The organism is Frondihabitans sucicola, assembly GCF_030296615.1.
Taxonomy (GTDB): domain Bacteria; phylum Actinomycetota; class Actinomycetes; order Actinomycetales; family Microbacteriaceae; genus Frondihabitans; species Frondihabitans sucicola.
The window spans coordinates 112,675-225,586 of sequence record NZ_AP027732.1; the positions used below are offsets into that span (position 1 = coordinate 112,675).

General features: G+C 68.2%; 108 protein-coding genes, 2 tRNA genes and 8 pseudogenes (2 of these 118 running past the window's edge). 46 read left to right on the forward strand and 72 right to left on the reverse strand.

The window, feature by feature from the left end; genetic code table 11:
* Nucleotides 1-823, reverse strand: partial view of a PQQ-dependent sugar dehydrogenase gene (locus QUE79_RS00605; RefSeq protein WP_286344955.1) — the 5' portion only. It extends 299 nt beyond the left edge of the window; only the first 823 of its 1,122 coding nucleotides appear in the window; its start codon is at nt 821-823; its stop codon lies off the left edge, out of view.
* A gap of 167 nt (nt 824-990) precedes the next feature.
* Between QUE79_RS00605 and QUE79_RS00610 the strand changes: the two genes are divergently transcribed.
* Nucleotides 991-1,374 (forward strand): hypothetical protein, encoded by a 384-nt coding sequence (locus QUE79_RS00610; RefSeq protein WP_286344956.1) that lies wholly within the window; start codon nt 991-993, stop codon nt 1,372-1,374.
* 30 nt (nt 1,375-1,404) lie between these two features.
* On the opposite strand, the gene QUE79_RS00615 is transcribed toward QUE79_RS00610, so the two are convergent.
* The 4 genes from QUE79_RS00615 to QUE79_RS00630 all read right to left on the reverse strand — a co-directional run bounded on the left by QUE79_RS00615 (nt 1,405) and on the right by QUE79_RS00630 (nt 5,626).
* Complete coding sequence (locus QUE79_RS00615; RefSeq protein ID WP_286344957.1) at nt 1,405-2,055, reverse strand: ATP-binding cassette domain-containing protein; 651 nt, start codon at nt 2,053-2,055, stop codon at nt 1,405-1,407.
* Nucleotides 2,052-2,954, reverse strand: a complete 903-nt coding sequence (locus QUE79_RS00620) for an ABC transporter ATP-binding protein (RefSeq protein ID WP_286344958.1) — start codon at nt 2,952-2,954, stop codon at nt 2,052-2,054. The genes QUE79_RS00615 and QUE79_RS00620 overlap by 4 nt, the downstream gene beginning before the upstream one ends.
* A 1,308-nt stretch (nt 2,955-4,262) precedes the next feature.
* The gene (locus tag QUE79_RS00625; protein WP_286344959.1) at nt 4,263-4,523 is read right to left on the reverse strand and encodes a hypothetical protein; all 261 of its coding nucleotides are present in this window, start codon (nt 4,521-4,523) and stop codon (nt 4,263-4,265) included.
* The gene (locus tag QUE79_RS00630; protein ID WP_286344960.1) at nt 4,523-5,626 is read right to left on the reverse strand and encodes a hypothetical protein; all 1,104 of its coding nucleotides are present in this window, start codon (nt 5,624-5,626) and stop codon (nt 4,523-4,525) included. Before QUE79_RS00630 ends, QUE79_RS00625 begins: the two co-directional genes overlap by 1 nt.
* A gap of 749 nt (nt 5,627-6,375) precedes the next feature.
* On the opposite strand from QUE79_RS00630, the gene QUE79_RS00635 reads away from it, so the two are divergent.
* Both QUE79_RS00635 and QUE79_RS00640 read left to right on the forward strand, forming a co-directional pair.
* On the forward strand, nt 6,376-7,176 hold the full coding sequence (locus QUE79_RS00635) for a TspO-related membrane protein (protein ID WP_350271608.1): 801 nt from the start codon (nt 6,376-6,378) through the stop codon (nt 7,174-7,176).
* 127 nt (nt 7,177-7,303) lie between these two features.
* Nucleotides 7,304-7,660 carry a VOC family protein gene (locus tag QUE79_RS00640; protein ID WP_286344961.1) on the forward strand — a complete coding sequence of 119 codons (357 nt, stop codon included), beginning with the start codon at nt 7,304-7,306 and terminating at the stop codon, nt 7,658-7,660.
* Between the two features lie 138 nt (nt 7,661-7,798).
* Here QUE79_RS00640 and QUE79_RS00645 read toward each other — a convergent pair whose 3' ends face one another.
* From QUE79_RS00645 to QUE79_RS00670, 6 genes are all read right to left on the reverse strand, one after another.
* Nucleotides 7,799-8,068 (reverse strand): hypothetical protein, encoded by a 270-nt coding sequence (locus QUE79_RS00645; protein WP_286344962.1) that lies wholly within the window; start codon nt 8,066-8,068, stop codon nt 7,799-7,801.
* Between the two features lie 290 nt (nt 8,069-8,358).
* Complete coding sequence (locus tag QUE79_RS00650) at nt 8,359-9,333, reverse strand: ROK family protein (protein ID WP_286344963.1); 975 nt, start codon at nt 9,331-9,333, stop codon at nt 8,359-8,361.
* A complete protein-coding gene (gene nikE, locus QUE79_RS00655) occupies nt 9,330-11,030 on the reverse strand; it encodes a nickel ABC transporter ATP-binding protein NikE (RefSeq protein ID WP_286344964.1) in 1,701 nt (566 codons plus the stop codon). The genes QUE79_RS00650 and nikE overlap by 4 nt, the downstream gene beginning before the upstream one ends.
* A 1-nt stretch (nt 11,031) precedes the next feature.
* Nucleotides 11,032-11,919 carry an ABC transporter permease gene (locus QUE79_RS00660; RefSeq protein WP_286344965.1) on the reverse strand — a complete coding sequence of 296 codons (888 nt, stop codon included), beginning with the start codon at nt 11,917-11,919 and terminating at the stop codon, nt 11,032-11,034.
* Nucleotides 11,916-12,875, reverse strand: coding sequence for an ABC transporter permease (locus QUE79_RS00665; RefSeq protein ID WP_286344966.1), 960 nt, complete (start codon nt 12,873-12,875; stop codon nt 11,916-11,918). The genes QUE79_RS00660 and QUE79_RS00665 overlap by 4 nt, the downstream gene beginning before the upstream one ends.
* Nucleotides 12,876-12,889: 14 nt before the next feature.
* Nucleotides 12,890-14,704: a peptide ABC transporter substrate-binding protein gene (locus QUE79_RS00670; RefSeq protein ID WP_286344967.1), complete on the reverse strand. Its 1,815-nt coding sequence runs from the start codon at nt 14,702-14,704 to the stop codon at nt 12,890-12,892.
* A gap of 180 nt (nt 14,705-14,884) precedes the next feature.
* On the opposite strand from QUE79_RS00670, the gene QUE79_RS00675 reads away from it, so the two are divergent.
* The 5 genes and pseudogenes from QUE79_RS00675 to QUE79_RS00695 all read left to right on the forward strand — a co-directional run bounded on the left by QUE79_RS00675 (nt 14,885) and on the right by QUE79_RS00695 (nt 18,793).
* Entirely contained in the window at nt 14,885-16,120 is a 1,236-nt protein-coding gene (locus tag QUE79_RS00675; RefSeq protein WP_286344968.1) for an ROK family transcriptional regulator, read from the forward strand.
* Nucleotides 16,107-16,915 (forward strand): annotated as a pseudogene (locus tag QUE79_RS00680) (M81 family metallopeptidase); the annotation flags it as partial. The gene QUE79_RS00675 and the pseudogene QUE79_RS00680, both read left to right, overlap by 14 nt.
* Nucleotides 16,916-17,044: 129 nt before the next feature.
* Nucleotides 17,045-17,617, forward strand: a complete 573-nt coding sequence (locus tag QUE79_RS00685) for an MlrC C-terminal domain-containing protein (RefSeq protein ID WP_286346807.1) — start codon at nt 17,045-17,047, stop codon at nt 17,615-17,617.
* Nucleotides 17,617-18,378: a copper homeostasis protein CutC gene (locus tag QUE79_RS00690; protein ID WP_286344969.1), complete on the forward strand. Its 762-nt coding sequence runs from the start codon at nt 17,617-17,619 to the stop codon at nt 18,376-18,378. The genes QUE79_RS00685 and QUE79_RS00690 overlap by 1 nt, the downstream gene beginning before the upstream one ends.
* A 154-nt stretch (nt 18,379-18,532) precedes the next feature.
* Nucleotides 18,533-18,793: a muconolactone Delta-isomerase family protein gene (locus QUE79_RS00695; protein ID WP_286344970.1), complete on the forward strand. Its 261-nt coding sequence runs from the start codon at nt 18,533-18,535 to the stop codon at nt 18,791-18,793.
* Here QUE79_RS00695 and QUE79_RS00700 read toward each other — a convergent pair.
* Nucleotides 18,759-19,469 carry a GntR family transcriptional regulator gene (locus tag QUE79_RS00700; protein ID WP_286344971.1) on the reverse strand — a complete coding sequence of 237 codons (711 nt, stop codon included), beginning with the start codon at nt 19,467-19,469 and terminating at the stop codon, nt 18,759-18,761. The genes QUE79_RS00695 and QUE79_RS00700 overlap by 35 nt on opposite strands.
* Nucleotides 19,470-19,596: 127 nt before the next feature.
* Here QUE79_RS00700 and QUE79_RS00705 point away from each other — a divergent pair, with 127 nt between their 5' ends.
* The 9 genes from QUE79_RS00705 to QUE79_RS00740 are packed head-to-tail and all read left to right on the forward strand — an operon-like array spanning nt 19,597 to nt 26,318.
* A complete protein-coding gene (locus QUE79_RS00705) occupies nt 19,597-20,931 on the forward strand; it encodes an MFS transporter (protein ID WP_286344972.1) in 1,335 nt (444 codons plus the stop codon).
* Between the two features lie 41 nt (nt 20,932-20,972).
* Complete coding sequence (locus QUE79_RS00710; RefSeq protein WP_286346808.1) at nt 20,973-21,707, forward strand: HpcH/HpaI aldolase family protein; 735 nt, start codon at nt 20,973-20,975, stop codon at nt 21,705-21,707.
* Between the two features lie 5 nt (nt 21,708-21,712).
* Complete coding sequence (locus QUE79_RS00715; protein WP_286344973.1) at nt 21,713-22,708, forward strand: C-terminal binding protein; 996 nt, start codon at nt 21,713-21,715, stop codon at nt 22,706-22,708.
* Between the two features lie 45 nt (nt 22,709-22,753).
* Nucleotides 22,754-23,038 carry an ATP-binding cassette domain-containing protein gene (locus QUE79_RS25010; RefSeq protein WP_350271609.1) on the forward strand — a complete coding sequence of 95 codons (285 nt, stop codon included), beginning with the start codon at nt 22,754-22,756 and terminating at the stop codon, nt 23,036-23,038.
* Nucleotides 23,039-23,072: 34 nt separating this feature from the next.
* The gene (locus tag QUE79_RS00720; protein ID WP_350271610.1) at nt 23,073-23,687 is read left to right on the forward strand and encodes a DUF8746 domain-containing protein; all 615 of its coding nucleotides are present in this window, start codon (nt 23,073-23,075) and stop codon (nt 23,685-23,687) included.
* 31 nt (nt 23,688-23,718) lie between these two features.
* A complete protein-coding gene (locus QUE79_RS00725) occupies nt 23,719-24,411 on the forward strand; it encodes a hypothetical protein (RefSeq protein WP_286344974.1) in 693 nt (230 codons plus the stop codon).
* A gap of 10 nt (nt 24,412-24,421) precedes the next feature.
* Nucleotides 24,422-25,174, forward strand: a complete 753-nt coding sequence (locus tag QUE79_RS00730; protein ID WP_286344975.1) for a sensor histidine kinase — start codon at nt 24,422-24,424, stop codon at nt 25,172-25,174.
* A gap of 29 nt (nt 25,175-25,203) precedes the next feature.
* Nucleotides 25,204-25,614: a hypothetical protein gene (locus QUE79_RS00735; protein WP_286344976.1), complete on the forward strand. Its 411-nt coding sequence runs from the start codon at nt 25,204-25,206 to the stop codon at nt 25,612-25,614.
* Complete coding sequence (locus QUE79_RS00740; RefSeq protein WP_286344977.1) at nt 25,611-26,318, forward strand: response regulator transcription factor; 708 nt, start codon at nt 25,611-25,613, stop codon at nt 26,316-26,318. The genes QUE79_RS00735 and QUE79_RS00740 overlap by 4 nt, the downstream gene beginning before the upstream one ends.
* On the opposite strand, the gene QUE79_RS00745 is transcribed toward QUE79_RS00740, so the two are convergent.
* The 8 genes from QUE79_RS00745 to QUE79_RS00780 all read right to left on the reverse strand — a co-directional run bounded on the left by QUE79_RS00745 (nt 26,230) and on the right by QUE79_RS00780 (nt 34,403).
* Complete coding sequence (locus QUE79_RS00745; RefSeq protein ID WP_286344978.1) at nt 26,230-27,444, reverse strand: Gfo/Idh/MocA family protein; 1,215 nt, start codon at nt 27,442-27,444, stop codon at nt 26,230-26,232. The two genes, QUE79_RS00740 and QUE79_RS00745, sit on opposite strands and share 89 nt — an antisense overlap.
* Nucleotides 27,426-28,049, reverse strand: a complete 624-nt coding sequence (locus tag QUE79_RS00750) for an alpha-amylase family protein (protein ID WP_286344979.1) — start codon at nt 28,047-28,049, stop codon at nt 27,426-27,428. The genes QUE79_RS00745 and QUE79_RS00750 overlap by 19 nt, the downstream gene beginning before the upstream one ends.
* A complete protein-coding gene (locus QUE79_RS00755) occupies nt 28,046-29,059 on the reverse strand; it encodes an alpha-amylase family protein (RefSeq protein ID WP_286344980.1) in 1,014 nt (337 codons plus the stop codon). The genes QUE79_RS00750 and QUE79_RS00755 overlap by 4 nt, the downstream gene beginning before the upstream one ends.
* Nucleotides 29,056-30,075 (reverse strand): hypothetical protein, encoded by a 1,020-nt coding sequence (locus QUE79_RS00760; protein WP_286344981.1) that lies wholly within the window; start codon nt 30,073-30,075, stop codon nt 29,056-29,058. Before QUE79_RS00760 ends, QUE79_RS00755 begins: the two co-directional genes overlap by 4 nt.
* Nucleotides 30,076-30,077: 2 nt before the next feature.
* On the reverse strand, nt 30,078-30,734 hold the full coding sequence (locus tag QUE79_RS00765; protein WP_286344982.1) for a hypothetical protein: 657 nt from the start codon (nt 30,732-30,734) through the stop codon (nt 30,078-30,080).
* 267 nt (nt 30,735-31,001) lie between these two features.
* The gene (locus QUE79_RS00770; protein WP_286344983.1) at nt 31,002-32,642 is read right to left on the reverse strand and encodes a type 2 periplasmic-binding domain-containing protein; all 1,641 of its coding nucleotides are present in this window, start codon (nt 32,640-32,642) and stop codon (nt 31,002-31,004) included.
* Nucleotides 32,642-33,544, reverse strand: a complete 903-nt coding sequence (locus tag QUE79_RS00775) for a carbohydrate ABC transporter permease (protein ID WP_286344984.1) — start codon at nt 33,542-33,544, stop codon at nt 32,642-32,644. The genes QUE79_RS00770 and QUE79_RS00775 overlap by 1 nt, the downstream gene beginning before the upstream one ends.
* 79 nt (nt 33,545-33,623) lie before the next feature.
* Entirely contained in the window at nt 33,624-34,403 is a 780-nt protein-coding gene (locus tag QUE79_RS00780; RefSeq protein WP_286344985.1) for an ABC transporter permease, read from the reverse strand.
* A 302-nt stretch (nt 34,404-34,705) separates the two neighbouring features.
* On the opposite strand from QUE79_RS00780, the pseudogene QUE79_RS00785 reads away from it, so the two are divergent.
* Nucleotides 34,706-34,822, forward strand: a pseudogene (locus QUE79_RS00785) (hypothetical protein); the annotation flags it as partial.
* Between the two features lie 197 nt (nt 34,823-35,019).
* Here the strand turns inward: QUE79_RS00785 and QUE79_RS00790 are convergent.
* A complete protein-coding gene (locus QUE79_RS00790) occupies nt 35,020-35,259 on the reverse strand; it encodes a hypothetical protein (RefSeq protein WP_286344986.1) in 240 nt (79 codons plus the stop codon).
* 48 nt (nt 35,260-35,307) lie between these two features.
* Between QUE79_RS00790 and QUE79_RS00795 the strand changes: the two genes are divergently transcribed.
* Nucleotides 35,308-35,754: a LacI family DNA-binding transcriptional regulator gene (locus QUE79_RS00795; RefSeq protein ID WP_286344987.1), complete on the forward strand. Its 447-nt coding sequence runs from the start codon at nt 35,308-35,310 to the stop codon at nt 35,752-35,754.
* Here the strand turns inward: QUE79_RS00795 and QUE79_RS00800 are convergent.
* Nucleotides 35,745-36,386 carry a TetR/AcrR family transcriptional regulator gene (locus QUE79_RS00800; RefSeq protein WP_286344988.1) on the reverse strand — a complete coding sequence of 214 codons (642 nt, stop codon included), beginning with the start codon at nt 36,384-36,386 and terminating at the stop codon, nt 35,745-35,747. The genes QUE79_RS00795 and QUE79_RS00800 overlap by 10 nt on opposite strands.
* Before the next feature lie 111 nt (nt 36,387-36,497).
* On the opposite strand from QUE79_RS00800, the gene QUE79_RS00805 reads away from it, so the two are divergent.
* Nucleotides 36,498-37,049, forward strand: coding sequence for an NmrA family NAD(P)-binding protein (locus QUE79_RS00805; RefSeq protein ID WP_286344989.1), 552 nt, complete (start codon nt 36,498-36,500; stop codon nt 37,047-37,049).
* A complete protein-coding gene (locus QUE79_RS00810; protein ID WP_286344990.1) occupies nt 36,962-37,675 on the forward strand; it encodes a Rossmann-fold NAD(P)-binding domain-containing protein in 714 nt (237 codons plus the stop codon). The genes QUE79_RS00805 and QUE79_RS00810 overlap by 88 nt, the downstream gene beginning before the upstream one ends.
* A gap of 87 nt (nt 37,676-37,762) precedes the next feature.
* Here QUE79_RS00810 and QUE79_RS00815 read toward each other — a convergent pair whose 3' ends face one another.
* Together QUE79_RS00815 and QUE79_RS00820 are read right to left on the reverse strand one after the other, a co-directional pair.
* Nucleotides 37,763-38,965 (reverse strand): serine hydrolase domain-containing protein, encoded by a 1,203-nt coding sequence (locus QUE79_RS00815; RefSeq protein ID WP_286344991.1) that lies wholly within the window; start codon nt 38,963-38,965, stop codon nt 37,763-37,765.
* A 110-nt stretch (nt 38,966-39,075) separates the two neighbouring features.
* The gene (locus QUE79_RS00820) at nt 39,076-40,245 is read right to left on the reverse strand and encodes an NAD(P)-dependent alcohol dehydrogenase (protein WP_286344992.1); all 1,170 of its coding nucleotides are present in this window, start codon (nt 40,243-40,245) and stop codon (nt 39,076-39,078) included.
* 81 nt (nt 40,246-40,326) lie between these two features.
* On the opposite strand from QUE79_RS00820, the gene QUE79_RS00825 reads away from it, so the two are divergent.
* Entirely contained in the window at nt 40,327-40,899 is a 573-nt protein-coding gene (locus tag QUE79_RS00825) for a TetR/AcrR family transcriptional regulator (protein ID WP_286344993.1), read from the forward strand.
* Nucleotides 40,900-40,915: 16 nt separating this feature from the next.
* Here QUE79_RS00825 and QUE79_RS00830 read toward each other — a convergent pair whose 3' ends face one another.
* Entirely contained in the window at nt 40,916-41,479 is a 564-nt protein-coding gene (locus QUE79_RS00830; protein WP_286344994.1) for a YbhB/YbcL family Raf kinase inhibitor-like protein, read from the reverse strand.
* Between the two features lie 97 nt (nt 41,480-41,576).
* Between QUE79_RS00830 and QUE79_RS00835 the strand changes: the two genes are divergently transcribed.
* Nucleotides 41,577-42,029 carry a MarR family winged helix-turn-helix transcriptional regulator gene (locus QUE79_RS00835; protein WP_286346809.1) on the forward strand — a complete coding sequence of 151 codons (453 nt, stop codon included), beginning with the start codon at nt 41,577-41,579 and terminating at the stop codon, nt 42,027-42,029.
* Here QUE79_RS00835 and QUE79_RS00840 read toward each other — a convergent pair.
* The 3 genes from QUE79_RS00840 to QUE79_RS00850 all read right to left on the reverse strand — a co-directional run bounded on the left by QUE79_RS00840 (nt 41,962) and on the right by QUE79_RS00850 (nt 43,117).
* Nucleotides 41,962-42,450, reverse strand: coding sequence for an aldo/keto reductase (locus QUE79_RS00840; protein ID WP_286346810.1), 489 nt, complete (start codon nt 42,448-42,450; stop codon nt 41,962-41,964). The genes QUE79_RS00835 and QUE79_RS00840 overlap by 68 nt on opposite strands.
* Before the next feature lie 248 nt (nt 42,451-42,698).
* On the reverse strand, nt 42,699-42,983 hold the full coding sequence (locus tag QUE79_RS25015) for an aldo/keto reductase (protein WP_350271611.1): 285 nt from the start codon (nt 42,981-42,983) through the stop codon (nt 42,699-42,701).
* A 61-nt stretch (nt 42,984-43,044) separates the two neighbouring features.
* A tRNA-Arg gene (locus QUE79_RS00850) sits at nt 43,045-43,117 on the reverse strand.
* Nucleotides 43,118-43,294: 177 nt separating this feature from the next.
* On the opposite strand from QUE79_RS00850, the gene QUE79_RS00855 reads away from it, so the two are divergent.
* Nucleotides 43,295-44,146, forward strand: coding sequence for a phosphatase PAP2 family protein (locus QUE79_RS00855; protein ID WP_286344996.1), 852 nt, complete (start codon nt 43,295-43,297; stop codon nt 44,144-44,146).
* Between the two features lie 132 nt (nt 44,147-44,278).
* Here the strand turns inward: QUE79_RS00855 and QUE79_RS00860 are convergent, their stop codons facing one another.
* The gene (locus tag QUE79_RS00860; RefSeq protein WP_286344997.1) at nt 44,279-45,409 is read right to left on the reverse strand and encodes a VIT1/CCC1 transporter family protein; all 1,131 of its coding nucleotides are present in this window, start codon (nt 45,407-45,409) and stop codon (nt 44,279-44,281) included.
* 231 nt (nt 45,410-45,640) lie between these two features.
* Here QUE79_RS00860 and QUE79_RS00865 point away from each other — a divergent pair, with 231 nt between their 5' ends.
* From QUE79_RS00865 to QUE79_RS00905, 9 genes and pseudogenes are all read left to right on the forward strand, one after another.
* The gene (locus QUE79_RS00865) at nt 45,641-47,320 is read left to right on the forward strand and encodes an LPXTG cell wall anchor domain-containing protein (protein WP_286344998.1); all 1,680 of its coding nucleotides are present in this window, start codon (nt 45,641-45,643) and stop codon (nt 47,318-47,320) included.
* A gap of 372 nt (nt 47,321-47,692) precedes the next feature.
* On the forward strand, nt 47,693-47,833 hold the full coding sequence (locus tag QUE79_RS00870; protein WP_286344999.1) for a hypothetical protein: 141 nt from the start codon (nt 47,693-47,695) through the stop codon (nt 47,831-47,833).
* Nucleotides 47,830-47,919, forward strand: coding sequence for a K(+)-transporting ATPase subunit F (kdpF, locus tag QUE79_RS00875; RefSeq protein ID WP_286345000.1), 90 nt, complete (start codon nt 47,830-47,832; stop codon nt 47,917-47,919). Before QUE79_RS00870 ends, kdpF begins: the two co-directional genes overlap by 4 nt.
* Nucleotides 47,919-49,594 (forward strand): annotated as a pseudogene (kdpA, locus tag QUE79_RS00880) (potassium-transporting ATPase subunit KdpA). The gene kdpF and the pseudogene kdpA overlap by 1 nt, the downstream one beginning before the upstream one ends.
* A gap of 2 nt (nt 49,595-49,596) precedes the next feature.
* Nucleotides 49,597-51,741, forward strand: coding sequence for a potassium-transporting ATPase subunit KdpB (kdpB, locus tag QUE79_RS00885; protein WP_286345001.1), 2,145 nt, complete (start codon nt 49,597-49,599; stop codon nt 51,739-51,741).
* Between the two features lie 24 nt (nt 51,742-51,765).
* Complete coding sequence (kdpC, locus tag QUE79_RS00890; RefSeq protein ID WP_286345002.1) at nt 51,766-52,374, forward strand: potassium-transporting ATPase subunit KdpC; 609 nt, start codon at nt 51,766-51,768, stop codon at nt 52,372-52,374.
* Between the two features lie 42 nt (nt 52,375-52,416).
* A pseudogene (locus tag QUE79_RS00895) lies at nt 52,417-54,908 on the forward strand (ATP-binding protein); the annotation flags it as partial.
* A gap of 350 nt (nt 54,909-55,258) precedes the next feature.
* Nucleotides 55,259-55,942 carry a response regulator gene (locus QUE79_RS00900; protein ID WP_286345003.1) on the forward strand — a complete coding sequence of 228 codons (684 nt, stop codon included), beginning with the start codon at nt 55,259-55,261 and terminating at the stop codon, nt 55,940-55,942.
* A 292-nt stretch (nt 55,943-56,234) separates the two neighbouring features.
* Nucleotides 56,235-57,053, forward strand: coding sequence for a DUF429 domain-containing protein (locus tag QUE79_RS00905; protein WP_286345004.1), 819 nt, complete (start codon nt 56,235-56,237; stop codon nt 57,051-57,053).
* A gap of 244 nt (nt 57,054-57,297) precedes the next feature.
* On the opposite strand, the gene QUE79_RS00910 is transcribed toward QUE79_RS00905, so the two are convergent.
* Complete coding sequence (locus QUE79_RS00910; protein WP_286345005.1) at nt 57,298-57,807, reverse strand: GNAT family N-acetyltransferase; 510 nt, start codon at nt 57,805-57,807, stop codon at nt 57,298-57,300.
* Nucleotides 57,808-57,832: 25 nt separating this feature from the next.
* Entirely contained in the window at nt 57,833-59,866 is a 2,034-nt protein-coding gene (glgX, locus tag QUE79_RS00915) for a glycogen debranching protein GlgX (RefSeq protein ID WP_286345006.1), read from the reverse strand.
* Here glgX and QUE79_RS00920 point away from each other — a divergent pair.
* From QUE79_RS00920 to QUE79_RS00930, 3 genes and pseudogenes are all read left to right on the forward strand, one after another.
* A pseudogene (locus QUE79_RS00920) lies at nt 59,865-60,464 on the forward strand (glycosyltransferase); the annotation flags it as partial. The gene glgX and the pseudogene QUE79_RS00920 overlap by 2 nt on opposite strands.
* A gap of 101 nt (nt 60,465-60,565) precedes the next feature.
* Nucleotides 60,566-61,114: a glycosyltransferase gene (locus QUE79_RS00925; RefSeq protein ID WP_286345008.1), complete on the forward strand. Its 549-nt coding sequence runs from the start codon at nt 60,566-60,568 to the stop codon at nt 61,112-61,114.
* A gap of 10 nt (nt 61,115-61,124) precedes the next feature.
* Nucleotides 61,125-61,670: a dihydrofolate reductase family protein gene (locus QUE79_RS00930; RefSeq protein WP_286345009.1), complete on the forward strand. Its 546-nt coding sequence runs from the start codon at nt 61,125-61,127 to the stop codon at nt 61,668-61,670.
* A 57-nt stretch (nt 61,671-61,727) separates the two neighbouring features.
* Here QUE79_RS00930 and cls read toward each other — a convergent pair whose 3' ends face one another.
* From cls to QUE79_RS00975, 9 genes and pseudogenes are all read right to left on the reverse strand, one after another.
* Nucleotides 61,728-63,191: a cardiolipin synthase gene (gene cls, locus QUE79_RS00935; RefSeq protein WP_286345010.1), complete on the reverse strand. Its 1,464-nt coding sequence runs from the start codon at nt 63,189-63,191 to the stop codon at nt 61,728-61,730.
* 100 nt (nt 63,192-63,291) lie between these two features.
* Nucleotides 63,292-63,786: a DUF805 domain-containing protein gene (locus QUE79_RS00940; protein ID WP_286345011.1), complete on the reverse strand. Its 495-nt coding sequence runs from the start codon at nt 63,784-63,786 to the stop codon at nt 63,292-63,294.
* 123 nt (nt 63,787-63,909) lie between these two features.
* Complete coding sequence (locus tag QUE79_RS00945) at nt 63,910-64,422, reverse strand: AAA family ATPase (RefSeq protein ID WP_286345012.1); 513 nt, start codon at nt 64,420-64,422, stop codon at nt 63,910-63,912.
* A 76-nt stretch (nt 64,423-64,498) separates the two neighbouring features.
* Nucleotides 64,499-66,168: pseudogene (locus tag QUE79_RS00950) on the reverse strand (ABC-F family ATP-binding cassette domain-containing protein).
* 63 nt (nt 66,169-66,231) lie between these two features.
* The gene (locus QUE79_RS00955) at nt 66,232-66,882 is read right to left on the reverse strand and encodes a TetR-like C-terminal domain-containing protein (RefSeq protein WP_286345013.1); all 651 of its coding nucleotides are present in this window, start codon (nt 66,880-66,882) and stop codon (nt 66,232-66,234) included.
* 115 nt (nt 66,883-66,997) lie between these two features.
* Nucleotides 66,998-67,429 (reverse strand): hypothetical protein, encoded by a 432-nt coding sequence (locus tag QUE79_RS00960; protein ID WP_286345014.1) that lies wholly within the window; start codon nt 67,427-67,429, stop codon nt 66,998-67,000.
* A 411-nt stretch (nt 67,430-67,840) separates the two neighbouring features.
* Nucleotides 67,841-68,092, reverse strand: coding sequence for a hypothetical protein (locus QUE79_RS00965; protein WP_286345015.1), 252 nt, complete (start codon nt 68,090-68,092; stop codon nt 67,841-67,843).
* Between the two features lie 45 nt (nt 68,093-68,137).
* Nucleotides 68,138-68,506 (reverse strand): hypothetical protein, encoded by a 369-nt coding sequence (locus tag QUE79_RS00970; RefSeq protein ID WP_286345016.1) that lies wholly within the window; start codon nt 68,504-68,506, stop codon nt 68,138-68,140.
* 224 nt (nt 68,507-68,730) lie between these two features.
* Nucleotides 68,731-72,150 carry an esterase-like activity of phytase family protein gene (locus QUE79_RS00975; RefSeq protein WP_286345017.1) on the reverse strand — a complete coding sequence of 1,140 codons (3,420 nt, stop codon included), beginning with the start codon at nt 72,148-72,150 and terminating at the stop codon, nt 68,731-68,733.
* Nucleotides 72,151-72,330: 180 nt separating this feature from the next.
* On the opposite strand from QUE79_RS00975, the gene QUE79_RS00980 reads away from it, so the two are divergent.
* On the forward strand, nt 72,331-72,873 hold the full coding sequence (locus tag QUE79_RS00980) for an HdeD family acid-resistance protein (protein ID WP_286345018.1): 543 nt from the start codon (nt 72,331-72,333) through the stop codon (nt 72,871-72,873).
* Between the two features lie 94 nt (nt 72,874-72,967).
* On the opposite strand, the gene QUE79_RS00985 is transcribed toward QUE79_RS00980, so the two are convergent.
* The 10 genes from QUE79_RS00985 to QUE79_RS01030 form a co-directional block, all read right to left on the reverse strand.
* Entirely contained in the window at nt 72,968-73,447 is a 480-nt protein-coding gene (locus QUE79_RS00985) for a GNAT family N-acetyltransferase (RefSeq protein WP_286345019.1), read from the reverse strand.
* A 1-nt stretch (nt 73,448) separates the two neighbouring features.
* The gene (locus QUE79_RS00990; protein ID WP_286345020.1) at nt 73,449-74,402 is read right to left on the reverse strand and encodes a DUF4436 family protein; all 954 of its coding nucleotides are present in this window, start codon (nt 74,400-74,402) and stop codon (nt 73,449-73,451) included.
* Nucleotides 74,399-76,789 carry an Ig-like domain-containing protein gene (locus QUE79_RS00995; protein WP_286345021.1) on the reverse strand — a complete coding sequence of 797 codons (2,391 nt, stop codon included), beginning with the start codon at nt 76,787-76,789 and terminating at the stop codon, nt 74,399-74,401. Before QUE79_RS00995 ends, QUE79_RS00990 begins: the two co-directional genes overlap by 4 nt.
* A 122-nt stretch (nt 76,790-76,911) precedes the next feature.
* On the reverse strand, nt 76,912-78,216 hold the full coding sequence (locus tag QUE79_RS01000; protein ID WP_286345022.1) for an LCP family protein: 1,305 nt from the start codon (nt 78,214-78,216) through the stop codon (nt 76,912-76,914).
* Nucleotides 78,213-78,626 (reverse strand): PLDc N-terminal domain-containing protein, encoded by a 414-nt coding sequence (locus QUE79_RS01005; protein ID WP_286345023.1) that lies wholly within the window; start codon nt 78,624-78,626, stop codon nt 78,213-78,215. Before QUE79_RS01005 ends, QUE79_RS01000 begins: the two co-directional genes overlap by 4 nt.
* A gap of 85 nt (nt 78,627-78,711) precedes the next feature.
* Complete coding sequence (locus QUE79_RS01010) at nt 78,712-79,401, reverse strand: HAD family hydrolase (RefSeq protein ID WP_286345024.1); 690 nt, start codon at nt 79,399-79,401, stop codon at nt 78,712-78,714.
* Nucleotides 79,402-79,928: 527 nt separating this feature from the next.
* The gene (locus tag QUE79_RS01015; RefSeq protein WP_286345025.1) at nt 79,929-80,741 is read right to left on the reverse strand and encodes a carbohydrate ABC transporter permease; all 813 of its coding nucleotides are present in this window, start codon (nt 80,739-80,741) and stop codon (nt 79,929-79,931) included.
* A 128-nt stretch (nt 80,742-80,869) separates the two neighbouring features.
* A complete protein-coding gene (locus tag QUE79_RS01020; RefSeq protein WP_286345026.1) occupies nt 80,870-81,805 on the reverse strand; it encodes a carbohydrate ABC transporter permease in 936 nt (311 codons plus the stop codon).
* On the reverse strand, nt 81,802-82,656 hold the full coding sequence (locus QUE79_RS01025) for an extracellular solute-binding protein (RefSeq protein ID WP_286346811.1): 855 nt from the start codon (nt 82,654-82,656) through the stop codon (nt 81,802-81,804). Before QUE79_RS01025 ends, QUE79_RS01020 begins: the two co-directional genes overlap by 4 nt.
* Entirely contained in the window at nt 82,548-83,063 is a 516-nt protein-coding gene (locus tag QUE79_RS01030) for an extracellular solute-binding protein (RefSeq protein WP_286345027.1), read from the reverse strand. Before QUE79_RS01030 ends, QUE79_RS01025 begins: the two co-directional genes overlap by 109 nt.
* Nucleotides 83,064-83,269: 206 nt before the next feature.
* On the opposite strand from QUE79_RS01030, the gene QUE79_RS01035 reads away from it, so the two are divergent.
* Complete coding sequence (locus QUE79_RS01035) at nt 83,270-84,424, forward strand: Gfo/Idh/MocA family protein (RefSeq protein ID WP_286345028.1); 1,155 nt, start codon at nt 83,270-83,272, stop codon at nt 84,422-84,424.
* A gap of 73 nt (nt 84,425-84,497) precedes the next feature.
* Nucleotides 84,498-85,265, forward strand: a complete 768-nt coding sequence (locus QUE79_RS01040; RefSeq protein WP_286345029.1) for a sugar phosphate isomerase/epimerase family protein — start codon at nt 84,498-84,500, stop codon at nt 85,263-85,265.
* Here the strand turns inward: QUE79_RS01040 and QUE79_RS01045 are convergent.
* The 16 genes and pseudogenes from QUE79_RS01045 to QUE79_RS01120 form a co-directional block, all read right to left on the reverse strand.
* A complete protein-coding gene (locus QUE79_RS01045; RefSeq protein ID WP_286345030.1) occupies nt 85,262-86,254 on the reverse strand; it encodes a LacI family DNA-binding transcriptional regulator in 993 nt (330 codons plus the stop codon). The genes QUE79_RS01040 and QUE79_RS01045 overlap by 4 nt on opposite strands.
* Before the next feature lie 182 nt (nt 86,255-86,436).
* The gene (locus tag QUE79_RS01050) at nt 86,437-88,548 is read right to left on the reverse strand and encodes a beta-galactosidase (RefSeq protein ID WP_286345031.1); all 2,112 of its coding nucleotides are present in this window, start codon (nt 88,546-88,548) and stop codon (nt 86,437-86,439) included.
* A complete protein-coding gene (locus QUE79_RS01055; RefSeq protein WP_286345032.1) occupies nt 88,484-90,817 on the reverse strand; it encodes a glycoside hydrolase family 3 N-terminal domain-containing protein in 2,334 nt (777 codons plus the stop codon). The genes QUE79_RS01050 and QUE79_RS01055 overlap by 65 nt, the downstream gene beginning before the upstream one ends.
* 194 nt (nt 90,818-91,011) lie before the next feature.
* A complete protein-coding gene (locus tag QUE79_RS01060) occupies nt 91,012-92,172 on the reverse strand; it encodes a cellulase-like family protein (protein ID WP_286345033.1) in 1,161 nt (386 codons plus the stop codon).
* A gap of 32 nt (nt 92,173-92,204) precedes the next feature.
* Entirely contained in the window at nt 92,205-93,251 is a 1,047-nt protein-coding gene (locus tag QUE79_RS01065; protein WP_286345034.1) for a Gfo/Idh/MocA family oxidoreductase, read from the reverse strand.
* 37 nt (nt 93,252-93,288) lie between these two features.
* Nucleotides 93,289-94,158: a sugar phosphate isomerase/epimerase family protein gene (locus tag QUE79_RS01070; protein WP_286345035.1), complete on the reverse strand. Its 870-nt coding sequence runs from the start codon at nt 94,156-94,158 to the stop codon at nt 93,289-93,291.
* 50 nt (nt 94,159-94,208) lie between these two features.
* Nucleotides 94,209-95,114 carry a sugar phosphate isomerase/epimerase family protein gene (locus tag QUE79_RS01075; RefSeq protein WP_286345036.1) on the reverse strand — a complete coding sequence of 302 codons (906 nt, stop codon included), beginning with the start codon at nt 95,112-95,114 and terminating at the stop codon, nt 94,209-94,211.
* A complete protein-coding gene (locus tag QUE79_RS01080) occupies nt 95,111-95,965 on the reverse strand; it encodes a sugar phosphate isomerase/epimerase family protein (RefSeq protein WP_286345037.1) in 855 nt (284 codons plus the stop codon). Before QUE79_RS01080 ends, QUE79_RS01075 begins: the two co-directional genes overlap by 4 nt.
* The gene (locus tag QUE79_RS01085; protein WP_286345038.1) at nt 95,962-96,744 is read right to left on the reverse strand and encodes an alpha/beta fold hydrolase; all 783 of its coding nucleotides are present in this window, start codon (nt 96,742-96,744) and stop codon (nt 95,962-95,964) included. Before QUE79_RS01085 ends, QUE79_RS01080 begins: the two co-directional genes overlap by 4 nt.
* 136 nt (nt 96,745-96,880) lie before the next feature.
* Nucleotides 96,881-97,474 (reverse strand): annotated as a pseudogene (locus tag QUE79_RS25020) (carbohydrate ABC transporter permease); the annotation flags it as partial.
* Nucleotides 97,475-97,606: 132 nt separating this feature from the next.
* Nucleotides 97,607-97,966 carry a carbohydrate ABC transporter permease gene (locus QUE79_RS01095; RefSeq protein WP_286345040.1) on the reverse strand — a complete coding sequence of 120 codons (360 nt, stop codon included), beginning with the start codon at nt 97,964-97,966 and terminating at the stop codon, nt 97,607-97,609.
* Complete coding sequence (locus QUE79_RS01100) at nt 97,966-98,556, reverse strand: carbohydrate ABC transporter permease (protein WP_286345041.1); 591 nt, start codon at nt 98,554-98,556, stop codon at nt 97,966-97,968. Before QUE79_RS01100 ends, QUE79_RS01095 begins: the two co-directional genes overlap by 1 nt.
* Before the next feature lie 60 nt (nt 98,557-98,616).
* Entirely contained in the window at nt 98,617-99,993 is a 1,377-nt protein-coding gene (locus tag QUE79_RS01105; protein ID WP_286345042.1) for an ABC transporter substrate-binding protein, read from the reverse strand.
* A gap of 49 nt (nt 99,994-100,042) precedes the next feature.
* The gene (locus QUE79_RS01110) at nt 100,043-100,747 is read right to left on the reverse strand and encodes a ThuA domain-containing protein (RefSeq protein WP_286345043.1); all 705 of its coding nucleotides are present in this window, start codon (nt 100,745-100,747) and stop codon (nt 100,043-100,045) included.
* Nucleotides 100,744-101,787: a zinc-dependent alcohol dehydrogenase gene (locus QUE79_RS01115; protein WP_286345044.1), complete on the reverse strand. Its 1,044-nt coding sequence runs from the start codon at nt 101,785-101,787 to the stop codon at nt 100,744-100,746. Before QUE79_RS01115 ends, QUE79_RS01110 begins: the two co-directional genes overlap by 4 nt.
* Entirely contained in the window at nt 101,784-102,713 is a 930-nt protein-coding gene (locus tag QUE79_RS01120) for a sugar phosphate isomerase/epimerase family protein (RefSeq protein ID WP_286345045.1), read from the reverse strand. The genes QUE79_RS01115 and QUE79_RS01120 overlap by 4 nt, the downstream gene beginning before the upstream one ends.
* 180 nt (nt 102,714-102,893) lie before the next feature.
* On the opposite strand from QUE79_RS01120, the gene QUE79_RS01125 reads away from it, so the two are divergent.
* Complete coding sequence (locus tag QUE79_RS01125) at nt 102,894-103,661, forward strand: AraC family transcriptional regulator (protein ID WP_286345046.1); 768 nt, start codon at nt 102,894-102,896, stop codon at nt 103,659-103,661.
* A 602-nt stretch (nt 103,662-104,263) separates the two neighbouring features.
* Here QUE79_RS01125 and QUE79_RS01130 read toward each other — a convergent pair.
* The 5 genes from QUE79_RS01130 to QUE79_RS01150 all read right to left on the reverse strand — a co-directional run bounded on the left by QUE79_RS01130 (nt 104,264) and on the right by QUE79_RS01150 (nt 107,287).
* A tRNA-Ser gene (locus QUE79_RS01130) sits at nt 104,264-104,353 on the reverse strand.
* Between the two features lie 457 nt (nt 104,354-104,810).
* On the reverse strand, nt 104,811-105,527 hold the full coding sequence (locus tag QUE79_RS01135) for an LCP family protein (protein WP_286345047.1): 717 nt from the start codon (nt 105,525-105,527) through the stop codon (nt 104,811-104,813).
* Between the two features lie 23 nt (nt 105,528-105,550).
* Entirely contained in the window at nt 105,551-105,883 is a 333-nt protein-coding gene (locus QUE79_RS26285; protein WP_491018495.1) for an LCP family protein, read from the reverse strand.
* A 502-nt stretch (nt 105,884-106,385) separates the two neighbouring features.
* A complete protein-coding gene (locus QUE79_RS01145) occupies nt 106,386-106,778 on the reverse strand; it encodes a LysR family transcriptional regulator substrate-binding protein (protein ID WP_286345049.1) in 393 nt (130 codons plus the stop codon).
* Nucleotides 106,733-107,287, reverse strand: a complete 555-nt coding sequence (locus tag QUE79_RS01150) for a LysR family transcriptional regulator (RefSeq protein WP_286345050.1) — start codon at nt 107,285-107,287, stop codon at nt 106,733-106,735. The genes QUE79_RS01145 and QUE79_RS01150 overlap by 46 nt, the downstream gene beginning before the upstream one ends.
* 71 nt (nt 107,288-107,358) lie before the next feature.
* Between QUE79_RS01150 and QUE79_RS01155 the strand changes: the two genes are divergently transcribed.
* On the forward strand, nt 107,359-108,318 hold the full coding sequence (locus QUE79_RS01155; protein ID WP_286345051.1) for an EamA family transporter: 960 nt from the start codon (nt 107,359-107,361) through the stop codon (nt 108,316-108,318).
* Here the strand turns inward: QUE79_RS01155 and QUE79_RS01160 are convergent.
* Nucleotides 108,296-109,117, reverse strand: a complete 822-nt coding sequence (locus QUE79_RS01160) for a hypothetical protein (RefSeq protein WP_286345052.1) — start codon at nt 109,115-109,117, stop codon at nt 108,296-108,298. The two genes, QUE79_RS01155 and QUE79_RS01160, sit on opposite strands and share 23 nt — an antisense overlap.
* A gap of 296 nt (nt 109,118-109,413) precedes the next feature.
* Between QUE79_RS01160 and pnuC the strand changes: the two genes are divergently transcribed.
* The 5 genes and pseudogenes from pnuC to QUE79_RS01185 all read left to right on the forward strand — a co-directional run.
* Nucleotides 109,414-110,106, forward strand: coding sequence for a nicotinamide riboside transporter PnuC (gene pnuC, locus QUE79_RS01165; protein ID WP_286345053.1), 693 nt, complete (start codon nt 109,414-109,416; stop codon nt 110,104-110,106).
* An 88-nt stretch (nt 110,107-110,194) separates the two neighbouring features.
* Nucleotides 110,195-110,707 carry a DUF4303 domain-containing protein gene (locus tag QUE79_RS01170; RefSeq protein ID WP_286345054.1) on the forward strand — a complete coding sequence of 171 codons (513 nt, stop codon included), beginning with the start codon at nt 110,195-110,197 and terminating at the stop codon, nt 110,705-110,707.
* Between the two features lie 78 nt (nt 110,708-110,785).
* Nucleotides 110,786-111,322 carry a heme-degrading domain-containing protein gene (locus QUE79_RS01175; RefSeq protein WP_286345055.1) on the forward strand — a complete coding sequence of 179 codons (537 nt, stop codon included), beginning with the start codon at nt 110,786-110,788 and terminating at the stop codon, nt 111,320-111,322.
* A 64-nt stretch (nt 111,323-111,386) separates the two neighbouring features.
* Nucleotides 111,387-112,772 carry a magnesium chelatase ATPase subunit I gene (locus QUE79_RS01180; protein ID WP_286345056.1) on the forward strand — a complete coding sequence of 462 codons (1,386 nt, stop codon included), beginning with the start codon at nt 111,387-111,389 and terminating at the stop codon, nt 112,770-112,772.
* A pseudogene (locus QUE79_RS01185) lies at nt 112,765-112,912 on the forward strand (hypothetical protein); it runs 1,927 nt beyond the window's last position. The gene QUE79_RS01180 and the pseudogene QUE79_RS01185 overlap by 8 nt, the downstream one beginning before the upstream one ends.

The window sequence follows — 112,912 nt, forward strand, 5'->3', positions numbered from 1 at the left end:
CCTTCCCCTCGACCTTCGGCCAGCCGTAGTTGCCGCCGGCCTCGATGACGTTGAGCTCGTCCCACGTGTTCTCGCCGAACTCGGCGGCGAAGAGAGTGCCGTCGGACGCCCAGCCCAGACCCTGCACGTTGCGGTGGCCGAGGCTGTACACCAGCGAGCCCCGGAACGGATTGTCGGACGGCACGTCGCCCTCGGGCGTCATGCGGAGGATCTTGCCAGCGAGCGAGTCGCGATCCTGAGCATCCGGGCTCGATCCGGCATCGCCCACGGTGGCGTAGAGCATGCCGTCGGGGCCGAACGCGATCCGGCCGCCGTCGTGGAAGGTGTTGGACGGCAGAGCGTCGAGGACGGTCACGGGCGACCCGAGCGCGAACGAGCCCGCACTGCCATCGAGGTCGAAACGCTGGATCCTGTTCCCGTCGGCGCCCGTGGAGTAGACGTAGAGGCCGCCGTCCGGCCCCACGGCGAGCCCGAGCAGACCCGACTCACCCGAGGCCGAGACGCCGGGCACGGTGCCGACGACTCGGGTCGAGCCGCTCTTCGAGAGTTCGAGGACGCGTGCCGAATCGCGCTCGCTGATAAGAGGCGTGTCGCCGACGAACACGACCGACCACGGGGCGTCCAGGTCGGTGACGACATCGGTCGGCGTGCCGACGGGCGCCGTCTCGCTCGCCGCGAGATCGGTCGGGGCCGAGGCGGAGGACCTGGCCCCGGTCGGTTCGTCGTCGGAGGTGCAGCCGGCGAGAGCGACGGCCCCCAGGACCGCGGCAGTAGTCGCGACCGCCCTCACGAGGCTCGGGCGTGCGCGCGGTTCGGTCGGCATCGGGCTGCTCCTCGTCGCCGGCGCTCGGTCGGCGGCGGCCTCCTCACGGTACGTCGAGCGGCTCCGATCGGGAAGACCGCCGGCCGAACCTGGGGAATCGACGAATTCGGCCGCGAGAGGCGCCGCCTTCCGTATTCTGTGTGAACCGACCCCGAGAGGAATCCCCCGTGGGAGAACGACTCGACGCTGCAGCCAGGATCTCTGCCCGAACCGTGCGCGCGGCCTCGAAGACGCCGCTCGCCAAACAGCTGCGCGAGAACATCTCGTTCTTCCGTCGCGTCGGCCGAGCGGCGTTCACCGAGGCCGTCGCCACACCGCCGGTCGCCCTCGAGCCGCAGCGGCCGGCCCCGCCGCCGCACCCGGGCCTCGGGCGTCAGCCGGTCGACGACTTCCTGCCCGGAGACGACGAACGCTGCACCTGCCGCACGCCGGCGTGGTGCGGTGCCACGAAGGGCGACGTCGTCCACGACCTGATGACGCACGGGATGCGCCTCGACCGGCCGCGAGCGGAAGCCATCTGGCGCGACGCACAGGACAGTCGCGTCGGCTGATCGAGCGGAGTCCGCGAGACGCGCGCCGGGTCACGCCGTGCGCGGACCGAGGTCGAGAAGGGCGTCGCATCGTTCGGCGTTTCCCGGTTCCGGCACGGTCACGACGACGACGGCCCCGCGGTCGGCGGCCGCCCTCACCTCGGCCCACACGGCAGTGCCCGTCGCCTCGTCGAGTTCGCTCGTCGGATCGTCGAGGCAGACCAGCCCGGGCCCACCGGCCAGCGCCCGGGCCACGGCGACGCGCTGCTGCTGGCCGCCCGAGAGCTGTTCCACGAGATTGTGCCAACTCGCGGGCGGAAGCAGCAGCCGGCCGAGACTCTCCTCGATTCCAGTCCAGTCCGCGGTCCGCATCGACCCGCGGGCCAGGAGCCGAGCAGCGACGTTCTCGACGGCCGTGAGCCCTCCGATCAGGTCATGGCTCTGAGTCAGGACTCCGACGGAAGCAGGATCGATGGGGCGCCCGTCGAGCAGGATACTTCCGCTCTCGACGGGCGTCGTTCCCGCGATCGCGCGGAGCAGAGTCGATTTGCCGCTGCCCGTCCGGCCGGTGATGCCGACCACGCTTCCCGGCCCCACGGCCCGCGTGAGGTCGTCGACGAGGACCCGTCGCCCCGTCGAGGCAGTCGCGCTCAGCCTCACGTGCGACAGCCGCAGCCCGTCGAGCCCCATCGCCCCGCTCACGAGGAGCCACCCGGCAGACCGGATCGAGGCTCGCGCGCGCTGTCGGCCGATCTGATGCGGAGCTCGTCCGGGCCGGACGACTCGACGGACACGAGAGACCCCGCGGGCCAGGCGGCCCGGAGCGCTTCGGGAAGCTGGATGGAGCCGTCCGCTCCGACGACGGCGTAGCGACCCGTCTCGGTCTCCTCCTCGCCGACGCGACCGTCGCGAAGGTGGATCATGCGCTGCATCCTGCCCGCCACGGTCTCGTCGTGGGTGACCAGCAGGATCGCCGTCCCCTGCGCCGCTGCGACATCGACCATCACGTCGAGGAGCCGATCGCGGGCGACGTCGTCGAGCTGGCTCGTCGGCTCGTCGGCCAGGAGCAGCCGGGGCAGGCCGGCCATGGCGACGGCGAGCGCGACGACCTGCTGCTCGGAGGGCGACATGGCGCCGACCGGTCGCGCGTCGATGCTCAGACCGCCGGCCTCGAGAACCTCGCGGCCGACAGCCGCGCTGCCCCTCGGGCTTCCCCGGAGAGCCCAGAGGATGTTGCCGGTTGCCGTCTCGTGCAGGAGAAGGTTCGTCGAGGCGCCCTGGAGCATCAGGCCGAGCGTCGACCTCCGGAGCTCGTGAAGACTCCGCGCCGATGCGCGCGACAGATCGGTGCCGAAGATCTCCGCCCGCCCGGCCGAGGGGCGCACGATGCCGGCGACGATGGTCAGCAGCGTCGACTTCCCCGAGCCGGACGGCCCCAGCAGGGCGACCCTCTGACCCGGCTGGACGACGAGGTCGACGCCGCGCAGGGCGGCGACATCCGTCCCGGCCACCCGGTAGACGTGCACGAGACTCGAACAGGAGAAGGCCGGCGCCTCGGCGGAGAGGACCGTCGGCGCAGAACTCCCGTGCCGGCCGCTCACGACTTCCTCGCTGCGTGCGGGTTCCGGCCGTCGTCGCGCCGAATCTCGAGGCGGGCACCGGCGGCGGCGATGGCCGCGCTGACGAGCAGAGTGCCGACGAGCACGACGACGAGGGGCGCGAGAGGGGGACGTAACTGGCCGGCGGGGTCGCTCCCGCCCCGGCCAGCAGCGGGAGATGGGAGACCGTCATGGCGAAGGCGGCGACTCCGGCGGCGGAACCGAGTACGACGGCGACCGCGAGCGGGGCGAGCACATCGAGAAAGACGAGGCGCCGCAGCCGACGGTCGTCGACGCCCGCTGTCCGCAGCGAGAACCAGTCGCGTCGACGACCGGGAGCACCGACGATCCTGGTGGCTACGACGGCGAAGAGTGCCAGGACCACCGCGGCTCCGCCGATCGCGATGCCGAGAACGGCGGCGCGAGTGGCCGGCGCGCGACGGAAGGCGGCGGCTGTCGCGGTGAGCGACTGCCGACCGGTGACGATCACTCCTTCTTTCTTGAGGGCCGCGAGCACAGCGGCGTGGGGGCCCGGCGTCAACCAGACCTCGTGTTTCGCATCGCTGCCCGCCGGATCGGTGATCCTGTCCATCAAGCCGAGATCGACGAGCACGCCGTCACCCAGACTCCTCGGCAGGATGTCCGCGCGGCCGATCAGGTGGATCAGGCGCGACGAGTCGTCGAGGCCGGTGCCGAGATAGGCGCCGTCGATCCCGGCGAACGGGGTGAGCCTCGTCGACGGGCCCGCGAGCGCCGGGAGCGGTTCGGGCGCGTCTCGCGGTGCGATGCTCGTGACGCTGCCCCCGTCGTAATCGGTGACGCCGAGGCGGAGACCACCGTCGGTGTCCGAGACGCTGGCCTTGGCCGGTTGGCTCGAGTCCGTCTGGTCGCCGATGCGGTTCCGCCACCGGTCCGCGCGAAGAGAGGACTGCAGCAGGGTGGCCGGCTCGACGTCCGTCGCGATCGACGCGATCGTGGCCGCGAATCCGTAGGGTTCGTCTTCGGCGTGCTGGTCGACCGCGCCCAGCCAGACGATGCGACAGGTCGACCGGCACGGCACCTCGCGGCTGGAACTCGTGACGGTCCCGTTGCGGGGGCGCCCGAAGTAGACGGTGTGCCACCCGGCGTCGTTCTGCACGACCATCTCGAGCTCGACGGTGGACGGCATGCCGAGATTCGGGTCAGGCCGGACGTCCTCCAGCCCGAGCGAGATCCGGGAACCCCGGATCTCGATCGGTTTCTGCGTCGCAGGATCCAGCCGATCGCGAAGCGAAGCGGCGTCGAGTCCGCTCCAGGCCGGATCCCAGGTCGTCACGGCCGCCAGACGCCCGGTGTCGACCGCCACGATCCGGGCCGATCCCCCGCTCCCGTCAACTCGTCGACCGCCATGGCCGACCGTCCACTCGGATCGGCGCGCCGCACGACCCCGACGAAGGAGACGTCGCCGGGCACTTCGACGTGCAGGACCGTCGCGGCACCGACCTGCGCGGCGGCCCGCGTGTTCTGCAGCCGGACCGCGACGACTCCCACCTGTCCGACGTACACCCCGATCGCGACCGCCACGGTGATCATCACGGCGACCTGCAGCGCCGATGGGGCGCGGGCGAGGAGACGCCCGACGACGAGGCCCGACAGGGAGCGAGGTGCCCGGCGAGCCGCGCGGCGAACCACCACCACAGCGACGCGCAGACCGATGACACCCGCGAGGACCGCGACGAGAGCGGGCGCGAGCAGAGCCACCTGCGGACCGCTGATCGTGGAGCCGATGAACAGCGAGCCGACCACCACGACCGTGACGAGCGCGACTCCGGCCTGCGCCACCAGGGCTCCTCGCGACAGCTCCTCGGCTCCGTCGTCTCGCGAAGCAGAGACGCCAGGGGCAGACGGGCGCTTCGCACGCTGGCCGCGACCAGAGCGACCAGCGAGCCGAACAGGGCCAGCGCTGCGGCGGCGAAGACCAGCGGCTGCACCGGCTGGATCAGGGCGGACGGACCGAGCGCCCACGAGGCGGCGCCGGCCGCCGCCGCGATTCCGACGCCGAAGCCGGCCAGCGACCCCGCGATCAGCGCGATGCCCGGCTCGACGAAGATCGACTCGAGCCACGTCCTCCGGTCGAGTCCGCGGAGACGGCCGACGCCCCACTCCGCAGCCCGGACGCGCCCGACCCGCTGGATGACGAGCGCCTCGGCGAACCAGGCGAGTCCGAGCGCCTCCAGACCGACGACGATCAGGAGGACGCCCGCGGCCGTGTGCTGGGGCGCGATGTCGCCGAGGACGCCGGGCAGGCCCGAGTCGACCCTTCCGTCCGATTGCGCCCCCGCCACGCTGAGCGAAGCGGCGCGTGCGGCCGCCACGTCCGACTGGATCGGGGCGACGTCCTCCAACCGGACGGGACGGGCCAGAGAGCGGATCGAGTACGCGGTTCCGTCGAGCTGCAGCGCCTCGAACTGCGGGCCGGTGACGACGAGGTCGGGCTGAGCGGTCACGCGCTCGCCGTCGACGCCGCCGGGGCTCGCGATGATCGACCCCGCGCCCCGGGCGCTGTCGTAGGTGCCGGACACCGTGAGCAGGATCGTCCGAGTCGAGTCGAGCTCGACGGCGACGACCGATCCCGGCCCCGCGTGAAGCGTCTTGGCTGCGCTCTCGGCCAGCAGGACCTTCCCCTCGGCCGACACGCAGCCCCCGCGACGATCCGCACGCCGTGGCATCCTGCGGTCACCACGGACACCGCCGACTCGATCTTCTGGTCACTCGACCCGTCGATGTTCCAGGAGAAGCTCTTCGACGACTCGGCCGAACGGATCGGAGGGCGCCAGAGCCCCCGCCCGGGCACGGCGCGCTCGATGCCGCCGAGCGCTTTCTCGGGGACCTCGAGAAGCCCGCCGTGGACGTCCGCGAGTCCGATGAGCGACGTGTCGTCGCGGCCGGCCGCTACCACCGCATCGGCCAGGGTCGCCTGCTCGACGGCGCGGAAGAGCAGCGGGGCGAGGATCGAGACGGCGACCGCCGCCGCCGACAGAACGGCGAGGACCACGAACGGCGCCGGCCGCGCACGAACGCTGCGGGCCCAGAATGGGCCGGTTCGCTTGGCCACACCGCCCCAATCCGCTTCGTCGCGTCCGTGCACTTGCCCTGCCGACATTACCTGCTCGCGGAGGCTCCGCTCCTGCCTCGTCGCCGGCGCCCCTCCCCAGCCCGCTTGCTGCCCCGCTTGCTGCCCTCGCCTGCCCGCTTGCTGCCCTGGCAGAAATCGAAGGGGATTCTCCGCTGCGACCGCACGCCTGGCGGCGCAACGGGGCGTCCAGCGAGAATCCCCTTCGATTTCGGGAGGGGCAGGACGGAGAGCCCGGGGGTTCTCGCACAGCCGGAGGTGTAGCGTCCACGGCGACATCGGCCAGCTGACGAATGTGCGGGGTGCAACGGCGTGGACAACTTGAGACATCAGGATCGAACGAGACAGGTCGTCGTCGCCGCCTCGGCTCTCATCGCGATCGTCGGCTCGTTCGTCGGATCCGGCGTGCTCTTCGGCACACCGATCAATCGGGCCGCGGACGGAGCACTCGCCGCCGACGCGACACTCGTGGCGCCCGGGACAGGCGCGTTCCAGATCTGGGGTCTCATCTATCTCGGCCTCGTCGCGTACGCCGTCTGGCAGTTCCTGCCCGCTCAGAAAGAAGCCGGGCGGCACCGCCGGCTCGGCTATCCCGTCGCGCTGTCGCTCCTCCTCAACGCGGCGTGGATTCTCAGCATCCAATTCGATCTGCTCTGGCTCAGCGTTCCCGTGATCGCGGCCCTGCTCGTCGTCCTGGTCGTGGCGTTCCGGCGTGCTGTCGAGACGCGATCCGCGGGCGCAGTCGACAGTGTCGTGACCGACGGCACGATCGGGCTCTATCTCGGCTGGGTCTGCGTCGCGACGGCGGCCAACATCACGGCGTGGCTCACCGCCACCGGATTCCGAGGGGCCGGCATCGCTCCTGAGGTGTGGACGATCGTCATCATCGCCGTCGCCGCAGCCGTCGGGATCGTCATCGCCACCTCTGGACGCGGCCGCCTGGCACCGATGCTGTCGCTGGGGTGGGGCCTGACGTGGGTGGCCGTCGCTCGTCTCGGCAACGGTCTGCACTCGACTCCGACTGCGGTGGCCGCGATCGTTGCAGTCGTCATCGTCGTTCTCGCCACGGTCGCCCTGCGGGTGAAAGCCTCCCGCGGGAGCCGACCCGCCTGACCAGGCTGCCCGGCCTCTGGACCACCCCTGATCGGACCACCGGGTACAAACCGTGAAACGCAGGATCTCCCGAGCGTAGGCATGACTGCATCCGCCGGATCAGCCGGCGCAAGAAGTGAGGAACGCAATGGCACACGGAGTAGCAACGGTCTGGGTACCCGTCACCGACATGAAACGGGCGGTCGCGTTCTACCGCGACTCCCTCTGCCTCGAGGTGAAGAGCGAAGGCGAGGACTGGTCGGAACTGGACGTCGGCGGTCTGATGATCGGGCTGAACGCCCGCGAGGACGCACAGGTCTCCACATCGGGCGGAGCCGTCATCACGTTCCAGCCCGACGGGAGCATCGAAGAGGAGCGCGACGACCTGGTTGGTCGAGGCGCCGACATCCGGGGTGAGATCAGCGAGCACCCGTGGGGCCGCATCCTGCCCTTCAAGGACTCCGAAGGCAACGACCTCCAGCTGTACAGCCCGCCGAAGGCCTGAGGGACAACGCCGTGACGGATCTCTCCGACGTTCGATGGAACGACGAGGCTCGCGCCGAGATCCTCGACGATGCTCGAGCCCCTTCGTCGGCTCGCGGTGCCGCGAGTCCGCGAAGAGTGTCGTGGAGTCTGCGCCTCGTCAGGCGCCGCTGTCGGGTTTCGGATGTCCGGGGATCGAGTCGCCAGACAGGTTGAGCTCCGACTCGTCGACTTCGATATCACCCCCGTCATCCGGTCCGCCCGTCCCGGGCAGAGTGACGACGGCATCCTGATTCGTCTCGTCGTCGACGGCCGCTGACTCTTCGACCGGCGACTCCTGGAGGTCGTCGGTCGTCGTGTCGGACCGCGGGCTGTCGAAGGTGGGATCGTCGCTGTCGCGTCGGTCGGGGGCACTGTCGGACGGGGTCATTGCGCGCCTTTCATCGGGGTGGAAGGTGAACGGTACGCGTCGGCCCCTGGGCTAATGGGTGACACCGACGAGCCCGGGCGCCAGGCGAAGACGGTCGCCATACCTGCTCGCGTAGCTCGGCCGCCGCCCGCCGCCCGCCTTCCGCCGCCCCCTGCCGGAAATCGAAGGGGATTTCGTGCCTCGGCCACACGCCAGGCGGCGCAACCGGGCGTCCAGCGAAAATGCCCTTCGATTTCCGGAGGGGCGGGGCGGGGCGGGGCGGGGCAGGGCAGGGCAGGGCAGGGCGGAAACTAGGGCGCCACGCGGAGCGTCTCGAAGCGAGCCCGGGCGGCCGACCCGAGCGTGACGGCGTCGGCCCCGAGGCCGGCCCGCTCCAGCCGGATCGGGGCACCGCTGACCGGCGGCTGGCTTTCGAGCGACTCGCGGATGAGACGGCCGAGGAGGTCCCAGGAGTGCGTGACACCGCCGCCGACGACCACGGTGGCGACGTCGAGGAGCCCGACCGTGATCAGGATCCCCCGCGCGACCCCGGCAGCGGCATCGGCGAGGACGCCCAGCGCGACGAGATCGCCCTCGGCGGCTCGCTCGCCCACGACTCTGGCCGTGATGGGATCGGTGCCCGAGAAGGCGCCCGCGCGCTCCTCGTAGCGCCGGGCGATGGATCGCCCCGAGGCCAGCGTCTCGAGGTGGCCGCGACCGCCGCAGGTGCACGGATCGTCGCTGAAGCCCGGGATGTGGCCGATCTCTCCGGCCGCACCGCGCGGCCCGTCCCAGAGGCGGCCGTCCAACCAGAGCGCTCCGCCGACGCCGGTGCCCAGCGTGATGCCGAGAGCCTCGGACGCACCGGCGATGGCACCGGTGTTGACCTCGCCGCGGAGGAACGCGTTGACGTCGTTGTCGAGGTAGGTCGGGGCTCCGAGACGATCACCGAGGATCCGGGTGACCGGGAAGCCCGACCAGCCGGTGAACGAATCGCTGGCGACGAGGATCCTGCCTTCCACCGCGTCGACGACGCCCGCGGCGCCGACCCCGACCCCGCTGAGCGGTCGGCCGTCGGCGAGGCCGGCCACGAGGTCGCCGGCGACCCGCACCATGGCCTCTCCGGAGACGCGTGCGGGCGTCGCCGCGTCGGCGCGGGCCAGCACGGTCAGGTCGGCGTCGCAGAGGACCGCCTGGGTGGTGGTCCCGCCGATGTCCACTCCGGCGAAGAGGGCGTCGGGGGAGGCGCGCTGGTCGCCCGAAACGAGGTGGTCGGTGGAGCTCATGCGTGATCCTGCTCGAGGCTTTCCGTGGTGGTGACTGCGGCGAGCGCGGCGAGGCGGGCCTGGCGTCGGTCTCGCTGGACGATCGGGTCGGGGACGGGGACGGCCGCGAGAAGCCGTCGCGTGTAGTCGGTGGTGGGGTCGACGAGGGTGTGCCCGGTGAGGCCCTGTTCTTCGATCCGACCATTGCGCATGACGACGACGCGCGAGCAGAAGTCTTGGACGACGGCGAGGTCGTGGGAGACGAAGAGGCAGGCGAAGCCCAGGTGCGATTGCAGTTCGCCGATCACCTCGAGGACCGATTTCTGCACGCTGACGTCGAGGGCGCTCGTCGGCTCGTCGGCCACGAGGAGACGGGGCTTGAGAACGAGGGCTCGAGCGAGGCTGACTCGCTGGCGCTGACCGCCGGACAGCTCCCTCGGTGCGCGCCAGGCCATGGACGCCGGCAGCCGCACCGCTTCGAGCGCCTCGGCGACGAGGCGGGCGCGCTCGGCTCCACCGATTCCACGGCGGTGCACGCGGAGGGGTTCGGCGATGATCTCGCCCACGCTCATGCGCGCGTCGAGCGAGGCAACGGGATCCTGGAGGACGACGCCGATTCCGCTCTGAAGCGTGCGGCGTGCCCGGCCGCGCAGGGTCCGGAGATCCTGCCCGAAAAGCCCGACGGCTCCGGAGGTCGGCTTGATGAGCCCCAGCGCGACTCGCGCGGCCGTCGACTTGCCGGATCCCGACTCGCCCACCAGCCCCACGGTCTCGCCGGCGCGGACGTCGAACGAGACGGAGTCGAGCGCGTGGACCGTGTGTGCTCCGCGCCCGAAGCGGACCGTGACATCGGTGAGCGAGATGACGGGCTCGGCCGGAGTCTCGGCGGCCGTACCCGCGTCCGAGTCGAATTCCGTCGACAGTCGAGGAACGGCGGCGAGGAGACCTTGCGTGTACTCGTGCTGCGGAGTGAGGAGAACCTCCTCCACCGAGCCGGTCTCGACGATCTCCCCGCGCAGCATCACGGCGACGCGATCGGCGAAGTCGGCGACCACGCCCATGTTGTGGGTGACGAGCAGGACGCCGGTCCCGGTGTCGACCGCCAGCTTCCGCAGGAGTTCGAGGATCTCCGCCTGGACGGTGACATCGAGCGCCGTCGTCGGCTCGTCGGCGATCAGGAGCCGCGGCGAGTTGGCGATCGCCATGGCGATCACGACGCGCTGACGCTGACCTCCGGAGAGCTGGAACGGGAACGCCGACGCGCGGGAGTCCGGATCGGGGATGCCGACCCGGCGCAGCAGGTCGACGGCTTCCGCGAACGCGTCGGCCTTCGAGACGGGCCGGTGGTTCCGGACGACCTCGGCGATCTGCCAGCCGATCCTCGTCAGCGGGTCGAGTGCTGTCGCGGGCTCCTGGAACACCATCGAGACGGTGGATCCGCGAACTCCCCGAAGCGCGCCCTCGTCGGCCGACACGATGTCGAGGTCACCGACGACGATGCTCCCGGAAGCGGTCGCGTTGTTCGACAGGAGCCCCATCGCGGCGAGCGCCACGGAGCTCTTGCCCGAGCCGGACTCGCCGACGAGCGCGAGCGTCTCGCCAGGGCGGACGTGGAGGTCGACGCCTCGCACCGCGTGGACCGTGCCGGACTCCGTGGAGAAGTCGATCCCCAGGCCCTGGATCTCCAGGATCGGCTTGCTGACGTCGGTCGTCGTCATCTCAGCGTCCCTTCACGTCGAACACGTCGCGAAGGCCGTCTCCGATGGCGTTGAATGCGCAGACCACCAGGATCACGGCGAGCCCGGGAGGCAGGATCAGCCACCAGCGACCGGAGTAGGCGGCCGTCAGACCCGCGCTCAGCATGCCGCCCCAGTCGGTCGCCGGTGCCTGGACGCCGAGCCCGAGGTAGCTGACATAGGCGACGAGCAGGATCGCGTCCGCCACCTGGAACGTCGCCGCGACGACGATCGTGGAGACGCTGTTGGGCAGGACGTGGCGGGTGATGGCGCGGCCGTGGCCGCCGCCGATCGCCCGAAGGGTCAGGACGTAGTCGCGGTTCTTCAGCGACAGCGTCTCGGCGCGGATCAGGCGCGACGGCACCAGCCACGAGACGAGCCCGAGGATCAGGATCAGGCCGGACAGCGACGGCGTGGAGATCGCCGAGATGACGAGCAGGATGAAGAGGGCCGGGATCGCGATGCCGGCGTCGACGACGCGCATCATGACCGTGTCGACCCATCCGCCCGCGTAGCCGGCGACCGCACCCCAGAGGGTTCCGATCACGGTGGCGAGGAGCCCGGCCGCCAGGCCGACGAGCAGCGAGACCTTGCCGCCGTACATGAGGCGGCCGAGCTCGTCGTGACCTGTGGCGTCGGTGCCGAGGGGGTGCGCGCCGGAGGGTGCCCGGTTGGCGCTCGACAGGGCGGTGTGGAGCTGATCGGTCGGGTGGACGAACGGCCCGACGAAGCAGAACAGGATGAACAGGATCACCACGACGAGGCCGACGACGGCGATCCGGTTCGCGAGGAAGCGGCGGATCGCGAGGCGGGCCCCGGTCGCCCCGGCGACGTCCGCCGGGATGCCGGTGTTCTGGATGACGGCGCTCATGCGCGACCTGCTTTCACGCGGGGGTCGATGATCGTCTGGAGCACGTCGGCGAGGAGCGTGCCGACGACCGTGGCGACGGAGATGATCAGCACGCAGCCGAGGAGCACCGGGTAGTCGGACGACTGCGCCGCGTTCCAGAAGAGCAGGCCCATACCGGGGTAGTTGAAGAGCTGCTCGACGACGAGGGAGCCTCCGAACAGCACGGGAACGTAGTAGCCGAGCATTGCCACGACGCTGGTGAGCGAGTTCCGGAAGACGTGACGGACCAGGATGCCCGTCCCGCTCGCTCCACCGGCGCGAGCCGTGCGGACGTAGTCCTCGCCGAGGTTCTCGAGCGTCGACGACCGCATGTACCGGCTGAAGACGGCGACCATCGCGGCGGCTCCGGTGACGACCGGCAGCACGAGCGCCTGCGGCTGCGCGAAGACGGAGGCGAGCGTGTCGCCTCCCGGCGCCGTGGACGGGAACAGCCGGATCGTCTGACTGAACACGATGATGAGGATCAGTCCGAGGAAGAAGGCCGGCGCCGAGTAGGCGACGAAACTGACCGTGGTGATCACGTAGTCGATCGGACGGTTCCGCCTCGCGGCCTGCCACATGCCCAGCGGGATCGCGATGACGAGGGCGACGACCGCCTGCAGGATCGTGAGGACGAGCGTTTTCGGCAGGCGCTGGACGATGAGCTGGGCGACCGACTGGTTGTACGTGTACGAGACACCCAGATCACCTCGGAGGAGCTGCCCGAGGTAGATGACGTACTGGACGACGAGAGGCTTGTCGAGCCCCTGCTCGCGGTTGAACTGGGCGAGCTGCTGGGGCGTGGCTTGCGCCCCGAGGATCCCGCGAGCGGGACCCCCGGGGAGGGAGTGGAGCAGACAGAAGACCACCACCGTCACGATGAAGATCACCACGACGGCTTGGAGTAGCCGACGCAGAAGGTAGAGGGTGGTGGCCATTCGCTACTGTCCCCTTACTTCCAGGACCACTGCGCGGGGTGGAACGAGGCGAGGGAGTCCTGTGTGAATCCGCCGAGGCCGTTCTTGATGACGGAGACCTGGTAATCGGGTGCCGGGAGCCAGATCACGGGGAGGTCCTTGGCGAGGGTCGCCGAGTAGTTCTGGATCGCGGCGTTCGTCGACGAGGTTGTGCTCTCGTCGATGAGCGAGTCGACGGCCGCATCGCTGTACTGGCCGAAGTTCGCGCCACCTCCGGTCTGGAACAGCGGGTCGCCGGTCGGGAAGGCGCTGAAGTACCAGGATCCGGCTGTCCCGAAGAACGACAGCTGCCACGAGCAGATCGACTGCGACGCGGTGCACTGCGGCGTCTGCGACAGGACCGAGTTGACCGGGGCCGTCTTGATCGTGAAGTCGATGCCGGCCTTGGACAGCGAGGACTGGATCGCGCTCATCATGTTGTCGGTCACGGTCGAGCCGGATTGCGACAGCACGCCCATCTCGAACTTCGTGCCCTTCGCGACGCCGGTGCCGCACTGGCTGCTGGACGTGCCGGCGTCGGTGCAGACCATCGTGCCGCCCTGGTCGGTCCAGCCGTGGCTGGTCAGGAGAGCCTTCGCCTTGCTGACCGAGTAGGGGTAGGGGTTGCTCTTCTGCGTGCTCGAGAGGTAGTCGGACTCCTGCGCCTGCGGAATCGGCCCGTAGGTCGGAACCGCGGTGCCGTTGAAGACGACCTTGGCGAGGCTGGCCTGATCGATCGACCTCTGGACGGCCTGACGAGCGTAGAGCTGCTTGAAGACCGCGCCCATGGTCGGGTTGTCGAAGTTGTACGGCATGTAGGTGATGGCCCAGCCGCTCCAGGGCTTCACCGCGTAGCCGAGGTTCGTGAACGAGCTTTTCTGGTCGAGGTTGCTCGCGTCGATGTAGCCGTAGTCGACCGCTCCGGAGCGGACCGCGTTCTCCTCGGCGTCGCTCGACGTGTAGGGAAGCAGGTTGACGGTCTTGATCTTCGCCTTCTCACCGCCGTCGTACTTTGAGTTGGCGGTGAGGACGACCTTGCCCGAGGTCGAGAACGACGACAGCGAGTAGGGGCCCGAGATGGTCTTCCAGAGCGTGTTCGACGCGTAGGTCGACAGGCTCTTGGCCTGGCCGTTGACGAAGTTCCACACCTTCACGGCGCCGGCCGTGGTCTCGTCGTCGTTCCCGACGGAGCCGGAGGCGCTGGTCTTGTCCCAGGCGTGCTGCGGCAGCGGCGTGATGTAGCTCAGCTGGTTGGCGAGCATCCAGCTGTCGTTGTAGGCCTTGTCGAACGTGATCGTGAAGTGCGTGGCGTCGACCGTCTTGAACGAGGTCCAGTTGTCGGGTGCCTTGCCCTTGCTGTACGAGCCCCAGTCGGCCTTGTTCGCCTTGATGAGGTTGAACCAGAACTCGACGTCGCGAGAGGTGATGGCCTTGCCGTCGCTCCACTTCCGGTCGCCCAGCGTGATGGTCACGCTCTTGTGGTCGCTCGCGAAGTCGGCGGCCGTGGCGACGCTGCCCGCCTTGTCCCAGGCGATGGACCCGGACGTGCCGTCGTAGGCGATGAGCGGCTCCCACAGGCTGGCCGCGATGGCCGAGTTGTTCGTGTTGAGCTTGCCCGCCGCCCCGATCGGAAGGATCCAGTTCGGTGTGAAGTTGACCGGCAGGGCGTAGTTGATCGAGCTCTTCGAGGAGGACGACGCGGTGTCGCCTCCCGACGACGTACAGCCGGCCAGGACCGCGATCGCAGCGACGGCTGCGGCGGCGGCGAAGACCGGACGACGGCGAGGTTTCGCCGTTCGAACACGGAACATGATTCTCCTTGTGGATGACCAGGGCGACGAATGGTGCTGTGCGATCAGTAAACGGGCTTCCGTCAGGAAAAGACATTTCCGCGTGTAAAAACTAAGTTTCTGCTGATTTGGAAAAAGAAATCGCCCTGGTTCCGCGCCTACTCTGGTGCTCGTGTCCGCACCGTCGAAGTTAGTTTGTTCATGTCTGGAATAAGTGCCGCCCGTCGGGAGTCGACCTCGTCGTCGCTGTCGGCGCGCGTCCTCGAGCTCATCGCGGGCGGAAGCGCGACGTCCCGAGCCGAGCTGGCTCACCAGCTGGGCGCGGCGCCGTCGACGGTCTCGCTCACGGTCCAGCAGTTGCTCGCGCAGGGTCTCGTCGCGGAAGAGGGAACGCAGGCGTCGACGGGTGGGCGCCCTCGGCGGGTGCTCCGGCTCGGCGGCGACGACGGGTTCGCTCTGGCCGCCGACCTCGGGGGCTCCCACGCCCGAGTCGGCGTCGTGCACTCCGGCGGCACTCTGACCGACGTCGAGACCGTCCCCTTCCTCATGTCCGAGGGGCCCGAGGTGGGGCTGGCGCGGCTCGCCGATCAGCTCGCCGATATCGCCGCTCGCGCCGGTGGCACGCCGCGCGCGATCGGACTCTCGCTCCCCGGGCCCGTCGACGTGGCGTCCGGAGCCGTGTCCCTCCCGTCGCGCATGCCCGGCTGGAACGCGTTCCCGGTGCGCGAGTGGTTCGAGGACCGCCTTCAGATCACGACGGCCGTCGACAACGACGCCAACCTGATGGCTCTCGGCGAGCAGTCGGTGCGGCCGCGCAGCGCCTCGCAGTCCATCACGGTCAAGGCCGGAACCGCCATCGGCGTCGGGATCGTCGTCGACGGGCACGTCTACCGCGGCGCCACGGGTGCCTCCGGCGACATCACGCACGTGCGCCTGCCCGCCGGCGGCGACACCCCGTGCTCCTGCGGCAACACCGGCTGTCTCGAGACCGTCGCCTCGGGAGCGGCGCTCGTCCGGCAGCTCCGCGAGCGCGGCGTCGACGTGTCCACGACCGCCGACGTGGTCCGGCTCGCCTCCGCGGCGGACCCCGAGGCGACCCGCGCGGTGCGCCGAGCCGGCAAACTCCTCGGCGAGGTCCTATCGGCCAACGTCAACTTCTTCAATCCGCACGCCGTCTACCTCGGCGGCATCCTGTCGACCCTCGAGCCGTTCGTCGCCGCGACCCGAAGTCAGCTCTACGAGTCCTGCCATCCGCTGTCGACCGAGCACCTGATCATCGAGCGCGCGAAGACCGGCGCCGACGCCGGGCTGCTCGGTGCCGGGCTCTTCGCGCTGCAGCGGGCCTTCACCACCGCACTCGAGTCGCTGTCCGCCGCGGCCTCCACCTCTCGAAACCTCAGCCCCGCAAGAAAGTCGAGCTCCTTTGACCTCCGCTGATCGTCCCGTCATCGCCATCGCCGGCCTCTCGACCGAGTCGTCGACGTTCTCGCCGGGGCACACCTCCGCCGAAGCGTTCCACGCCCTCCGCGGCGACGACGTGGTCGCGTTCTATCCGTTCCTCCAGCCCGGCCTGCCCCTTCGTGACGCGGCCGAGTGGCACGGCGCCCTCATGGGGAAGGCCCTTCCCGGCGGGGCCGTACCGGCAGCGGACTACGAGGCCCTGGCCACCGAGCTGACCGAGCGCCTCGCCGCACTGCCGACCCTCGACGCGCTCTACTTCGACATCCACGGCGCCATGAGCGTCGAGGGGCTCGACGACGCCGAGGCCGATCTCCTGACCCGCATCCGGGCGGCCATCGGCCCGACCCCGATCGTGTCGGCCTCGATGGATCTCCACGGCAACGTCTCCCGCGAGCTCGCCCATCAGACCGACCTCGTCACGTGCTACCGCATGGCACCGCACGAGGACGCCGGGGAGACCCGGGAGCGCGCCGTCCGCAATCTGGTCGAGCACCTGCGATCCGGCGCCCCGCGTCCTCTGAAGGCCTGGGTGCCGATCCCGGTCCTCCTCCCCGGCGAGAAGACCTCGACTCGGCTCGAGCCGGCGGCGAGCGTCTACGCCCGAGTCCACGAGGTGGAGGCCGTCGAGGGGTGCTCGACGCCGCGATCTGGGTCGGCTACGCCTGGGCCGACGAACCGCGCAACCGCGCCATCGCGCTCGTCACCGGCTCCGACGCCGACGCGGTGTCGGCCGGTGCGGAGCGTCTCGCCCGCGGCTTCTGGGAGGCTCGCTCGGGCTTCGCGTTCGTCGCCCCGACCGACAGCCTCGACGGCGCCCTCGATCGGGCGCTGGCCTCGTCGGCTCGACCGTTCTTCATCAGCGATTCCGGCGACAACCCCACGGCCGGTGGCTCGGGCGACATGAGCTGGGGTCTCACCCGGCTCCTGGCTCGTCCGGAGTTCCAGCACGACGACTCCCCCGTCGTCCTGTACGCCTCCGTTCCCGGGCCGGAAGCCGTCGCGACGGCGGTCGCGGCCGGTGTCGGTGCGACCGTCACCGTGACCGCCGGCGCCGAGGTCGACTTCGCACACGCCGGGCCGATCACCCTCACCGGTGTCGTCCACAGCATCTTCGAGGGCGACCGGAACGCCGAGACCGAAGTGGTGATCCGCGTCGGCGGGGTGTACGCGATCCTGACCAAGCGGCGTAAGCCGTACCACCACGAGCACGACTTCACCGACCTCGGTCTCGACCCCCGATCGGCGGCCGTCGTCATCGTCAAGATCGGCTACCTCGAGCCCGAGCTCTTCGACCTGTCGGCCGACTGGATCCTGGCCCTCACGCCGGGCGGGGTCGACCAGGATCTCGTGCGGCTCGGCCACCACCGGATCCGACGGCCCATGTTCCCCTTCGACGAGGGAGACTTCGAGCCCGACCTCTCCGCCCGCTGGATCCCCGCCTCCGACCAGCCGCTCGACGGCGCCGACGAGTGATGGCGCTCGCACTCGAGATCGCGGTTTCGGCACCCGACGGAGCCGCCGTCGCCCGAGCCGGCCGGGCCGATCGGGTCGAGCTCTGCGTCGCCCTGGAGGTCGGTGGCCTGACCCCGTCGCAGGGGCTCGTCGAGGGCAGCGTCGAGGTGGGGCTTCCCGTCAACGTCCTGATCAGGCCGCGGCCGGGTGACTTCTCATTCGACGCGTCGGAGGTCGCCCTGATGGAGCGCGAAACGATCGCGGCCGTCGGATCCGGCGCCGCGGGAGTGGTCATCGGAGCCCTGACGTCGGCGGGCACGATCGACCTCGACGTCACGGCGCGGCTGGCCGAGGCCGCTCGCAGCGCGAATCCGGCGGTGCAGGTGACGTTCCACCGAGCCATCGACCAGACGATCGATCCGGTCGCCGCGCTCGAGGCCCTGGCGACTCTCGGCGGCATCGACCGGGTCCTCACCTCCGGTGGGGCGGCGAGCGCAGGATCCGGGGCCCAGACCCTCTTGCGAATGGCCGCGACCACGGGTGCCCCGGTCGTGATGGCCGGCGGAGGTCTGACGCCCGCTGATGTCGCCCCGCTGGCCGCCGCCGGCGTCCGGAACTTCCACGCGTCGGCGAAGCGCCGTGTCGAGCGCGCCACGGGATCCTGGATTCCCCTCGGCTCCTCGACGACCGGCGCCGACGCCGACTCGTACTTCGCGACCGACGCCTCTCTCGTCGCGGCGTTCCGTGCGGCGCTCGATTCGTCGGCCGGAGCCCGGCGCTAGCTGCGCTGAACCCCGCACCTTCGTCCTGAGCCCACACAGACGCGAGGAAGCATCGAGGCGTGCCGGCTGCCGCGCGGGAGGCGACCGGTGTACCGGCGTTCCTGCACGCCACCCGGGGACCCGACCTTCGACGCTGATCGGCTAACCTTTTCCGATGCGATACATCGTCGTCTCAACGAATACCTCAGACGCGACAGACCTGTTGGCCGCCGAAGGCGAGCGTGCTACCCAGCTGGTGGCGGACGGCGTCTTCCTCACCGTGTGGCCCAAGGCGGACATGACGGGTGCCGTCGTTCTCGCAGAGGCCGCTGACGACGAGGCGATCCGCCGAGCACTCGATACCATGCCGACGATCGCCGCGGAGGCCGGAACCTACGAGATCATCCCACTCCTGGAGGGTGCCAGTCGTCCGTGAAGAGCATTCCGCCGAGGATGTGCTCACGGATCGCGATGACAGAGGGTTCCGCATTGCCTGAAACGGCACCGGCGGCGACGACTTCGATCAGATCCTCGTGCCGTTCGCGCTGCGTTGCGATGAATTCTCCACGGGTCAGGAAGCCGTTCGCCAGCAAGAGGTCGATCTGATCCCGGAGGGCCCCGTACGAGGCGATGAGCCGAGGAAGGTGCGTCAGTCGAACCAGCTCGGTGTGAAAACGTCCGTCGGCACCGGCAACGGCCGAGCGGGAACCCTTTCCGTCATCTCGCAGGACGAGATCGTCGAGCCGCGCACGGAGCGGGGCGAGCTCGACCCGGCGCTCGATGAGTTCGCGCGCGGCCATCGTCTCGTAGGCCACCCGGAGCAGAGCGATCTCGTGGATGTCGCGCTCTGAGAACGTGACCACCTCGTAGGAGTGATTCGGAGATTTCCGTACGAGTCCGCGCTGTTCGAGAGTGCGAAGAGCCTCCCGGACAGGCGATCGGCTGACGCCCATCGCCTCAGCCAGCACGGAGTCCCGAACGCGACTGCCGAGCGGCAGCGATCCGTCGAGGATCCTCTCCCTGATCTGCTCCAGGACCTCCGTCGAGAGGACGCCGGGGCGGATCGGAGCGAACGCGGACGCATCGATCCGCGATCGAGGGGCCCTGTCCATGAGAGGAGCGTAGCTGGCGGATCGGGCCGATGTTAAAAGTGTAGACTGTCGACACTTTGACTGCTAACGTCTCCTCGAGTTCATCGGACTACGGAAGTCCGGCTCGAGGACCCCTGGGAGTCATGTCATGCGCAACGAAGCCGTGAGCATCGCCACCCGCCGGCTGCTACCCCTGCTCGGCATCTGCTACTTCATCAACATCGTCGACCGCAGCAACATCTCCATCGCCGCACTGAGGATGAATCCCGACATCGGGCTGTCGACGGCCGCCTACGGGCTCGGTGCCGGCGTCTTCTTCATCAGCTACTTCCTCTTCGAGCTGCCCAGCAACCTGTTCCTGAATCGATTCGGTGCTCGCCGGTGGATCTTCCGCATCATGCTCAGCTGGGGCATCGTGTCGCTTCTCATGGCGTTCGTTTGGAACGATTGGTCGTTCTACGCGGTGCGATTCCTGCTCGGTGCCGCCGAGGCCGGATTCTTCCCCGGCGTCATCTTCTACTTCGGTCAATGGTTCGACCGCCGTTCGCTCACGCGGGTCGTCGGCCTCTTCTACGCCGTCATTCCGATCGCGAGCGCCCTGGCGGCGCCGATCTCAACCCTGCTTCTGACCGTGGCTGGATGGCGGTGGCTCTTCGTCTTCGAAGGCGTTCCCGCGATCGTCCTGGCGTTCGTCGTGCTCCGACGCCTTCCGGACGGTATCGAACAGGCGAAGTGGCTTTCTCCGGATCAGAAGACCGACCTCCGGGCCGGCATCGCCGCCGACGGCGCAGTCGAGACGCATGGCCGCAGCGGCGTCGTCACCGCTCTCCGTGACCCGCAGACGATCCTGCTCGCCGTCCAGTACTTCATGCTGACCCTCGGCCAATTCGCCGTCAGCCTCTGGCTGCCCCAGGTGATCGGGTCCTTCGGTGTCGGGACAGTCGGCTCCGGTCTGCTCAGCGCGGTTCCGTTCGCGCTCGCTGCGATCCTCATCCCTCTCTGGGCTCTCCACTCCAGCCGCACCGATGAGCGTTACTGGCACGCGATCCTGCCCATCGTCGCCGCGGCGGTCGTCTTCACCATCGGAGCATTCCTGCCAGCGAATCCGACCCTGTCGATCACGTTCCTGTCGATCGGCGTGGCCCTGTCGCTCATGGCCGCCTCCGCCTACTGGTCGATCCCTCGAATCCTGGCCATCGGGGCAGCAGCAGCCGCATCCACGGCCATCGCGAACTCGCTCGGCAATCTCGCCGGATTCTTCGGACCCACCATCGCGGGGTTCCTCGTCCAGGCGACCGGGAGCTTCCACCTCGTGCTGGCTCTTCTCGGCGTCCCGCTCGTCATCGCGGCGGTACTCTCGGCGATCACCGGCCGGATGGGCGAGCGAGAACGCACCGCTCGGGCTGCCGGCGTTCTGCAGGGCGTCGAACCTGGTCCTGTCCCGCCCGAAGACTCACTGACCACTCGATCCAACAGAAAGTAGAAGTCCATGCCCCCACTCTTCGCCCTCGCCTCCGCGACGAGATCCTCGTCGGCACCTTCGTCGGAATCGACTCTCCCAGTGTCGTCGAGGCGGTCGGAACCTCCGGCTTCGACTACCTCGTCATCGATGGCGAGCACACTCCCATCGGCATCGAACGCATCGCCGACCTGCTTCGCGCCGCCGAGGCTGTCGACGTCCCCGCTCTCGTGCGCGTTCCCGAGACCGGTTCCTACGTGAGCCGCGTGCTCGACGCCGGAGCGGCAGGCGTGCTGGTCCCCCGAATCGAGACCGCGGCCGATGCAGCCGACGTCGTCGCTCGAGCTCGCTACGCCCCCGACGGCTACCGCGGCCTCGGCCCGGGGCGGGGCGGCTGGAAGGGCGGCCCCATCCCGGAGCACCTCGTCGCCTCCAATGCCGGGGTACTCGTCGCCATTCAGATCGAGACTCGGCGCGGACTCGACAACGCCGATGCGATCCTCGCTGTTCCGGGTATCGACGCCGTCGTGATCGGTCCTGCCGACCTGGCCGCCTCCCTCGGCGTCGCGATGGGCTCGGACGAGCACGCGGCGGCATCGGATCGCATCGTCGAGGCCGCCTTGGCCAACGACGTCGCCCCCGGCGCATTCTGCATGAGCGTCGCGGACGCCGAGCGGCTCACCGCGCGCGGTGCACGACTCCTGATCGTGGGAGGCGACGGGCTCTTCTTGGCCAAGGCGTCGGCAGAGGCGTGGAGTGCCGCCGAATCGCTCAAGACCTCTGCGGGTGCTGTCCGATGAAGATCGTGCAGACCAGCCCTCGCGTCCAGCCGACCCCCGAGCAGCTCGCATGGTTCCGCGAACAGGGCATTGAGTTCAGTGTGATCGACGGATCGACCGAGGAGTCTCTTGTCGCCGGCGCGCAGGGCGCCGACGGTCTCGTGGTCGTCATGGAGAACATCACGCGCTCCGTCCTGGAGCAGCTGCCGACGGTCCGATCCGCCGTGCGTTTCGGGATCGGCTTCGACACCATCGACGTGGACGCTGCGGCCGAACTGGGGGTTCAGGTCTCGAACGTCCCCGATGCGAACTATCGCGAGGTGGCGGTCCACGCCCTCTCGATGGCACTCACTCTGACGAGACGGCTGCCTGCATGGGACCGTGCGGTGAAGCAGGACGGTTGGGCCGACATGTCCGTCGGATCGGGCATCCACCGCCCGGACGACCAGGTCTTCGGCCTGATCGGCCTCGGGAGGATCGGCGGCCGCGTAGCCGCCGCCGCCAAGACGATCGGCTACCGCGTCCAAGCGTTCGATCCTTACACGACGCCCGAACGCGCGACCGAGCTGGGCGTCGACCTCGTCTCGCTCGACGACGTCATCTCGACCTCCGACGTGCTCTCGCTCCACGTCCCGCTGACGCCGGAGACCCGGTCGATGATCGACGCCGACGCCCTCGCGCGCATGCCGAGGGGATCCGTCCTGGTGAACGTCTCCCGCGGCGGCCTCGTCGACGAGCAGGCGCTCGCCGAAGCCCTCGGCCGCGGACACCTGGCCGGGGCCGGCATCGACGTGTTCGCGCGTGAGCCCCTCGGGGCAAGCCCTCTGCGGTCGATCGACACGGCACTCCTGTCTCCGCACGCGGCCCATCTCAGCGCCGAGTCGTTCGACGAGACGCGGCAGAAGGCCTACGACGAGGTCGTCCGTGTGGCCGGCGGGGGCGTTCCGCGTTCACCGGTCAACTCGCCCGCGACCCGATCCGCCGGGCCGCGCACCGCGCGACAGCCTTTCCAGAACTCCTGACCCAGGTGGGTGTCGCCGCCGTCCGGCGACGCGGACGATGGACCCATGATCACTCTGGATGGCTTGACCAAGAGCTACGGTTCGAGGGTCGCGGTGGATGGGCTCACGGCGCAGGTTCGAGTGGGCCACGTGACGGGGTTCCTCGGTCCGAACGGCGCCGGGAAGTCGACCACGATGCGCCTGCTTCTCGGTCTGGACCGGCCGACGTCGGGGACGGCCCTGATCGACGGCGTCGATTATCGGCACCTGAAATTCCCCTCCGGACGGTCGGGGCCCACTTGGACGGACGGTCTCTGCATCCGGGCAGGAGCGCTCGGATGCATCTGGTGACGTTGGCGCGATACTCGGGGCTCCCCGGCGCCGCGTGGACGAGGTCCTGGACCTCGTCGGGCTCCACTCGGTTGCACAGCGTCGCGCCGGAGGCTTTTCCCTCGGGATGGCGCAGCGGCTGGGGATCGCCGCGGCGCTCCTGGGCGATCCTGCGATTCTCGTGCTCGACGAGCCGATGAACGGTCTGGACACGGACGGGGTGCGGTGGATCCGCTCACTCCTCAAAGAGTTGGCCGCCGAAGGTCGCACCGTCCTGGTCTCCAGCCATCTCATGGCGGAGATGCACCAGACGGTGGACAGGGTGCTCGTGATCGCCCGAGGTCGCCTGATTGCGGACTGCACGACCGAGGAGCTGGTCGCGACGTCACCTCCGACGGTCACGCTGCGCAGTCCCGACATGGACGGACCTGGCCTGGCCGATGCGCTGCGCCTCGAGGGGATGACGGTCGACGCGGCCGGACCGGGAGAACTCTCCATCACCGGCGGAACCCTGGAACGGATCGGGGACATCGCCTTCGACGCGGACGTGCGGGTGCACACCCTCGCCGAGACGCCGGTGACGTTGGAGGAAGGCTATCTGCGACTCGTCGAGAACGAGTTCGAGTTCGCCAGCCCGGTGAACGCGACGGCGGACGAGGACGAGCGATGATCCGGGCTCTCCAGGCCGAGTGGGGAAAGACGTGGTCGGTGCGTTCCCCGTCCTGTGCCTTCTCGGGACCGTCCTCCTGGTCCTGATCACAGCGACGTCGCTGGGCAACGATTTCGTTCACGGCGGCGACCTCGGCGAGCATCCCGCGGACGCTGTCATGCCGGCCGTCCACGCCCTCGGGCCGGCGATCCAGTTCGGGCTGGTCACCTTCGCTGCGTTCGCGATGATGCTGATCACCTCGGAGTACTCGACCGGCAGTATTCGCTCGACGCTTCTGGCCGAACCTCGCCGCCAGGTCGTGCTGGCCAGCAAAGCCCTTGTCGGGTTCGTCGCCGGCCTGGTCGTCGGCGCTGCCGTCGGCGCCCTGGGGCTGGCGGCCAGTGAACTCGCTCTGCAGGGTCACGCGGCGGCGGCCACGGAGAATCCGGCCGTGACAGTGGTCCGCGTTGCCGGGCTGTTCGCTCTGGCCGCGGTTCTCGTGGTCGCGCTGGGCGCGATCATCCGCAGCGCTGTCGGCACCCTTGCCGCCGGCGTCGTCCTCCTGGTCGGCACCCTGGCCCTGCCTGCCACGGTCAGTGTGTGGACGCCGGCCGGCGCCGCCGGCGAATTCGTCGAGGCGAGCGACGCCTCGTACCCGTCGATCGTCGGATTGGGCGTCATCGCCCTCTGGGCGGCCGCGGCCTACGCGGTGGCCGGGTGGTTGTTCCATCGCCGAGACGCCTAACCTGAACGCCATGAAACGGCTTCGCCCGACACCCGGCACGGTGTGCCTCCTGGTGGCCGCCGTGGCCGAGATCTGTCTGCTCGGCTGGTGGCTGGCGTCGGGCTCGACGCTGGGATTCGTCGTCCTGGAGATCCTGGTGGCGATCATCATCGCCTTCGTGAGCCTCGTCCTCCGCTACTTCCGGTTCCGCCGACGGTACGAGGCAGCGATTGCGACGAACGCGGTCCTCACCGAACGCAGTCGGCTCGCCGAAGAGATGCACGACAGTCTCGGCCACGATCTCAGTGTCATCGCTCTGCGCGCGGGCAGCCTGCAAGTGCGCAGCACGGGCGTGACGCAGGCGGCCGCCGCCGACATCCGCCGCGACGTCGAGCGCACCGTCGACAAGCTCCGCCACACGCTCCTCGTCCTTCGCAGCAGCCAGGACGAGACCCCGACCGACACGATCACCGAGCCGCTCGGGGCGATGATCGATCGCGTTCGGGCCACCGGATCCGACATCACGCTCATCGGAGACGTCCCTGAGCTTCTGGCCGATCCCGTGCAACGCACCCTCTCCCGGGTCATCCGCGAAGGACTCACCAACGCGATCCGACACGCTCCCGGTCAACCGATCACGGTGACTTTCGACGACACGGACCAGCAGATCGTCGCCACCGTGGCAAACCCCTCGCGGCGAGCACGGCGAGAAAGACAGACGACACGGCAGCGTCGGGAATCGACGCACTGCGACGGCGCGTCGCCCTCCTGGGCGGTCAGCTGACCGTGCACAGCGAGCGAACGACCTTCAGCATGAGCGCACGTCTCCCGCGGCAGGTCGGGGCATCCCACCCCGCCAGCGTGTCGCCCGCGTCGCGGCCGCATCGGCCGCTGCGAGCGACCCTTCTCTCCGCGGTCATTCCCTCCGCAGCGGCGATCGCCGTCGTCGTCGGCTTCTATTCCTGGTCGGTTCACGCTGCCACCATCGATGACGACACCTTCGAACTCATCACGCCCGAGATGCCCACGGCAGCGGCACAGGCACTCTTACCGCCCAGGCAGGCACCGGTCCGGCTCGCTCCGTCCGCACCCCACGATCCGGCCTGGAGCTGTTCGTACTACTCCGACGGCAACTTCCCGCTCGGGCTCGCGGTCTTCCAGGTGTGCTTCCACGACGGAGTCGTGGTCTCGACAGCCGACCTGCGCCAGGAGTCCTGGCTGTGATCCGGGTCCTCGTGGTCGACGACGAATCGGACATCCGGGCGGGTATCCGTTCCGTCCTGGACTCGCAACCGGACATCGAAGTCCAAGCCGAGGCCACCGACGGCGAACAGGCAATCGCCACAGCCCTGTCCCTGAAGCCGGACGTGGTGCTCATGGACATCCGAATGCCCGGGACCGATGGCCTCTCGGCAACGGAGGAGATCCGGGCGCACCGTCCGTCGCAACCCGTCGTGATCCTGACCACCTTCGGCGACGACCGGTACATCGACCACGCCGTGGCGCTCGGTGTCAACGGCTTTTTGATCAAGTCCGGCGACCCGTACGACCTCATACGCGCCGTCACAGCCGCCGCCACCGGCGGCGCCAGCCTCTCTCCACCGGTCGCCGCCTACCTGCTACGGACACTGCACGAGCGCAAACGCCCTCATTCCGGCGGTGCCGAGTCGGCGACGAAGGCCCTCAGCGCCCGCGAACTCGGCGTGCTCGGCCTCGTCGGACTCGGCTTCTCCAACGCCGAAATCGCCGCCCGCCTCCATCTCACGGAAGGCACGATCAAGGGCTACATCAGCACGATCTTCGCCCGCTTGGGCGTTCGCAACCGCGTCGAGGCCGCCATCATCGCCCACGAAGCCGGCCTGGCCGTCGACGACGACGAGAATCCACCTCCCCTTCGAAGACCGCACCGACCGGGCGGCGACCGCTGAACGCCCACGGAGCCCCGACCTCCGAGAAGAGCGCCCCGGTTCTGGCGGCGACGCCCGACCACCTCTCGACGTCCTTCAGCACGGGATGCGCTTCCTGCCCGGTGCCGCGCCACTCGATCCATTGCGGTTCGATGCGAACAGGATCGTCGGCAGTGCGTATCGCCTCGACGACGCGCATGAAGGCGCCGGTCGACGCCAGCGGTACGCGAAGGGGAGCGTCACCCGCGCGGTGGTCCAGGATGTTCTCGAGCAGGTCGATGCGACCGAAGTGCCGCTCGGATCCGGTGTCACCGTCGATCGTCACTTCGTCCATCGAATAGCGGAACGCGATCCGGTCGTGTTCGTACTCGACGTCGACCACCGGTTCGCTGTTCTGAGCTGCGCAGAGCGTGAGTGCGGCCGACACGCTCGGCCCTCGCCGAGACGTGATCCGCAGAGACGTGGTGTCGTCTCCTTCGATGGCGTTCGCCCGGTACATCTCCAGTTCGACGGATTCGACATCGGCGGCGTCCTGCATCCCCGCAAGGCGGAGCGCCGTGGCGATCGCATGGGCGAACGGATTCGTCGCCACGCCATCCACCACGCTGACCCCGTCGAGACTCCGCCGGCCCGCCCACGGCGATCGAGCCCAGTACGCTCGATCGCGTTTCCAGGTGCCGGTCGCGGACACCGCGATGGGCGCGCCGAACGAGCTGTACGGGTCGTCCGCGCCCGTCAGGGCGTCTATGGCCAACGAGCCGAGGCTCTGAAAGCCGACCTGAACGACGCGTCCCGTCTGCCGTTCGAGCTCGAGAAGTGCCTCGAAATCGTCCATGCGCGCGAACGGCGGCTTCTCGAGAAGGAGGTCACATCCGGCCGTGAGCGTTTCGGCGGCCACGGAAGCATGGACCGGGATGGGCACCGCCGCGACCACCACGCTGGGCGCGCCCACGGTCTCGATCGCGGTCCTGAGCGATGGAAACAGCGGCGCGTCCGGCGGTGTCTCGCCAGAGAAGACCGGATCGACGAGAGCCGTCAGCGTCAGGCGACCCACGTGGCGCAGGCGCCGGATGTTCGCCAGGTGCACAGCACCGAATCCGCCGACCCCGACCAGGATCACCGTCGGCGTCATATCGAGAAGGGCCACGCACCGGTCGGCGCGTCCCAGTTGTATTCCGCCGAGCCGTCTTCGAACTCCCAGCGGACCGGCGTGCTCGTGTCGACGAGGTCCATCGCTCGGGTCCGCGTCGCCTCGGGCTGGTCCAGAGCGGTGCGGATGGCGCGGGACAGGTCGGCGTCGATCGCATCACTCCGGACGGCAGGATCCACGGAGACGAACAGAGCCGTCCCGCTCCGTGCGACGAGGTCGAGCCACTGACGGTTCACTTCCCACGGGGTCGCGGGTGTGGCCGGGACGCAGTCGGCATCGAGTGTGAAGAACGCGTCGTGTTGTGGCAGGCGGTGAGCGAGCGTATTGATGCCCATCCGGCGTGTCCGTTCCCACGTTCGACCGGAGGTGTCATCGCCGATTCGTTGTGCGTCGATGGCCCCGACGGCGAGGTGTCCCATCACGTTGCAGCCGAGCACGGCCATGTCGCCGGCCGCTTCGCGGATCGCGTCGTAGAAGGCGATCAGGATCTCGGCCGTCGTCCGGGTGTCGTCGGAGAACCTGTGGTGGTGATCGGTGATGTCTGCACCCATGGTGTCGCCGAAACGGCCGAGTGCGTCAACGGTACTGAAGTCGTGCTTCACGAGATCGAAGCCCCAGTCGCGGAACCGGGCCACATCGTCGCGAACCCGCTCGAGGACGGCCGGCAGCGACGGGTCGAGCGGCAGGCCGGCGGACGTCGCGCGCACGCCCGGCCGGCCGAGACCCGGCGCATCGACGCGCGACAGCAGGGGCGGAACCAGAGGCCCGCCCGAGCGCCGACCTGCATGACCCTGCCCGCCACATCGCTCATGTCGTCGAAGAGGCCCGGCGTTCCAGCATCCCATGGGCCGCCCGACCCGGGCCCGCCGGGGTTCCAGCCGTCGTCGATGACCCCGTAGGGCTTGACGGGGTGATCGTCGGCCAGCTCGACCACGAGTCGCGCGTCGTCGATCACCGCGTCGGGGCCGAAACCTTCGCCGTATGCGTAGTACCAGTTGTTGGAACCCACCGTGGGTCCGCGCGAGGGGAGAGCACGGCCCCCGGCAAGTGCCACCGCGAGGGCACGATGCACGTCGTCGGGGTCGCCGCCCGCGACGGTTCGGACGGTGACCAGGTCGAGGCGGCGGTTGCCGAGGCGGACGGGCGCCCCACCGCTCCGGACGTCCAGCCACAACGTCCACCCGGTCGGGTCGATCTGCCACCAGGCCAACGCACTCGCGCGCACGTCGACGCCGGCGCCCGACACAGCCCCCGAGCCGTCGACGGAGATCCAATACCAGGGCAGGACGCGCTCGGGACGAACCGACTCGAACCCGAGCTCACCGTACGAGCGCTCCCAGGCGTCTCCTCGGATACGCGTTCCAGCAGCGGCCCGGCGCGACCAGCGCAGGGCGATGCGCGCCACCGGCCCGGTGCTCCGCAGCGACACGGCAATCCCGCCGGTGGGGTCGGGCTCCACGTCGACGACCGTACCCGCCCGCTCCCATCCGTCGCCGGAACCGATAGCCGGCAACACGAGCCCATCGGCGTCGCTCTGCACGAAGACGGCGGCGGGCGGCATGGTCGTCTCGACCCGCGCCGTGTTGAAGACGCCCGACTCGAGCGACCTCACGACGCGAGCGTTTCGTGAGCCGGCACGCGCGCCGGGAGCCAGGCTGCGGTGATCTCGAGATCGACGTCGACCGGGTCCCGCCCCTCGCGGCGCCAGCGCAACGAGCCCTGCGGAACGTCGAGTCCCGCGCCCAGGAAGCGAGGGTGGTTTCCGAACGGGACCGGCACACCCGCAACCGTCAGGGCCGAGGGATCGCCGGGGCGGCCGGTGCCGACGAGGGCGATGTCCCCTCCGGGAGCCGCGACGTGCACCTCGTCGCCGACGACCGAAGGCGTCCGATTCGACCAGGTCGCGGCGAAGTTCTGCAGCGGGCCGTCTCCGATCACGGCGACCCAGACGGCGTCGCCGTCGTCGGCACGCAACTCGCTGTCGTCGATCCGTCGCGTCGGCCGTGAGCACCAGAGGCCCACGACGCCGTCGCTCGTCGACGCGAACGTCCACCCGTCCTCCTCGCTCGTGTCGTCGAATTCCGTACGCGGCAGGTAGGCGTGGGTGAAGGGCAGCACCTCGGCACCCTCGACGTGCGCACCCTCGATCGCGTAGCGAGCGATCACGACGTCGTCGACCTGACCGACGAGAGGCAGGATCCCGTTGCCGGCCCAGTGATTGGGCCGCGACACCACATCGGCCGACCCCGGGTGGGTGCTGAACACCACGGCGCGAGGGCCGAGGGTGGCCTGCCAGACGTGGTGCTGGTAGCCGGGGGTGCCGGGCCGGAAGGCCTGCACGCTACTGAGCGAGGCGCCGGATCGCCGGCGGGTGACGATGTCGGCGGCCGGCATTCCATGCAGATCACGCTCGGGATCGACCACATGCCCGAAGCGGTCGCGCTGGGCGTCGTAGGCCTTCTCGAAGTCACGCCAGGCGCGATCGAGGCCCAGCCCATAGCGCTCCTGGAGAGCACGGGTGGCCGGGATCGCGAGCGGGTGCATGAACTCTCCCATCGCCCAGAATGCTGCAGCCGCCTGTTCGGACGCGGCGGGATCCTTCTCGGGGTCCGATCCCGCCCACGGCACGTCTACGACGTCGAGGCCCTGACGCTCCCTGGTCGTCGTCGGCGTGGCCGGCGTGCGGGCGATGTCGGCGAGGGCGGCCGGCGGCCGATACGAGCTGGTCGCGAGGGCGATCCCCCGACGCTGGCCGTGTCCGCCATGACACCGAGACCCGTTGTGAGCCAGAGCAGGGTCGTAGCGCCGTCGGTCGAGCCGTCGAGAAGACCGGGGACGTAGGCGCGGCCGTGGGTGGAGCCCAGGATCCCGCGCCACGAGTTGGCCGCGATCTCGACGAACAGGATGTCGAGGAGAGACGTCGCGACCTCGCGCAGGTCGGCGTCGTCACTGCCGTCGACGATGCTGCAGAGCGCCAGGACGTTGTGCTGCGTGTAGGTGTTGGACAGCCACTCGCTCCACCCCCAGCGGGCGCGCAGGGCAGCCCAGCGGCGGAACCGCGCGGCCCCGTGGTCGACGGCTGCGCGCCCGGCGAGCCCGGAGCCGGCGAACACGACGTCGGGAAACAGGGTGCCCGCGGCGATCTCGGCGCTGTGGAAGAGGGCCTGGTGGTTCTCGGTGTGGTAGCAGAGTGCCCCCTGGTCGCCGGGTTCGTCCCACCAGTAGCGCGCGCCGAGCACGCTGGCGCGGACGGCGTCGGCCTCGTCTGAAGGGAGCGGCGAGGGCACTGAGCCACGCGCGGCCGCGTCGCCTCCTCGGAGCGGCTCGTGACCAGCAGCAGCCGGAGCAGACCCGCGAGAGTGAAGTCGGACGAGTCGATGCGCGAGTCGACGATCTCCTCGCCTCCGCGAGTCGATCGGCGCGGGGCGCGAGCGCGAGAGCCACCCGCGCGATCTCGGGGAACACGCCGACCCTTCCCTCGGCCGGCTCTTCGGCAGCCGCCCGCAGGTACGTCGCCACCCGCTCGTCGTACTCGCTGCCAGCCCGTGCAGTCGTCATGCGGTGGTGCCTCCCTGTTGGTCGAGCGCTTTCTCGTATTCGTCGCGGATGGTGTCGCCACCGGCCGACCGCCACGTCGCCACCGCGTCGTCCCAGGCCGAAAGCGGCTGGCGTCCCTGCCAGATGTCGTTCATGACGGTCGAGATGTTCTGCGTGAGAGTCGCACCGACGGACTGGTTGGTCGTCGAGACCAGCCCGAGCGTCGGATCCTGCACCGAGTGTTCGAGCAGTTCAGCCTGAGCCGCGTGCTGCGTCCGCACGACGTCGGGCCGCCCCGGGTAGTAGAAGACTTGCGGCGGAGCCCCGATGTACATCAGCCCGAGTCCGAGCTCCTGCGCCGAGCGCTCGGTGGCGATCGGGTTCGTCCCCTGCTTCTTCCAGTCGACGCCTTCGACGCCGTAGGTGAGGCGCAGGTACTCGGTGGTGCCGAACGGCGACGCGAGGTGATTCACCAGCGCGAGCAGCTGCTTGACTCGCTCCGGTTTCTGCCCGCGGCGGATCGAGGCGAGGCCGTGCGTCGGATTGCCGATCCAGCGGGTGGCGTGCCCTCCGGCATGACCGGGCACCGGCATCGCGCCGATCCGGTACTTCTTGCCGACGGTCTGGCCACTGACGTAGCCGTTCCACGCGGGGAACGTGTCGGTGACCATGTTGACGGTTCCCGCCATGAACCACGTTTTGCGCAGCGTGCCGACGTTCGACGAGAAGCTGTCGGGATCCAGCACCCCGGCCTTGGCGAGCCGGATTCCGGCCGCGAGAGCCTCTCTGGTCTCGGGCAGCGTGTAAGCGCTCGTCAGACGCCCCTTGTCGAGACGCCAGTTCTGCGGCACGTGCCACATCATCTGCAGGGTCTCCCACGGCATCCCCCCGACTGCCCAGGTGTTCTTGCGCGTCTCGGTGAGGTCTTTGCAGAGCTGGAGGAACTCGTCGAACGATCCCGGATCGCCGTTCAACCCCTTCGCCTCGATGACGTCGTCGCGTCGGAACAGCAGCAGAGAGCTCATGGCCCCGCGCGGCACCGGGACGCCGAAGATACCGCCGCCGAAGACCGCGGACTTCCACGACGCCGTCGGCAGATTGGCGAGGAACGGATACTCACGGACCTTGTCGCCCGAGACGTACGGGGCCACGTCTTCGAACACGGCGGGCATCATCGCCGCGCGCTGTGGAGGCGTCCACACCTCGGAGATGTCGGCGAGGTCGCCTCCGGCCACGGTGGTCGCGAACTTGTCCGTCCAGTTGGCAGTCGGGATCACGGTAACGTCGAGCCGCGCGCCCAGGTCTTTCTCGACTTGCTGCCAATAGGCGTTCCGGCCGTGGGCCGCCGGCGTCGGGCTCGGGCTCTCGTTCAGAATGCTGACGGTACCGATGTCGGGCGGCGCGCCCGCAATACCGGTCTTCGGGTGCTCGGGGTAGTCGAAGAATCCCTGCGCGAGGCCCGCGGCGTTCCCCGGAAGATCGGGGGTGACCCCGGTGTAGGGCACGTAGTCGGGTAGAGCGGGAGCCTCGCGTGCCAGCATCGCCTGCGCTTCTGCGCCGACGTTCGTGGTCGAGCAGCTCGCGAGCGAGCCGACCGCGCCGACGCCGAGGATCCCAGCGCCGATGCCGGTGAGGAACGTTCTGCGTGAGACAGCCATCAGCCCTTCACCGCCCCCGTCAGAACGCCCTTGGCGAAGTGCCGCTGCAGGAACGGGTACACGATCAGGATCGGCACGATCGAGACGACCAGGATCGCCATCTGGATCGACTGTTGGGGCGGGATCGCCTCCGTCACCGACCCGAGCGCGCTGCCGGTCAGCGCCGACTGGTCGACGACGTAGGTGCGCAGAATCAGCTGGAGCGGCCACTTGGCGTTGTCGTTGATGTAAAGCAGGGCCGTAAAGAACGCGTTCCAGTAGCCGACGGCGTAGAACAGGCCGATCACCGACAGCGACGCCTTCGATAGGGGGATCACGATTCGACGGAACACCTGGAACTCGCCGGCGCCGTCGATCGTCGCCGCCTCGATCAGCTCGGGCGGGATGCCCATGAAGAACGAGCGCACCACGATGACGTTGAAGGCGCTCACCGCAGTCGGCAGGATCAACGCCCAGTAGCTGTCGAGGAGCCCCAGCTGCTTGACCACGAGATACGACGGGATGATGCCGGGCCCGAACAGGATCGCGACGAGCACGGTCGTCATGAGCGGGCGGTAGCCGAAGACCTTCGGTCGGGCGAGCACGTAGGCCAGCAGAGCCGTGCAGGTCACGCTGACCAGCGTGCCGACGACGGTGACCAGGACGCTCACCACGATCGAGCGCGTGACGACGCCCCCGGCGAAGATCGCCCTGTACGACGACAGGTCGATCCCCTTGGGGAACAGGACGAACCCGCCGGCAGCGGCCACCTGCTTGGGCGGCGCGATGCTGGTCGCGAGGACCCCGAGGAAGGGCACCAGGACGACGAGGCAGCAGAGGGTGAGAACGACGCCCTTCACGGAGCGGAGGGCTATGCCGGGCCGCGGCATGCCGAGGACGAGGTGCGGACGGTGAGTGCTCATCGCTGGTAGATCCCATCTTCGCCGAACAGGTGGGCGATCTTGTTGGCGCCCAGCACGAGCGCGATTCCGACCACGCCCTTCACCAGGCCGACGGCGGCTGCCGTCCCCAGTTGCCGTTGAGAACGCCGTTGTTGTAGACGTAGGTGTCCAGGACGTCGCTGACCTGGTTTCCGACCGGCCCCTGCTGCAGGATGATCTGCTCGAAGCCGACGGTGAGCGCATCGCCGAGGCGCAGGATGAACAGCAGGATGATGATCGCCCGCAGTCCGGGCAGGGTCACGTGCCACAGTTGACTCCATCGCGATGCGCCGTCGACGGAGGCGGCCTCGTAGAGCGACGCGTCGATCTGCGACAGAGCCGCGAGGAACAGGATCGTCGCCCAACCGGTGTCCTTCCAGATCACCTGACTGGTCAGCAGCTCCTTGAAGATCGACGCGTTCCCGATGATGTTGACGGCCTCGTGGCCGCCCGATCGCAGCCAGTTGTTGAGCAGCCCGGATCCGCCCAGCATCGACTGCGAGATCGACACGACGATCACCCAGGAAAGGAAGTGCGGCAGGTAGAGGACGCTCTGCACGAATCGCTTCAGCTTCTCGGAGACGAGCCCGTTGAGCGCAAGGGCGAGGGCGATCGGAGCCGGGAAGACGAAGACCACCTGCAGCAGGAGCACCGCCAGGGTGTTGCCGAGGGCGTGCAGGAAGGCCGGGTCGCCGTTGAAGATGACCGCGAAGTTGCGGAAGCCCACCCAGGGACTGCCGGAGATACCGAGGTAGGGCTCGTAGTCCTGGAACGCGATGACGTTGCCCAGGATCGGCAGGTACTGGAAGAGCAGGAGAAGCAGGACGCCGGGGAGCGCCATGGCCAAGAGGGGGCGATCCCGTGCAAGACGTTGCCACGGTCCGAGTCGCCGGCGCTGCCGCGCACCAGGGCGACCTTCCTCGGACGATCGGGCGGACTGAATGGCCCGTCCGTTCGGTCGCCGCCTGGCGGTTCTATCGAGTGCGTCAACCATGAAGCTCCTTTGCCGTCGGCTGTCGGTGGCTGAATTTACGCGCGTAAACCCGTTTTAGGCAAGCGCTTTCCGAAAATACGTGAGAATGTCAGGCGCGCGTAAAATCGCGATGGTCACGTTCGGGGCCACAAGAGAAGCGGGGAGAAACGATGACCGATGCCGCGAATCCCTCTCCGCTACGCAAGGCCACGAGACGAGACGTCGCCCTCAGAGCCGGAGTCAGCGACGCGGTCGTGAGTTACACCCTCAGCGGCAGGGCTCCCGTGGCCCCTGCGACGGCCGCTCGTGTTCGCGACGCCATCGCAGCCCTCGGATACCAGCCGAACCGAGCTGCTCGAGCGTTGCAGTCGGGTTCCGCCGCCACGCTGGCCCTGGTCGTCCCCGGCGGAGACGACGCGATCTTCACGAACTCCTTCTTCGGTGAGTACGCGAACGCCATCGATCTCGCCGCGCGCGAGCGAGGCTACGACCTCACCACCACGACGACGACGTACGAGCCGACGACGATGACGGGCCACTTCCGCGAATTCGCCGCACGGCAGTACGACGGAGTCTTGGTGCTCCCCGGCGAACTCCCCTCGACGGCCGATCGCTCGATGCGGTTTCCCTGCCGTGGATCGAACTCAACACGGCGCGAGAAGAACCCGGCACTCACAGTCTCGGAACAGACCTCTACGGGGGCGCCCGCGCCGCCGTCGACCATCTCATCGCCCATGGCCACCGACGAATCGGTTTCATCGGCTCCGCGCATGTGGATGAGCCTCGTTATCTCGGCTGGCGTCAGGCTTGCGCCGATGCCGGCGTCCGCTCCGACCCGTTCGTCGCGACTGACACCACACAGGCCGGCGGACTGGACGCCGGACGCCGCGTCGCAGCACTTTCCGACAAACCGACGGCCGTGTTCGTCGCCTCGGATCGCACCGCTGTGGGCGTGCTCCGCGCGTTTCATGAACAGGCCCTCCGTGTTCCCGACGACGTGGCCGTCGCTTCCTTCGACGGATCCTGGGAAGGCCAATACACGTGGCCCAGCCTCACGACCGTCCGTCAGCCGATTCAGGCGATGGCGAGCGCCGCAGTAGACCGACTTCTGAATTGGCGCGGGGAGACGCCTCACCACGAGACCTTCTCCGGCGACCTGGTCGTCCGGGAGTCCTGCGGGCCCCACGACAGTTCAGTGCATTCGACGAATCAGAAGTGACCTGGAGACGATCCCGTCGATGGTGCACGTCCGTCAGAGGCGCGTCCAGTCGAAAGCGGAGTGATCAACGGCATGACGATCCTGTCGATCACGCGGGTCACGAGTTCTTCATCGACTCCCTGCCCGTCGACGACCACGCGATGGAAAGCGAAGGCGGGAAACGCACCGGCGATGAGCTGGAGATCCAGCCCCGGGGAGATCTGACCACAGTCGGCTGCTCGCTCGAGGACAGCCAGAAAGAGAGCCGTGTAGTGGACGCCGAGACCGTCTCGCGCCGCCACCCGAACCGCCTCGTTGCGGGCCATCTCGCTGAGCAGCCCCGCCAACAGCTTTTCGCTCCGGTCGTCGCCATCGACATAAGCGCGCGCACAGGCCAGGAGGTCATCCCGCAGGGAGCCGGTGTCGGGCACCGGAGGAAGCCCACGTGGCGCCCCGACGGCCGCGACGACCAGTTGCGACTTGTCGGGCCAGCGTCGATAGAGCGTGTGCTTGCTCGCTCCTGCGCGAGCCGCGACCTTGTCGATGGAGAGGCGGTCGTATCCGACCTCGATCAAGAGATCCTGCGTCGCTTTCAGCAGAGCGACGTCGACGGCCGAATCACGCGGTCGCCCCGCCGGCCTACCTGTACTCACAATGCCTCCTGAAAAGACCTTACCGACTCTCGGAATAAATTACGGCACTGGGGCGTATCTATACTCGAACAGACGCGAACCGGCGTCCGCAGACTCGAAAGCGAGAACATCATGACCACCAGCCTCATCGCAGGCGCAACCGGCCTCCTCGGCTCCGGCATCGCAGCGAACCTCGTCGATCAGGACGACGTGAAGGTCCGCCTCCTCGTCCGCGGCGGCTGGAAGAACGACCCCGCCAAGACGTCCCGCATCGACCCGCTCGTCGCTGCCGACGCGGAGGTCGTCATCGGTGACGTCACCGATCCCACGTCGCTCGATGCCGCCACGAAGGGCGTCGATGTCATCGTCTCGGCCCTCCAGGGCGGCCGCGACGTGATCGTCGACGGCCAGGTCGCCCTCGCGACCGCCGCCGTCGCCAACGGTGTTCACCGCTTCATCCCCTCCGACTTCGCCATCGACCTGTTCCGCGCCCCGCCGGAGCCCCGCAGTTCGAGATCCGCAAGGAGGCTGACGCGCTCATCGAGGCCCTGGACATCGAGGTCATCAACATCCTGCAGGGCGCGTTCCTCGACCAGATGGTCAACCCCGCCTACCCCGGCCTCATCGACATTCCCAATCAGGTCATCCGCTACTGGGGCACCGGCGACGAGAAAATCGACATGACCACCGTGCCCGACACCGCCACGTTCACCGCTCGAGTCGCTGCCGACCCGGACGCCGCCCCCGGCGTCCACACGGTCTCCGGCGCCCTCGTCAGCTTCAACGACATCGCTCGCGAGATCGAGGCCGTCTCGGGCGTGAAGCTGCGCCACGAGAGCTGGGGCAACCTCGACGATCTGAACCGCGCCATCGAGGCCAAGGGTGGCTCGTGGAACGCCGTCATGGAGTGGTACTTCTTCGCCATGCTCCAGACTCCCCGCTGGAGAACGTCGAAAACGAGCGCTACGCCGACCTCCGACCCACCACCCTCCACGACCACCTCGTCACCGCCTTCGACGGTCTCGACAACTGAGAGGCCGATGAAGTCGACGGGTCGTCCTGAACGAGTCGTCTGTGACGGCGTCCTCTCGAGGTCAGTCGCGCGGGAAGGCGTGCCGCTTGGCGGCGGTCGCGATGCCTGCGGCGATGGCGCCGCTGAACACGGAGATCATGACCGACTGAGCCACGTCGCCGACCTCGCGTGCTTTCTTCACCACAGCCGTGGTGAAGAGGGTCGCCGAGCTTCCGAATGCGAGTCCCCATCGGCCCGGTTACCCACGCGCCGTCGTCCGAGGCGAGGAATGCAATGACCTTTCCGATGTCGTCGGGCTCGGGGGTGTCCCGAGGCAGCAGTCCACTGAGTACATTCCGGGGGCGACGATGGGCGACGATGCTCGCTAGGAGCCCTGTCGATCCAGGATCGCTCGGACACCCGCGACCAAACGACTCGCCCGTTCGTCGTCCACCACCTGAAGGTCGGTCGTGACGAACGCGAACGCCACTTCGCTGTCTCGGTCCGCGAACGACAGTTGACCTCCTGCTCCGCCGTGGCCGAACGACGACGCTCCCAGCAGGGGCATCGGCTCGGAAGGAACGTGGAACCCGGTGCCCCAGGACTCGAAACCCGCGCCGGGAAGGCTCCAGAGCGGAGCCCCCACCGAGAGTGGCCGTGTCATGTCGTCGAGGGTCGACTTCGTCACGGGCCCTCGCGCGCGGGAGCCGACGATGGCATCCGACCAGAGAGCCGCAACGCCGCGCGCCGTACCGATCCCGAGGCCGGCGGGGATCGTGGCTCTGTGAAGCCTCGGGTCGTTCAGCCCCGTGCCCGCGGTCGCGATCTCCGGAGGGAAGACCTGGCCGAGCGTGAACGTCCGCATGAGTTCGCGCGCGTGAGGGACGAACTCCGGAAGCTCGAGCCGGAAGCTGGGCTCGGGGACCAGGGTCGACACGTGCGCCTGTTCCGCCTCGGGAAGGCCGACCCACACCTGCGCCCCCACGGGAGTGCCGAGGACCTCCTGGAAAAGCGTCGAGAAGTCGGTTCCCGTGACGCGCTGAACCACCTCGCCGACGAGCCAGCCCAGGGTGAAGGCGTGGTACTGGTGCGCCGTCCCGGGAGTGAAGAGCGGCGCCTGCCTCGCCAGCTTCTCGACGACGGGCGTCCAGGCGACGACGTCGTCGATCGACAGGTCTTCAACCGGGTACGACAGGCCCGCCCGGTGAGCCATCACCGTCCGAAGGGTGATGGCTCCTTTGCCCTGCTGAGCGAACTCCGGCCAGGAGTTCGACACCGGCTCGTCGAGATCGAGGAGTCCGTCGTCGACCAGCCGCGCCACCAGCAACGACATGAGGCCCTTCGTCATCGAGAAGAGGACAGTCGTCGTGTCCGCGCCCCACGGCAGACCGGTCGCGGCATCTGCGAAGCCACCCCAGAGGTCGACCACCTGTGCACCGCCTTGCATGATGCTGAGCGCGGCGCCGCCTCGCACGCTCGAGGCCAGCGTGTCGTCGAACAGAGAGCCGACGGCTTCCCATCCGGGAGCGACCGTTCCGAGCGGCTGGCTGTTCTTGCCGAGAGGTGCGAGGCCGTCTTCGTGAATCATGGTCTTCTCCGTCGATGTGTCGTGGGGCCGCCCGGCGTCGAGACGTAAATCCATGTCGCCCTGGGCCTGGCCCGCTCCGTGGACGTCAGCAAGCCGGGCTCCATCGGAACCTAATACGTGTTAGTCGTTATGTGCGAACATATGCCGAAGCGAGGCCGACCGCAAGCAGTCCCAGGAAGTCCACGGCGAGCCCGCTGGGGACGCCGACACGTCCCGCGCCGATCACTCACCCGCCACGGGCGCATCCAGGTCGGACAGGTCGAGGACGAATCGGTAGCGGACGTCTCCGACGGCGAGTCGATCGAGAGCGGTCTCGACTTCGGCCGACGGGACGACCTCGACGTCTGCCGCGATGCCGTGGTCGGCGCAGAACTGGAGCATCTCGGCCGTCTGCCGGAGCCCACCGGTACCCGACGAGGTGAGCGTCTTGCGCCCGGCGCCGAGCTCGACGAGTCGAGGTCCGACCAGAAGGGGTTGCCGAGGACGCAGAGCGTGCCGTCGAGCCCGAGCATGCCGATCAGAGGCGTGAGTTCGTGATCACTCGAGATGGTGTCGAGGATGAAGTCGAAGCGCCCTCGCGCTGCCGCCACCTGTGTCTCGTCGCTGCTGACGAGGAGATCCGCGGCTCCCAGACTCAGGGCATCCTGCTCCTTGTCGCTGGTGCGGCTGAGGACGGTGACCTCCGCTCCGAGCGCCGCGGCGATCTTCACGGCCAGGTGGCCGAGACCGCCCAGCCCTGCGACCGCGATCCGGCTCCCGTCGCCGACCCCGGCCGCCCTCATCGGCTCCCAGACGCTGATTCCTGCGCAGAGGAGCGGCGCTGCGGCGGCGGAATCGAGCCCGTCGGGCAGGCGGAAGAGGAACGTCTCGCGGGCGACGTACTCACGGCTGTAAGCGCCCAGCGTGGGCGTGCCGTCGATTCGATCGACTCCGCCGTAGGTCGTGGTCGGGCGGTTGTAGCAGTAATTCTCCTGTCCGACGAGGCACATGGCACATTCACCGCAGGAATCGACGATGGTGCCGATCGCGACCGCATCCCCGATCGCGAATCCGGTGACAGCGGAGCCGATCTCGGTGACGACGCCGGTCGCCTCGTGCCCGGGGACGAGATCTTTCTCGCCGAGCATCCCGTGAATGCGATGAAGGTCGCTGTGGCAGACGCCGCAGAAATCGATGCGCACGGCGACGTCGTCGTCGCGGACATCTCGACGCTCGATCACAACACGGGTGAGTCGGTTCGTCTCGGGGTCCAGGCTCTGCCAGCCGGTCGTGGTTCTCATGGTTCGTCCAATCGTAAAACGGAATAGAGCTTCACTATAAGCCGAAGATGAACTGATCTTCCGTTTTGATAGGCTTTGAGCATGGAATCCGAATCGAGCCCCGCGGCATCGCGCGCGCCGCGGCGGGATGCCCTGCGCAACGACGCGATCGTCGTCGCGGCAGCTCGAAAAGTCTTCGGCGAGCAGGGTCCGACAGCGAGCATGGAGGCCATCGCCGCGCAGGCCAGCCTCGGGGTCGGCACGATCTATCGCCGATTCGCAGGCAAAGAGGCCCTCCTCTCGGCCATCGCACAGCTGTTTGCCGAAGAGATGGACGAAGCCGCCGCCGCGGCCCTCGCTGAATCCGATCCCGGCGTCGGGCTCGAGCGCTTCCTCGAGTTCGTCGGCACGTTCAACGCCGAGAAGCGTCGTTACGCTGCAGCGCTGACCGATCAGGTGACCGACGACGTGAGCACGCGGACGGTGGAAAGGGTTCAGCTGCTGACGCGAAAGGCCGTGGAATCGGGCGCCCTTGCGCCGGGCGTGACGGGCGAAGACATCAAGGCGCTCATCGTCGCCCTTCGAGGCGTGGTCGCCGTCTCAGCCGACGGCGATGACTCCGCATGGCGGCGGTTCCTCCGCGTGCACCTCGCGGGGCTTCGCTCCGGGACGTGATTCTCGGGATCGCCGACTACCGGATCTCGTAGGTGCCGTCGAGCCGGGCGCGACCGAGGACGTGCCCGGCCATGGCGCGAGCCGCCGCGGCGACCGTGAACTTCTCGGGCAGGTCCGGGCGGCGATCGAGAGCGAAGAGCTGGAACACGTAGGAGTGCGGCCCGTGCGAGGGAATGGGGGCCGGGCCGGCATACCCCAGGCGGCCGAGAGGGCCCTTCCCGTGCGTGAGCCCGTCGATCGGGCTGGGGTTGGCCAGGGCGTTCTCGGGAAGACCCGCTCCAGCAGGATCGATCCCCCTCGCGAGAGCGTGCGTGGCCGGTCGCCTGCCCGGTGCGTCCGCATCCTGAACGATCAGCAGGAGTTCTGCCGTACCGATCGGAGGAGCCGACCACGCGAGGGCGGGCGAGACATTCGCGCCGATGATGTGGCCCCGATGCCGCTCGGGGATCGGGGTTCCCTGGTCGAACGCCGGGCTCGTCAGAGTGAAGTTCTCCGGCGCCTGCAGGTCGAGATCGGCCCAGGCGAGCGTGTCTTGTCCGGCGCGGCGGTTGCGCAGTGCGCGTCCGATGAGGTTGGGCACGTTTCGATTCCTCTTTTTCCTCTGACGTGATCGTCTGCCTCGATCCATCTGATTAGGCATACTAAGGGATTACTTTTAGGTACACTAACTAATCGTGATGGAAGAGACAAGACGTGACAGCGCAGACGCCACGGAGGAGGCCACGCTCAGCGCCCAGGTGCGCGCGACCGTCGGCCGCCTCTACCGCCGCTTTCGAGCGGAACGCCCCGAAGGCGCTCTCGGCGACAAAGCGCTCGAGGTGCTCACCTTCCTCGAAAAGCACGGCCCCCACTCATTGACCGAGCTCAGCGAGATCGGAGAAGTGGCTCCCGCCACGATGAGCCAAAGCGTCAACCGATTGACCTCGGCCGGCTATGCCGTCCGAGCCAAGGATGAAGCGGACCGCCGCAAGGTGCTTTTCCGTGCGACATCCGCGGGCAGAGACCTTGCCGCCGCGACGCGGCTCCAGCGTGACGCGTGGCTCGAGAATGAACTGAGCAGGTTCAGCTCTCGCGATCGAAGCGTGATCGCGAGGGCCTGTGTGCTGTTGCAGAAGGTCGCTGACTCGTAACTCGTGGTCTGCCAAGGGCGAGCAGCCAACGTGAATCGCTGCGACGCCCTCGGCGAAAGCTCGAAGTCGCCGTCCCCTGCGGCGGTCGAGGACGGCGACCTGGAAGGTGGATAAGCGGCGGCGTGCTGACGGGGTGAGTGACACCTGGCCGTAGCTGGTGTCGTCCGGGTTCAGGGTCACGCCGGAAGTCACGAGCTCGTCGATCCGGTCGAACACCTCTGCCGACAGGGTGACGTCGGCGCCGATGAGCTGCGATTCGCAGCTGCTCCATGGTGCGCGGGCCGACGATCGCGGACGTGACGCCGGGGTGGTTGATGACGAACGCGATGGCCATGTCGATGAGCGTCATCCCGTTCGCTTCGGCGAGGAGGGCGAGTTCTTCGACGACGTCGAGCTTGCGCTGGTTCGCGGGGCTTCCCATGTCGAACCGGGCGGCCGGGCGGGCCTTCGAGGCCGGGCGCCGAGGGCGTCCTTCCGCCACTTTCCCGTCAGCCACGCGCCCGAGAGCGGGCTGTAGACGAGCGTGCCCATACCGTACCGCTCGGTCGTGGGAACGATGTCCTCCCCGATGCCGCGGACGAGGATCGAGTAAGGCGGCTGCTCGGTGATGAACTACGACAGGTTTCGGTCACGGGAGGCGGTCTGCGCCTCCACGATCTGGCTGCCGGACTACGACGACGAACCGATCGCCCGGACCTTGCCCTGGGTCACGAGATCGGTGAGAGCGCCGAGCGTCTCTTCGACGTCCGTGGTGTAACTGGGGCGGTGCACCTGATAGAGGTCGATGTAGTCGGTGTCGAGGCGACGCAGGGAGGCCTCGACGGCCTTCATGATGTACTTCCACCAGGACGCCGACCGAGGAGGCAAAGCGTTCAGCAAGCGGACACGGCGCGGAAAGAAAAAGCCCCGCGGCCATAGCTGCGGGGCTTCTTCGGTGCTGCTGTACTGCGGCACTGTGAGTGCTGCACTGTCTCAACCAGTTCTTTGCTTCACGAGCTGTGCGCTTCGCGAACTGTGCGCCTGGAGGGACTCGAACCCCCAACCTTCTGATCCGTAGTCAGATGCTCTATCCGTTGAGCTACAGGCGCGAAATACAGGCCGAATGGCCAGAGGAAACATTACACGAGGGCGGGCAGGGGCGCGAATCGGGGCCGGGGCGACGTGATCCTGCGATCGGGATCTGTGAACTGGCAATGCGTCTGCTCACCGGGCTTTGGCGGGCGGGACTGAGCCACTTGTCAGGAGGGGTGCGATTGGATTGGACGGTGAACGCCACCACTGTCTCCGCCTCGACGACGGTCCGCCGTCAGGTGCCGACCCGGTGGGTACTGACCAGCGTGGCTTCGGTGGTCGCCCTGGGTGGCGTGTACACGCTCGCCGTGCTGACGAAGCCCGGCCAAGAGATCGAAGACTCGATCCTTCGCTCGGTCGACGGGGGCACGCTCCTCAAGTCGGGCCGCGCCCTCGACGCCATCTCGATTCCCGCGATCCTCGTCGTGGTGGGCGTCGTGGTCCTGATCGCCTTCGTTCGTCGTCGGCCGGGTGCAGCGCTGCAGTCGGCCACGCTGATCGTCGGTGCGATCGCCACGACGCAGATCATCAAGGCCATCGCGCCGCGGCCCGAGCTGACGACGCTCACGCTGAGCAACAGCTTCCCCAGCGGGCACGCGACCATTGCGGTGGCCGGCGTCCTCGCTCTCGCGACCGCTTTCGGTCGGCACCTCCGGCCGCTGATCATGGTCGTCGGCACGGCGTTCGCCGCGCTCGTGGCCGAGCAGACCGTGGCGTACGGCTGGCACCGGGTCAGCGATGTCTGCGGGGCGTGCGCCGTGGTCATGCTGTGGCTCGCGATCGTCCGCAGCGCCGCCGCCGTCTGGTCGAACGACCCGCGCGACACCGTGGGGCGGCGCATGCACGGCTTCACGTCCGGGCTCCTCGGGCTCGCCATGGTCGCAACGCTCGCGGCCGCCGGGGCGATCTTCTCGATCGGCATCGGCTCCGACATGACGCTGACGATGTCGACCGGTCCCGGAGTCCTCGTGGGGGCACGCCTTCTCTCGGCGGGAGTGGTCATCGCGACCGCCTGGCTGGCCTGGAAGCTCGACCGGTCGATCTAGGCACGCCGCTTTGCGTCGGTTCGCCGGGGGCGGGGTGACGCGACGTTGCCCGTTCCGCGTCGGTTGACGCGTCGCCACGCGCACCGGCACGGCACGGCACCGCACGGCACCGCACCGCACCGCACCGACCCGCTAGTGCGACTCCACCCCGAACAGCAGCCCGAGCCCGTACGTCACCGCGGCCGCACCGAACCCGATCGCGAGCTGGCGGAGTGCCCGGCGGAGCGGCGACGTTCCCGACAGCAGCCCGACGACGGCGCCGGTGCCGAGCAGCGCCAGCCCGACGAGGACCGCCGCGACGACGATGGCCGCGAGGCCGGTCGCCCCGAAGAGGATCGGGATCAGCGGGATGATCGCGCCCGAGGCGAAGAAGAGGAAGCTCGAGACGGCCGCACCCAGCCCGGAGCCGATGGCCTCGTGCTCATCGGCAGCCACTGTCTCGGCGGCCTCGGCGTCGGCCGGCGAGAGCACCGGCGCGAGCGAGGCGGGCAGAGGCACCGCTCCGGTGCGCACCTGCAGCGCCGCGAGCACCTCCTTCGCGTGGTCTGCGGCAGCCGTCGGATCCATGCCGCGAGCGCGATAGACGAGTTCGAGCTCGTTGGCGTCGACGTCGAGGTGGGGCAGCACCTCCTGCGCCTCCGGGTCGGGGGTCGACGCGGCGAGCAGCTCGCGCTGCGAGGTAACCGACACGTATTCTCCGGCGCCCATCGAGAGCGCCCCGGCCAGCAGACCCGAGAGTCCGGTCACGAGGACGACGGTGTGCGAAGCACCGGAAGCACTGACCCCCAGGATCAGCGCGAGGTTCGAGACGAGACCGTCGTTCGCTCCGAAGACGGCCGCGCGGAAGGTGCCCGACAGGCGCGAGCGTCCGCGCTCGGCGAGCCCGCGGACGACCTCGCCGTGGATGCGCTCGTCGGCCGCCATGGCATCGGTGGCGTCGGCGTCGGTGGCGTAGGGCGACCGGCCCTCGGCGCCCTGGACCAGCGCCAGGACGAAGACGGAGCCGAAGCGACGAGCGAGCAGCCCGAGGATTCGCGTGCGGAGATCGGTGCCGACCGGCCGCCCGACGCGCTCACCCAGCAGATCGCGCCAGTGCTGCTCGTGCCGGCCCTCCGCTTCGGCGAGCGCCAGCAGGATGTCTCGCTCCTCGCCGGCACGGCGAGCCGCCAGGTCGCGGTAGACGGCGCCCTCGGCCCTCTCGTCGGCGAGGTAACGACGCCAGCGTTTCAGGGCTGCGGCACTCGGTTGGCGCGTGTCGGTCATGGTCTCCAGGCTAGCGCCGGGTCGCCGCCGCCGACTTCGGCCCCCGGGCGCCGGACCATGGCTCCCGAACGCCGAACAGCCGAATAACGACGCGACGCAAAAAATCCTAGGCAGGATCACAGGGTCTTGTTACGTTCAGCCCACGGCCATACCCGATGGCTGAATGGACGTGCGTCCGGGGGAACGAGCGGAGCACGCGGCAAAGACGCCTCGCCACCAAGGGGAAACACTGTGACGCACCACTCCTGGCGGACGGCTCTCGCCGTGCCCGCCGTCGTCTCGCTCGCTTTCGGCGGGGCGCTCCTCGCGGCCGGCCCGGCGCTGGCCACCCCCGCGGAACCCGCCGCGGTAGAGTCCACCGCTTCGGCACCCGCGAGCGCCGCGGCCGAGTCGACAACACCCGCACCGGACGCGGCGACGACCGACCCGTCGTCGGCCCCCGCGGCGCCCCCTGCGGCCGGCGGCCCGGCCTCGTCGCCCGCGGTCGCTGCACCGGCGCCCTCCACGCCTGCACCCGCGCGCTCTGGCGCCGGCGCCACTGGCGCCGTCGCCGGCAAGGCCGCAGCCCAGGCCGACCCGACCCCGACGCAGACCTCTCCGACACCGACCCAGACCGACACGAGCACGCCCGCCCCGACCGACACCAGCACGTCGGCTCCCGCCCCGAGCGACTCGACCACGTCGACACCCACCGACTCGTCGACGGCCGTCGCGGCCGCGAAGTTCGCCGTGAGCACCCCGCCGGACGGCGTGCCGTCCACCACGACGACACCCGTCTTCTCCGGCACCGGCACCCCGGGCTCCACGGTCGAGATCGCCTACATCGGAGCCGGCAAGAAGGTCTTCACGGCCGGATCCGCCACGGTCGGAACCGACGGCACGTGGACGATCACGACCTCGTTCGCCGATCTCGGCCCCGGCATCACCAAGGCCGTCCTCACCGTCGACGAGCTCGACGCGACCGGGGCTCCCGTCTCCGGCGCCACGCCGGTCATCCGCCTCGTGAGCTTCACGAGGCCGCCGGTCCAGGCGCAGGGCGAGAGCATCGTCCTCACGCCCGACTACCCGACCGTCGACGGCGCCAGCACGATCGGCATCGGGCTGGCGACCACCGGCTTCGCGGCGGACGAGTCTCTCGTCGTCACCGTCACCGGCCCGAACGGCAAGGCCGCGGTCTGGGCCGGGAGCGAGACGGCTCCGGTCGCGGACGCCGACGGGGCGTTCTCCGAGTTGATCACGCTTCCCGCGACGGCGACCGGCGGCGAGTACGTCGTCACGGTGACCGGCGCCACCAGCAAGCTCGTCCTCAGCAAGAAGGCGTCCGTCCTCGGCGATCCGACGATCACCTCGCCGACCGCCGGACAAAGGCTCATCGGCACGAAGGTCACGTTCACCGGCACCGGGACGCCCGGCTCGAGCATCGGCCTGGTCGTCGTCCCGACGGGTGAGTTCAAGGCGGCCGAGGCGGCTGCGACGAGTGCTGCATCGGCCGGCGGCGGCTCGTCGACGGCAAAGGCTCCTGCGGCCGCGACGCCCAGCGCAGCCGCGTCGGACCCGACCGGCAGCAGCGACGAGAACATCGTCGTCGGCGCGGCCGGCACCTGGAGCGTCACCGTCACCCTGCCGAAGCCGGGCGACTACACGGCCTTCGCCATCGCCGGTCTCGTCGATGCGGCCGGCGACCCGGTGTCGGACAACACCGGCCTGCCGGTCCTCGCGGGTCCGTCGGCCGACGTCGAGTTCGTGCTCGCCGCGCCGACCATCGTGACGGCGTCGACGACCGGCCAGCAGGAGCTGGCGTTCACCGGCACGAACGCGGCGCCCTACGTGGTCAGCGGGGGTCTCGCGATCCTGCTCGGCGCCGGTCTGCTCTTCGCGACCCGCCGCCGTCGCGAGGACGGCGCCGAGTAGCCGCACAGCACCACCGGAGGGCCCGCCGCGCGCTGCGCCGGCGGGCCCTCGCGCGTGCGCCCGGGAAGCGTGCACCCCCGAAGGTGCCCCCGAAGGTTCACCCCCGAAATCGAAGGGGATTTTCGGAATGGGGCGTGCGGCCATGCGGCTGCGGACGTTTCTGCGCAAAATCCCCTTCGATTTCGGGAGGGGGCGGGGAGGGGGCGGGGCGGGGGAGGGGGCGGGGCGGGGGCGGGGAGGGACCGGAGGCGGCGACAGGGACCGAACGGCAGCGCAAATGCGCCAGGCGTTAGGGAACCGTAAGGGTTCGGCACGCAGGCGTAGGGATATCGCGAGGAGCCCGTGCGGAGCCCTCGCAGAGGTGTCGAATCAGTGCTGGCCCCGCGCAGATCCTCCGCCGGGGCAGCCAGCCCTCGGAATGGAGTCTCCGTGCTCGACATCGTCTACCTGCTCGTCGTGGCGGCCGCCTTCGCGGTCGTCGCCCTCGTCGCAACGGGGGTGGAGAAGCTGTGATCGCCTTCACCGTGATCGCGGCGGTCCTCGCTGTCGCCGCCCTGGGCTACCTCGTGTATGCCCTCGTGAAACCGGAGCGGTTCTAGTGAGCGACACCGTCGCCGGGCTGCTCCAGATCCTGACGCTCGTCGTGATCCTGGTCGTCCTGCACCGCCCCGTGGGCAGCTACCTGGCGTGGATCTACCGGGCGCCGCGCGACTGGCGGCTGGAACGCGGCTTCTATCGCCTGATCGGCGTCGACTCGAAGGCCGAGCAGACCTGGCGCGCCTATCTGCGCGGCGTGCTGATCTTCTCGGCCGTCGGCGTCGTGTTCGTCTACGTCCTCCAGCGTCTGCAGGCGGTCCTCCCCTATTCGCTCGGCTTCCCGGCGATCCCGGCCGGCCTCTCCTTCAACACGGCCGCGTCGTTCGTCACGAACACGAACTGGCAGTCGTACTCCCCGACGTCACCATGGGCTATGCGGTGCAGCTCGGCGGCCTCGTGGTGCAGAACTTCGTGTCGGCGGCCGTGGGAATCGCCGTCGCGGTCGCGCTGATCCGCGGCTTCGCGCGAGTGCGGTCGGGCGCGCTCGGCAACTTCTGGGTCGACCTGACCCGCGGGATCCTGCGCCTGCTCCTCCCTGTGGCGTTCGTCGCCGCGATCCTGCTCGTTCTCGGGGGTGTGATCCAGAACGTCAACGGGTTCACCCACGTCTCGACGCTCACCGGCGGCACGGCCGCCATCCCGGGCGGACCGGTGGCCTCGCAGGAGGCGATCAAGATGCTCGGCACCAACGGCGGCGGCTTCTTCAACGCCAACTCGGCGCACCCCTTCGAGAACCCGACGGCCTGGACCAACCTCGTCGAGATCGTCTTGATGCTCCTGATCCCGTTCTCCCTTCCGCGAGCGTTCGGGCTCCTGGTCGGCGACAAGCGCCAGGGCAACGCGATCGTGGCGGTCATGGCCAGCATCTTCGCTCTCTCGCTCGCGGCGATGACCGCCTTCGAGCTGAGCGGTGCCGGGACGGCGACGAAGCTCGCAGGATCGGCGATGGAGGGTAAAGAGGACCGCTTCGGCATCTGGGGATCGACCCTGTTCGCGACCTCCACCACCCTCACGTCGACGGGCGCCGTCAACTCGGCGCACGACTCGTTCACGTCGCTCGGCGGCATGATGGCGCTCCTCAACATGATGTTCGGCGAGGTGGCACCCGGCGGCACCGGATCCGGCCTCTACGGCATGCTGATCCTGGCCGTCATCACCGTGTTCATCGCGGGGCTGCTGGTCGGTCGCACGCCGGAGTACCTCGGCAAGAAGATCGGGCCGCGCGAGATCAAACTCGCCTCGATCTACATCCTGATCACGCCGACGCTCGCCCTCGCGGGCACGGCCCTGAGCTTCGCGATCCCCGGCGTTCGCGCGTCGGTGACGGGCACGTCGATCTGGAATCCGGGACTGCACGGCCTGACCGAGGTGCTGTACGCGTTCACCTCGGCGGCGAACAACAACGGCTCGGCCTTCGCGGGCATCACCGCGAACACCCCGTGGATGAACACGTCCCTCGGCGTCGTGATGCTGCTCGGCCGCTTCCTGCCGATCGTGTTCGTGCTCGCTCTCGCCGGCTCGCTCGCCGCGCAGGACAAGGTACCGGCGACCGCCGGGACCCTGCCCACCCACCGACCCCAGTTCGTCGGCCTCCTCTTCGGGGTGTCCGTCATCGTGACGGCCCTCACCTACTTCCCCGTGCTCGCGCTCGGGCCGCTCGCAGAAGGACTCCAGTAGTCATGTCCACCGTCACCGAAACCAGGGCGCAGGATCCCGCCCCCACTCCCGCCCGCCGGGCGTTCACCGCGAGCCAGCTCGTCGAGGCCCTGCCCGGCGCGTTCCGCAAGCTGAGTCCGCGTGCCATGTGGCACAACCCCGTCATGTTCATCGTCGAGATCGGCGCCGCCTACACGACGGTGCTCGCGATCGCCGCACCCTTCACCGGCGGTCCCGGGACGTCGGGCGGCTCCGTCGTGCCCGGCTCGTTCACCTGGGCCATCGCGATCTGGCTCTGGCTGACGGTGGTGTTCGCGAACCTCGCCGAGTCGGTGGCGGAGGGCCGCGGGAAGGCGCAGGCGGAGAGCCTGCGGAAGACGCGGACCTCGACCTCGGCCGCGCGCGTCCGCGGCTACTCGAGCGACGATGATCCTGGTGCCCTCTCGGCCGCCGTCGACACCGTGTCGAGCGCCGACCTCACCCTCGGCGACACCGTCGTCGTGACAGCCGGAGAGCTGATCCCCGGCGACGGCGACATCGTCTGGGGCATCGCGAGCGTCGACGAGTCGGCCATCACGGGCGAGTCCGCCCCGGTGATCCGCGAGTCGGGCGGCGATCGCAGCGCCGTCACCGGCGGCACGCGCGTGCTCTCCGACCGCATCGTCGTGACGATCACGTCGAAGCCGGGCGAGACCTTCGTCGACCGGATGATCCGGCTCGTCGAGGGCGCGGCACGCCAGAAGACCCCGAACGAGATCGCGCTGAACATCCTGCTCGCCTCGCTCTCGATCATCTTCGTCGTCGTCTGCCTCGTGCTCGACCCGATCGCGTCCTACTCGAACGCGGCGGTCTCGATCCCCGTGCTCATCGCCCTGCTCGTCTGCCTCATCCCGACCACGATCGGCGCCCTGCTCTCGGCCATCGGCATCGCCGGCATGGACCGCCTCGTCCAGCGCAACGTGCTGGCGATGTCGGGCCGCGCGGTCGAAGCGGCGGGCGACGTGACGACCCTGCTGCTCGACAAGACCGGCACCATCACCTACGGCAACCGGCAGGCGGCCTCGTTCGAAGCGCTCGGCGGCATCACGCAGCGCGAGCTGATGGAGGCGGCCGCGACCTCGTCACTGGCCGACCCGACGCCCGAGGGCAAGTCGATCGTCGATCTGGCCGTATCGCTCGGCTACTCGATTCCGGACGCACCCCGCGGCGAGATCGTGCCGTTCACGGCTCAGACGCGCATGTCGGGTCTCGACCTGGCCGACGGGTCGCAGATTCGCAAGGGCGCAGGATCGAGCGTGGTCGGCTGGATCGAGCAGGCCCACCCTCTGGACGGTCGCGTCCGCGACGAGCTCGACGACGCCGTGACGAGCATCTCGAACGCGGGCGGAACGCCGCTGGTCGTCGCCGTCACGAGCGCGGCCGGCGTCGGACGCGTCCTCGGGGTCGTCCAGCTGAAGGACATCGTCAAGGCGGGGCTGTCCGAGCGGTTCGCCGAACTGCGCCTGATGGGCATCCGCACCGTGATGATCACCGGCGACAATCCCCTCACGGCCCGCGCGATCGCGGCCGAGGCCGGCGTCGACGACTTCCTGGCGGAGGCGACGCCGGAGGACAAGCTGGCCCTCATCCGCAAGGAACAGGACGGCGGAAACCTCGTCGCGATGACGGGGGACGGCACGAACGACGCCCCGGCGCTCGCGCAGGCCGACGTCGGTGTCGCGATGAACACGGGCACGTCGGCGGCGAAGGAGGCCGGCAACATGGTCGACCTCGACTCCGACCCGACCAAGCTGATCGACATCGTCCGGATCGGCAAGCAGTTGCTGATCACGCGGGGCGCCCTCACGACGTTCTCGATCGCGAACGACGTGGCGAAGTACTTCGCGATCATCCCCGCGATGTTCGCCGGCATCTTCCCCGGCCTCGGGCTGCTCAACATCATGCAGCTGCACTCGCCCGCGTCGGCGATCCTCTCGGCGATCGTCTTCAACGCTCTCGTGATCGTCTTCCTGATTCCGCTCGCCCTGCGCGGTGTGAAGTACCGGGCGGCGTCGGCCTCGTCGATCCTGTCGCGCAACCTCCTGGTCTACGGCGTCGGCGGCATCGTCGCGCCGTTCATCGGCATCAAGATCATCGACCTCGTCGTCTCGCTGATCCCCGGTTTCTAACCCTCTTCTTCTGGAGCAAAAATCATGAACACACGCACCCTCGCCCGCCAGTGGTGGGTGGCCATCCGGGCCATGCTCGTCTTCACCGTCGTGCTCGGCATCGCCTACACGGCGGCCGTGACCGGCGTCGGCCAGCTGGTGTTTCCGCACCAGGCGAACGGCTCGACGGCCTCGGCCGCCTCCGGTCGAATCGTCGGATCGTCCCTGATCGGGCAGTCGTTCACGTCGCCGTCGGGGAAGGCCCTGCCGGGGTGGTTCCAGTCGAGGCCGTCCGCGGCCGGCAAGGGCTACGACGCCACGGCCTCGAGCGCCTCGAACTACGGGCCGGATTCACCGGACCTCGTCGCCGCCGTGAAGGCGCGGCGCGCTGCCGTCGCGGCTTCGGACGGCGTGCCGCTCTCGCGGGTGCCCGCGGACGCCGTGACCGCCTCGGGATCCGGCCTCGACCCCGACATCAGCCCCGCCTACGCGCTGCTCCAGGTCGACCGAGTCGCTCACACCCGAGGGCTCTCGACGTCGGTTGTCCACAAGCTGGTGGAATCGAAGATCGAGGGCCGCGAAGCCGGTTACCTTGGGGAGCAGACGGTCAACGTGCTCGAGCTCAACATCGCTCTCGCTTCGCTCTCGCGCTGATTCATCCAAAGACCGATTCGTCGAAGAACTGAGAGGCACAGCATGAAGAGGGGACGGCTTCGGGTCCTGCTCGGCGCCGCCCCCGGCGTCGGCAAGACGTACGCGATGCTCGAAGAGGGCGCGCGGCTGGCCGCCGAGGGGCGCGACGTGGTCGTGGCCGTCGTCGAGACCCACGGGCGCGTGGCCACCGCGGCGCTCGTCGAAGGGCTCGAGGTCGTTCCCCGGGCCGTCCACTCGCACCGCGGCCTCGAGCTCGACGAGCTCGACCTCGACGCAGTGCTGGCCCGACACCCCGACGTGGCCCTGGTCGACGAGCTGGCCCACACCAACGCCCCCGGCAGCCGGCACGACAAGCGCTGGCACGACGTCGACAGCCTCCTCGAGGCGGGTGTCGACGTCATCTCGACGGTCAACGTTCAGCACATCGAGTCGCTGTCCGACGTCGTCGAGCAGATCACCGGGGCTCCACAGCGCGAGACGATCCCTGACGCCGTGCTGCGGGGCGCCGACCAGATCGAGGTGATCGACCTCGCCCCGCAGGCCCTCCGCGACCGCCTCGCCGAGGGCAACGTCTACCCGGCGGCGCGCATCGACGCCGCCCTGTCCAACTACTTCCGGCTGGGCAACCTCACAGCCCTCCGCGAGCTGGCCCTGCTGTGGCTGGCCGACGAGGTCGACTCGGCGCTCAAGGCGTACCGGGCCGAGCACGGCATCGACAACAAATGGGAGGCCCGCGAGCGCGTCGTGGTCGCCCTCACCGGCGGCCCCGAGGGCGAGACCCTGATCCGCCGCGGAGCCCGTATCGCAGCTCGCTCGTCCGGCGGCGAGCTGATCGTGGTGCACGTCAGCCGCCAGGACGGCCTCGCCGACGCGCACCCCGGTGCGCTGGCCGCCCAGCGTACCCTCGCCGAGAAGCTCGGCGGCAGCTACCACCAGGTCCTCGGCGACGACATCCCCCGCACGCTGGTCGAATTCGCGAAGTCCCAGAACGCCACGCAGCTCGTCATCGGCGTCAGCCGCCGAGGCCGGATCGCCGCGGCCCTCACCGGCCCCGGCATCGGCGCCACCGTCATCCGCGAGTCGGGCGTCATCGACGTGCACATCGTCACGCACTCGCACGCCGGAGGCACCTTCACGCTGCCGCGCATCGGCGGCTCGCTCACCCTCGCGCGTCGCGTCGTCGGCTTCATCCTCGCCCTTGCGCTCGGGCCTCTGGCCACCCTCCTGCTGGTGAGCCTGCGTTCCCCGAGTCCCTCACCAGCGACGTGCTCGCGTTCCAGCTCGTCGTCGTCGTCGTCGCCCTCGTCGGTGGCATCTGGCCGGCTCTGTTCGCCGCCGTCCTGTCCGGCTTCACGCTCGACTTCTTCTTCGTCGAACCCCTGCACAGCATCACCATCGCCAGGCCGCTGCACCTCCTCGCCCTCGGGCTCTACGTCGTGAACGCCCTGCTGGTCAGCTACGTCGTCGACCAGGCAGCCCGGCGCACGCGCTCGGCGGCGAGGGCCCTCGCCGAATCCGAGCTGCTGGCCACCATCGCCGGGAGCGTGCTCCGCGGGCAGGACGCCCTCGAAGCCCTGCTCGCCCGCACGCGGGAGGCCTTCGGCCTGTCCCGCGTCGCGGTCTCGACAGACGGCGAGCTCGTGTCGGCGTCGGGCACGGCGTCCGCGGGCGATCCCGTCACCACGGTGCCGTCGGGCGAGCACTCGGTCATCGAGCTGCACGGTCCCGAGCTGGCGCTCGACGACCGCCGCCTCTTCGCCGTCATCGCCGCTCAGATCGACGCCGCCCTCGAGCACAGCGCGCTCGCGCGCACGGCCGAAGAGGTGGCACCGCTGGCCGCGGCCGACCAGATGCGCACCGCGCTCCTGGCGGCCGTCGGGCATGACCTCCGCCGCCCGCTCGCGAGCGCCACCGCCGCCGTCAGCGGCCTCCGGTCTCCCGGCATGGTGCGGTCCGAGGCCGACCGAGACGAACTCCTCGCCACGGCACAGGAGAGCCTCGACTCGCTGGCCACGCTCGTCACGAACCTCCTCGACGTCAGCCGCGTCCAGGCCGGGGTGCTCGCAGTGTCGATCGACCGGGTCGACGTCGACGACGTGATCCTGGGCTCTCTCGACGAACTGGACCTGGGGCCCGACGAGGTCGAGCTCGGCCTCGGCGACGACCTGCCGCCTGCCCTCGCCGACGTGGTCCTGCTCCAGCGGGTGGTGGTCAACCTCCTCGACAACGGGCTCCGCTACTCGCCCCTCGGCTCGCGAGTCCGGGTGTCGGCCTCCGGCTTCGCCGACCGCATCGAGATCCGCGTGGCCGACCACGGCCCCGGCATCACGGCCGAGCGACGCGACCAGGTCTTCGTCCCCTTCCAGCGGCTCGGCGACACCGACAACACGACCGGCCTCGGCCTCGGCCTGGCCTTGTCGAAGGGCTTCACCGAGGGTATGGGCGGCACGCTCACAGCCGACGACACCCCCGGCGGCGGCCTCACCATGGTCGTGTCGCTGCCTGCTGCCGCCTCGCCGTCGGTTCCGGTCACATCGCCTGGCGCGGCCGCTCGGCCTGGCGCGGCCGCTCGGCCCGGCGCGGCCGCCGCCCCTGCCACGCCTGCTTCGCCCGCTCAGCCCGACGCGGCCGCTCGGCCCGCTCGGCCCGGCGCGGCCGCTCGGCCCGGCGCGGCCGCCGCGCCTGCCACGCCTGCTTCGCCCGCTCAGCCCGCTCGGCCCGCTCGGCCCGCTCGGCCCGGCGCGGCCGCTCGGCCCGGCGCGGCTGCTCGGCCCGGCGCGGCCGCCGCCCCTGCCACGCCTGCTTCGCCCGCTCGGCCCGCTCGGCCCGCTCGGCCCGCTCGGCCCGCTGCGCCCACGTCCCCCACTTCGCAGGAGGGCACTTCGTGAAGATCCTCATCGCCGACGACGACCCCCAGATCATCCGCGCGCTCAAGGTCACCCTCGGGGCGTCCGGCTACGACGTCATCACGGCGGCCGACGGCGCCTCCGCTCTCGGTGAGGCGATCGCCCACCACCCCGACGTCGTCATGCTCGACCTCGGCATGCCGAAGCTCAACGGCATCGAGGTGATCGAGGGCCTCCGCGGCTGGTCGCACGTGCCGATCCTCGTGGTCTCCGGCCGTACCGGCGCCGCCGACAAGGTCGACGCCCTCGACGCCGGCGCCGACGACTACGTCACCAAACCTTTCGCGATGGACGAACTCCTCGCCCGCATCCGCGCCCTCACCCGCCGCGTCGTCGCCGCCCCCGACTCCCCCGCCGTCCGCTTCGGCGACGTGGCCGTCGACTTCGCCGCGCACACCGTCACCCGCACCACGGCCGAGGGCGGCTCGATCCGGCTCACCCCCACCGAGTGGCGGCTGCTCGAACTCCTCGTCCAGAACCCCGGCAAGCTCATCACCCGCGAGGCGATGCTCACGCAGGTCTGGGGCCAGGGCCACAGCCGCGACACCGGTTATCTCCGCCTCTACCTCGCCCAACTCCGCAAGAAGCTCGAGCCCGTCCCCGCCAGCCCGCGCTACCTCGTCACCGAGCAGGGCATGGGCTACCGGTTCGTGCCCGAGTAGCCGCGCTGCCGCTTCACGCCCGGGCAATCTGACGCGGTTCGCCCCAGACGCCGCACCGCGACCCTGCGACACCGCCCGATCCACATCGGCCTGCCGCCGCCGTGACCCAATCCACACCGGCCTGCCGGCGCCGCGGCCCGACCCACATCGGCCTGCCGCCACCGCGGCCCGACCCACATCGACCTGCCGGCGCGGCGACCCGATCTACATCGGCTTGCCGCCACCGCGACCCGATCTACTCGGGCCTGCCGGCGCCGCGACCGCGAGCGTCCGGGAGGTCCAGACTGGAGGCGTGCGATTCGTGGGCGTCGACCTGGCCTGGGGCGAGGGGTCGCCGACGAAACCCGCCAATGAGACCGGCCTCTGCGTCATCGACGCCGACGGCAGCGTCCTCGAGGCCGGCTGGGCCCGCGGCATCGACGCCGTCGCCGCTTGGATCCTCGACGCGGCCGGCCCCGGCGGCGCCGCCGTCGCCATCGACGCCCCGCTCGTCGTGCCCAACGCCACGGGCATGCGCGAGTCCGAGAAGCAGGTCGGTCGCGCGTACGGACGCTGGAGGGTGTCCGCCAACGCGAGCAACCAGGCCCTGAAGTGGCTCGGGGGCGTGACGCTGCGCGACCGCCTCGAGGGCGCAGGATTCCGTGTCGTCTCGGGGGTCGATGATCCTGCGCCCCTCGATCGCGTGATGTTCGAGTGCTATCCGTACACGACCCTCGTGGGCGTCGAGGAGCTCGGCTACGACGACGAGCGCCCGCGCTACAAGCGGCTCCCGCGCGGGGCGGCGCCGGCGGCGGCACGAGCGGCTCGCGCGCTCGCGACGGACGAGCTGGTGCGACGGCTTCGACGCTTGGAGGACTTCGACCCTCCGCTGTTCCTCGGGTCGAATCCCGTCACGCAGCAGCTGCTCGACGCGCCCGCGCCCCTCGCCGGGCCGGCCCACAAACATCGCGAGGACCTCATCGACGCGGCCATCTGCGCCTGGACGGCAGCTCTGTGGCAGCGGCACGGGTGCGCCCGCGTGCAGATCCTCGGAAGGAAAGAGCCCCGGGATGCCGCGGGTCGCCCGCCCACGATCGTCGCGCCCGCGCGGGCGTCCCAGCGCCTGCCGTAGTCTGCGGCCGGCTCACGTGCCTGCCCCGCCTGCGCGCGCCTCCCCACCTGTGCCCTCCTCCCGAAATCGAAGGGGATTCTCGCTCGGCGGGGCAATCCTGGCGGCAGAACGGCCCGCCGTCCGAAAATCCCCTTCGATTTCGGGAAGGGAGAGGGAAGGGGAGGGGGAAGGGGAGGGGGGGGAGGGGGAGCGGGAGGGGACGGGGACGGGGGAAGAGCAGAAGCGCAGGACGACAGCACGCAGGCTAGAGCACCTTCGACATCTCCCACTCGCGGCCGCCGGGAGCGAGCTCGTAGTCGAGGCGACGGCCGGTGTCGACGAAGCCGTGGCGCTCGTAGAACCGGATGGCCCGAGGGTTCTCCTCGTGGACGTGTAGCGCAAGCGAGCCGTCGAAGCCACGCGCCCAGCCCTCGACCTCGGCGAGCAGCCGGTCGGCCACCCCGATCGACGCCCCGCGGAACGCCGGCGCGACGAACACGCCCACCAGCAGGGGCGCTCCCGTGGTCGGCAGGTACCCGCCCATCGTGCCCACCCACTCGAGCGTCGCGTCGTCGATGGCCACGAAGGACGCCGAGCGGGGTTCCTGTCCGCGACGCCCCCGCATCCGCCACTCGGGCTCGGCGAGGCGCAGCGCGTGTTCCAGGGTCTCGCCGTATGCGATCGGGGTGTCTTCGAGCATCTGGAACCGGAGCGTTCGCACCTCGCGCCAGTCTTCTTCGGTGACGGAGCGGATGGTGACGGTGCTGCTGCGCATGCTCCAAGCCTAGGTGGGCCGCTCGCTAGGCCGACACCCGCGACCGCAACAGCGTGAACGACGCGTCGCGCACGATGAGCGTCGTCACCGGCGGCGCCACCTGCTGCTCGGGGTCGCTCGACAGCGCGAGCTCCCAGTCGCCGAACGGGGCGGGCGGCACCGTGAACTCCACGCCGTTGTGCGCCGCGTTCATCAGGAGCGCGAACGTGTCGGATCCCTCGTGTCCGAGGAGGAAGAGCACGGCGCGGTTCTCGGGATCCTGCCAGTCCTCGTCCTCGAAGGCCCGTGCGTCGGCGCGCAGTACCTGGACCGTCCGCAGCGACGACACCGAGGGGTCGGTGCGGAACCACAGCGGCCGAAGAGCCGGCGCCGAGCGACGCAGCTCGATCAGGGCGGTCGTGAACGACAGCAGCCCGGTGTCGACCGACGCCCAGTCGAACCAGGAGACCTCGTTGTCCTGGCAGTAGGCGTTGTTGTTCCCGCCCTGGGTGCGGCCGATCTCGTCGCCACCGAGCAGCATCGGCACGCCGGCCGAGAGCAGCACCGTCGCGAGCAGGTTGCGCTGCTGCCTGCCGCGCCAGTCGAGCACGGCCGGATCGTCGGTGGCGCCCTCGACCCCGCCGTTGAACGACGCGTTGTTGCTCTCGCCATCGTTGTTGTCCTCGCCGTTCGCCTCGTTGTGCTTCTCGCTGTACGACACGAGGTCGCGAAGGGTGAAGCCGTCGTGCGCCGTGACGAAGTTGACGGAGGCCAGCGGTGAGCGCCGGTCGGCCTGGTAGACGTCGGGGCTGCCCATGACGCGCTGCGTGAACGTGCTCAGCACGTCTCCCGAACCCCAGTACTCGCGGGTGTCGTCGCGGAACTTTCCGTTCCACTCCGACCAGTCCGCCGGGAACCCGCCGACCTGGTAGCCGGCGGTGTCCCACGGCTCGGCGATGAGTTTGACCGGCTGGAGCACGGGATCCTGGTGGCACAGGTCGAGGAACGCCGAGTGCTTCTCCGCGTCGCCGTCCTGGCGGGTGAGCGTGGTCGCGAGGTCGAAGCGGAAACCGTCGACGTGCATCTCGGTGACCCAGTACCTGAGACTGTCCAGGATCAGCCGCAGCGCCGCCGGGTGCCCCACGTTCACGCTGTTCCCCGTCCCGGTGGTGTCGAAGTAGTGCCCGCGGTCGCCGTCGACGAGCCGGTAGTACGAACCGTTGTCGATCCCCTTGAACGACAGTGTCGGCCCCTGATGGTTCCCCTCCGCCGTGTGGTTGAACACCACGTCGAGGATGACCTCGAGGCCGGCTGCGTGCAGCGCCTTGACCATCGTCTTGAACTCGGCGACCTGCTCGCCGGACTGCCCCGACGAGCTGTACTCGTTGTGCGGCGCGAAGAAGCCGATCGTGTTGTAGCCCCAGTAGTTCCGGAGCCCCTTGTCTTCGAGGTTGTCGTCCTGGACGAACTGGTGGATCGGCAGCAGCTCGACGCTGGTGACGCCCAGATCGGTCAGGTGCTTGATGGCCGCAGGATGCGAGAGCCCCGCGTACGTTCCCTGGATCTCCGCGGGGACCTCCGGGTGCAGCTTCGTGAACCCTTTCACGTGCACCTCGTACACGACGGTCTCGTCGAGCGGCACCCGCGGAGCCTCGTCGCCCTCCCAGTCGAACGAGGCGTCGGTGACGATGCAGCGCGGCATCGATGCAGCCGAGTCCTCCTCGTTGCTCGTCTCCTGCGATGAGAAGTCGTGGGAGAACAGCGCCTGGCCCCACGCGTAGCCGCCCTCGATCGCACGCGCGTGCGGGTCGAGCAGCAGCTTGGCGACGTCGTGTCGGAGCCCGTTCGCAGGATCCCAGGGGCCGTCGACCCGGAGGCCGTAGCGGGTTCCGGCTTTCACCCCGGCGACGAAGCCGTGGAACACGTGGCCCGTTCGCTGATCGAGTGCCGTCCGGGTCTCCGATCCTGCGTCGTCGAACGAGCAGAAGTACACGACGGTGGCGGTCTCGGAGTACACCGCGACGGCGACACCGTCGCCTGTGACGCGGACACCGAGCGGATAGGGGTACGAGGTGGTCATGTGTCAGTTCTACGGGCTGTCACCTGTGCACGCCCGAGGCTGTCCCCCGATAGCCTCGACGGGTGCCTTCCCCCACGCCGCTGCGCATCGCGCTGGTCTGCCTCCACACCTCGCCGGCCTCCGATCCCGGCATCGGCGACGCCGGCGGCATGAACGTCGTCGTGCGCAACCAGGCGGTCGCCCTCGGAGCCCTCGGCCACACCGTCGACGTGCTGACCAGGCGGTCGTCGACCGAGCAACCGGCCGAGACCGAGCTCGGCGAGAACGTGACGCTGCGCTTCCTCGACGCAGGACCCCCTCACCTCAGGCCAAGGGCGCCCACGAAGAGTACGTCGACGACTTCCGGGCGGCGATGGAGCCCTTCGGGCCCTACGACATCGTGCACTCGCACCACTGGTTCTCCGGGATGGCGGCGCTGCCCTTCGCGCGGGAGCGCGGCCTTCCGCACCTGCAGAGCTTCCACTCGATCGCCGCCGACCACAGCACGCCGCTGTCGGACGGCGAGCGGCCGGAGTCGCCCGGGCGCCTGGCCGGCGAAGCGTGGCTCGCTCGAGAATCCGACGCCGTCATCGCCATCAGCGCGGCCGAAGCCGAGACCGTCGTGCAGCGCCTCGGCGGTGACGCCGAGCGCGTCCGCGTCGTCTCGCCCGGCGTCGACTCGGTGATGTTCCACCCGCGGCCCCGCGCGGCGTCCCCTTCGTGGTCGTCGCCGGGCGTCTCGATCCCCTCAAGGGCTTCGACCTCGCCATCGAAGCCGTCGCCGCGCTCCCCGCCGACCGTCGCCCGACCCTGGTCGTCGCCGGCGAGGAGTCGGTCGACTACCGCGACTACCCCGCCGAGCTGCAGGCGCTCGCGACGAGCCGAGGCATCGGCGGCGGCGTCCGATTCGTCGGCCCGCAGTCGCGCGCCGACCTGGCGGAGCTGCTCGGGTCGGCCTCCGTCGTCGCGGTGCCCTCGCACTCCGAGACCTACGGGCTCGTCGCGCTCGAAGCCGCAGCGAGCGGCACCCCGGTCGTCGCGGCTGCCGCGGGCGGTCTGCGCGAGGCCGTGGTCGACGGGGTGACCGGGATCGTGCTGAGGTCGCGTGACCCCCTGGTCTGGGCGGATGCGATCGGCAGGATCCTGCAGGATCCTGCCCTCGCCGCGTCGCTCTCGACCACCGCCAGGGTCCGGGCCACCGGGCTGAGCTGGGCGCACTCCGCCGACGCCCTGGTGGCGGTCTATCGCTCGCAACTCGCCGTCCACTAGGTTCTTCCGCATGAGCAAGGTCATCGCGGTCGAATACCTCACACTCGACGGCGTCTTCGAGGAGCCGGGCTGGTCGGGCCCGTACTTCGGAGACGAGCTGGGGTCGTTCCAGAACGACAACCTGATGGAGGCCGATGCGCTCCTGCTCGGCCGCATCACCTACGAGGGCTTCTCGCAGGCGTGGCCCGCCATGGAAGAGGCAACCGGTGAGTTCGGCGTCAAGATGAACTCGATGCCGAAGTGGGTCGCGACCTCGACGCCGGACGCTCTCGAGTGGAACGCGACGGCCCTCGCGGGTACCGCGGTCGACGCCGTCGCCGCGCTGAAGGCCGACGACGCCACCGGCACGTTGCTCGTCAACGGCAGCGCGGACCTCGTCAACGCTCTCAGCGCGGCGGGCCTGATCGACGAATACCGCTTCATGGTCTTCCCGGTGGTGGTCGGCTCGGGCAAGAAGCTCTGGGCCGAGGGCACGACCGCGGCTCTCGAGCTCGTGAAGTCGCAGATCACCTCGACGGGCGTCGCGGTGCTGACGTACGTTCCCGCCGCGTCGTAGGCGGCGGCGCTACTGCACGGCGGCGTTATTGCACGACGGCGCTACTGCACGACGGCGCTACTGCACGGCGGCGGTCAGCCGCATGACGTTGTCGAGAGCGCGCGCGAGCAGCGGCCGGTCGAGCCATTCGACGAGGCTCAGCTCGCGTGACTTCGAGCGGTAGTCGTCTTCGATCGCGCGGAGCCTGTCGACGAACCGTCGCCCGCGGATCATGACCGACACCTCGAAGTCGAGGCTGAACGAGCGCATGTCCATGTTGGACGACCCGACGACGGCGACATCGGAGTCGACCGTGAAGTGCTTGGCGTGCAGCACGATGGGCTTCTCGTAGAGGAAGATCCGGACCCCGGCCCGCAGCAGTGTCTCGTAGTAGGAGCGCTGCGCGTGGTACACCATGAACTGGTCGCCGATCTCGCAGGCGAACAGTTGCACCTCGACGCCGCGCTGAGCGGCGGTCGTGATCGCGTAGAGCATCGAGTCGTCGGGCACGAAGTACGGGCTGACGATGATCAGCTTCTCTTGAGCGCCGTAGACCAGGGCGTTGAACAGGCGCAGATTGTTCTCGCCTTCGAACCCCGGACCGGACGGCACGATCTGACAGTCGAGCGTGTCGGGGTCTTCGACGTTGTGAATCGGGTCGGCCTCGCGCTGGAGGAGTTCGTCGGTCTCGGCGAACCAGTCGGTGATGAAGATCGCGTTGACACCGGCGACGACCGGCCCCTCGAGACGAAGCATCAGGTCTTTCCAGCGCAGGTGGCGTCGCTTGTTGCCGGACTTGTTGTAGTCGGGATCGACGAGGTTCTGCGACCCCATGAAGCCCACCGTGCCGTCGACGACGACGACCTTGCGGTGGTTGCGGAGGTCGGGGCGGCGGCGAAGCACCGTGTTGGGGCGAACCGGGAGCATCGCCCGGAACGGGATCCCCGTCTTCTTCAGCCAGGCGATCGTCTTCTTGCCGGCCGGGTTGCGGAGCGTGGTCCAGTCGTCGTACAGCACGCGGACCGTCACCCCGCGCTTGTGCGCGTCGTGAAGCGCCTCGCAGAACTCGATGGTCGCTTTGTCGTACGCGAACAGGTAGAACTCGACGTGGATGTACCGCTCGGCCTTCTTGAGCGCGGCGGTCATGGCCCGCATCGTCTCGGCGAAGTCGTCGTAGAGGACCGCGTCGTTGCCACCGACGAGGGGCATGGCGCCCAGCTTGCGGTTGAGGTCGACGACGGACCCGAACCAGCGCGGCCAACTCTCCTCCTTCGTGACGAGGTCGAGGCCCGAGGTCGTCTGCAGGATGAAGTCGTTGATCTCGGTCTGCTTCTCGCGACGCCCCCGCGGCAGGCGCGTCGAGCCGAAGAGGTTGAGCGCCATGGTGCCCGGGATCGGCGCCGCGAAGATCGCGAGCAGCCAGGCCAGCGCGGTGGTCGGGCGCCGGTTGCGGGGCACCGCGATGACACCGCCGAATCGGAGGAAGAAGTTGACGACCGTCACGACGGCGGCAGCGCCCTTCGTCAGCGATTTCCAGTTCATGCTGTGAGGCTAGCGCTCTCCACCGACGCCCGGCGTGGGCGCGCCCGACGCGGACGGGCGCCGACCGACTCAGGCGCCGAGCGACCGGGCGCCGAGCGGCTCAGGCGCGTGCCGGGTTCGCCGCGCGTGTGCCGCCGCGATCGAAGCGCTGCCCGGCCGGCTTCGACGAGATGAGGGGCAGGATCACGAAGACGACCAGCTCACCGAGGAACGGCACGATGGCGATCAGGATCAGCAGCGCGCTGAGATTCGCATCGTGCAGACGCCGCGAGGTCAGTGCGAGCGTCGGAACGATCGTCGCGAGGAACCAGACACCCGAGATGATCCCGGCCACTCCGGTGTAGTTCGCCTGGAACGAGGCCATGCCGCCCGACGTGCTGGTCGACGCGTGCCCACCACCGGTCGCGCTGGCGATGATCTGGATGACGACCGACACGATCACGGCCACCAGGGCCCACCACCAGTACTCGCTTCGACTCGCGCGGCCGGAGAAGGTCGCGTACTTGCGCCAGAAACGGCGGAACGCGACGGGAAGGCTGGCACCGTAGGCGGGCTGGTCGACAGCGACTTCGGTGTTCTGGGAAGTACTGGACATGGTCGGACTCCTTCGCTGAAAACCTCTGCCTACTCGCCGCCCCGCCACTCCGTCCGCGCGCAGGGTCGCCCTCGCCTGGCGATTCACCCGCGGGCTACCGGCGGGCGTGCCCCGTGACGCCCGTCACGCCCAGCCCGCGACGGGCGCGACGGCGGCGGCGACGGACGCGGCGTCGAGGTGCGTCGTGTCGAGCACCACGTCGTCGAGCGCCGCCCTCTCGAGGATGGCTGCCAGCTCGGCCGCCCGCTCCACGTGCCAGGCGAGCCCCGACGCGTCGTCGACGTGGCGCGCCTCGAGTCGACGGCGCACCGTCGCCGCGTCGGCCGTCAGCCGGACCGCGAGAAGCGACGCCGGGCCGAGGGCATCGCGGTACTCCTCGAGCGCAGCCGCGTCTTCGACGACTCCCGCGAGAACGAAGCGCCGAGCCCCGGCCGACCGGTAGTTCGCCACCAGCGACCGCAGGTTCTGAACGGCCACGCGGTGGGTGAACGGATCATCCGTGGGCGTCGGCCAGAGACGCCGGATCTCGTCCACATCGATGAGAGCGGTGGGTACGACCGCCGCTCGGGCGAGCTCATACGCGGCGGCGCTCTTGCCGACGCCGACCGGCCCGTTCAGCAGCAGCGCGTCGACCATCCCGCCATCCTGCCGCACAGCCGCTGATCCTGCCCCGCGGACGGGCCCCACAACGCGAGAGCCGTGACAGGCCCGGCTAGAGCTCGGAGACGACGCCCGCCTCGACCCGCCAGTGCCGGTCGGTGCGAACGGCCTCGAGCATGCGACGGTCGTGGGTGACGAGCAGCAGGGTGCCGTCGTACGTCTCGAGCGCCTGTTCCAACTGCTCGATGGCTACCAGGTCGAGGTGGTTGGTCGGTTCGTCGAGGACGAGCACGTTGACGCCGCGGGCCTGGAGCAGCGCGAGGCCGGCGCGGGTGCGCTCCCCGGCGACAGGTCGCCCACGGCGCGGGCCACGTGGTCGGCCTTGAGCCCGAACTTCGCCAGAAGCGTGCGGACCTCCGCCTGCGTGAGAGACGGCACAAGTGTTTCGAAGACGTCGGCGAGCGCCCGGGGACCGCTGAAGAGTCCGCGAGCCTGGTCGATCTCGCCGACGGCTACCGACGCGCCGAGGGACGCCGTGCCCGTGGTCGGCGCCTGCTGGCCGAGAAGGGCCCGGAGCAGGGTCGATTTGCCGGCACCGTTGGGGCCCGTGATCGAGATGCGCTCGCCCCCGTTCACCTGGAGCGACAGCGGACCGAGTGTGAACGACCCCTGCGCGAAGGTGGCGTCGGCCAGGGTGGCCACCACCGCGGAGGAGCGCGGCGCCGAGCCGATCGAGAACTCGAGCTGCCACTCCTTGCGGGGCTCGTCGACCTCGTCGAGCCGGGCGATCCTGCTCTCCATCTGGCGGACTTTCTGCGCCTGCTTCTCGCTCGACTCCGCCGCCGCCTTCCTCCGGATCTTGTCGTTGTCGGGGCTCTTCTTCATGGCGTTGCGGACGCCCTGGCTCGACCACTCGCGCTGCGTGCGGGCGCGCCCGACGAGGTCGGCCTTGGTCGCCGCGAAGTCGTCGTACGCGTCGCGCTTCTGCTGGCGATCGATCTCGCGCTCTTCGAGGTACGAGTCGTAGCCGCCGCCGAAGACGCGGTTCGACGACTGGGCCAGGTCGAGCTCCAGCACGCGCGTGACGGAGCGTGCCAGGAACTCGCGATCGTGGCTGACGAGGACGACTCCGCCACGAAGGCCGCGGACGAACTCCTCCAGGCGGGCGAGACCGTCGAGGTCGAGGTCGTTCGTGGGTTCGTCGAGGAGGACGATGTCGAAGCGCGACAGCAGCAGGGCTGCGAGCCCGACGCGAGCCGCCTGGCCGCCCGAGAGCGACGTCATCAACGAGTCGGCGGTGAGCCCGGCACCGTCGCCGGTCGCGGCGAGCGTCAACCCGAGGTCGGCCAGGACCTGCGGCAGCCGCTCGTCGAGGTCGGCCGCGCCGGACGCCAGCCACCGGTCGAGCGCCGCGGAGTAGACGTCGGCCGCGTCGGCGGGAGCCTCGGCGTCACCGAGCGCGGCGGCCGCGGAGTCCAGCTCGAGCGAGGCCGTCGCGCAGCCCGTCCGGCGCCCGATGTAGGCGCTGACGGTCTCGCCGGGCACCCGCTCGTGCTCCTGGGGCAGCCAGCCGACGAAGGCGTCGGCCGGGGCGAGCGAGACGGTGCCGGCCAGGGGCTCGTCGATCCCGGCGAGGAGGCGGAGGAGGGTCGATTTGCCGGCGCCGTTGACCCCCACGACTCCGACGACGTCGCCGGGGGCGACGGTCAGATCGAGGTCGTCGAACAGGGTCCGGGCGGCGTAGCCACCGGCGAGGCCCTTGGCCACGAGGGTTGCGGTCATACCCCCATGGTCTCATTCGTCGGGGTGGAGCGCGGGCGGGTCGTCGACCGCCGCCTGATTCCGCTAGCGCCGGACGTGCAGCGGGATGCCGGCCGCGACGTCGCGCGAGTCGGCCTCGGGGTCGCGCCCCACGCCGAGGATCGGCTCGATCACGCTGTCGATCACGCGCGCCACGAACGCCTCGTCGAGGGGCAGTTCGCGCTGGGCCGCGTGCTCGACGGCCAGAGAGTGCACGGCGCGCGTGACGAAGGCCGCGTCGTAGCGGACGGGTTCGGCATCGCCCCGCGCCACGGCACGGCGGACCACGACGGTCAGCGACCGCGTGCGCTCGGCGTGCGTGGCGCCGTCGAAGGCTCGCCAGATGTCGGGGTCGCGGGAGATGGCGGCGATGACGTGACGGAACTCTGCCGGCGGGTAGCCGATCGGACTCACCCAGGAGCGCACGAGGGCTTCGAGATCGGTGCGGAGCGCCCCCGTGTTCGGGATGGTGATGTCGATGTCGAAAGCGGCGACGGCATCGCGCACCAGCGACCGCTTGTCGTCCCAGCGGCGGAAGAGCGTGGCCTTGCTGGCCCCTGCTCGCTCGGCCACGCGGTTCATGGTGAGCGCGTCGATCCCGATCTCGGCGATCAGCTCTTGCGTGACCCGCAGAAGTCGCTCTTCGACGAAGGGGTCGCGGGGCCGACCGACCTTGCGCGCGCCTCCGGATTCCACGTTCGTCAGCCTAGTCGGCGGGATCCTGCGCCCTCGGGGCTCGTCCCCTCCGCCCTTCGACCCCCAGACAACGCGAAGCGGAGACCGACCCAATGGGGCCCCGGCCGAGCGCGAGTCACCGCATCCGCGAGGCACGCGCTCGAAATCGAAACGACCGGCAGGATCCAGCGCCCGAGCGGTCCCGGCGATCCTCTGGGGCGAGGCGCGCCGGGTACGCATCCCCCACCGCGGACGCTCGCTCGCGGAACGACACCGCCGCGCGCCCGAGACCCACGACCGCGACCACGACCACGGAGTCGACGCCCGGGAGCGCCCTTTCGACGGCGGCTCGCCGATCGGGCCCCTCCGCCAGCCCGACGGCGTGCACCGGGACCGGCCCGGGCAGACTCGTCATCGCCCCGTCGCGCAGGGCGACGTCGGTCTGGACCTGCCGCAGCTCGATCACGGCGGGGCCGTCGGGTCGTCCGACCCGGGCGGACCGCAGGACGTCCGCGACCGGATCGGCAGCCGCGGCGTTCTGCCAGTGCCCGGTGCCACGGAAGGGCACGACGAAGGAGGGTCGAGGTGGATGGTCGCCAGACGGCCCGCGCCGATCGGCGAGGAGCCACCCGCCCCTCCTCGCCGGCGTCAAGTGGGCCGAATTGCCCGCCCATGTCGCCGCGAGCGGACATTTCGGCCCACTCGACGCGCCCACGAGAGGTGCACGACGGTCGTCCCCAACAGGCGCTGCGCCTGCGCCGCGCCCGCCGGCCTACCCGCCTGCCGACTCCGCCCGCCCTCCTCCCGAAATCGAAGGGGATTCTTCCGACCCGAGCTCCTTCATGCGGCAGAACGGGGTGTCAGCCGAAAATCCCCTTCGATTTCCGACAGAGGTAAGGCAGGGGTAAGGCCGGGGTATGGCGGGGGCGGGCGGCGGCAGGCAGGCAGGCAGCAGGCAGCAGGCAGCAGGCAGCAGGGACTAGCCGAGCAGGTCGTACTGCTCGACGGCGGCGTCACGACCCGGGCCCACGCCGGTCGCCGAGATGCCGGCCCGCGCTCGAGGCCGACGCCGAGCGGACGACTGCCGGTGTGGGCGGGCAGGAGTAGGCGTGGGCGCGCAGGAGTAGGCGTGGGCGCGCAGGAGTAGGCGGGCAGGAGTGTGCAGGCGGGCGTGGGCGGGCAGGTGTGGGCGGGCAGGAGTGTGCAGGCGGGCGTAGGCGGGCAGGCGCAAGCGCGCAGGAGCAAGCAGACAGGAGCAGGCGCGGGCGGGTCTGCGTCAGCGCGCGGGCGTCAACGCTCGCCCGGTCGGCACGTCGAGGACGATGCACGACGCGTAGTCGATGCCGACGTTGAAGTCGTCGACCCCGACGACGATGCGCGCGGGAGTCACTTCCGCGATCCGCACCCGGGTCGGCTCGATCCCAGCGCGGTGCAGGATCCAGGGCTCCGCCAGCAGCGACAGCCCCACGGCGTCGAGAGCGGCTCGAGCGTCGTCGAGCTCGACCGCGTCGGCCATCGCGTACCCGAACACGGTCATCGGGACGAACAGTTCGACGGTCTCATCCGGGGTCGACGAGGGCGCGAGGTACCCGATCACTTCGCCGTCGTCTTCGCGGTGGTGCGGCAGCCAGGTCGCAGGAATCATGCGACCACGGTAGCGGCCGCCGCGAGATCGCCCGTTCTGTCGCATCTCCTTACCCGACCCGACAGAATCAGCGATCTCGCCGCCGTCGTCGCCCGCGCGCGCCAACGGCCCGGCCACCCGAGGCGGCCCGGCCACCCGAAGCGGCCCGGCCACCCGAGGCGGCCGGGCCACCCAGCGGCCCGGCCACCCGAGGCGGCCGGGCCGTTGGCGCGCGGCGAAGCCGTCTAGCGGGGCAGCTTCAGGGCGACGTTCAGCAGGCGCGTGGTCTGCGTCGCACTGAAGTTGTCGTCGCTGACGAGGGTGACGCCAACGGTGCCGAACGGGCCGTGACCCGTGATCGCCATGCCCTCGAAGTTGTCGAGCAGCGGGTTGGCCTGAGTCTCGAGCGAGGTGGCGCCGAGGGTCGGGCCCTTCACCAGATCGGCGACGAGCTTCTTGGTGAGCACGCTGCGCGACGGCGCGGCCGACAGGTTGGCCACGCGACTGACATCGGACGCTCGCGAGAGACCGGAGACCGCGTAGAGCTTGACGGCGTTGCCGGTCGCTGGGGCGTACGAGGCTTCTTCGACGACCAGCTGATCGTCGCTGACGGCCGCCACCTCGGGAACGCGCATGCCGGTCTCCGTGCGGTACGCAACCTGCTTGGCGAGCTTCCAGGACCCGTGGCGATCCTGGTCGTAGACCAGGAACCGGTGGGAGTTGGCGTCACCGGCGGACGAGACGTCGCCCGAGAGCGCACCCTCCATGGCCGCCACGACGGTTCGGCCGGAGGGCGAGATGGTCAGCCCCTCGAGAGTGGCGTTCGACGTCGATTCACCCGCCACGGTCGACCCCGGCAGGGTCGTCCCGGTGACGGCGAAGCGACTCGGCACGGGCAGCGACGCCTTCTGGACGCCGTCGCGGCCGAAGACGCGAATCGACGGCTCCGTCTCGGAGCTGATCAGGTAGTCGCCGTCCGGCAGGACCGCGAGGCCCTCGTTGTCGGCGGTGAGCCCCGTGTAGGGCGTGCCGTCGGGCTGCTTCAGCACGAGCGGCGCCCTGGTCACGGTGGGCTTGGTCAGCGACGAGATGAACCACAGGCGCGACGGATCGTCGGCGTGATTGTCGACGGCCGAGACCCAGGCGTGCGAGCGACGGTCGTAGGCGAGCGACGACAGCCCGCCCACCTCGGCGCCGTGCGAGACCAGCTTGTTCAGAGCGTCGCTGTAGCCGAGCGCGATGCCCGCCGGCGGGATCACGGGCGACTCGGGGACGACCTTGCCGAACAACCGCACGACCTGGGGGTCGTGGTCGCTGACCTGATCGGCGTACTCCGAGTTGGTGTGGATGACCTCGTACTCGGGCTTGCCCACGCCGGACGTGACGAGGATGTGGTCGAGCACCTCGCTGACGCCCTGGTAGTCGTAGGTGTACTGCTGATCGGCGGGAAGGGTGGTGATGAGATCGGTGAGGATCTTCTTGCCGGTCGCGGCCCCCGTCAGTGTCTGCAGAGCCGGGCTGAACTGGTAGTCGTTCAGGTCGCCGGCCACCACGACGTTCGCCTTGGAGTCTTTCGCGAGCAGCTTCGAGACGAACCCGTTGACGAGCGTCGCCTGAGCCTTCCGCTGGATCGCGGACGACTGCGCCGGGAACTGGAATCTGCCGTCTTGGCTCTGGTCGCCGCCTTTGGAGTCGAAGTGGTTGCCGACGACGAACACTGTCTTGCCTCGGAACGAGAACTCGCCCACGAGCGGCTTGCGACTGGAGTCCCAGGCGGAGTCGGTGGGCGCGATGCGACCGGGAGACAGCGTGAGATCGGGCTTGCCGTGCGTGGACGAGACCGCCGTGGCCGTCGTCGACCGGTTGACCGTGGCGGCGCCGCGGTCGACGAACGTGACGCGGTCGGGGTTGAAGAGGAAGACGATCCGGATGTTACCGCCGGGCTGACCGCCGTCGGCGTCGTTCACCGGATCGACCGACCGCGTCTGGTACGTAGGGCCCCCGGCCGCGGCGATCGCGGCCGTGAGCTTGGTCAGCGTCTGGTCGGACGCGACCGTGCCGTCGTCGGTCGCGCCGGTGTTGTCCTGCACTTCTTCGACGGTGAGGATGTCGGGCGAGGCCAGATTCGTGACGACGCCCTTGGCCAACGCCGCGAACTTCGTCGCAGGATCGGAGGGGGCCAGGTTCTCGACGTTGTAGGTCGCGACCGAGAGCTGGTCGCTCTTCGCCTTCGATGCCACGGTGGGCGCCAGGTTCGCCTTGGTCACGGTGCCGAGTCGTGTTGCCGCCACGAGGTAGCCGCCGAATTGCGAGTAGTCGATCGGACCGACCGTCGCCCCGGTGAAGACGTCGCCGACGCTCACGCCGGGGTTCGAGCCGTCGGTGGGGACGACCTCGAGCCGACCGGAGGGCGTCGCGTTCTCGGCGGTCAGGAGCGTGCCTCCGCGAATGCTGCGGAGCTGGTCGGGCTTGGTCGTGATGTACTGCTCGCCGTACGCGTCGGAGGGCCCGACGACACGAGCGTTGTCGACCTCGACCCGCATGCCCTCGACCGACTCGTAGTAGTCGAGCGCCGAGCGGCTCGGTGTGAGAGTCGTGGACTCGATGGTGGCGCCGCCCAGGTCGGGGGCATAGGCGGCCGGCACGACGTCGGGACCGAGGACGACGGCGGCCGGAAGCGCGTTGTCGTGGGAGAGCACGGCGACCGTGGGGCTGGTCAGCTCGGTGACGGAGAGGTTCGAGGTCGTGGTGGTCGAGTCGCCCGAGGCGAGCTGGTAGAAGTCTTTGACCGTGGCGCTCACGAGCACGGAGTCGCCGGCCGCGACCGTGGGCGCGGTGCCCGTGTACACGAAGACGCCCTCGCTGGTGGCCGGGTCGGAGTCGGCCGTCGGGTCTTGGATCCAGTAGCCCCGCGAGGATCCTGAGCCACGGACCGCCGTGACGATGCCCGGAACGTTCGTGACCGTGTCGCCGTCGAGCGGCGATTTCCAGCCGGCGCCCTGAATGTCGTGGATGCGCACGTCGCCCGGCGTCGGGGTGGGCCCGCCCGGATCGGTGGGCGGCGTCGCGGTGTTGGCGGCACCCGGCGTGGGAGCTGCGGCGGCGAAGTCGACGGCGTTGTCGTCGGAGTCGGACGCGGTCAGGCGCTGAACGGACGAGGTGTTGCTCGCGCCGGTAGCCGGCGACGACTCGGCCAGGGCCGCGGCGCCGAAGCCGACGAGGTCGATGGAGGCAGCAGAGCAGGACGCGGAGTCGGTGCAGGTGAGTGCCGTCTGCGAGGCCACCAGCGCGACGGTGCCGTCGGTGGCCGACAGGGCGATGGTGCCGCTGACGGCGGGTGAGGGCAGAGCCGTCGAGCCGCCTGATCCCTTGCCTTCTCCGACCAGGTACGTCGCACCGGGCGCGATGGTGCCCGTCAGTGCGGTCAGCTGCCAGGAGCCGGTAGCCGACTTCGAGTGGTATTGGACCGAGGAGGTCGAGAGATCGACCGGCGACGAGCCTCGGTTGCTGAGTTCGATGAAGTCGTTGGTGTAGGTGGCGCCGCTGTTGCCGCCGCCGCCGTAGACCTCGTTGATGACGAGCCCCGACGACGGCGCGGCCGTAGCCGGTGAGGCCACCAGAGCGCCGCCGACGAGCGCGAAAGCGGCGAGCACCGCTCCGGACACTGCATGTGATCGTTGCATTCGTGTTCTCTCCCCTGAGTCGGACACTTCGATATAACCGCGTTCGCGTGAACGCCGGGTGGCCTGTCCACAGAGAGTTGGTACTTTCCACAAGACGAACGGAGTCGTGCACAGGCCGGTCCGAGAGCCCTAGGCTCGCGGTATCGACTCTGGGAGGCAGTCATGACCGGTTCCGTCCAACCCGATCCCTCACGCTTCACGTTGCACCGATCGTGGGTGCTCGGCGTCGCGATCGCCGCGATCGTCCTCGGGCTGATCGCCCTGTTCTTCCCCGCCGCCTCGCTTCTGACGATCGCCATCGTCTTCGGCATCTTCCTGCTCGTGCTCGGGCTGTTCCGCCTGTGGCTGTCCTTCTCGGCCCGCGATCTTGCCACGGGGGCGCGCTGGCTCACGGGCATCCTGGGAGCACTGATCCTGGTCGCGGCGATCCTCTGCCTCGCCGACCCGTTCCAGTCGCTGCAGGTCCTCGGCTTCGTGTCCGGCTTCGGCTGGATCTTCGAAGGCGCCGCCGGCGTGCTGGGCGGCTGGCGCGGCTTTGTCGGCGGCCCGCGGTGGTTGCCGGTGATCGCCGGCGTCGTGTCGATCGTGGCCGGAATCGTCATGATGATCCTGCCGGTGGCGGCCCTCTCGGCGTTCGTGACCGTCGGCGGCATCATCCTGATCGTGCTCGGCGTCGTCGCACTGCTGCATCTCCCCCGGCGCTGACCACGGGCGTTGATCACGGGGCGGGTACCGCTCGATGATCGCCGCGGGGCGGCCACCGAGGGGCGGGTGCCGCTCGGCGATCGCCGCAGGGCGGCTACCGAGGGGCCGATCGCTTGATCCTGCGCACCAGGGCCACGTCGCGCGGCGGCGCGAAACCGAGGCTCTCGTACAGCGCCGTCCCGTCAGCCGTCGCGCTGAGGTGCAGCACCGTCGCGCCCACCTCGGTGTCGAACCACTCGAGCAGGGCCTCGACGACCGTCCGCGCGTGACCGCGCCGCCGGTGCTCGATCCGAGTGCTGACGTTCGAGAGGTGGCCGTGGATCCCGGTGGGGTTGCGCGGGCTGGGCGTGTGCAGGTCGCAGATTCCCACGGCGCAGCTCACGACACCGTCGACCCGGTCGTCGACGACGAACGCCGCGAAGCGATCCTGCGGCCCGGTCAGCCGCGCTTCGAACCAGGCCGCCGCGGCCGTGCGCCACGGCGCCCCGCCGTCGGGATCCTCGCCCATCGACCGCATCATCTCGGCGCGAAGCTCGACCAGGGCTGCCGTGTCGTCGACCGTGGCCCGCCTCACGCTAGGAGCCCCCGGCGTTCGACTCGTCGTCGAGGTGCTTCTGCCGAAGCACCGTGCTCTCCCGCCACAGGATGTGAGCGCCGGTCCAGACGAACATGATCGCGACGAGGCAGAGGCACGGGAACAAGAACACGAAGTCGAGAGTCGTCCCGATCGGCGGGGCGCCCGGCATGGCGCTGCGGAGCGCCGGGAACGACAGCAGCGTCGCGCTCAGCCAGATGACGTTGGAGAATTCGAGCTTGCGCCGGATGATCGCGCTGCCGATCGTCACGACGGCCATCAGCGTGGTGAAGAGGATGGCGAGCACGTAGAACAGCACGATCACGATGGTGAGAGCGTCGCGGTGCCCGTCGAGGGCGACGGGTACGAGCGTTCGGCCGTTCTGCACCGCGGAAGACGAGCGCGTCGCGTCGAGCACCCACGGCCGCGCCGAGTTCGACAGGTCGACCTCGAACGGCACGGCCGCGCCGGTCTTGTCGTTCTGCACGCTGAGCTGGAAGTTCGCGAACGGCTGGTCGAACGGGTACGCGGTGTCGCCGCGGTCGAGCGTGAGCGTGAGTGCCGTCGCGTCGACGACGGACTGCCCGGGGAAGGTCACCACCGACGTCGTCACGCCCCCGCTCGACACCTCGATGCGCAGGCTCTTCGAGATCTCGCCGGCCTTCGTCCCGACCAGGTTGCCGTGCGGGATGGGAAGCACATTGGCCTGGACCACCCGGTTCGTCAGATCGATGTCCTGCACCGACATGCGCAGTTGGAGGTACGAGCCGCTGGCCGTGTTCGGCCCGTGCACGGGCACCGCGGTCGTGCTGCGGAGGGCCCCCGAGATGCCGATCACGACGTAGTACACGGCGAGCAGGATCACGGCGACGATCAGGATCACGGGCGCCGGGTTCCGCCGTCGGGGTGCCGGTGTCGAGGCGACCGTGCTGTTCCTGCTGTCGGTGGTGGTCATGAGTCCCTCCCGGGGGAGTCGGTGGTGGACGAGGCTTCGGGTCGTGGGAGTTCCGGCGGCGGGGCCGGTGCCGTGGGCGGCGGGGCGGCAGGCGGGGCGCCGGGCGCGTGGCGGCCGGTGGGCGCCTTCGTCCCTGCGGCTCCCGCATTCGTCGCCGACGGCCGAACCGGTGGTGCCTCCGGGGCAGGCCCGGACGTCGGCCCTCTTGGCACCGAGCCTGACGCCCGGCCACGGCGACGGCCGGCCTCGGCCACCGTCGCGGCGAGCGCCAGCAGCAGCATGGCGAGCAGCGGCACGAAGGCGCCCGGGAACGTCGTGATGTTGAACGTCGTGATGGCGCTGGCCAGCTGCTGCGTGTCGCTCGGCGCACCGGCGACCGCGAACGACGACGTCAGAGCGTTCGACTGCGACGGGGTGGAGGAGTCGAGCGACAGCTGCTGCCGTGCCAGCGCCGGGGCATTGAGCGGGTCGGCGTAGACGCGGATCTCGGCCTGCGCCTGCTGGCCCGGGAGCAGCGTGAAGGAGCAGCTGAAGGTCGTGGTTCCGACGGCGCAGGGCGTGGTGACGCCGGCGATCGTGACGGTGGCCGTCCGGTAGAGGATGCCGGGCGTGATCCTGCCGGCCAGCGTCAGGTCGACCGAGGTCGCCAGTGCGTTCGGGCCGAGAGTGCCCCGGAACGCTGCGACCGTGCCGGGCTGGAGCTCGCCGACGGAGAGTCGCAGGTCGAGGGGAAGCGCTCCCCCGGCGCCAGAGCCGGAGCGTCCCGACCCGCCCGATCGTCCCGACCCGCTCCCCGGAGACGGAGACGGAGACGGAGACGGAGACGAGGACGGAGCGGGAGCAGGAGACGGAGCGGGGACCGACGACGGCGGAGCGGACGGCGACGGCGCGACCGGAGGCGCGGGCACCACCTCGGGAGGCCCGGGCGCCGGAGGGACGGGCGGTGCCGGCGGCGCGACGGGCGGTGCCGGCGGCGCTGGAGGAGTCGGCGGCGGCACGACTCTCGTGACGACGAACCCGACGACGGCCGACCGACCCGAGCCGGCCCCGCCCACGACCTGCACCGCGCTGATGCGCACGCTTCCGAGCGCGAGCTCGCCGGGGGTGCAGCTCCAGGAGCCCGACGCCGTCGCGGTCGCCCCGCAGAGCCTCACCCCGTCGCTCTCGACCGTGACGGTCGCCCCCGACACGGCGTCGTCCCCGCTGATCGTCGGAGTCCGATCGGTCGTCGAGCTCCCGTTCGCGGGCGACGTGATCCGCGGCGGCGCGGGCACCCCCACCGTGACCACGGCATCGGAGACCACGGGCGAGGCCGCATCGGCCGAAGAGCTCACGGTCGCGTGGATCGTATAGGAGGTACCGGTGGCCGTGCCCTCGGGAACGGTGCCGTCGAGGGTGATGACCACCGGTGATCCTGCGATCAGATCATCGAGCGGGACGCCCGCGGCGAGCGAGTCGCACGCGACCGCGGCCGCGTCGAGCGTGCACGAGGTCGCCGGGAACCCGCCCGCATCGACCGTCGCGACGGCTGCAAGGGCGGGGCCGGGGCCGCCGTCGGTCACGGTGATCGTGCGGGTGACGGCGACGGTCGGCACCGCCTCGGCCGGGCCCGACTGGTCGATTCGGAGGGCGGCGGGCTCGATCACCGTGAAGGTCACCGCGTCGGAGGTGGGAGAGGTGTCGCCGCCGGGGCTCGTCTGCGTCGCGGACACCGCGTGCGTGCCCGGGGCGAGCGGACTCGTCGGGGTGCAGGTCCAGGTCGTCGCCGCGTCGGCGGGAACGGCGCAGGCCACGGCCGAGTCGACGAGGGCCGTTGCCGCGTTGCCGGCGCGCTTGGTGCCCGCGAGGGTCGGCTGGGTCTGGAGCGTCTGGGATCCTGCGGCCGGTGCCGTCACGCTCGGCGTCGGCGGCGCCAGGACCGTCACCGTGAAGGTCCCCGTCTCGGCGGCGATCGTCGACTGCCCTGCGGCCGCACCGGCCACGGCTGTCGGTGCGATGGCGAGCTGCATCGTGACGATGTTGTTCGTGCCCCAGCCTCCGGCGCCGGAGGGGCCGCACGCGGTCTGCGCGCCGGTGCCGGAGCAGCTGAACTGGGAGAGCCCGGACGCCGCGGCCCCCGACGCGGACAGGATGCTCGTGCCAGGTGGGGCGGTGATGTTCCAGTTCGTGTTTGCGGGCCCGACGTTCTGGTTCTGCACCTGGACCTGGACGGTGTCGCCCGGAAAACCGGTGGCCGAACCGACCTGCGCCATGGCGGAGGCGGGTGCGGCCGGCGCCAGAGCCCCGACGAGAGCGGCCGCGGCGACGGTGAGGCCGACGACGAGGGCGGTCGTCAGCCGCGAGGCGGCACGCCGAGGGACGACTCCGACCCCTGACGTTCTGCGCACCCGGCCCGCTTCCGACTACATCCCTGCGAGAAGACTAGCTCCGAGCGGCGTCCCGTGCTCGCCCACCCGTCTGCGCGCCGGAGTGATCGGCACGCCTTCCGACCCCGGGCCTTGAGCGAGCGCTAGCCCTTCTTGGCGCAGGTGACCTGGTCGGCGTTCTGGCCCGTGACCGAGTCGGGCAGCACGGCAGGGCCCGAAGGCGAGACCGGCGTCCCGGTCGGCGTCCCGGTCGTCGGAGTTCCGGTCGACGAGCCGCCCGCCGTGGCCGGAGCGGAGGGCGTGGCAGGAGTCGACGCCCCCGACCCCGGCGCGAGCACCGCTGCCCTCCCCAGGCTGTTCGGCGAGAGTTTCACGGCCTGGTTCGACACGAGCGCCTTGTCCAGGATCGCCGCGGGGCCCGGATCCGGGATGACGTGTGCGCTGTCGGACGGATCGTCGATGACCGGGTACGAGAGGAAGGTGATGTTCGAGATGCCGACCGACTTCACTGCGAGGCCGATCTTGGCCAGCGTCGTCGGCGAGAGCGACGACGACAGTTGCACGTTCTTGGCCATGGCGGTGGCCAGCCGGTACAGCTTCGCCGGGTCGCCCAGCGTGCCGCCCGACACGATCTGCCGCATCATCGCCGACATGAAGGTCTGCTGGTTGCTGACGCGACCGAGGTCGCTGGCGTCGCCGACCCCGTGCCGTGAGCGCAGGAAAGCCATCGCCTGCGCTCCGACGAGGGTCTGGGTACCGGCCTTCAGGTCGAGGGCCGGCGTGACCATGTTGTCGACGACGTCCGTTGCGAGGCAGACGTGGACTCCGCCGATGGCGTCCGACATCGCGATCGTGCCGAGGAAGGTGATCTTGGCCGCGTAGTCGATCTGCAGACCGGTCAGCTTCGAGACCGTGGCGGCCGCGCACGAGATGCCGCGCTTCTCGCCCCCGCGCGAGATGGCGGTGTTGATCATGGCCGCCTGGGAGCCGGGCGTCAGCCCACCCTGGTCGTTCGGGCAGTCGGGGATCGGGATGACGAGGTCGCGCGGGAAGCTGACGACCTGCATGCTCTTGTGGTCGGCCGCGATGTGCAGCAGCAGGTTGACGTCGTTGTTGCCGACACCCGTGCTGGCCTTCTGGTCGGCGGGGTCCGCGAACATGGCGCCCTGGCCGGTCCGGGTGTCGGTGGAGACGAGCAGCATGTTGACGGCGCCCGACTGCGCGGTGAGGGCCGGTGGCGGTGCGACCGATTTCCCGGGCGGCGCGACGAGGTCGACGGTCGGCTGCGCCTCCTGGAACACCTGCCAGGTCGCGATCGCCCCGACCGACGCCCCGCTGACGAGTACGACGGCGAGCACGAGCGCGAGCGACTTCACCACGAACAGCGCGGGATGCGGAGTCGCCTGTTGTCCGTGCCGCGCCGCCGGTTTGGGCGTGGCGCGGATCACTCCGCCGTTCCCAGGGCGTCGCGTTTCATGACCCCGTCGGGCCCGATGGCCGGATCACCGACCTCCGCCTGGAGCCGCTTGAGTTTCGCCTGCTTCTCGTAGAACTCGATCTCGCGGTCGAGGTCGGCCAGCTCCTGCTCGGTGGTGCGGATCCGCTGGAGTCCGGGATCGACGACCGTCACCTGCGGCGAATGGCGACGCGGGTCGCCGAAGCTCACGTGCTCGCGGGGCGCGGCGTACTCGCGACCGACGGCGAACCACAGGATGCTCCCGATGAGGGGCAGCAGCACCACGAGCAGAACCCACACCAGCTTGGGAAGGTGCTGCACTCGAGAGTCGTCGCGGGTGATGATGTCGATCAGGGCCGCGATGACCAGGAGGAAGTAGAAGGCCGAGATCACCAGGTACATGAGCTCGAGTCTATTCAGGAGCTTGCGATCGTCTATCCCCCGTCTGGGTGCGAGTACTCGTACCCACCGATGATCCTGGTCGCCCCTAGCGGGTGGTGGCGGGGGCCAGCAGCGGCAGGATCCCGCCCAGCTCGCCGATCGTCTCGCCGTCCCAGGACACACCGTTCGTGCCGCCCTGGTTGCCCGGGTGATCGAGCCAGACCGCGCGCATGCCCAGGGCGGCGGCGCCGGGGAGCTCGCTGCTGCCGCCGTCGCCCACGTAGAGGCACTCTGCAGGATCCACGCCCAGAGCCTGTGTGACCACCCGATACAGGCGCGGATCCGGCTTCTTCACCCCGTGCTCGCAGGAGAAGGCGTGCGCGTCGAAGCGGGCGCTGAGGGCCGTGGTGTCCCAGACGAGTGCGGTCTCGACGGAACAGTCGCTGACCAGGCCGAGCGGTAAGCCGCGGTGCCGAAGCTCGTCGAGGACGTCGAGAGCCCAGGTGGAGTCGATGAGCGAACGGGTCATCTCGACGCGGCGTTCGACAGCTCGGCCGACGGCCACCGAGTCGGGCGCGCCGCCGAGGTCGGCCGCCAGGGTGCGCAACGTCTCGTCGAGCGACCCGGTCTGGCCGAGGGTGCGGCCCGGGAAGCTCTCACGGACGGCTTCGGCGAACCGGTCGACGTCGACGTCGAGGTCTGCGGCGACCTCGCGCGACACCGCGTCGCGGAGCTCCTTCGTTCCGCCGGGCGCGAGTGTGCCGTACAGGTCGAAGAGCACCGCTGCAATTGCCATGCCCTCATGATGCCGGATGCCGGCTTCACCTCGCCTGCACGGGGCGCCGGAGTCCTTCCGCGCGTCGCCCCTTCTGCGCTGGCCAGCGGACGCTTTCGGTTTCGAGAGAGCGAGCCCTGTGTGGCGGCCAATTCAGACGACACCAGCCGATCTGACAATCAGTCGGCAGTCACGACGTAGATGCGACATTCGACAGCTTGGGTGATCGCTCGCGTCGCGTGCCGCGAAGTCATTTTCATCGGTGGGGTGTGAGTGGAGTGGTGCGCACCCGAGCGTCCAGCGACGGCGCGGGTTCGGCCGGGTGAGGCAAGATATTCGCGTAAAGCAGACCCACAACCTCCGACGATGTGGTGCGAGTGCGGCCCCGAAGGGCATTAGCGTCTGAGACGCGCGCTCGAGGTTGAGCATCAAGTCCATGCAGCGGTCGCGAACGACGCCAGGCCTGCAAACCAGCGCGCACTTCCTCCGGCTGGTCATCGAGAGCGGGTCGCCCGGACTTGACCCAAGAGAAAGCGGTCGGCCGGGCGTCAGCCTTTGACGGCTCCCTCCATGATTCCTGCGACCAGCTGTTTGCCCGCAACCACGAACAGGATGAGCAGCGGAAGGGTTGCGAGGAAGGACGCGGCCAGGGTGGTTGCGTAGTCGATGGATTGGTAATTAGTGCGCAGTTGCTGGATTGCGACCTGCACGGTGAAGTGCGAGGGAGTGCTGAGTTCGACAAGAGGCCAGAGGAAGTCGTTCCACGCGCTCATCGCTGCGAATAGTCCGAAAACGGCTGCGGCGCCACGGATTGTGGGGAACACGATGGAGCGAAAGGTTCTGAATGTCGAACAGCCGTCGATGCGGGCCGCTTCGATGAGCTCGTCCGGCATGCTCCCGACGATCACCTGTCGCATCCAGAACACGCCGAACGCGGTGACGGCTCCCGGCGCGATGAGTGCCTGCAACGAGTCGATCCAACCGATTTTGGACATGATCAGGTAAAGCGGTACCAGTCCAAGCTGGCTCGGGATTGCCATCGTCGCGATGATGAAGACGAAAAGACCGTTCCGTCCTCGGAAACGCAGTTTCGCGAAAGCGAAGCCAGCGAGGCTACAGAAGAAGATTTGCAGGACGGCCACGGACAGGGCCACGATCGCGCTGTTCAGCAGAGAGTGCACGAAGGGAACATCCGCCTGCACTTTGAGGACGTTGGAGAGGAAGTTCGGTCCGGGCAGAAGGACCGGGGGTGAGGAGGAGATCGCGGCGCTGGTGTTCGAGCCGACGACGAACATCCAATAAAGCGGTGCCACGGCCAAAAGTGCGGCCACGACGAGGACGACATAGGTGATGACGGACACCCGCGGGCGTGACCCCCTGCCGCGGCCCAAAGTGCGGTGGTGGCGTCGAAGATCTCGCGCCACCCGGTTCGAGCGTTGCGCGGAACGGGACACCGGTCGACGAGACTCGGTTACTTTCGCTGTTGTCATTACGCACTCCTGATCAGTCGGGCGATTCCGAAGTTCACGGCGGCCAGGACAAGGACGACTCCCAAAAGAGCGACCGCGATGGCGGATGCGTAGCCGAACTTGAATGAGTTGAACGCTTGACCGTAGATCAGCAGGGTCAGGGTGAGCGCCTGATTGTTGGCGCCTCCTTGTGGGGTGGTGAACAGCAATGGTTCGGTGAAGATTTGAAGCCCACCAATGGTGGAGGTGACCACGCTGAACAAGATGGTGGGACGAATCATGGGCAGCGTGACGCTGGAGAATGTCCGCCAACGCCCCGCCCCGTCAAGTTCTGCGGATTCATAGAGCGAGTCCGGGACGGCCTGAATTGCCGCCAGGTAGATCAGAGCGTTGTACCCGCTCCAACGCCACAGGATCATGACCGCGATTACGAACTGCGCGGCAACCGCGTTTCCTCCTGACCAGTCGATAGACGGCAGGTGGAGGAGCTGCAGCACGCTGGCGATCGGGCCGTATTGCTGTCCGAATATCGATCCGAACACCAGTGTCACCGTGACGACTGGCGTCACGTTCGGGACGAGCAGAACCATCCGCCAAAAATTTTTCGCCCGCAGACTGCGGTTGCTCAGCACTACCGCGAGCAACATGCTGATGGCGATGCCCGGGATCGTTGATGCCAGAAAAATGGTGAACGTGTTGCGTATGGCTTTCCAGAACAGCGGGTCGCCCAGCATGGTCCGGTAGTTCTGCAAACCCACAAACGGGTGCGTTGTCTGCAGGGGTGCCCAGTTGAAAAGAGACACCACTCCGGTGAAGACGAGAGGGAACAGCCCAAAGATGGCAAAGATGAGAAAGAACGGTGCGATGTAGAGGTACGGGGTCAGGCGCTCTCGCCGGCTCTCCTTCCCGCGCGATCGGCTCAGGGGGCGAAGCGAGCCGACCGTGATGCCGGTCACTGGTCCCGCTTCGCAGCAGCGAGCGTTTGAGCCCAGGACGACGACACGGACTGACCGTTCTTCTCCACGCGGCCCACACCGTTTTGGAACTCCTGTTCGAGAATCCGGTCCTTGGCTCCCACGGGGTGCTCTGTGTACTTTTCCACGCTATCGACGTAGACCTTCCCGATGGACGCGTTGCTGAAGAACGGTGCGGTGTAGTTCTGCACGGCGGCGTTGGAATACAGCGAGGGTATGGCCGGGAAATCCGCCGTTGCTTTGAACGCGGCGAGTTGCTGGGCCGGTGCTTCCAGCCAGGTGATGAATTTGTACGCGGCCGCCGCATTCGGGGAACTCTTCGGGATCGCCAGGAAGGAGCCGCCGTTGTTTCCGCCTCCGCCGGGCATCGTAGCTACGCTCCACAGCCCCTTCGTTTTCGGAGCTGCGCTTTCGATCTGACCAAGCATCCACGAGGGCGCCAGCACAGTCGCCACCCCGCCGTTCGCCAGTGCGGAATACCACTGCGGCGAGTCGGGTGCGAGACCTCCTGTGATTTTGTCAGTCGCGGCCTGCGTGGCGTAACTCCAGGCGTTCTTGATGACGGGGTTGTTTTCGTAGATGTACTTGCCCTTGGCGCTGACATATTTGGAGGCGCCCTGATCGGAAGCGTCCTGGAAGAGTTGCGTGGCACTGTCGAGGAACGGTTTTCCTGTCGCCGCCGTGTATTTCTGACCCGTGGCGATGTACTCGGGCCAGGTGGCCATCAGCTTGCTGACGGCGGTGGGGCTGGTCGGAAGGCCGGCTTTTTTGAAGAGATCGGTACGGTAGGCGACGGCGAGCCCCCGACGTCGGTGGGGATTCCGACCACGGATCCATTCGAGGCGACGCCGCCTTGCCATCGCCAGTCGAGGTAGTCCTTTTTGATCTTCGCGGCGCCGAGAGTGCGCAGGTCGAGGAAAGCGGCGGGTACGGCCGTGAATTCCGGCGCGTAGTCGATCGCGATCTGGGCAATGTCGGGCCCTTTGTTGGCGTTCAAAGCGGTCAGGAGAGCCTGGTGAGACGCGTCGTAGTCACCGATTTTCTGCTGGATCGTGACGTTGGGATGAAGTTTCTCGTACTCCTTCACCTGAGGTTTGTAGAGCGGTGAAAACCCCCACATGCTCAAGGTGACTTTCTCATTGCCTGCTTGCGCGCTCGAGGGCGAGCTGCATGACGACAGGGGCACAACCACTGCTGCGGCTAGCGCTAGCGCCGCGAGGACCTTGGATTTGCGTTTCATCTCAACCTCCTTGTTGATAGCGGCATCGCCGCCGGTTCACAGATCGTGACAAATACGCGCCTGCAATGTCAAGGACATTTTCGCGAAAGTTGCTCTGATCATCACAAAGCGGCGCAGCGAGGCGGCTCCGTAGAGAAGATGCTTGCGGGCCAAGGCTGGTCACGCTTACAGTCTGTGGACGCAACTTTCGCGAAAGGATATTTTCCATGCAGAGGATTTTCATTGTTGGAGCGGGGTTCATCGCCCGCCAGCACGCACTGGCCGCCGCGACCCTGACTCGCGACGGGCACGAAATACAGGTGCATGTGGCCGATCCTGACGCAGACGCCGTGGCCGTGTTCGCGAGAGAGTTTCCGGAATCGGTCGTTCATGAATCCGTCGAGCAGATGATGTCCACTTCACGGTTCCTCGACGACATCGCCGTCATTGCGACGCCGCCATTCACCCATTTCCCGTTGGCATGGCGAGCCCTGGACGCTGGCTTCCATGTCCTCTGCGAAAAGCCTTTGGTCATGAATACCCGTGAGGCCGAGCAGCTGGCCGCTCGGGCACGCGAGATGGGGCTGGTCCTAGAAAGTTGTGACTCGCGATTCCGCGCCGTTCCCGCGACGCAGCGTGCCCGCGAACTCGTGGAACGTCAGGAGCTCGGTGACCTCTATCACGTCACGTTCCGCAATAAGGCTCGTCGTTCCCGCAGCGGAATCGATTTTCAGCCGGAGACGGCGTGGTTCCGCGATCCTGCCCGCAGCGGCGGCGGCGTGCTGATGGACTGGGGCCCGTATGACCTGGCGGTCCTGGACGAGGTTTTCGCGCCATCCTGCGTGGAGATCGTCTCAGCTTGGGCGGGTCGTCCGCGTACCGGCGGTCCATTCAAGGAGGCTTCGACACTCGCCTCGTACCACGTCGGAGCATCCATGCGCCTCACGACGATGGCCGGTGACCGCGTCGATGTCAGCTACGAACGGGCGGCAAGTACGCACGGGCTGGAGACGAACCTGGTGGAGATCGAAGGAAGCAGCGGGGCTGTCCGCTGGGATTGGCTCGACTGGACCGGCGACCGGGTCACCCTTGCTATAGACGTCGAGGGGTTGCCGGACGAGAGGCAGTCGACTTTTCCGGTAGACGATGACGGATTCCATGCCAGGCCGTTGAAGGACCTGGTTCACTTCCTGCAAGGCGGCAGCTCGGCCAGCACTCGCACCAACCGGACGGAGTACACCTTCCTCTGGTTGCGGGCTCTGTCCGCCGTCTGCGACGACGGCATGCCACGGTCGGTGAAACGCAGGCCGCTCGCAGGTAGGGACGAGCCGGCCTTCCCAGCGGTCGGCACGCCCGCGCCTCTCCGGACGGACGCCCGATGACGGCCCCTCTGGTTGGTATGGATGTCGGCTTCTACAACACCATCGGCGCCTACCCCTAGAAGCCCGATGCGAGATGCTCGCGGAGTTGGGGTACGCCGCCACAAACCTCACCCTTTGGAGTGAGCCCGCGTGGGCGGATCTGCCCCGCCTGGCCAGGGTCGCGGAGGCTAATGATCTGTCCGTCGCGACGGTCTATGTGACGATCGACATCTCTAAAGCCCCAACAGACGAAGCAACGCAGCGGGCCTTGGACATGATCCGGACCATCGAAGCGACCCGTACCGTGGAGATCGCTCTCATCGCCGGAACCACCTTTGCGCCGTCAGACATGAAAGGCGACGCGGCCGCCCGAGCGTTCCTTGACCAAGCTCTCGCCGCCGCGGAAACGAACGGAGTCACCCTGTTGCTCTATCCGCACACATTCGGCTGGATGGAGCATGTGGACGACGCCGTCCGCCTTGCCGCCGCGTATGACGATCCGCGACTGGGGTTGTCCCTGTCAGTGTTCCACTGGTACGCCACCGACCGGTCAGATCTCCGCGGAACCGTTAGGCGAGCGGCGCCCTATCTCGGCATGGTCAACATCAGCGGAAGCCGGCCCCAGCAGGGGAGCTATTTCCCCGCGACTATCGAACCCGTGGGGCAAGGGGAGTTCGATGCGTTCCACTTTCTGGCTGTGCTTCGTGACAACGATTACTCGGGACCGTTAGGAGTCCAGTCCTACGGCATCGGCGGCGACCCGTACACCTCCTTTGAACAGTCGCGGAATGCGATTCGCAAGATGGAGGAGCGGCTCGCCCGGCAACCTACCTGGGGATCGCTACGCGCTGACCGAATCTAAAGAGTAGGCGCGGCGGTGCTTTCACGTATGATCAGATCCGTGACGAGTTCCACCGCAACTGCCTCTCCGGCCTCCGCCATTTCGACTCGCAGAAGACGAATCGCTTCGCGGGCCGTGTCGAAGATCGGTTCCCGCACGGTGGTTAGCGGCGGGGACGCCCATTCCGCAATGGGCACGTCATTGAAGCCGACGACGCTCACGTCGGCAGGTATTCGCAGTCCCGACAGGCGGGCGGCCTCGTAGATGCCCAGGGCCTGTTCGTCGCTGGCTGCGAAGATCGCCGTCGGTCGCGGTGTGCGCTTCAGAAGATCGAGGGCAGCTTCACGGCCTGCAGCAAACCCGTACTCGGTGGCGACGATGTAGTCTTCCGGCACCACGATGTCCGCCGAGCGAAGCGCGGCCCGGTACCCGTCGACTCGCGCCTGACTGAAGAGCAGGTGGCGGGGCCCGCTGATCATCGCTATGCGCTGATGCCCGAGATCGACCAGGTGATCAGTCGCTGCCCGCGCGCCGCGCCAATGGGTCACACCCACAGTGACCGTGCCGCTATCCGGGAGTGTGCGGGGATCTACGAGGACCGTCGGCAACTCGAGTTGGCGGAACCGTTCTTGATCGGACGGTGCGACCTCTACGGCCGCAAAAATGACACCGTCGACATTCTTTCCTCCAAGCATGTCAACCCACTCGCCGGTGCCTGGCCGCATCACGGTGAGAAGCATTCCCATGTCGTTATCGAAAGCGACTCGCTCAAGCGCGCTGACAAGTGCCAGAGACCACGGGCTGGACAACTCCCCGAACACCACCGCGATGACGCCCGTGGGAGCTGAACGGCGAGGCTCGTACTCATGCTCGTGAAGAAGCTGTGTGATGGTCAGCCGTTTGGCGTTGGAGACGCCAGGCTTGCCGTTGATGACCTTCGACACCGTGGGAACGGAAACGCCAGCGAGTTTCGCGATCTCGGCGATCGTGGTGCGGTCTGCAATGCTCACCAGTCCCCCTTCTTTCAGGGATCAGGCTATACCTGCAAGCAACTTTCGCGAAAGTCGTACCTCCTCGGATGTGGTCATCGGTGTGGCGATCCGGCTCTTGGAAACAGCGTCGCCTCGCCCGGCCCGCCTCGGGAGTCCCCGCCGGCACCTCTTGTGCCGTTCCGGGGCTGACCGGAGGCTGTTCACGGTTCTCGTTCTTGAAGGATGACGCTATCCCACGCACCCAACGTGAATTCATCCGGGCAGATGACGCCGTCGTGGGCATGCGCCAAGGTCATGCCATCGGGTGTTTGTATGTTGGTGGGTGTCCAACTGTGGTTCGCGAGGAACCACAGGCGAGACCCTTCCGCATTGACACCGCTTGTGACTCGGACGGTCTCTTCCCGATGTGTCCACACATCGGCCGTCGGCTGAGTACCGCGTTCTGTCAGAGCCCACCGAAGGATGCGGGACGTCGATTCTGGATCGGGCAGAGTGCCAAGCCACGTGATTCTGCCGCTTCCAACGGCCTGTGTGGTGGCGGCCGCGTACCGGCCGAGGAACGGATCGTCATAACCGAGCAGCGTTTCGGCAGATTCGGGTGTCAGAAGGTCTGCCCAAGACGTCGCCGCGGCATCGTCCCCGAGCGCAAGCGATGATATCTCCGGGGAAGTCGTCGCCGTGAGGCGAACTGGGTGCACGAGGGTGGTGGATTCATCGTAGGAGGCTCCGACGCCCGGCCGGAGTGCACCCGGGGCTTTCTCCCATCGTGCTCGGGCCCACTCGTCGGCGTAGCCGGATCGGAAGGTGAAGACCACGTGTGCTCCGGCTTCCGCGTGTCGTGTCAGGCGCTGGAGGAGGTCATCGTCGGCGATGTATAAAGCAGGCACCAGGAGCACGTCCTCGCCCGTCCAGTCGGAATCTGGGTGAACGACACGCACTTGAGCGCCGGTGTCCACGGCGCTCGAGTAGAGCCGCATGAAGATGCGGTGGTAACTCGTCGCGTCTGGGTGAGCTGTCCCGGGTTGCAGCAACGGCGGCATGAACTCGAGCGCTTTCAGGCTTTCTCGTGAGTACAAGATGGTGACGTCCGAATCGGGGATGAATCCCGCTAACGCAGACTGGAGTTCTTTCAGCTCGTGGCCGATGTGCGCAACTTCTTCGTATATCCGGCCCGGTCCGAGGCTGTGGCCCAGCACCCCCTCCCAGAACATTTCGTTTCCGTAATGTAGTGTGTGCCAGTGCCAGTAGGCCAGCAGGTCCGCGCCGCGTGAGGCGTAAAGATGCGTCAGGAGACGCAACTGGCCGGGGAATGGCGGAGTATTGGTGGCCTGGTCACCGATGGATCCGGCTTGCGCTTCCGTGATGGCGAACGCTGAACCGCGGGATCCTTTGAGGCTGAACGCGAGATCTGCCTTCCATTGCGGAATCGAGGGTCCTGCGTCGACGAGCCACCAGGGGGCGAGGCCGGCGAGGTCGTCGGCAGGTAGCTGTGGGAGCTGCAGGGCGGCTTGCAGAGGGAGGTAGATGTTGGTGGCGGTGTGATCCAAGGTTTCAGCAATGGGACGCAGGGCTGTGTTTCCTTGGCTGTCGCCGCCCACCGAGTCGTGGAAGACGAACTTGTCCTCGTCGATGACCTGGCGAAGAAGGTCACGCTGCCAGGAAAGGAAACCCGTCGTGAGCGCTGACTGGAATCGCCACCATTCGAGGGCGTATCCGGGGTTCGTGTTGCCGTCGGGCGCCCAAAGGTCCTCGATACTGCTCAGCCGCTGACTCCAATACGTCAGGCCCCACTTGTCGTTGATGCCGTCCACCCCACCGAGGCGGCGTGACGTGTCGTGGCGGAAGCGATCGACGACGTTCGGGTTGGTGAGTTGGTAGACGCCTATCTCGTTGTCGACCTGAAACCCGATGACGGCCGGGTGTTTGCCGAACTCGGTTCCGATGGCGCGCACAATGCGCTCGGCGTAGCGCAGGTAAGTGGGATCGGTGAAGTTGACATTCTGCCGCCCACCGTAGGGCAGCGTGTGCGTGGCCGAGGTTTGAGCCATGACTTGAGGGTGCCTGCGAGCCAACCACGGCGGGACGGCGTACGTGGGGGTTCCCACGATGACTTTGAGGCCCCGATCAGCAGCCGCGTCGACGACGGCTCGCAGCGCCGCAAACGAGATGCTGCCATCTTCCGGCTCGTAGGATGACCAGGTCGATTCCCCGACGCGGATGAGGCTGAATCCCGCCTCCACCATGAGGTCAAGGTCCACCGCTAACCGTTCCTGCGGCTGATATTCGTGATAGTAGCTTGCGCCGTAGAGCATGGGGGTCACCGATCTTCCGGGGTGATGGTGGCGGTGGTGGTGAGGTGTCGGTCCTCACCGAGAAGGCGCGGCTTCCCCTGAGGGTGAGCCGGCGGCTGAGTCCTTCCGCGGTGGCGGAAGACGCGATAGTGAACTCGAACTCGCCCGGTTCGACAACCCAGTTCAGGTCGCGGTTGACCAAGCCCAACCGGTCGGTGTGGACGGTGAAACGCACGGCGGCCGAGGCGCCGGCTGGGAGGTCGACCCGCGCCCATCCGATCAGCTGACGTAGGGGGCGGGTGACGCTCGCTGCAACATCGTGTACGTAGAGCTGGACGACGTCGCTGCCCTGTCGGTCGCCTTTGTTGTAAACGGAGCATGTCACGGTGATCGTCGAAGCCGTGTCGGAGTTTCCGTCAGCGGCGACTTCGAGGTTGGCGTGGTGGAACGTGGTGTACGTCAGTCCATGACCGAAGGCGAAAGCGGGCGAGGGGTCGATGTTCGAGATTGGTGTCGGCCCACCGAGTCGGGGGTGACGGTAATTGTAGGGTTGGCCGCCCGGGCGCTTGGGGATGCTGACGGGCAGTCTCCCACTGGGGTTGACTCGACCGCTGATGACTCCGGCGATCGCGGATCCGCCTTCCTCGCCCGGAAAGAAGGACTGCACGATGGCGGCGGCCTGTTCCTCCCACCGGCCGACAGGGTAGGGTCGGCCGGTCACGAGAACGAGGATGACCGGGGTGCCGGTTGCAATCAAGGCGTCAACCAGTTCTTGCTGCCGCCCGGGAAGTTCGAGAAGTTCCGCGTCGCTGCCCTCGCCCACCGTTCCTCGCCCGAAGAGCCCGGCCCGGTCTCCGACGACGACGACGCAGACGTCCGACGCACGAGCGACGTCGACAGCTTCGGCGATCAGGGGGTCGTCGCCCGCTTCAGGGGCCACCGGCTCCCCCAGTTCGCAGCCGATGGCGTAACGGATGTGGTGATCCCCCACCTCGGCAGCCAGCGCTTCGAAAATGGTGGGGACGTCGATTCCCAGGGAAGCTCCGGGAGGGGCCTCCACGTGGTTCGTGAACGAGTAGTTCCCCATCAGCGCTTCAGCCGAATCAGCGTTCGGACCGATGAGAGCTATACGTTGCAGGTCATTCAAAGGTAACAAGCCGGTGGAATTGGCCAAAAGAACTACGGACTTTTCCGCAATTTGTTGAGCCACGGCTCGAGCCGACGGCGGGTCAAGATCGACAGTTTTGGTCGATTCTCTGGCGACGCGTCGCACACTCAAATCTTGTTTCTGGCGAAGCACTCGGCGGACAGCTGTATCGACCACGTCGATGGGGACGAGACCTTGTCGAACTTGGTCGGCCAGGGGCTCAAGGTAGGCATTCCCGGTGGGGAGTTCCACGTCGACTCCGGCGATGAGTGCCAGCGCTGCCGCGTCTCCTATGGAGGAAGCGACATCGTGAAGGGTATGCAAGAAGGCGACGCCGAAGTAGTCGGCGACGACGGTGCCGTCAAAACCCCAGCGGTCTCGGAGAAGGCCGGTGAGCAGGGTCTTGTCGGCTGCGACGGGCACACCGTCGATTTCTGCATAGGAGTGCATTACGGCGTGAGGTCGGGCAAGTTTCACCGCCATCTCGAACGGCACACTGAATACTTCGAGGATTTCCCGCGGACCGGCATGGACTGGGGCGAGGTTTCGGCCGGCTTGCGAGTTGGAGTATCCGAGAAAATGTTTCAAGGTGGCCCCGACGCCCTGCGACTGCACGCCCACCACGTATGCCGACCCGATCACGCCGACGAGGTAGGGGTCTTCGGCGATGCATTCTTCCACCCGCCCCCATCGTGGATCCCGGACCACGTCGAGCACAGGCGCCAGGCCAAGGTGGATGCCCATTGCCTTCATGGACGAGCCGATCTGTTCTCCCATCCGCGTTATCAATTCGGTGTCCCAGGTCGATCCCCACGCCAGGGGTGTTGGGTACGTGGCTGCTCCGAAGAGCTGGAGGCCGGTCAGGATTTCCTCGTGTACCAAGGCAGGAATGTCGAAACGGCTGTGGGCAGTGACGGATTCTTGCACACGGTCGACGGCAGTCATCATCTGCTCCGGCGTGGAGCGTTGGCTGCCGAGGGGCCGAGTCAGCTGGCCAAGGCCATGCCGGGTGAAGGTGTCGAAGTCGGGGACGTTCGACAGCATTTCGTGCTGCATGGGGGCGATGTCTCCTCCGGCGTGAGAGCTGTCATCCAGTTGCAGCCAGAGGCCGACGAGTTGGGCGAGTTTTTCTTCGAGGGTCATTCGTGCGATGACATCGTCAATGTCGAAAGCGGGTTCCTGGTCACGGGGTGAGGACAAAGTCGTCTCGTTTCATCGGTACGGTCAAAAAAGAGGGTGGGAAGTCACGCTGCGGCGCGGTGAAATGGCTGCGACAGTGGTGCCCGGATGTCGCCGGGCGCCTGACGCAGCATGACGCCGGTCCGCGAGGGCGGGAACTAGGTGGAGGTCCCCTTGATGGCGCTTGTCATCCGGCGGTGCCAGTCAACGTCGTTCCAAAGCCTGGAGAAGTGCGGTTCGGAGAAGTTCGACGTGCAGATGCCCTCCCAGCCGAGCGCGAGCGCTTTGGGAATGGCGTACTCCGCAACCGTCTTGACGTAATCCCACGCGGATCGTCCTTCGGGGGACGTGAAATCGTCAAGGAGGATGTGGGACCACCCTTCGGTCGTCCAGAGCGGGCGTCCGGCCCTCCGGGCGGTTTCCGCCCATCGGGTCATTTCAGCCCCGAGTAGGCGGTGCCATCGATCTGGGTCAGGCCAGTACACCTCGTCGAGGCTGTCGACTTGTTTTTGCCAGGCGCCGGGAAACCCGAAATCATCCAGCGCAAAGTTCGTCAGGGCGGCAAAATCCGTCACATTACTGGACAGCCAGACGTGTGTCTCGATGAGATCCAGGGACGTGAAGTCGAGGTCGTGCACGGATTCACTGATGGGGGCGAGCGAGACCGTGAATCGCAGGTGCGGCCATCGCGCTCTGAGCTCGCCAGCCGGCAGGAAGTATTGGGAGATGGCCCTACGTTGCGTTTCGTCCCACGTCCATCCTCCCGTGACAGCCTGGCCTGGAACATTTGCCGCAGCCTCTTCGGGTTGACCGAAAATGTGCTCGTAGGCTGCGGGAAGCCAATCGGCGAGGGGGAATTCGTTGCAAAGGTCGACATATTCGATGACGTCGAGAAGACCACGGTTCTCGAGGAATTGCAGGGTCTCCCGCCACACGCGGCCGAGATCGTTCGGGGTGGTGATCATGAGCCGCCGATGCTCGTCATCGTCGTTGAACCAGCTGGAAAGGGCCACGGTGACGTTCCTGTCGCGGCACAAGTTCAAGAACTGGGCCAGGGAGTCACCGGGCGCGGTTACGGGGACCTTGTCACCGTGGGGGCCCCACATGAAGTGATCTGGTTGCGGATGCACCAGAAAAGACTCGCTCGTGTCGCCGTTGATGTCCGCGGCGATCAGGTGCGGGAACGCGTCGATACGTACGCAGTCGTAGCCCCGTTCGACGAGCTCGTCCAGGATCCCGGCGACGTTCTCATATTCCCGTTGCTGCCCGGTGCGGCGTAGTAGCCAGGAAAAATCCCACATAGTGATGGCTTTTGGCATAACTCTTCATCCGTTTCGGAGAATTGCGGAGGTCACTGACGATGAGGCTCACGTGGTCGACGCGGCGGGCGCCAATCCAGGTTGCGATAGCGGATTGTCTCGGTCAGCCCGCTCTGGAGCGCGAGCGTCGCGGCCTCGGCGATTGCCTGCGCCGCAAGGCCGTCGCGCAGAGGCGCCGGCACCGGAGTGTCCGCCTCGAGCGCGGCGACGAAAGCTCGGAGGGCTGCCGCATACGTCGGCTGTACGCGCTCGAACCACCCGGCGTGCAGGGGGTCGAGCAGGATGCCGTCGCCCTGGTACACGGCGACGTTGCCGCTCCGCTGCCGGCGAGACTCCACGAGCCCCGTCGAGCCCATCACCTCGATGCGCTCGTCGTAGCCGTATCCCGTCCGTCGGACGCTGTCGATCTGCACGAGCGCGCCGGAGGGCAGGGTCAGTGTCGCGACCGAGGTGTCGACATCGCCGAACGAGGCGATCGACGGGTCGACGAGAGCCGACCCCGTGACCGCTACCGACACGGGATCCTGCGCCGTGATCCAGCGCAGCAGGTCGAAGAAGTGCACGGTCTGGTCGCGCATCTGACCGCCCGAGACTTTTAGGTACTCGACGGGCGGCAGAGACGGCCCGCGCGAGCTCATCTGCACGAGTTCGACGTCGCCGACGCCGCCGGATGCCACGACGCGCTGGAGAGCGGCGTGGTCGCGGTCGTAGCGGCGGTTGAAGTCGAGGTTGGCAGGTACGCCACTCTTCTCGACGTACGCGACCACCTCGTGGGCCTCCGCAAGGCTCGGCGCGATGGGCTTCTCGACCATCACGGCGAGGCCGGCGTCGGCGGCGGCGCGGAGGTGCTCGGCGTGGGTGTCGGTCGACGAGCCGATGAAGACCGCGTCGATGGCGGCGGGATCGAACACCTCTCCCAGAGAGGTCACGGCACGGGCGCCGTACTTCGACGCGAGCGCCGTCGCGCGGGCGGTGTCGATGTCGTAGACGACGGCGAAGTCGACGTCGGGGTCGGCGGCCAGGTTGGCGGCGTGGACGGTGCCGATGAACCCGGCGCCGATCAGGGCGAATCGCTGCATGATGGTGCTTTCTGTGGTGGTGCTCGGGCGAAGGGGGTCAGCCGACCAGCGTCGACATCAGGGTGTACATGGCGGAGGCGACCGCCTGCGGGTCCTGCTCGTTGGCCCTCGTCGAGAACATCTCCGAGCACCACCAGCCGTCGTAGCCGGTCGACTTGATCGCGTCGACCCACTGCTGCAGCGGGATCGCACCACCGCCGATGACGACGTCGCGGTGGACGTTCTGCTGAGGGGTGTCGTTCTCGCGGTCGAGGTCGAAGCCGTCCGAGAGGTGCACGGCCTTAATCAGCTCGACGGGCAGGGCGCGCACCTCGTCGAGGGTGTCGCCTGTCGTCCAGAAGTGCCAGGTGTCGAGGGTGATGCCGACGTTGTCTCGACCGGCCTCCTCGATGATCGCGAGGGCCTGGCGGCAGCGGTTGAGGCGGGCCCAGGCGAGCGGCTCGAGGTACAGCGAGAGGCCGAACTCACTGGCTATGTCGGCCGCGTCGCGCACATTCGCGGCGGTCACGCGGATCGCCTCGGCCTCGTCGAGCCCGAGGGTGGCGCGGTACCGCGTGTCGTCGTCAGCCAACGGCCCGGCCTTGAAGTCTTTGACGATCCCCCAGTCGACGGGGCCGGTGCACATCTGCACGATCGGCGACCCGACCACCACGGCGATCTCGCACATGCGGCGCACCTCGGCGAGATACCCCTCGCGGGCGGCGCCCTGGCGTTCGAGATCCAGGATCGCGCCGAGACCGGTGACCTCCAGACCCTCGAGCAGCGGCGGCAGGCTCTCGACCGCGTAGCCGGCGTCGAGGTATCGGTAGAGCTTGGGGCTCTGCAACTCGATGCCACCGAAACCGGCGGCCTTCGCGTACTGGATGTCGGTCACGACATTGCCGTGGAACGTCGTGGTGACGTTCATGGAGATCTTGGTTGTGGTTGCTGTTCTCGCGGCGTTTTGTAAGGGCATCATCACGGCGTTCCTTCTCGAGGTGCGAGCGGAGGCCAACCGTTTCGCCAGGTGGTGAGGAAGTCGGCGGCCCGGATAGCGAGGTCGTCCTGGGTGGGAGCGAATGATCTCCAGATGGAAGCGGCGGTGGCGATGCTGGCATTGTCGGCCGTGAACGATTCAAAGCCCAGGAAGCCTTGGTAGTCGACGGCGGCGAGGTCTCGGCGAATCTGCTCCCAGTCCAGGTGGTCCTCTCCTGGTGCGCCGCGGTCGTTGCCGCAGACTTGCATGTGGAGCAGCCGCGGGCCGGCGTCGAGGATCGCTTGGCTCATCGATTTTTCTTCGATGTTCATGTGGTAGCTGTCGAGGTTGATTCCGACACCGGCGGCAGGAATAGTGTCAATGACCTCCATCAGCTGCTCGACCGTGTTGATGAGACTGGTTTCGTACCGGTTCAGCGGCTCCACGGCGAGAGCGACGCCGCGAGTTGCCGCGTAGTCGCCGAGTTCGGTTAAGGATGTTCGGAGCGTGTCGTAGGCAGCGACTCTTTCGTCCGCGGCGAGTTTCCAGACGCGACCGACCGCGGTGTACATGGGGCCGATGACGAGTTCCGAGCCCTGGGCGACGGCTAGGTCAATGGCGGATCGGACGTACGCCTTCGTGGTCTCGATCTCGGCGTCGGGAGCGCAGGTCAGGTTGCGTCCGTCGCCGAAGACGGCTCCGACGACGGAGCGGATGCCATAGGTCTGGAGCAGGTCGCGGGCGTGCCCTGCGGTCCAATCGGACGCGTTTTCGTAGGCGAGTTCGACGGCGTCATAGCCCCAGGTGGGCAGTCGCGGGATGAGTCGGTCGAGTGCGGCATCGGTGAGGGGCGAGTACCACACGAACGTATTGACGGCGATGGGCAGGTTGTCGTTGGTGGCGGTCATCGCCTCGTCCTTCTCGTGTGAGTGTCAGCGGGGAAGTCTTGCCGGGTGAGGGTGCCCAGGTAGGCGCCAGCGTCTTCGACGGCTCGGTCGGGATCCGATTCCGCTTCCGGTGATTCGTCTTCGAAGGTGACCCAGCCGGCGAACGAGCGTTCCGCAAGAGTGTTGAGAATGCCAGGGATGTCGACCGTCCCGGTTCCTGTAGCAGCCCAGCTGCCGTCTACGGCGACATCTTTGATGTGGATATGGTCGATCAGGTCCCACCAGGTGTCGAGGATGCGGGAAGGATCCATGCCGCCGACGGTGATGTGGCCGATGTCGGGGGTGAATCGTAGCTTTGTCGGGCTCATGAGATGACCGAGCCGGTCGTAGTCGTCGGCGGTGCGAAAGACGGAACCGGCAGGTGAGTTCGGGTGGACGGTACAGGTGACGCCCACGTCGGCGGCGCGGTCGGCGATGGCTGCCATGCAGGACACGGCGGTGTCTTGCCGGCGGAACAGGTCGTCCCTGTCCGGCCCAGGGGTGTTGACGAGGACGATTTTCGAGTCAGGGTATCCGGCGACGGCGCGAATGACTTGATCTGCCTCGACCTTCTCCGCGGGAGTCTCGGTGTCGTTCCTCCAACTGTGGACAAGGACGATGGCCGCAAGATCCAATCCAGCGGCGTCAAGGCTCGAATGAAGGCCCGATTCTGTCCAGCTCGGTCCGAGCATCAGCGTCTCGGCCTCGAAGCCAGTGAACCCGGCCCCCTTGGCGACGCGAGTCATGTGGTCGATGTCGCCTCGGTAGCGGTCGCCGGACATTTGCCAGCTGTAGGTCTGGCAGGCATAGCGGAGAGTGTTGAGATGGTTCATTCAGTGACTTTCGAGGTGATCCAGCGCTCGACGAGGGTGTTGTACCGGTCGAGTTCTTCCCAGTGGTGCACGTGTCCACTGTCGGCGAACACGTCGAGGTCGGCGCCAGGGATGTCTCGCTGGATGCGCAAACTTTCGGCTAGGGGAACAAACCGGTCTTGGCCGCCAGCGGTGACGAGCACAGGGACTGCGACGTCTGGAAGTCGGTCGATGGTGTTGTGGTTGATGCAGGCAGCGACCTGCGAGGCGAAAGACTCGGCTGTGGTGGACGGCGGATCAGTGCGTGCCGCCTCGAGCTCGTCCAGTCGGCGTTCGAAGCCGGCTGGCGTCCACACGATTGTTTGCAAAAGGCGCGTGAATGCCGCCTCGGACAAATGCTGGCGAGCGTCGACGAGTGCGTCGAAGATCGCTTTCGAGAAGGGGCCGGTTTCGGCCCAGGTGGCGGTCAAGACGAGACCGTTGACGAGGTTCGGGTGCCGGAGGGCTAGGTGCTGCGCGATGGCGCCTCCCATGGAGATGCCTACAACGGTGACACGGCCAAGCTTCATCCGTTCGATGAGGTCCGCGACGTCGTCGGCCATGACGGCAGTGCTGTACGGCCCCGCGGGGTTCGGAGACGGTGACACGCCCCTGTTGTGGACGGCGATGCATCGGAAGCGTTTCGACCACGAGCGGATGTGCGCCTCCCACGCATCGGCACCCGCGCCGAGACCCATGATGAGCACGAGAGGGTTCCCGGCTCCGCGTTCGATGTGCTCGAGCGGGACGGTGTCGGTCATCCTTTGAGTCCCCGCTGGCGAATCGCGACTGGATTTGCCGACTGAGCAGGCCGTAGACGATGAGGGGTGGCCAGATCGCGACGAAGATCGCGCCGATGAGGTAGCCCCAGAAGGTGGTGAACAGTCCTTGGAATTCCGCCAACCCCAGGGGGACGGTGAAGTTTTGTGAGGATCGGATGTAGATCAGGGGGAAGAGGAAATCATTGTAGATCCACAGGGAGTAGATGGTTCCGATGGTGGCGAACGCGGAACGGGTCATCGGCAGAATGACGCTCCAGAGGATACGGATGCGTCCGGCGCCGTCGATCATCGCTGCTTCTTCGAGTTCTCGAGGAACGGCCATCATGCTGGCTCGGAGGAACAGGACGGCGAATGGCGCCCAACTGAGGTACTGCAGAATCAGCGACAGTTTGGTGTCACTGAGGTTTAGCGCGTTCATCTGCAGGAAGGACGGCAAAGCGATGATTTGCGCCGGGACGAACTGCCCGGCGATGAAGATCAGGAAAAGGATGTTCCGTCCCGGGAATCGCAGTCGGGCGAAGGCGTATGCGGCCAGCCCCTCGAGGATCAGGATTCCGAAAACGGAGATGACGGTAATGAGGACGCTGTTGCCGAACAGGGTGGCGAAATCGCCTTGTTGCCATGCGTCGACGACGTTCTGCCAGGAGAACGACGTCGGCAGCTGGAACGGTTTGGCGACGATCGCGTCGGACTTTTTGAAGACGCTCATCGTCAACCACGCCAACGGGGCGAGGATGACGAGGGCGAGTGCCCACAGCCACACGTATGAGACGGACTTGGCGAAGAGGGAGTAGCGGGCGAATTTCACGACACCTCCAAGGGTGGTTGAGGTGCAGGCAGGTCAGTCATTTGCGGCGCCTCCGCGGGTGAGTTTCAGTTGGACGACGGCGATGATCAGCAGAATCAGGAACAGCACCATGCCGACGGCGTTGCCGTAGCCGACCCGGTTGCCGCTGAAAGCGACGCTGTACAGGTAGGTGACGATGGTGTCGGACGCATGATAGGGCCCACCGGATGTCATGACGTAGACCTGGTCGAAGAGGCGGAATGCGGACACGATGCCGAGCAGGAACACGACAGACGCCACCGGTCGGATCACCGGGAACACGATCCGCCAGAGGATCGCGGATTGGCTTGCCCCATCAATTTCGGCTGCTTCGAGCATTTCGGTGTTCACCTGGCCGAGGCCGCTGATGAACATCAAAAGGAAAGCCCAAAGCCCTGAAGCATCATGGTGACGATGACGGTTGGCAGCGCCCAGGTCGCACTCCCGAGCCAGGGTTGCGCCCAAGCCCCAAGGCCGACGGCGCGGAGGATAGCGTTCAGCAGTCCTTGCGAGGGGCTGAAGATGAAGATCGCCAGCATGCCAACCGCTATGGTCGAGATGACCATCGGGGCGAAAAACACCAGTTGGAAAAACCGGCCGCCCTTGATACCCGCCGTGATGATCGCCGCGAGAAGGAACGATCCGAAGCACTGCACGACAACGACGCCGAGAGCGACGAAGAGGTTGTGCAGCACCGAACTCCAAAACAGCGGATCGGTAAAAAGTTCGGTGTAGTTGCCGATTCCTATGAACTGCGCCTGCGAGAGGTTCAACCCGTCCCAGTCGAAAAAGCTGAGGACGAACGCGAACAGGATGGGGAAGATTTGAAAGGCGGCGTAGAGGACCCCGGCGGGGAGCACGAGCCCGTAGCCGGCAAGTGTTTCCCGCAACTGGTAGCGGTCCCGACCTGCGACGCGGGTGGACTTTCGAGGGGTGATGGTGGCGACAATCCCAGTCGATGCCATGAGGCTCCTTCTTATCCGGGCGGCCGACAGGAATCGGCCGCCCGGAGTGGTGTCAGGGTTTTACTTGCTGAGCTTCGCTTGGGCGGCGACGGTGGCCTGCTCAAGTTGCTGAGCGAGCTGGTCCGGGCTGACCGATCCGCTCATGAGGCCGACGCTGCCTTGCCAGATGTAACGGGTGTAGATATTGGTGTCGATGGCCTGGTCGTTGAACAACGCGGCGCCCGTCGGTCCGGCATTTGCGCTGAACGAATTGACCTTCGAGAACAGCTTTTTCAGCAGCGGGTCGGTGACGTTGACCTTGTCGGCGTCGAACTGATACGGCGGTGTGGTGAACTGCCGTCCGGCCCAGTCGACGAGGACGCTGGGCTTGGTGAAGTACTCGAAGAACTTCTCGACCGCTTCACGGTCAGCATTTTTGGAGGCGATGATCGTGTCGTTGGACAAAGTGACTTCGTTCGCTTTACCTTCTCCCCCGTTGACGGCCGGAAACAGCATCACGCCGGGATCAAAGGACGGCTTCGTGGTGCGCATGGTCGACAGGAACCAGGAGCCCATCTCGTAGAAGCCGACGCCGCCGCCGAGGAACTGGGTGTCCGTGGTGGCCTGGGCTTCGCCGAGGAATCCGCTCGGGAACAGGGGCTTGAATTTCAGGTAGTCCTCGAACGCCTTCACGACTTGGTCGTCGGTCCACTTGACGGTGTCGGGAACGCCAGCGACGGTGGTGCGGTTGTACAGCTGCGTCGCCTTCGTCGATCCAAGTCGGCGCTGCACAAGGTCGTTGAGGTAGTGGCCGCCTGGCCACTGGTCTTTGGCGCCGATGATGATGGGCGTTCCACCACCTGACTTGATCTCTTTCATCGCCGCGATCCAGCTGTCGGTGTCGGTGATGTCGGAGGGCGAGATGCTGTACTTCGACAAGACCTTCGGGTTGTACCAAACGGTGTTGCCCACGGTTGCACCGTCGGACAGGCCCCAAATTTTTCCGTCGAGTTCCGCGCCTGCGGTCGCCCCCGCGAAGGCGACCTTCTTGATCTTGCTGTTGTAGAAGTCCGTCAAATCCATCAGCCGTCCCGCTTTGGCGAGGTTGTACACCTCGGGCCCGGAGATGTCAGTGGCAAGGCTCGGCGGCCGGCTCGAAGAGAACGCGTTTCGAACGGCCGGCTGATAGGTGGATCCGCTGGAGGGTTGCACCTGATTGGTGACGCTCACACCGGTCGATTTCTTGAACGCAGCAAAGAGTGCCACCGCGTTCGCTTTGGAAGTGGGGTCAGACCAACGGTTCATGAAGGTCAACGTTCCGGAGCCGGATGCGCCGCCGGGACTGCAAGCGGTCAGGAGTCCGCCAGTGGCGGCGAGGAGTCCAAGGCCTCCCGCGCCGCGCAGAAGATTGCGGCGCGAGATCGAGGTCTGCGGAAAGGAAAGAAAGTTGTCAGGCATTGTTCCGTCGCTTCTTTGAGAGGGATTGACAGGGTGGAGGGGATGGTGGTCAGGCGGTGCTGACCGCCCAGGATGCTGCGTTCAGCAGCAGCGTCTGCACGGGCGTCTCGAGCAGGTCGTCGGGGTGACCGAGGCTGGTGTAGAACGTTTTTCGGTTATCAGGTTTGCCGTACCAGGCGACCAGTCCAGGGTGGGAGTCGGTCTCTGGGTTGATTGGCGAGCCTTCGAGGATGGGGCGGCACCATGGCTGCGGGTCCGTGACGTAGAGCCACGAGCGCACGGTGAAGGCGTCCGGGAGGCCGTGGATGAGCTCGCTCGGGGCGCTGTCGTCCACGGTGACGCGGGTTCGCGACGAGTGTCCGTGGTGGCTTATCCAAGGCGAGCCGAGAATGTCGCGGCCGAAGCCGGCGTTCCACGATGCCCAAGCGGATGAGTCTGGGAAGTGGAAGGCGTGGGTCGAAGTTCGCAGGCCGATGACGGGTCGTTTGCTGTCCAGGTACTTCTGGATGCTCCTCATCTGATCGTCGGGGAGAACGCGGAAGCGTGTGTAGACGATAAGGAGGTCGGCGTTGTCGATGGCGTCGATGTTGTCGAAGCTCGACTCGGGAAAATCTGGCTCGTCGTCAATGATGTCGGGGATGAGGAGGTCGACGTGGGCGTCGAGCTTCTCGGAGAGAAGCGTGGCGATGGGGGCGAGAGTCTGGTGAGAGTCGTATTCCGGTTCCCCGGCGAGGATGACAATGCGCAGGGTCATGATGCGGTCCGGGCTGCAAGAGCGTCAGCAGTGGCGCCGAACGGGTAGAGGATGATCTTTCCGCAAGCTCCGGCGTCTTGAAGATCCATGGCCGCGCTGACTTCTTCCAGGGGCATGCGGTGCGTGATTTGGGTGTCGATCAGCGTTCGGGAGCGTCGGATCGACGTCCACATGGCGTCGCTGCTGGTGAGGTGGTTCCAGTGCCAGCAGGCGTGCAGGGTCATGCCCGACGGGATGACGGGGCCGAGGGTCAGTTCATTGGTCCACGCGACGACGCCCAGGTCGGCGCGAGGCCGCAGCAGGGTCATGAGGCCTGCGCCGGCCGACCGTGCACCGCTGGTTTCGATGCCTTTGTCGGCACCCCACCCGCCGGTCGCTTCCTTGATCGTCTTGGCGGTGTCGGGGTCTCGCGGGTCGAGGACGGCGGCGCCCATGCGTCCGGCGAGATCAGCCCGGTACTCCTGCGTTTCCAGGGCATAGACGCGGGCGCCGCGGGTGACGGCTTGGGCGATGCCGCCGAGGCCGACGGGGCCGCAGCCGGAGATGACGACGGTGTCGAGGGCGTTGGTGGATAGCCGCTGATGCGCTTGAAAGGTGGGGCCAAATCCGCAGCATGCCATCGCGGCATGCTCGAGGCTGATGTCGTCGGGGACGGGCACGAGGAGCCAGTCCGGTTTGAGGACGTATTGGGCAACGGTTCCGGTTCCGAATGCGGAACCGGTCTCGGTGAGGACGTCTCGCTGGAAGGGGCAGTAGATGTGTTCGCCGCTGAGGCAATAGCGGCATCGCCCGCAACCGAATTGCGGCATGACGACGACGCGTTGTCCCGTCGTCACTCGGGTGGACGTCCCAGCGTCGATGACGATCCCGGCCGCTTCATGACCGACATGGTCAGTGAGGTTTCCCGACGCTCGGTCCCGGTACTCGGTGCAAAGGGGTGCGACGAGGATCTGGACGACGACGACGTCGCCGCCAGAGTGAGGGTCAGATTGCTCGACGATGTCAACGACACCGGGGGCGGTGATGGTGGCAGCTTTCATGCGGTGCGCTCCAGGATGTTCTGGGTGGTGTTTATGAGCTCGTGGACAAAGGGCACGGCCGAGGCGGCGTCTCGTTCCGTGTCGGGCCAGAAGCAGAAGTCGACGGTCCACCACGGCAGCCGGCCGAGAACGGGGGCGACCGCTTGCACGAGGTCGTCAAAATCAATCAACCCTCGCCCGAACGGGACATGTTCGCTGGTGTCTTCATCGTGCAGGGTGCCGTCACTGTCGATGATGTGGAAATGCTTGATGCGGTCGGCTAGGAGGGTGGCGTAACGGGCGACGCCGCCGTCGATATGTTCGGGCTCCCCAAACTGTCGAGCGCTCATGACTGCGGTCATGTAGGCGTGGGAGGTGTCGAAGAGAATTCCGAAAGCAGGATTGGTGACGGCGTCGAGGACTCGGAAGACCTCGGAAGGTCTGCTGAGCCAGAATCCGGGCTCGAACTCCCACACGAGATCGACTCCGGCATCGGCGCATCGTTCCGCGGCACGGGTCCAGGCGGTCGTGAGGCGGTGGAATCGAGCCGGATCGAAAGGCCCGGGTGCCGCAATGGTGTCGGTACGGAGGATGCTGATGTCCATTCGCTGACAGAACCGGAGGGCACTATCCACCCGAGCGAGGTAATCCTCCAGGGGCGCATCGGCCGGTGGGGCCGTCGTGAAGTCGGGAGCGAAGGCGGAAATCGACAGCCCATGATTTTGAATGGCGGCTTTGAGCACGGAGGTCGCTGACACGGTGGCGTAGTCCTCGTCGTGGGGGTGAGGGCGAAATCCATTGATGTCGATCCCGTCGTAACCGGCGTCGGCAACGTAGCGGCACACCCGGTCGAAGCTCCAAGGGTCGGAGGCATACGGCCCGAAGGAGAACGCCCAGCTCCCAAACGCGACACGGGGCGCCGTCGAAGTGGCGGGGTGTTTGTCCATCAATGTCTGCTCCTCAGCGTCGTTGCTGAGTCACGATGCTAAAAGCCCGTCCGACTCGGCGGATTGCAGATTCCAGCCCCGTATTTGTAAATTCCTAACAGCGCCGCTCTTTGCGATGGCCTGGATGCTTGTTCCAGCGTGAGAATGAGCGGACACAATAGGGACAGGATGGGTGCGGACATGACATTGCCACTGACGGGTTCCGTCTTGGATTTCGGGGCAACGATGGTGCGCGCCTTCGACGACGTCGATGATGTCTTCGTTTTCGTCAAGGATGACCAGCGCCGCTTCGTGGCCTGTTCGTCGCCGCTGGCACGACTGCTGGGGTATCGAGACGCCCAGCAGATCATCGGGATGCGAGACGAGGAAGTGTCTCCCGAATACTTCGCTGACCACTACCGACGACATGACACGAAAATTCTGGAGACCGGTGAAAGTCTCATGGACCTGGTCGAACTCGTCCGGAATGTGGAAGGCGGTTACGACTGGTTCGTGACGACGAAAGTGCCTGTTCTCGGCAGTGACGGTCGACCGGTCGGACTCGTGGGACACACGCGAGCGTTGACATCCCGGGATCCGTCCACAGAAAAACTGCTCACCTTCGCCCCAGCGGTCGAGCTCATCTCCGCCCACTATGACCGATCAATAACGGTGGCGGAGATGGCGGCCACGATGAATTTATCCAGTGGTGCGTTCTCCCGAACGTTCAAGGATCGGTTCGGATGTACGCCGTATCAGTACCTGCGCCGCACGAGAATAATGGCCGCCTGTGACCTCCTATCCACGACAGACCTTTCCCTGTCGGAAATCTCCTCACGATCGGGTTTCTACGACCAAAGCCACTTTTCGCGAGAATTCCGAGCCGACCGCGGGCAGACTCCGTCTGCCTACCGCCAGCAATTCAGTGGCGTGCGATCGCAATACGCCACACGCATTCCCCTGGGATGAAAGGTTCGCGGAAGGCGGCTGACCCGCCCGCTTTCCTGTCCCGGACAAGTTGAGCCCCGCAAGAACAAGAAACGGCATCAACGGCAACGACCCTTACGTCACCCATGCCACAGCGGCAGGGCGGCTAGTCTCCCAAGACTGGTCAATATCGAAATCGAAATCGACAAAAGGTTTGCCAACATGGCGGCGGCAGGCGGCGAAGAGCCGATCGGTCACGGCCTCAGCATCGGGTCGGCGTTCTCGGATGGAGTGGCGAAATTACAGGCGCGGCTACAAGCGACCAGAAGCGGTCGCCGTCATCGAGTCCTAGCCGCCAACGGCCCGACTTCGCAGTCCCCGGTACCGTCTAGGGGCGGATTGGCGTACCAGAAACTGGCTCCGCCCAACACTTCCAAAACCATCCGACCCCCGAAAGGCCTCGCGCCCAAAAACAGGGCATGCGGGGCCTTTGTCGTTTCGATACGAGAGCGCTCCCTGTACGCCAGCGCCATCGGGCGAAATCGGCCGGAAAACAAGCGAAAGCCCCCGATGCGAACCGAAGACTTTTTGCTTGGGTCGATATACGTCATCAAATGAGATGAGATTCGTCATCGACCCTCGAGCGGAGCCGGTGGGATTTGAACCCACGGTGCCCAAAAAGGGCACTCCACCTTAGCAGGGTGGTGCACTAGGCCGAACTATGCGACAGCTCCTGAGTGCCCGGCTGGCGAGCACACGGCCTCCACTATAGCGGCTGCGGAGCCGGGAGCCCATTCGGGAGAGTCCTGCGATCGTCGCCGGAGGCCGGGTGGGCATCGGTCCCCCATCATGTCCTCCTTAAGACCCACAAAATGCCCCCCGATCTGGGTGCTTCTGTCCCCTTGTCCTCATTTATGTGGACCCGTAGGGTCATACCAACAGCCCGTTCCACCCCGGTGAAACCCGAAGCTGCTGGAGGGCCCGAATCTTCCAGGAGCCACCGCCGAACGAGCCATTCCGTCGCGCATCGATGCCGACACACAGCGCCCTGCGAGGCCGAACACCCCTGATCCCGGCCTCGCAGGGTCTCACTCCCGTTCTCCCCTGGGCGGTCGAGTGATACCGAGGCCGCCCCGGGAGATGGTTACTCCCGGGGCGGCCTTTCTTCGCGGGTCGTGCGACCGCGCTCACCTAGAACTTGTAGGCCACCGAGCAGGTCTTGTCGGCGGCGGTCTGGCCGGTGAGCCCGCTGATCGTCGAGGTCGGTGCCGTGGCCGTCGGCGTCGAGCCACCCGACGCAGGAGTCGTCGCACCACCCGACGCAGGAGTCGTCGCACCACCCGACGGCGGCGCGGACGCCCCACCGCCCGAGGCACCAGCACCAGCACCAGTACTCTCCGACCCGACGCCCGTGCTCCCGGACGGGATCGTGAACGGCTTGTCCGCCTTGATCGCGTCGAACAGGAGCCCCGCGGTGGTGACGTCGGGCTGGACCTTGCCCGAGTACACGCCCGTGCCACCGGTCGAGCCGGGGTACTGGACGAAGTTGACGTTCTGCAGCGGAAGGTCTTTCAGCGCCGAGCCGATCTCGATCATCGTGCTGGTGTTGTTGAGGCTGTTCGAGAGCGTCATGTTGCTGGCCGCCGCCCGCGCAAGCTTGTAGAGCTTGGCCGGACTCTTCAGCACGCCGCCCGACTTGATGGTGCGCAGCATGGACGACAGGTACACCTGCTGCGACGAGATGCGACCGAGGTCGGAGCCGTCGCCGACCCCGTGACGCGTCCGCAGGAAAGCGAGGGCCTCCGCGCCCTGCAGCGTCGACGATCCGGCTGGCAGGTCGAGGTTCGTGAAGGAGTCGTGGATCGGCTTGTTGACGCAGACCGGCACCCCGCCGATGGCGTTGGTCATCTCGATGACGCCGTTGAACGAGATCAGCCCGGCGAACGGGATGTCGAGGCCGGTGAGCCCTTGACGGTCTGCACGACGCAGTTGAGGCCGCCGTACGAGAAGGCGTTGTTGATCGGCTGCGCCGACATCGCGCTGTACGACCCCTTGCCGTCTTCGCGAGGACAGGACGGGATCGGGACGACGAGGTCGCGGGGGATGCTGACGGCGGTGGCGTTCGTGTGGTCGGCGGACACGTGCAGGAGGATGTTGACGTCGTTGAGGGTGGCGTCGCGGTGGCCGAACTCGTGCGTGCTCTGCTTGGCGTCGTTGTCGGTGCCGACGATGAGGATGTTGAATCCGCCGGCGTACGCGCCGATGCCCGCCCCTGCTTCGCCGCCGGCTCGGTCTTCTCGCCGGAGAGCGCGACGCCGGAGCCGAGATCGTCTCTGATCTGCTTCAGCGCGATCGCCCCGACGGACACGCCACTGACGAGGACCACCGCGACGGCGATCGCGACCGTCTTCACGACGAAACCGACCGGGCCGCGACGCGCGAGCCTGCCGTGCCGGGCGACACCGGGCTCGTCGGTCGCGCGGGCGGCGCGCGCCGCTCGGCGCGGGCTCTCGGAGTGGTCGTTCAGGTCGCTCACACGGGTCCTTTCACAGGCGGACGAATCGTTCTCGGAAGGCGGACCTCCCGGGGGCGGTAACACCGAGCAGGATCACGCGCGGTGCCGTCGAAGGGGCTCGCACCCGGCCGGATCGTGTCGCGGCTCCCCTTCGGCGAGAGGTTCTCGCGAGGGATTCACGACGCCCGGCCGGTGAACAAGATTTTGAATTGTAGCCGGGAAGACTCCACGAATGTCGAGAGAGCCGCCGGTCAGTGAGCTGCGCCGGACTCGGCGACGAGCGCGTCGAGGGTGATGCGGACCACGCCGCGGGCGGCGCGCTCCGGCCGCATCAGCGCTTCGATCCTGCGCCCCGCTTTCATGTCGGAGAGCGGTTTCAGCAGGAAGCGCCCGGCTGCCCGCTGCGACGACGACGTGCGCGGCAGCAGCGCGACGCCGTGGCCGGTGGCCACGAGGTTCTCGATCAGCGGCAGGTGCACGGTGCGATGGACGACCTCGGCGCGGACGTTCGACACCAGCGACATCGTGGTCAGCACGCGGTCGAGCGGGTATCCCTCCGGCACGCCGATCCAGGGGTCGCCGATGACGTCGGCCACCGTCACGGTCGATGCGGACGCCAGACGATGGTCGAGCGGCAGAGCCACGTCGAGCGGCTCGCGCAGCAGGGGACGACTGTCAGGCCCGCGGTCGACGGAGACGTCACCTCGTCGGACCGGTGCCCGACGACGAGATCGTGGTCGAGCGTGCGCGGGGCGAACTCCTCCTGCCCCACGTCGAGGTCGACGAGGTGGAGCTCGATGTCGGGGTAGTGCTTCATCCGATCGAGCAGCCCCGGTACGAGCAGTTCGGCGGCGGACGCGAACAGGGCCACCTCGACGCGACCGGCCGTGCCGCCCCGGAACGCCCGCCACGCCGTCTCGGCCTCGGCGATGGCGGTTTCGATGCGCGCCGATCCGGCGGCGAGCGCTCGCCCTGCGTCGGTGAGCTCGACGCCTCGCCCGACCCGCCGCACCAGTTCGGCGCCGACCTGTCTCTGCAGCGTCTTGAGCTGCTGCGAGACGGCGCTGGGCGAACGGTGGGTCGCCCTGGCCACCGCGGTCACGCTGCCGCGCTCGCCCAGGTCGCGCAGGATCGAGAGCGCGGCGACATCCATGAAGGAAGCCTACAGAGACAGTGCACGACTTTGCGCTTTTTCTTCATGACGATCCCGGTCACGCTGGAGGCATGACCTCCCGCGATCGTCTCCTGGCGGCCCTCGTCGCCGTCATCTGGGGGCTGAACTTCCCGGCCACCGCCCTGGCCCTCGAGCACTTCCCGCCGTTCCTCATGGTGGCGGTGCGGTTCGGCCTGCTCGCGATCCCGACCGTGCTGTTCGTGCCGAGGCCGGCGATCCCGGTCCGTTGGCTCCTCGCCATCGGAACCGGCCTCGGGATCCTGCAGTTCGCCTTCCTCTACCTCGGGATGTCCGCGGGCATGGAGAGCGGACTCGCGTCGATCGTGCTGCAGGCGTCGGCGCCGTTCACGGTGCTCATCGCGGCGGCGGCGCTGCGGGAGCGCATCTCCGGCCGGCAGGCGATCGGCATCGGGATCGCCGCTGCCGGGCTCGCCGCGATCGCCGTCCACCGCGCGCAGGTCTCCGCGATCCTGCCCGTCGCCCTGGTGCTGGCGGCGGCCCTCGGCTGGGCGCTCGGCAACGTCGCGTCCCGGAAGGCGGCCGCCCCCAACGCCCTGCACCTCACCCTCTGGATGTCGGTGGTGCCTCCGATTCCCCTCTTCGTGCTCTCGTGGGTCTTCGAGGGGCCGCGGAGAATCGCAGGATCCCTCGGCACCGCTTTCACTCCGGGCGCGCTGCCGTCGCTGTTCGGGCTGCTCTACGTGGTCGTCGTCGCGACCGTGGTCGGCTACGGCCTCTGGAACGGGCTGCTCGCCCGCTACCCGTCGAGCACCGTCGCGCCGTTCTCGATGCTGGTGCCGGTGATCGGCGTGCTGGCGTCGTGGCTGGCGTTCGGGCAGGTCCCCGACGCCGTCGAGCTGGGCGGCGGGGTGCTCGTCGTGGGCGGTGTGCTGTTCGCCAGTCGGCGGCGCCGTGCCCTGCCGCGCAGCCCAGCAGAACCGGCCGGGGCGGCCGATCGCTTTGCGGAATCGGCTCGCCTCGCCGAGGCTAGTTCCCGACCGCGACCGTGACTCGACCGCCCTTCCAGGTGACGTCGTACCCGTTCGCCGACAGGACGACACCCGACGACACGAACTCGTCGGGGAGCGAGCACGACGAGAGTCCGAGGCCGGCATTCGGCGACTCGGAGCCGTCGAGCGAGAGCAGGCAGTACCCGCCGCTCGATCCCGCCTCGCGGGCGATCCAGATCCGCGTCTTGGCGGGCGTCGTCGCCACGAGGCGCGTCGACGACGGAACGTACGTGATGTTCGCGCCGGGCGTGGCCGCGTAGCGGTCCTCGGAGGTGGCACTCCGAGCCAGGAGGGCTTCGGCCGCCAGGATCTTCTCGCGCGAGGAGGCCACGACCGACGGGTCGCCGTCGAAGAGCTCGGAGCCGACGGACGGGCTGGGGTCGAGGCTCGGCGCGAAGCTCGGCGCGGCCGACGAGCCGGTGACCGGGGGAAGCAGGACTCTGTCGACGAGTGCCCCGCCGATGAGGCCGACGACGAGAGCGGCCCCGAGTCCGGTCACGAACACTCGGCGGCTGGGCCGCCAGCGAGAGGGCGCAGGATCCGCCCCCGCGTCGCCGGGCCGCTCGCCCTCCGGCACCGCGGCGTCTCCGACCGAACCGGCCAGAGTGCCGTCGGACGGAGCCTCGTCGGGCCCGGCCGCGTCGAGAGCACGCCCCTCGCGCTCGCCGTCGAGCGCGGCGGTCGCACGGGCGGCGTCATCGGCCTCGAGTTCGTGCCGGGCGGCGGCACTCTCGGCGGGTGACGCCGTCTGCCCGTAGGCCAGGAGCTCAAGGGCTCGTCGACGCTCGTCGTTAAGCACGAGTGCAGCCTAGAGCGTGTCTCACTTCACCGCGGGTCGTGTGAGACACGCCCTGGATGACCGCTCGTGACGCCGTCCGTCGACAGGGAATGCCGCGGGTGCCACAGTGGTTGCTGCAAGTGCTTCAGGGACGGTGAGATTCCGTACCGGCGGTGACAGCCCGCGAACCCCGTGCGATCACGGGGCCGAACCGGCCAGCAGACCCCGTGACAGGGCGATGCGATTCCGGTGCCGACAGTGTCTGTGTTCTGCACAGCGACAGTCTGGATGGAAGAAGCCGCAGCACGAGGAAGACCATGCACGCCATCACCTGGCTGTTCGACGCGACGTTCACCATCGGTCATCAGACCGTCCTCTGGCGGGAGGTGATCGGGAACCTGTTCGGCCTCGTGAGCGCTCTCGGCGGCATGCGCCGGAAGGTCTGGGCCTGGCCCATCGGGATCGCGGGCAACGCGCTCCTGTTCACGGTCTTCCTGGGCGCGGTCTTCGACACACCGAACCCGGTCAACCTCCTCGGTCAGGCGGGCCGCCAGATCATGTTCATCGTCGTGTCGATCTACGGCTGGTACGCCTGGAAGCGCGCGAAGACCGGCGGCGGAAGCGCCGTCGAACCGCGCTGGGCCGGCGCCCGGGCGCGGATCCTGCTGGCTGTGGCCTTCGTCGGCGGCACAGCGGTCCTGACACCGATCTTCACCGCACTGGGCTCCTACGCCCCGGTCTGGTCGGACGCCTGGATCTTCGTCGGTTCGCTGCTGGCGACCTACGGCATGGCCAAGGGCTGGGTCGAGTTCTGGCTCATCTGGGTGGCCGTCGACATCGTCGGAGTGCCTCTGCTGCTGAGCGCCGGCTACTACGCCTCGGCGTTCATGTACATCTTCTATGGCGCGTTCACGCTGACCGGCTTCTTCGTCTGGGCGCGGACGCGCAGGATCGCAGCGCTGCCGGTGATGCCGGATCCCGCACCGGCCGCGGTGGTCACGCCCCGCTGACCGGCGCCGGCCGCTCGGGTGAACGCGCCCGCTCGGCGCCGGAGGATCCGGCTTCGCGGGCTCCCGGGATCCTGGTCATACTGGGTCCATGAGGCTCTCACGCGACCAACTGGCCACGTCCATCGCCGACGCTGCACGCAGCACCTGGCGCGAGCTCTGCGCCGACCGACCGGGGGTCCCGTTCGCCGGCTTCGCCCTCTACTCCGACGAATCGGCCATGACGCTCCTCTGCTCGGCGAACACCCCCGAGAACCTCACGCGCCTCGACGAGGACGACCCGGAGGTCGCGGACGCGGTCCGCTGGACCCCTGCGGAATGGGATCTCGAAGACATCGGCTCGTGGTTCTTCGACGGCGTGAACGAGGTCCTGCTCGAGGCCTTTCAGGCGGAGGAGCCCCTCGAGGAGCGGGCGGCGATGTTCGACGCCGCCGTCGACGCCCTGGAGCGCCTGCGCGACGAAGGGGAGTTCCAGGATCACCCCGACCTCGTCGTGATGTTCCGGCTGTCCGACGACGAGCACGACGAACGCGACAGCGAGTGGCTGGCTCGCCTCAACCCGGCCGACATCGTCGCGGACTACGAGGAGTGGCTGGAGGGCTAGTCCCGCTCGGGCCGCCCCACGCCGGCGCCCTATGTCCTGACATACTGAGGCGTACGCCACGACGAAGGAGTGAAGCCCGTGCTCGATGTTTCCGAGATCCGCGATCTGTTCCGCACCACGGAGGCCTCGCTGGGCGGTCTGCTGACCGACCCGCCGAAGCTGGCCGCCGAGCTCGCCCGCCAGCACGCCGAGGTCCGCTTCGCGTCCGTCGACTTCGACCTCGCCTGGCTGATCGGGAGCGGCATCCGCGCGGTGGCGAGCGAGGAGCGCCTTCCCATCGCCATCAACATCACGCTGGGGCCGCAGCAGGTGTTCCACGCCGCCGTCGACGGTGCCACCTCCGACAACGACGACTGGGCCGCGCGCAAGTCCGCCGTCGCGTGGCGGTACTCGAAGTCGTCGTTCGCGGTCGGGCTCGACTTCGCCGACGAGCCCGGCGGGTTCGATGCGGCGTCGCGGCGTCCCGTCGCCGATTTCGCCGCCCACGGAGGTGCCGTGCCGATCCTGCTCCGCTCCGGTGTCGCCGTCGGGGTCACCGCCGTCTCCGGCTTGCCCGCGACGTCCGATCACGCGCTGGTGATCGCCGCTCTGACGGTCGCCCGCGACCACCTCTGAGGAGGCCCGCGGGCACAGCAAGAATTAACATCGACGCCACAATCGCAGGCGTAGCGTTGCACCGGTGACCCGTCCTACTACGGCAACGGTCGGCGAGCTCCGGGCATCCGGGCACGTCCAGAAGACCCTGCGTGCCGAAATCCGCGACAACCTCCTCAGCGCCCTCCGAGAGGGCCGCGATCCGTGGCCCGGGCTGCACGGTTTCGAGTCGACCGTCATCCCGCAACTGGAGCGCGCCCTGATCGCCGGCCACGACGTGGTCCTGCTGGGCGAACGCGGCCAGGGCAAGACCCGCCTGCTGCGCACCCTGTCCGGACTGCTCGACGAATGGTCGCCGGTCATCGACGGCTCGGAGCTCGGCGAGCACCCGTACGAACCCATCACCTCCGAGAGCCGCCGACGCGCGGCCGAGCTGGGCGACATCCTGCCGATCTCGTGGCGCCACCGCGACGAGCGCTACGTCGAGAAGCTGGCCACGCCCGACACGAGCGTCGCCGACCTGATCGGCGACGTCGACCCCATGAAGGTCGCCGAGGGCCGCAGCCTGGGCGACCCCGAGACCATCCACTTCGGCCTGATCCCGCGCAGCCACCGCGGCATCGTCGCCATCAACGAGCTGCCCGACCTCGCCGAGCGCATCCAGGTCGCCATGCTCAACGTGATGGAGGAGCGCGACATCCAGATCCGCGGCTACGTGCTGCGCCTGCCGCTCGACGTCCTGGTCGTCGCGAGCGCGAACCCCGAAGACTATACGAACCGCGGCAGGATCATCACGCCCCTGAAAGACAGGTTCGGCGCGGAGATCCGCACTCACTACCCGACCGAGCTCGAGGACGAGATCGCCGTCATCCGGCAGGAGGCCGAGTTGGTCGCGGAGGTTCCCGACTACCTCGTCGAGATCCTGGCCCGCTTCACGCGCGCGCTTCGAGAGTCCACCGCCGTCGATCAGCGCTCCGGCGTCAGCGCCCGCTTCTCGATCGCCGGCGCCGAGACCATCGCCGCCGCCGCGATCCACCGCGCGACACGGCAGGGCGAGGAGCAGGCCGTGGCGCGCCCCATCGACCTCGAGACCGCCGTGGACGTCCTCGGCGGCAAGATCGAGTTCGAGTCGGGCGAGGAGGACCGCGCCGACGAGATCCTCGACCACCTGCTCCGGACGTCGACGGCGGAGACCGTCCGCGCGCACTTCCGCGGCATCGACTTCGGCATCCTGGTCGAAGCGCTCGAGAACGGTTCGATGGTGACCACGGGCGAGCAGGTGACGGCACGCGACTTCCTCGCCGGGCTCCCGTCGCTCGGCGAATCCGAGCTCTACGACGAGATCTGCGACCGCCTCGGCGCGACCACCGACGGCGAGCGGGCCGGCGCCATCGAGCTGGCTCTGGAGGGTCTCTACCTCGCTCGCCGACTCAGCAAGGAGTCCGGCGGCGGGCAGGCCATCTATGGCTAGGACGAACCGGCGGCTCACGCGCGACGCCCGCTACACGAAGTACACGGGCGGGCCGGATCCCCTCGCGCCGCCGGTCGATCTGAAAGAGGCCCTCGACGCCATCGGCGAAGACGTCATGGCGGGCTACTCCCCGAGCGAGC

Excerpts from the sequence above, each read along its gene's own strand:
- QUE79_RS01080 (WP_286345037.1), bottom strand. The coding sequence starts at position 95,965 with ATGAACCATCTCAACACTCTCCGCTATGCCTGCCAGACCTACAGCTGG.
- QUE79_RS00940 (WP_286345011.1), bottom strand. The coding sequence starts at position 63,786 with ATGTCCAGTACTTCCCAGAACACCGAAGTCGCTGTCGACCAGCCCGCC.
- QUE79_RS00700 (WP_286344971.1), bottom strand. The coding sequence starts at position 19,469 with ATGGACAGGGCCCCTCGATCGCGGATCGATGCGTCCGCGTTCGCTCCG.
- QUE79_RS01055 (WP_286345032.1), bottom strand. The coding sequence starts at position 90,817 with ATGACCCTCGAAGAAAAACTCGCCCAACTCGTCGGCCTCTGGCTGCAA.
- nikE (WP_286344964.1), bottom strand. The coding sequence starts at position 11,030 with ATGACGACGACCGACGTCAGCAAGCCGATCCTGGAGATCCAGGGCCTG.
- QUE79_RS00910 (WP_286345005.1), bottom strand. The coding sequence starts at position 57,807 with ATGCGCAGCAGCACCGTCACCATCCGCTCCGTCACCGAAGAAGACTGG.
- QUE79_RS00930 (WP_286345009.1), top strand. The coding sequence starts at position 61,125 with ATGAGCAAGGTCATCGCGGTCGAATACCTCACACTCGACGGCGTCTTC.
- QUE79_RS01150 (WP_286345050.1), bottom strand. The coding sequence starts at position 107,287 with ATGGATGTCGCCGCGCTCTCGATCCTGCGCGACCTGGGCGAGCGCGGC.
- QUE79_RS00730 (WP_286344975.1), top strand. The coding sequence starts at position 24,422 with ATGAAACGGCTTCGCCCGACACCCGGCACGGTGTGCCTCCTGGTGGCC.
- QUE79_RS00805 (WP_286344989.1), top strand. The coding sequence starts at position 36,498 with ATGACCACCAGCCTCATCGCAGGCGCAACCGGCCTCCTCGGCTCCGGC.
- QUE79_RS01010 (WP_286345024.1), bottom strand. The coding sequence starts at position 79,401 with ATGGCAATTGCAGCGGTGCTCTTCGACCTGTACGGCACACTCGCGCCC.
- QUE79_RS01115 (WP_286345044.1), bottom strand. The coding sequence starts at position 101,787 with ATGAAAGCTGCCACCATCACCGCCCCCGGTGTCGTTGACATCGTCGAG.
- QUE79_RS00650 (WP_286344963.1), bottom strand. The coding sequence starts at position 9,333 with ATGAGCTCCACCGACCACCTCGTTTCGGGCGACCAGCGCGCCTCCCCC.
- QUE79_RS01120 (WP_286345045.1), bottom strand. The coding sequence starts at position 102,713 with ATGGACAAACACCCCGCCACTTCGACGGCGCCCCGTGTCGCGTTTGGG.
- QUE79_RS01005 (WP_286345023.1), bottom strand. The coding sequence starts at position 78,626 with ATGTACCTGGTGATCTCGGCCTTCTACTTCCTCCTGGTCATCGCGGCC.
- QUE79_RS00705 (WP_286344972.1), top strand. The coding sequence starts at position 19,597 with ATGCGCAACGAAGCCGTGAGCATCGCCACCCGCCGGCTGCTACCCCTG.
- QUE79_RS00820 (WP_286344992.1), bottom strand. The coding sequence starts at position 40,245 with ATGAGAACCACGACCGGCTGGCAGAGCCTGGACCCCGAGACGAACCGA.
- QUE79_RS00735 (WP_286344976.1), top strand. The coding sequence starts at position 25,204 with ATGAGCGCACGTCTCCCGCGGCAGGTCGGGGCATCCCACCCCGCCAGC.
- QUE79_RS00840 (WP_286346810.1), bottom strand. The coding sequence starts at position 42,450 with ATGGGAAGCCCCGCGAACCAGCGCAAGCTCGACGTCGTCGAAGAACTC.
- QUE79_RS01110 (WP_286345043.1), bottom strand. The coding sequence starts at position 100,747 with ATGACCCTGCGCATTGTCATCCTCGCCGGGGAACCGGAATACGACTCT.
- QUE79_RS01065 (WP_286345034.1), bottom strand. The coding sequence starts at position 93,251 with ATGCAGCGATTCGCCCTGATCGGCGCCGGGTTCATCGGCACCGTCCAC.
- QUE79_RS01035 (WP_286345028.1), top strand. The coding sequence starts at position 83,270 with ATGCAGAGGATTTTCATTGTTGGAGCGGGGTTCATCGCCCGCCAGCAC.
- QUE79_RS00665 (WP_286344966.1), bottom strand. The coding sequence starts at position 12,875 with ATGGCCACCACCCTCTACCTTCTGCGTCGGCTACTCCAAGCCGTCGTG.
- QUE79_RS01050 (WP_286345031.1), bottom strand. The coding sequence starts at position 88,548 with ATGCTCTACGGCGCAAGCTACTATCACGAATATCAGCCGCAGGAACGG.
- QUE79_RS01125 (WP_286345046.1), top strand. The coding sequence starts at position 102,894 with ATGACATTGCCACTGACGGGTTCCGTCTTGGATTTCGGGGCAACGATG.
- kdpB (WP_286345001.1), top strand. The coding sequence starts at position 49,597 with ATGTCCACCGTCACCGAAACCAGGGCGCAGGATCCCGCCCCCACTCCC.
- QUE79_RS01040 (WP_286345029.1), top strand. The coding sequence starts at position 84,498 with ATGCTCGCGGAGTTGGGGTACGCCGCCACAAACCTCACCCTTTGGAGT.
- QUE79_RS01085 (WP_286345038.1), bottom strand. The coding sequence starts at position 96,744 with ATGACCGACACCGTCCCGCTCGAGCACATCGAACGCGGAGCCGGGAAC.
- QUE79_RS00640 (WP_286344961.1), top strand. The coding sequence starts at position 7,304 with ATGGCACACGGAGTAGCAACGGTCTGGGTACCCGTCACCGACATGAAA.
- QUE79_RS01075 (WP_286345036.1), bottom strand. The coding sequence starts at position 95,114 with ATGACCGCCACCAACGACAACCTGCCCATCGCCGTCAATACGTTCGTG.
- QUE79_RS00660 (WP_286344965.1), bottom strand. The coding sequence starts at position 11,919 with ATGAGCGCCGTCATCCAGAACACCGGCATCCCGGCGGACGTCGCCGGG.
- QUE79_RS00645 (WP_286344962.1), bottom strand. The coding sequence starts at position 8,068 with ATGACCCCGTCCGACAGTGCCCCCGACCGACGCGACAGCGACGATCCC.
- kdpC (WP_286345002.1), top strand. The coding sequence starts at position 51,766 with ATGAACACACGCACCCTCGCCCGCCAGTGGTGGGTGGCCATCCGGGCC.
- QUE79_RS00770 (WP_286344983.1), bottom strand. The coding sequence starts at position 32,642 with ATGGCTGTCTCACGCAGAACGTTCCTCACCGGCATCGGCGCTGGGATC.
- QUE79_RS00825 (WP_286344993.1), top strand. The coding sequence starts at position 40,327 with ATGGAATCCGAATCGAGCCCCGCGGCATCGCGCGCGCCGCGGCGGGAT.
- QUE79_RS00780 (WP_286344985.1), bottom strand. The coding sequence starts at position 34,403 with ATGGCGCTCCCCGGCGTCCTGCTTCTCCTGCTCTTCCAGTACCTGCCG.
- QUE79_RS01155 (WP_286345051.1), top strand. The coding sequence starts at position 107,359 with ATGACCTCCCGCGATCGTCTCCTGGCGGCCCTCGTCGCCGTCATCTGG.
- QUE79_RS00775 (WP_286344984.1), bottom strand. The coding sequence starts at position 33,544 with ATGAGCACTCACCGTCCGCACCTCGTCCTCGGCATGCCGCGGCCCGGC.
- QUE79_RS01060 (WP_286345033.1), bottom strand. The coding sequence starts at position 92,172 with ATGCCAAAAGCCATCACTATGTGGGATTTTTCCTGGCTACTACGCCGC.
- QUE79_RS01070 (WP_286345035.1), bottom strand. The coding sequence starts at position 94,158 with ATGAACGTCACCACGACGTTCCACGGCAATGTCGTGACCGACATCCAG.
- QUE79_RS00670 (WP_286344967.1), bottom strand. The coding sequence starts at position 14,704 with ATGTTCCGTGTTCGAACGGCGAAACCTCGCCGTCGTCCGGTCTTCGCC.
- glgX (WP_286345006.1), bottom strand. The coding sequence starts at position 59,866 with ATGACCACCTCGTACCCCTATCCGCTCGGTGTCCGCGTCACAGGCGAC.
- QUE79_RS01095 (WP_286345040.1), bottom strand. The coding sequence starts at position 97,966 with ATGTTCATCAGCGGCCTCGGCCAGGTGAACACCGAAATGCTCGAAGCA.
- QUE79_RS01030 (WP_286345027.1), bottom strand. The coding sequence starts at position 83,063 with ATGAAACGCAAATCCAAGGTCCTCGCGGCGCTAGCGCTAGCCGCAGCA.
- QUE79_RS00695 (WP_286344970.1), top strand. The coding sequence starts at position 18,533 with ATGCGATACATCGTCGTCTCAACGAATACCTCAGACGCGACAGACCTG.
- QUE79_RS00810 (WP_286344990.1), top strand. The coding sequence starts at position 36,962 with ATGGTCAACCCCGCCTACCCCGGCCTCATCGACATTCCCAATCAGGTC.
- QUE79_RS00970 (WP_286345016.1), bottom strand. The coding sequence starts at position 68,506 with ATGATTCCTGCGACCTGGCTGCCGCACCACCGCGAAGACGACGGCGAA.
- QUE79_RS00945 (WP_286345012.1), bottom strand. The coding sequence starts at position 64,422 with ATGGTCGACGCGCTGCTGCTGAACGGGCCGGTCGGCGTCGGCAAGAGC.
- QUE79_RS00860 (WP_286344997.1), bottom strand. The coding sequence starts at position 45,409 with ATGACCGACACGCGCCAACCGAGTGCCGCAGCCCTGAAACGCTGGCGT.
- cls (WP_286345010.1), bottom strand. The coding sequence starts at position 63,191 with ATGAACTGGAAATCGCTGACGAAGGGCGCTGCCGCCGTCGTGACGGTC.
- QUE79_RS00685 (WP_286346807.1), top strand. The coding sequence starts at position 17,045 with ATGAGCTGGGGTCTCACCCGGCTCCTGGCTCGTCCGGAGTTCCAGCAC.
- QUE79_RS01105 (WP_286345042.1), bottom strand. The coding sequence starts at position 99,993 with ATGCCTGACAACTTTCTTTCCTTTCCGCAGACCTCGATCTCGCGCCGC.
- QUE79_RS00625 (WP_286344959.1), bottom strand. The coding sequence starts at position 4,523 with ATGATCACCGTGGCGGTCGCGATCGGGGTGTACGTCGGACAGGTGGGA.
- QUE79_RS01170 (WP_286345054.1), top strand. The coding sequence starts at position 110,195 with ATGAGGCTCTCACGCGACCAACTGGCCACGTCCATCGCCGACGCTGCA.
- QUE79_RS25010 (WP_350271609.1), top strand. The coding sequence starts at position 22,754 with ATGATCACTCTGGATGGCTTGACCAAGAGCTACGGTTCGAGGGTCGCG.
- QUE79_RS00815 (WP_286344991.1), bottom strand. The coding sequence starts at position 38,965 with ATGATTCACGAAGACGGCCTCGCACCTCTCGGCAAGAACAGCCAGCCG.
- QUE79_RS01100 (WP_286345041.1), bottom strand. The coding sequence starts at position 98,556 with ATGGCATCGACTGGGATTGTCGCCACCATCACCCCTCGAAAGTCCACC.
- QUE79_RS00690 (WP_286344969.1), top strand. The coding sequence starts at position 17,617 with ATGGCGCTCGCACTCGAGATCGCGGTTTCGGCACCCGACGGAGCCGCC.
- QUE79_RS01135 (WP_286345047.1), bottom strand. The coding sequence starts at position 105,527 with ATGACCAACGCCATCGGCGGGGTGCCGGTCTGCGTCAACAAGCCGATC.
- QUE79_RS00990 (WP_286345020.1), bottom strand. The coding sequence starts at position 74,402 with ATGACCACCACCGACAGCAGGAACAGCACGGTCGCCTCGACACCGGCA.
- QUE79_RS00790 (WP_286344986.1), bottom strand. The coding sequence starts at position 35,259 with ATGGTCGACGGCGGCGCGGGCGCCCCCGTAGAGGTCTGTTCCGAGACT.
- QUE79_RS00835 (WP_286346809.1), top strand. The coding sequence starts at position 41,577 with ATGGAAGAGACAAGACGTGACAGCGCAGACGCCACGGAGGAGGCCACG.
- QUE79_RS00980 (WP_286345018.1), top strand. The coding sequence starts at position 72,331 with ATGACCGGTTCCGTCCAACCCGATCCCTCACGCTTCACGTTGCACCGA.
- QUE79_RS00675 (WP_286344968.1), top strand. The coding sequence starts at position 14,885 with ATGTCTGGAATAAGTGCCGCCCGTCGGGAGTCGACCTCGTCGTCGCTG.
- pnuC (WP_286345053.1), top strand. The coding sequence starts at position 109,414 with ATGCACGCCATCACCTGGCTGTTCGACGCGACGTTCACCATCGGTCAT.